76 protein-coding genes (1 of these 76 running past the window's edge) are annotated in these 115,343 nt (G+C 59.7%); 25 read left to right on the forward strand and 51 right to left on the reverse strand.

Annotation, left to right across the window (positions count from 1 at the left end; translation table 11 throughout):
- From IPH10_08930 to IPH10_09005, 16 genes are all read right to left on the reverse strand, one after another.
- On the reverse strand, positions 1–229 hold a 229-nt coding region (locus IPH10_08930; protein ID MBK6911032.1), incomplete at its 3' end, for a COX15/CtaA family protein.
- A gap of 97 nt (positions 230–326) precedes the next feature.
- A complete protein-coding gene (gene ctaD, locus IPH10_08935) occupies positions 327–1,901 on the reverse strand; it encodes a cytochrome c oxidase subunit I (protein ID MBK6911033.1) in 1,575 nt (524 codons plus the stop codon).
- Complete coding sequence (gene coxB / locus IPH10_08940; protein ID MBK6911034.1) at positions 1,894–2,661, reverse strand: cytochrome c oxidase subunit II; 768 nt, start codon at positions 2,659–2,661, stop codon at positions 1,894–1,896. The genes ctaD and coxB overlap by 8 nt, the downstream gene beginning before the upstream one ends.
- A gap of 37 nt (positions 2,662–2,698) precedes the next feature.
- A complete protein-coding gene (locus tag IPH10_08945; GenBank protein MBK6911035.1) occupies positions 2,699–3,625 on the reverse strand; it encodes a c-type cytochrome in 927 nt (308 codons plus the stop codon).
- Positions 3,626–4,825, reverse strand: coding sequence for a hypothetical protein (locus tag IPH10_08950; GenBank protein ID MBK6911036.1), 1,200 nt, complete (start codon positions 4,823–4,825; stop codon positions 3,626–3,628). It abuts the gene before it with no gap.
- Positions 4,826–5,387: 562 nt separating this feature from the next.
- Positions 5,388–6,017, reverse strand: a complete 630-nt coding sequence (locus tag IPH10_08955; protein MBK6911037.1) for a cytochrome c — start codon at positions 6,015–6,017, stop codon at positions 5,388–5,390.
- Positions 6,010–6,516 (reverse strand): DUF3341 domain-containing protein, encoded by a 507-nt coding sequence (locus IPH10_08960; GenBank protein MBK6911038.1) that lies wholly within the window; start codon positions 6,514–6,516, stop codon positions 6,010–6,012. The genes IPH10_08955 and IPH10_08960 overlap by 8 nt, the downstream gene beginning before the upstream one ends.
- Positions 6,509–7,789 (reverse strand): polysulfide reductase NrfD, encoded by a 1,281-nt coding sequence (gene nrfD, locus IPH10_08965; GenBank protein MBK6911039.1) that lies wholly within the window; start codon positions 7,787–7,789, stop codon positions 6,509–6,511. Before nrfD ends, IPH10_08960 begins: the two co-directional genes overlap by 8 nt.
- Positions 7,790–7,872: 83 nt before the next feature.
- Positions 7,873–11,031 carry a TAT-variant-translocated molybdopterin oxidoreductase gene (locus tag IPH10_08970; protein ID MBK6911040.1) on the reverse strand — a complete coding sequence of 1,053 codons (3,159 nt, stop codon included), beginning with the start codon at positions 11,029–11,031 and terminating at the stop codon, positions 7,873–7,875.
- 14 nt (positions 11,032–11,045) lie between these two features.
- Positions 11,046–11,552 carry a cytochrome c3 family protein gene (locus IPH10_08975; protein ID MBK6911041.1) on the reverse strand — a complete coding sequence of 169 codons (507 nt, stop codon included), beginning with the start codon at positions 11,550–11,552 and terminating at the stop codon, positions 11,046–11,048.
- Positions 11,553–11,979: 427 nt separating this feature from the next.
- A complete protein-coding gene (locus IPH10_08980; GenBank protein MBK6911042.1) occupies positions 11,980–15,495 on the reverse strand; it encodes a hypothetical protein in 3,516 nt (1,171 codons plus the stop codon).
- 5 nt (positions 15,496–15,500) lie between these two features.
- Positions 15,501–18,281, reverse strand: a complete 2,781-nt coding sequence (locus IPH10_08985; protein ID MBK6911043.1) for a DUF2961 domain-containing protein — start codon at positions 18,279–18,281, stop codon at positions 15,501–15,503.
- A gap of 334 nt (positions 18,282–18,615) precedes the next feature.
- On the reverse strand, positions 18,616–21,045 hold the full coding sequence (locus IPH10_08990) for a TonB-dependent receptor (protein ID MBK6911044.1): 2,430 nt from the start codon (positions 21,043–21,045) through the stop codon (positions 18,616–18,618).
- An 11-nt stretch (positions 21,046–21,056) separates the two neighbouring features.
- A complete protein-coding gene (locus IPH10_08995) occupies positions 21,057–21,719 on the reverse strand; it encodes a PadR family transcriptional regulator (protein MBK6911045.1) in 663 nt (220 codons plus the stop codon).
- A 295-nt stretch (positions 21,720–22,014) separates the two neighbouring features.
- Entirely contained in the window at positions 22,015–34,320 is a 12,306-nt protein-coding gene (locus tag IPH10_09000) for a T9SS type A sorting domain-containing protein (GenBank protein ID MBK6911046.1), read from the reverse strand.
- 406 nt (positions 34,321–34,726) lie between these two features.
- Positions 34,727–38,602 carry a fibronectin type III domain-containing protein gene (locus tag IPH10_09005; protein MBK6911047.1) on the reverse strand — a complete coding sequence of 1,292 codons (3,876 nt, stop codon included), beginning with the start codon at positions 38,600–38,602 and terminating at the stop codon, positions 34,727–34,729.
- Between the two features lie 212 nt (positions 38,603–38,814).
- On the opposite strand from IPH10_09005, the gene IPH10_09010 reads away from it, so the two are divergent.
- Complete coding sequence (locus IPH10_09010) at positions 38,815–40,878, forward strand: S9 family peptidase (protein ID MBK6911048.1); 2,064 nt, start codon at positions 38,815–38,817, stop codon at positions 40,876–40,878.
- Between the two features lie 131 nt (positions 40,879–41,009).
- On the opposite strand, the gene IPH10_09015 is transcribed toward IPH10_09010, so the two are convergent.
- The 8 genes from IPH10_09015 to IPH10_09050 all read right to left on the reverse strand — a co-directional run bounded on the left by IPH10_09015 (position 41,010) and on the right by IPH10_09050 (position 47,778).
- Positions 41,010–41,462: a hypothetical protein gene (locus IPH10_09015; protein MBK6911049.1), complete on the reverse strand. Its 453-nt coding sequence runs from the start codon at positions 41,460–41,462 to the stop codon at positions 41,010–41,012.
- 47 nt (positions 41,463–41,509) lie between these two features.
- A complete protein-coding gene (locus tag IPH10_09020; protein ID MBK6911050.1) occupies positions 41,510–42,154 on the reverse strand; it encodes a hypothetical protein in 645 nt (214 codons plus the stop codon).
- A 202-nt stretch (positions 42,155–42,356) separates the two neighbouring features.
- Positions 42,357–43,019 (reverse strand): ABC transporter ATP-binding protein, encoded by a 663-nt coding sequence (locus IPH10_09025; GenBank protein MBK6911051.1) that lies wholly within the window; start codon positions 43,017–43,019, stop codon positions 42,357–42,359.
- 3 nt (positions 43,020–43,022) lie between these two features.
- On the reverse strand, positions 43,023–43,640 hold the full coding sequence (locus IPH10_09030) for a class I SAM-dependent methyltransferase (GenBank protein MBK6911052.1): 618 nt from the start codon (positions 43,638–43,640) through the stop codon (positions 43,023–43,025).
- Between the two features lie 120 nt (positions 43,641–43,760).
- Entirely contained in the window at positions 43,761–44,177 is a 417-nt protein-coding gene (locus tag IPH10_09035) for a DUF2141 domain-containing protein (GenBank protein ID MBK6911053.1), read from the reverse strand.
- Positions 44,178–44,672, reverse strand: a complete 495-nt coding sequence (locus tag IPH10_09040; protein ID MBK6911054.1) for a DUF1499 domain-containing protein — start codon at positions 44,670–44,672, stop codon at positions 44,178–44,180.
- Between the two features lie 94 nt (positions 44,673–44,766).
- Positions 44,767–46,185: an MATE family efflux transporter gene (locus IPH10_09045; protein MBK6911055.1), complete on the reverse strand. Its 1,419-nt coding sequence runs from the start codon at positions 46,183–46,185 to the stop codon at positions 44,767–44,769.
- A 171-nt stretch (positions 46,186–46,356) separates the two neighbouring features.
- The gene (locus tag IPH10_09050; protein ID MBK6911056.1) at positions 46,357–47,778 is read right to left on the reverse strand and encodes an MATE family efflux transporter; all 1,422 of its coding nucleotides are present in this window, start codon (positions 47,776–47,778) and stop codon (positions 46,357–46,359) included.
- A 780-nt stretch (positions 47,779–48,558) separates the two neighbouring features.
- Here IPH10_09050 and sprA point away from each other — a divergent pair.
- From sprA to nadE, 10 genes are all read left to right on the forward strand, one after another.
- The gene (gene sprA, locus IPH10_09055; GenBank protein ID MBK6911057.1) at positions 48,559–54,600 is read left to right on the forward strand and encodes a cell surface protein SprA; all 6,042 of its coding nucleotides are present in this window, start codon (positions 48,559–48,561) and stop codon (positions 54,598–54,600) included.
- A gap of 45 nt (positions 54,601–54,645) precedes the next feature.
- Entirely contained in the window at positions 54,646–55,527 is an 882-nt protein-coding gene (locus IPH10_09060) for a M28 family peptidase (protein MBK6911058.1), read from the forward strand.
- Positions 55,527–56,459 carry a hypothetical protein gene (locus tag IPH10_09065; protein ID MBK6911059.1) on the forward strand — a complete coding sequence of 311 codons (933 nt, stop codon included), beginning with the start codon at positions 55,527–55,529 and terminating at the stop codon, positions 56,457–56,459. Before IPH10_09060 ends, IPH10_09065 begins: the two co-directional genes overlap by 1 nt.
- Before the next feature lie 2 nt (positions 56,460–56,461).
- On the forward strand, positions 56,462–57,679 hold the full coding sequence (locus tag IPH10_09070) for a hypothetical protein (protein MBK6911060.1): 1,218 nt from the start codon (positions 56,462–56,464) through the stop codon (positions 57,677–57,679).
- Between the two features lie 32 nt (positions 57,680–57,711).
- The gene (locus IPH10_09075) at positions 57,712–58,914 is read left to right on the forward strand and encodes a hypothetical protein (GenBank protein ID MBK6911061.1); all 1,203 of its coding nucleotides are present in this window, start codon (positions 57,712–57,714) and stop codon (positions 58,912–58,914) included.
- 16 nt (positions 58,915–58,930) lie between these two features.
- The gene (locus IPH10_09080; GenBank protein ID MBK6911062.1) at positions 58,931–60,484 is read left to right on the forward strand and encodes a T9SS type A sorting domain-containing protein; all 1,554 of its coding nucleotides are present in this window, start codon (positions 58,931–58,933) and stop codon (positions 60,482–60,484) included.
- A gap of 11 nt (positions 60,485–60,495) precedes the next feature.
- Complete coding sequence (locus IPH10_09085) at positions 60,496–61,449, forward strand: hypothetical protein (GenBank protein ID MBK6911063.1); 954 nt, start codon at positions 60,496–60,498, stop codon at positions 61,447–61,449.
- Positions 61,450–61,466: 17 nt separating this feature from the next.
- Entirely contained in the window at positions 61,467–62,366 is a 900-nt protein-coding gene (locus IPH10_09090) for a PorV/PorQ family protein (GenBank protein MBK6911064.1), read from the forward strand.
- A 240-nt stretch (positions 62,367–62,606) separates the two neighbouring features.
- Complete coding sequence (locus IPH10_09095) at positions 62,607–63,071, forward strand: hypothetical protein (GenBank protein MBK6911065.1); 465 nt, start codon at positions 62,607–62,609, stop codon at positions 63,069–63,071.
- A gap of 10 nt (positions 63,072–63,081) precedes the next feature.
- Positions 63,082–64,845: an NAD(+) synthase gene (gene nadE, locus IPH10_09100; protein MBK6911066.1), complete on the forward strand. Its 1,764-nt coding sequence runs from the start codon at positions 63,082–63,084 to the stop codon at positions 64,843–64,845.
- A gap of 42 nt (positions 64,846–64,887) precedes the next feature.
- Here the strand turns inward: nadE and IPH10_09105 are convergent, their stop codons facing one another.
- A complete protein-coding gene (locus IPH10_09105; protein ID MBK6911067.1) occupies positions 64,888–67,272 on the reverse strand; it encodes a patatin-like phospholipase family protein in 2,385 nt (794 codons plus the stop codon).
- Between IPH10_09105 and IPH10_09110 the strand changes: the two genes are divergently transcribed.
- Positions 67,271–68,746, forward strand: coding sequence for a glycosyltransferase family 2 protein (locus tag IPH10_09110; GenBank protein MBK6911068.1), 1,476 nt, complete (start codon positions 67,271–67,273; stop codon positions 68,744–68,746). The genes IPH10_09105 and IPH10_09110 overlap by 2 nt on opposite strands.
- A 5-nt stretch (positions 68,747–68,751) precedes the next feature.
- Here the strand turns inward: IPH10_09110 and IPH10_09115 are convergent, their stop codons facing one another.
- The 3 genes from IPH10_09115 to IPH10_09125 form a co-directional block, all read right to left on the reverse strand.
- Positions 68,752–68,994, reverse strand: coding sequence for a hypothetical protein (locus tag IPH10_09115; protein MBK6911069.1), 243 nt, complete (start codon positions 68,992–68,994; stop codon positions 68,752–68,754).
- 91 nt (positions 68,995–69,085) lie between these two features.
- Entirely contained in the window at positions 69,086–69,574 is a 489-nt protein-coding gene (locus tag IPH10_09120; GenBank protein ID MBK6911070.1) for a VOC family protein, read from the reverse strand.
- Positions 69,571–71,832 carry an aconitate hydratase gene (locus IPH10_09125; GenBank protein MBK6911071.1) on the reverse strand — a complete coding sequence of 754 codons (2,262 nt, stop codon included), beginning with the start codon at positions 71,830–71,832 and terminating at the stop codon, positions 69,571–69,573. The genes IPH10_09120 and IPH10_09125 overlap by 4 nt, the downstream gene beginning before the upstream one ends.
- Before the next feature lie 542 nt (positions 71,833–72,374).
- Between IPH10_09125 and IPH10_09130 the strand changes: the two genes are divergently transcribed.
- Positions 72,375–73,994, forward strand: a complete 1,620-nt coding sequence (locus IPH10_09130) for a hypothetical protein (GenBank protein ID MBK6911072.1) — start codon at positions 72,375–72,377, stop codon at positions 73,992–73,994.
- 12 nt (positions 73,995–74,006) lie between these two features.
- Positions 74,007–74,315 carry a cupin domain-containing protein gene (locus IPH10_09135; GenBank protein ID MBK6911073.1) on the forward strand — a complete coding sequence of 103 codons (309 nt, stop codon included), beginning with the start codon at positions 74,007–74,009 and terminating at the stop codon, positions 74,313–74,315.
- Positions 74,316–74,397: 82 nt separating this feature from the next.
- Here the strand turns inward: IPH10_09135 and IPH10_09140 are convergent, their stop codons facing one another.
- From IPH10_09140 to IPH10_09170, 7 genes are all read right to left on the reverse strand, one after another.
- A complete protein-coding gene (locus tag IPH10_09140) occupies positions 74,398–76,578 on the reverse strand; it encodes a T9SS type A sorting domain-containing protein (protein MBK6911074.1) in 2,181 nt (726 codons plus the stop codon).
- Positions 76,579–76,990: 412 nt separating this feature from the next.
- Entirely contained in the window at positions 76,991–78,334 is a 1,344-nt protein-coding gene (locus IPH10_09145) for a c-type cytochrome (protein MBK6911075.1), read from the reverse strand.
- Positions 78,335–78,558: 224 nt separating this feature from the next.
- Positions 78,559–79,896: a GTPase gene (locus IPH10_09150; protein ID MBK6911076.1), complete on the reverse strand. Its 1,338-nt coding sequence runs from the start codon at positions 79,894–79,896 to the stop codon at positions 78,559–78,561.
- Positions 79,897–80,093: 197 nt separating this feature from the next.
- Positions 80,094–81,326, reverse strand: a complete 1,233-nt coding sequence (locus tag IPH10_09155; protein ID MBK6911077.1) for a hypothetical protein — start codon at positions 81,324–81,326, stop codon at positions 80,094–80,096.
- Positions 81,327–81,517: 191 nt separating this feature from the next.
- Positions 81,518–82,570, reverse strand: a complete 1,053-nt coding sequence (locus IPH10_09160) for a hypothetical protein (GenBank protein ID MBK6911078.1) — start codon at positions 82,568–82,570, stop codon at positions 81,518–81,520.
- Positions 82,571–82,673: 103 nt separating this feature from the next.
- Positions 82,674–83,924 (reverse strand): hypothetical protein, encoded by a 1,251-nt coding sequence (locus IPH10_09165; protein ID MBK6911079.1) that lies wholly within the window; start codon positions 83,922–83,924, stop codon positions 82,674–82,676.
- Between the two features lie 59 nt (positions 83,925–83,983).
- Positions 83,984–85,426: a hypothetical protein gene (locus tag IPH10_09170; protein ID MBK6911080.1), complete on the reverse strand. Its 1,443-nt coding sequence runs from the start codon at positions 85,424–85,426 to the stop codon at positions 83,984–83,986.
- A gap of 417 nt (positions 85,427–85,843) precedes the next feature.
- Here IPH10_09170 and IPH10_09175 point away from each other — a divergent pair, with 417 nt between their 5' ends.
- The gene (locus tag IPH10_09175; protein ID MBK6911081.1) at positions 85,844–88,378 is read left to right on the forward strand and encodes a S8 family serine peptidase; all 2,535 of its coding nucleotides are present in this window, start codon (positions 85,844–85,846) and stop codon (positions 88,376–88,378) included.
- A gap of 102 nt (positions 88,379–88,480) precedes the next feature.
- Here IPH10_09175 and moeB read toward each other — a convergent pair whose 3' ends face one another.
- The 4 genes from moeB to IPH10_09195 are packed head-to-tail and all read right to left on the reverse strand — an operon-like array spanning position 88,481 to position 92,114.
- Positions 88,481–89,980 carry a molybdopterin-synthase adenylyltransferase MoeB gene (gene moeB / locus IPH10_09180; protein MBK6911082.1) on the reverse strand — a complete coding sequence of 500 codons (1,500 nt, stop codon included), beginning with the start codon at positions 89,978–89,980 and terminating at the stop codon, positions 88,481–88,483.
- Positions 89,980–90,426, reverse strand: coding sequence for a M67 family metallopeptidase (locus IPH10_09185; GenBank protein ID MBK6911083.1), 447 nt, complete (start codon positions 90,424–90,426; stop codon positions 89,980–89,982). Before IPH10_09185 ends, moeB begins: the two co-directional genes overlap by 1 nt.
- On the reverse strand, positions 90,426–91,391 hold the full coding sequence (locus IPH10_09190; GenBank protein ID MBK6911084.1) for a cysteine synthase family protein: 966 nt from the start codon (positions 91,389–91,391) through the stop codon (positions 90,426–90,428). Before IPH10_09190 ends, IPH10_09185 begins: the two co-directional genes overlap by 1 nt.
- Positions 91,392–91,448: 57 nt before the next feature.
- Positions 91,449–92,114, reverse strand: a complete 666-nt coding sequence (locus IPH10_09195; GenBank protein ID MBK6911085.1) for a peroxiredoxin — start codon at positions 92,112–92,114, stop codon at positions 91,449–91,451.
- A 608-nt stretch (positions 92,115–92,722) separates the two neighbouring features.
- Between IPH10_09195 and IPH10_09200 the strand changes: the two genes are divergently transcribed.
- The 6 genes from IPH10_09200 (at position 92,723) to phoU (ending at position 97,917) form a co-directional block, all read left to right on the forward strand.
- Positions 92,723–93,613 carry a putative porin gene (locus IPH10_09200; GenBank protein ID MBK6911086.1) on the forward strand — a complete coding sequence of 297 codons (891 nt, stop codon included), beginning with the start codon at positions 92,723–92,725 and terminating at the stop codon, positions 93,611–93,613.
- Between the two features lie 103 nt (positions 93,614–93,716).
- Positions 93,717–94,583 (forward strand): phosphate ABC transporter substrate-binding protein, encoded by an 867-nt coding sequence (locus tag IPH10_09205; protein ID MBK6911087.1) that lies wholly within the window; start codon positions 93,717–93,719, stop codon positions 94,581–94,583.
- A 54-nt stretch (positions 94,584–94,637) separates the two neighbouring features.
- On the forward strand, positions 94,638–95,468 hold the full coding sequence (gene pstC, locus IPH10_09210; protein ID MBK6911088.1) for a phosphate ABC transporter permease subunit PstC: 831 nt from the start codon (positions 94,638–94,640) through the stop codon (positions 95,466–95,468).
- Positions 95,469–95,550: 82 nt separating this feature from the next.
- Positions 95,551–96,405 (forward strand): phosphate ABC transporter permease PstA, encoded by an 855-nt coding sequence (pstA, locus tag IPH10_09215; GenBank protein MBK6911089.1) that lies wholly within the window; start codon positions 95,551–95,553, stop codon positions 96,403–96,405.
- The gene (locus tag IPH10_09220; protein ID MBK6911090.1) at positions 96,405–97,172 is read left to right on the forward strand and encodes a phosphate ABC transporter ATP-binding protein; all 768 of its coding nucleotides are present in this window, start codon (positions 96,405–96,407) and stop codon (positions 97,170–97,172) included. The genes pstA and IPH10_09220 overlap by 1 nt, the downstream gene beginning before the upstream one ends.
- A gap of 82 nt (positions 97,173–97,254) precedes the next feature.
- Positions 97,255–97,917, forward strand: a complete 663-nt coding sequence (gene phoU / locus IPH10_09225; protein ID MBK6911091.1) for a phosphate signaling complex protein PhoU — start codon at positions 97,255–97,257, stop codon at positions 97,915–97,917.
- A gap of 122 nt (positions 97,918–98,039) precedes the next feature.
- Here the strand turns inward: phoU and IPH10_09230 are convergent, their stop codons facing one another.
- The 11 genes from IPH10_09230 to IPH10_09280 all read right to left on the reverse strand — a co-directional run bounded on the left by IPH10_09230 (position 98,040) and on the right by IPH10_09280 (position 111,010).
- Positions 98,040–99,248 carry a proprotein convertase P-domain-containing protein gene (locus tag IPH10_09230; protein ID MBK6911092.1) on the reverse strand — a complete coding sequence of 403 codons (1,209 nt, stop codon included), beginning with the start codon at positions 99,246–99,248 and terminating at the stop codon, positions 98,040–98,042.
- Positions 99,172–102,060 (reverse strand): hypothetical protein, encoded by a 2,889-nt coding sequence (locus tag IPH10_09235; protein ID MBK6911093.1) that lies wholly within the window; start codon positions 102,058–102,060, stop codon positions 99,172–99,174. Before IPH10_09235 ends, IPH10_09230 begins: the two co-directional genes overlap by 77 nt.
- Before the next feature lie 268 nt (positions 102,061–102,328).
- Entirely contained in the window at positions 102,329–104,725 is a 2,397-nt protein-coding gene (locus IPH10_09240; protein ID MBK6911094.1) for a hypothetical protein, read from the reverse strand.
- On the reverse strand, positions 104,697–106,040 hold the full coding sequence (locus IPH10_09245) for a hypothetical protein (protein MBK6911095.1): 1,344 nt from the start codon (positions 106,038–106,040) through the stop codon (positions 104,697–104,699). Before IPH10_09245 ends, IPH10_09240 begins: the two co-directional genes overlap by 29 nt.
- A gap of 413 nt (positions 106,041–106,453) precedes the next feature.
- The gene (locus tag IPH10_09250; protein ID MBK6911096.1) at positions 106,454–106,876 is read right to left on the reverse strand and encodes a response regulator transcription factor; all 423 of its coding nucleotides are present in this window, start codon (positions 106,874–106,876) and stop codon (positions 106,454–106,456) included.
- Positions 106,877–106,880: 4 nt separating this feature from the next.
- Positions 106,881–107,828, reverse strand: a complete 948-nt coding sequence (locus tag IPH10_09255; protein ID MBK6911097.1) for an HDOD domain-containing protein — start codon at positions 107,826–107,828, stop codon at positions 106,881–106,883.
- The gene (locus IPH10_09260) at positions 107,828–108,295 is read right to left on the reverse strand and encodes a hypothetical protein (GenBank protein ID MBK6911098.1); all 468 of its coding nucleotides are present in this window, start codon (positions 108,293–108,295) and stop codon (positions 107,828–107,830) included. Before IPH10_09260 ends, IPH10_09255 begins: the two co-directional genes overlap by 1 nt.
- Positions 108,296–108,300: 5 nt before the next feature.
- A complete protein-coding gene (locus tag IPH10_09265; GenBank protein ID MBK6911099.1) occupies positions 108,301–108,480 on the reverse strand; it encodes a helix-turn-helix transcriptional regulator in 180 nt (59 codons plus the stop codon).
- A 305-nt stretch (positions 108,481–108,785) separates the two neighbouring features.
- A complete protein-coding gene (locus IPH10_09270) occupies positions 108,786–109,418 on the reverse strand; it encodes a hypothetical protein (GenBank protein ID MBK6911100.1) in 633 nt (210 codons plus the stop codon).
- An 83-nt stretch (positions 109,419–109,501) separates the two neighbouring features.
- Entirely contained in the window at positions 109,502–110,233 is a 732-nt protein-coding gene (gene tatC / locus IPH10_09275; protein ID MBK6911101.1) for a twin-arginine translocase subunit TatC, read from the reverse strand.
- A gap of 99 nt (positions 110,234–110,332) precedes the next feature.
- Complete coding sequence (locus IPH10_09280; GenBank protein MBK6911102.1) at positions 110,333–111,010, reverse strand: queuosine precursor transporter; 678 nt, start codon at positions 111,008–111,010, stop codon at positions 110,333–110,335.
- Between the two features lie 142 nt (positions 111,011–111,152).
- Here IPH10_09280 and queG point away from each other — a divergent pair, with 142 nt between their 5' ends.
- Together queG and IPH10_09290 are read left to right on the forward strand one after the other, a co-directional pair.
- Positions 111,153–111,920 carry a tRNA epoxyqueuosine(34) reductase QueG gene (gene queG / locus IPH10_09285; protein MBK6911103.1) on the forward strand — a complete coding sequence of 256 codons (768 nt, stop codon included), beginning with the start codon at positions 111,153–111,155 and terminating at the stop codon, positions 111,918–111,920.
- On the forward strand, positions 111,899–112,186 hold the full coding sequence (locus IPH10_09290) for a hypothetical protein (GenBank protein ID MBK6911104.1): 288 nt from the start codon (positions 111,899–111,901) through the stop codon (positions 112,184–112,186). The genes queG and IPH10_09290 overlap by 22 nt, the downstream gene beginning before the upstream one ends.
- A gap of 117 nt (positions 112,187–112,303) precedes the next feature.
- Here the strand turns inward: IPH10_09290 and IPH10_09295 are convergent, their stop codons facing one another.
- Entirely contained in the window at positions 112,304–113,794 is a 1,491-nt protein-coding gene (locus IPH10_09295) for a sigma-54-dependent Fis family transcriptional regulator (protein MBK6911105.1), read from the reverse strand.
- A gap of 372 nt (positions 113,795–114,166) precedes the next feature.
- On the opposite strand from IPH10_09295, the gene IPH10_09300 reads away from it, so the two are divergent.
- Positions 114,167–115,054 (forward strand): 4-hydroxy-tetrahydrodipicolinate synthase, encoded by an 888-nt coding sequence (locus IPH10_09300; protein ID MBK6911106.1) that lies wholly within the window; start codon positions 114,167–114,169, stop codon positions 115,052–115,054.
- Positions 115,044–115,343, forward strand: partial view of a 4-hydroxy-tetrahydrodipicolinate reductase gene (locus IPH10_09305; GenBank protein ID MBK6911107.1) — the start only. 417 nt of this gene lie beyond the right edge of the window; the window shows 300 of its 717 coding nt (coding positions 1–300); the start codon lies at positions 115,044–115,046; its stop codon lies off the right edge, out of view. Before IPH10_09300 ends, IPH10_09305 begins: the two co-directional genes overlap by 11 nt.

The raw sequence follows: 115,343 nt of genomic DNA on the forward strand, positions 1-115,343 counted from the left end.
TCCCGTCGGTCAGCGCGGGATAGGCCGTTTTGTAATCGTCAAAGACCGCCTGCCAGCCCGTTTCACTGAACGGCGGCAGCAGAGAACCGTTAATCAACGGCCAGTCGGGAATCGAAAGGCCCGACCCGGAGATGCGCACGAATCCTCCCCACAACATCAGCACTGTGATGAGCATGGAAAGGAACAGGAGCCACGAGGCTAACCTGCGTGCAGGGGAAATGTCAGTCATGGCGAATGCGCAATATGAAATATGAAAGATGAAGTCGGAAACGTGAACTCAAGCGCAAGCTGAATTCATATTTCAGATTTCAGATTTCATATATATATCAGGCGACGACCGGAATCGTCTTGAAGTTTTCCTTCGGCGGCGGCGAGCTGGTCATCCATTCCAGCGATCCCTGGATATCGTTGACCTCCCACGCGTCGTCTTTCGTGCCCGCGGCGAGCGGCTGGCGGATCGTCTGATAGACGTTCCACACAAACAGAATGCCGCCGATGAGCATGAACACATAGCCGAACGACATGAACTTATTGAGCGCTTCAAACTCCGGACGGTAGATGTACGTGCGGCGCGCCATGCCTTGCATGCCGGCCCAGTGCATCATGAAGAACGTCATGCTCATGCCGACAAACATGCACCAGAACACGATGTTGCCGATCTTCTCCGACAGGAACTTGCCGGTCATCTTGGGGAACCAGAAGTACGCGGCAGCCAACAGCGACATCACCGATCCGCCGAACAGCACGTAATGCAAGTGCCCGACGACGAAATACGAGTCGTGCAGCTGAATATCCACGGGCACGTTGCCCAGCCATACGCCGCCGATACCGCCGATCACGAAGAGCGAAATCATGCCCAGCGCGAACTTCATCGCGACGGTGAAGCGAATCGTGCCGCCCCAGATGGTGGCCAGCCACGAGAAGATCTTCACGCCTGTCGGCACGGCGATCAGCATGGTCATAAACGCGAAGAACGCGCGTACCCACGGCGACAGCCCGGTCGTGAACATGTGATGCGCCCAAACCATGAAGCCCAAGAAGCCGATGGCCGCGATGGCATAGACCATGCCGGTGTAGCCGAACACGCGCTTACGCGAAAACGCCGCGACGATGTGACTGATGGCACCGAAGCCCGGCACGATCATGATATACACCGCCGGATGCGAATAGAACCAGAATAGATGCTGATAGAGCACCGGGTCGCCGCCCTCGGAAGGCCTGAAGAAGCCCGTGCCGAAATGCCGGTCGAACAGGACCATGGTCACGGCGCCCGCCAGCACCGGTGTGCCGACCAGAATCATGAAAGCATTCGTCAGCCACGCCCACGCGTAGAGCGGCATCTTCATCAGATTCATGCCCGGCGCGCGCATGTTAAGAATCGTAACGATGAAATTTATCGCGCCTAAGATTGAAGAAGCGCCGGTGAGGTGCACCACGAAAATCCACATATCCACGCCCGGCGTGCCGCTATACTGCGCGCTGGTGAGCGGCTGATAGCTGGTCCAACCGCCGCCGGCCGCGCCGCCTTCAACGAAGAAGCTGGCGATACCGATCAACGCCGCCGGAATCAGCAGCCAGAACGAGAACGCATTCAACTTCGGGAACGCCATATCGCGCGCGCCGATCATGATTGGCACGAGGTAGTTGCCGAACCCGGCCATCGCCGGAATAATCACGAAGAAGATCATGATGGTGGCGTGCATCGTCACCACCTGGTTGTAGAGTTCCGGCGACACCACGCCGCCCGAACTTTCCCACAACTGCATGCGGAGGACTCCGGCGAGGAATCCGCCGACGATGCCCATGACCAACGCGAAGATCAGGTACATGATACCGATCTCTTTGTGGTCCGTGGAGGACAGGTAGCGCAGCAAGAGCGACTTAGGCTTAGCTTCAGCCATGCGCCGCCTCCATTTCCGCTTCAGGTTCGAGCATTTCGCTGTGCAGCGAGTCCGCCGGTGCAGCGGCAGCGTTCATCTTCTTCTCCAGCCATTGTCCAAACTCATCGTCGGATACCACTATTACGTCAATATACATTTCCCCGTGCAGCGGACCGCACAGTTCGGCGCACTGTCCCTTGTACTTCCCCGCGGGCGCTTTGAACCAGGCGTGTGTAATGCGGCCCGGGTTGGCGTCCTGCTTGACGCCGAAGCTCGGCACCCACCACGCGTGAATCACGTCCACGCTCGTCAGATTGAGCGTGACGATCTTATCGGCAGGCACGACCAGCGGTTCGTTGGCGAAGCCCACGTCGTAGCGTGGCAACCGGTATTCCCAGAAGAACTGATGGCCGATGACTTCGACGACGAGATCCGATTTCGGCGGCACCTCGATCTTCTTCAGCGTGCTGAACGCCGGAATCGAAATTGCCACAAGCACGAGTGCCGGAATCACGGTCCAGACGATTTCCAGTTTGACGTTGTCGTGGAAGGTCGCCGGTTTGTGGCCGCGCTTCGCGTTGAACTTCCAGATCGCATAGACCAGCAGCACCTGCGGCAGCAGCAGGAACGGCAGCGTCAGGCCAAGCATGATTTGGAAGGTGTCCCGCACTTCCTGCGCAACCGGTGTGACGGGATCGAACACCCACGACGTCACGGGATCGGCAAAGAGCGCGGCGGGCAACAGCAGCAGCGCGGACCAGGTGAGATGTTTCTTGAGCATCGGGGTAGTTTTGCCCTACTTAGCGAATTGCGAAATTCTAAAAGACCGCGAGTTGTTTGACGAACCCGTACAACGCGTCAAGCTGGGCGCGGGTTAGCGAGCCACAGCCCGGATGCACGCGGCCCGTCGAGCCCGTCAGAACGACATGGTCAAACGCGGCGCGATCGGCCAGCCACGGTGCGCCATAGGCGTTCAGGGGCGAGGTAACGATGTAACGGTAGGGATTCGCGCCGATCAACGTGCTCTCCATGCCTTCGCCAAACTTTCCGTGGCACGAAGCGCACTTCTGCAAATAGACCTGCGCACCGAGCGTCGTCTCGTCGTAAGCGCGCGTCGTTTTACCCAGCGGCAGGCCGGGATCAGTCACCTGCTGCATGGCCAGCCGAATGGGGATCCGGCCTTCCGTGCCCACCGCTTGCGCGACGCCGCCCGCAGCCGCGTCCGCGCCCGTCGGCGCTTCGGGCAGCTTGGCCACGATCGCATCGTCCGTCGGCGTGGGATTCGGAATGAGCGTGCGAATATAGTGTACCATTGCCCACACGTCCCGCGCGGGCAACAGCGAGAACGACGGCATGGACGTGCCCGGCGAACCCTTCATCAACGTATTGTGGAGCGCCGCGACGTCCGTTCCAAACTTGAATGTCTCGGTCTTGTAATTACGCGGCGGCGGATTCAATCCCGCGGAACGCGGGCCGTTGCCCTGTCCATCCGGGCCATGACACGACGAGCAATTGATTTCGTAAAGCATCTTACCGTCGGCTGCCAAACCGGTGTCTTTGGCCAGCGCGCGGTGGTTGACAACCTTTGCGGCGTCCAGCTCTTTGACGGGCGGCGGCAAGGAAGCCCCCACTCGCACGCCGCCGGCGAATTGCCAATTGAAGATCATCCCGATAAGTATGATCGCGAAAATGACCAGCGGGACGTAGAAGAAGACGCTGCTGTTCGTGGGGCTATACTTGCTCATTTATTCCCAGAACCTCCAATTAACGCTGGCCAACACACGCGGGTCACCGACCGGAATCAGCGAATGCTTACTCATCCAGCGCGACACCACGATCCCGAACAAACCGGCGAACATGGCCAAGATGCCAATTTCCATCCAGCCGATCATAACGAGTTCCGGATGATTGGACGGCATGGACAGCCAGAAGATGTCGAGGAACTGTCCGACCAGCACGCCCCAGCAGACCATCACGAGCCACTTTTCGTGTTTCTTCTGCCACTGGCTGATCAAACCGAAGAACGGCAGGATAAATTTGAAAAACCACGTCAGCACGGCGATAGCCAGCCAGCCGTGGTCGCTCCGCTTCAAATAGTAGTAGGTTTCTTCCGGCAGATTCGCGTACCAGATCAGCATGAACTGTGAGAAGCCGATATAGGTCATGAAGATCGTGAAGGCGAACAGCAGGCCGCTCAAGTCTTTGAGATGCGACGGTGTTGCGACATGCTTGAGCTGATCGCGTTTCAGGCTCACGAAGATAATCACCATCAGCGCCATCGTGCTCTGAATCACGCCGGCGAACGTATAGACCGTGAACATCGTCGAGAACCACTTCGGTTCGAGACTCATCAGCAGGTCGTACGAGAAGAATCCGAATGTCGGCGCGAACAGCAGCAGTCCGATGATCGAGAAGCGCGCGGCCTTCAGCGACAGGTCTTGATTTTGGCCGCCGTCCTGCGCCACCGAATAGGCAACGAGCTTGCGCGCCACGAAGAACCAGATGACGAAGAACAGCACATTGCGCGCCGCGAACAGATCAAAGCTCAGCCAACGCTGCTTGGTGGGGCTGGCGATTCCGTGCTCATGTCCCAGCCACGAATAGAGCTTCCCGCCCTCCATGCTGATCCCCACCAGCAGCACGATAAACAGCAGCGCTGCGACGGGTATGAAGCTCATGAACGCCTCAGCCAGCCGGCGCGGCACGACCGCCCAGTGTGACGTTACCGCGTGATTAATCGCGACGAAGACCATCCCGCCGAGGCTGAACCCCGTGAAGATGTACAGCGTCTGCATGTAATTTTGCCAGGCGCGCGTGGAGTCCACGGCCAGGCCGCCCAGGAAGGCCAGCGCACCGAGCACGGTCAATCCCATGAAGAGATTGGACAGCGACTTCGGCAGGGCCAGCGGCCCGGGATTCTCAATATGTGTTACTGTGGCGTGCATATTGTTGAAGAGATCCTTCTCTGAGGGATGCGATCGGCGACGGGAGTGAAACGGCCTGCGAACCGTTGAGATTGTTCACGACAGGTAACGCAGTGAACACCGAAGCTCGGAGGTGATCGCGGAAACTGTAGGACGCCTCGATAATTGCGGCGCCAAGGTCGCCTCCGGATTCTCGGTACTCTAACCCGTTGCTGGTATCACGCTCGGAGAATCTGGCGCGGCCACCGACATTGAACTCGTGCTGGGTAATCTGGACGTGAATGGCCGGGGGGATGAGCGTTTGCCTGGGTATGTTGCTTGTGGGCGACCGCCCGGCGTGGCAGTGGCGGCTGTCGTCTGGCCAGGGAAGGTCAGCGCCGCCCAGGAGCTCTGTCGCCCAGCCCTCTTTTCACGGTGCTCTGACCCCGGCCGTTCAAACGGGCAGTCGGCGGCTGATGGCGGGGAGTCCTTACTCCCGCTGGAGTTTGACATCTCGTCCGTCCGCCCCGACGGCGGCGGGGCTCGGCAAAGAGCGCGTTACTGCCCCAACACGACAACAAGGCGAGGAATTTCATTCAGACAGCTATCGCTTCGGCCAGAGCGCAGGCTTTGCCGTGTCCGGCGCGTCATCCACGAATTTGAATTTACCTGCAAGCATCGCCAGGCTGTCCTGCGGCTGCGGATGTGCGGCGCGCTGCAAGGCGCGCACATAGTGAATGATTGCCCAACGCTTCTCGGCCGGAACCTGCTGCTTATAGCTCGGCATCAAACCCTGTCCCATCATGATCGTATGGTAGATCCGGCCGTCCGACCAACCTAACAGCTTTTCCGACAACAACGATGGCGGCTGCGTGAATTTCGGGACGATATAACCCGCGCCGTCCCCATAAACGCCGTGACACACGACGCAATAGGTATTGTAGTACTTGCGGCCTGCGTCCAAAACTTCGGTCGTCGCGGTCACCGGATTGACCGTCGCGTTAGCGGCCAGCGTGTCGAGCAGAGCGATGGAGTATGGCTCAAAATTAACCGGTACCGTCCCCACCGGCGGCACCTTCATGCCCACGCCATTCGGCGAATTCGGATCGAACTCCTGCGCCTTTAGCGATGGCTGTCGGTACATATCCGGCATGTATTCCAACACCGGCATGCTCTTCTTGCCGCACGACATCATTAGAAATGCAGTCGTAATGAGCACCAAAATCTTATACATGCTTCACCTCTTCGGCGCCCGAGGCCTTCAAGTAGGCTTCGGCGTCGCCCGAGTTGACGCCGTCCAGGGGAATCACCAGACCGAACTTGTCGTCGGTGAAGCGCTCGTCGTGAATCTTCGGCGTCGTGGTCGGCAGTTTGCATGCCGCCCACATTGCGATAAACGTCGAGATACCGCCGATCAGCACGCCGCTTTCAAACATCACCGGGAAAAACGCCGGCCACGAGTTCTCGGGCTTGCCGCCGATATTCATCGGCCACTCGATCACATGTACCCAATACTCCAGCGTGAATCCGAGCGCGGCGCCGGTCAGTCCCATCGCCAGGGTCACCCACGGCACCCACGACGACTTTAGGCCCAGCGCCTTGTCCAGACCGTGAATCGGGTACGGCGTGTAGGCGTCGAGATGCTTCCACCCTTTTTTTCGCGCGCCGTCCGCCGCTTCCATCAGAATATCGGGATCGGAATAGACTCCGATCAGCACGGGATGCTTAGCCATGATAACCTACCTTCGACGTATCCGCCGGCTTGGGCAAGGTATGCTTGATTTCCGCGATGGAAATCGTCGGGAACAGCCGCACGAACAACAGGAACAGCGTCAGGAACAGTCCGAACGCGCCGATTGTCCAACCGAAGTCATAGATCGTCGGCGAGAAGTTGTCCCAGTTAGACGGGAGGAAATCGCGGTGCAGCGACGAAACGATGATGTTAAACCGTTCGAACCACATACCCACGTTCACCAACAGCGAGACGACGAACATGATAGGGATCGAGGTCCGCGCCTTCTTGAACCAGAAAATCTGCGGCACGACCACATTGCAGAAGAACATGATATAGAACGCCGTCGAGAACGGGCCGGTCAGGCGGTTCACAAACACGTAGCGCTCGAACGGATTCTCGCTGTACCACGCGATGAAGAACTCGGTCAGGTATGCGTAACCGACCAGCATGCCGGTGAGCAGGATGATTTTATTCATCAGCTCCATGTGCCGGATCGTAATGTACTGTTCCAGATTGAAGGCCGTGCGCATGAACACCAACAGGGTGACCACCATCGCAAAGCCCGAGAAGATCGCACCGGCGACGAAGTAGGGCGGGAAGATTGTCGTATGCCAGCCCGGAATCAGCGACGTCGCGAAGTCGTAGGACACTACGGTATGCACCGATAGCACCAGCGCCGTGCTCATACCCGCGAACAGCAGGTAGGCCTTCTCGTAATGATTCCAATCCCGCATCGAACCCGTCCAGCCCAGCGACAGCGCGCCGTAGAACTTCTTGCGCAGCAGGTTCTTGGCCTTGTCGCGCATCGTCGCGAAATCCGGCACCAGACCGGTGTACCAGAACAGCAATGAAATCGTGAAGTACGTCGAAACGGCGAACACGTCCCACAACAGCGGCGACCGGAAGTTTACCCAGAGTAGTCGGTCATTCGGATACGGGACAAGCCAATAGGCCAGCCATTGGCGACCGGTATGCAGCAGCGGGAAGATACCCGCCGTCATCACGGCGAAAATCGTCATGGCTTCCGCCGAACGATTGATGGCGGTTCTCCACTTTTGGCGGAGCAGGAACAGAATCGCCGAAATCAGCGTACCGGCATGGCCGATACCGATCCAGAACACGAAGTTGGTAATATCGAAGGCCCAGCCGTAGGGATGGCTGATACCGAAGATACCCTGACCGCGCGTCAACAGAATGTAAACGACGATGGCGCCGACGCCAAGCATCCCGGAGACCGTCAGAAAACCCAGCCACCACTTGATGTTGGGCATGCGTTCGGTCGGCGCGATGACGTCACGCGTTACGTCGCGCAGACGCAGATCGGTGGACAGAAATTGTTCAGAGGCGGGCGCACTCACGAGTGGTTTCCTCCATCATGGCTGGCCTCGCCGTGTCCGCCGGCGTGATCGCTGTCACGCAACGGACGATTCCGCAGCTTGGTGAAATAGGTCACCTGCGGCTTGGTATTCAGCTCGGCAATAACGTGATAGGCGCGCGGGTCCTGTTTCAGTTTGGACACAAGGCTATCCGGATTGTTGGTATTTCCAAAAGAAATCGCGTTGGTCGGGCACGTCTGCTGGCAAGCGGTCAGGAAGTCGCCGTCCTGCACCGGACGGTTGAACGTCTTGGCCTTCTCCTTGCCTTCGCGGATCCGCTGCTGGCAGAAGGTGCACTTCTCCATCACGCCCTTCTCGCGCACCGTCACTTCGGGATTAAGCGCCAGATTGAGCGGGTGCGGTTCGTAGGCCGCGAATGAGTATTCGTGCCAGTTGAAACGGCGCACCTTATAAGGACAGTTGTTTGAGCAATAGCGCGTGCCCACGCAGCGGTTGTAGACCTGCATATTGAGGCCCTCTTCGCTGTGCACCGTCGCCACGACCGGACACACCGTTTCGCACGACGCGTTGTCGCAGTGCTGGCACAGCATCGGCTGATAGGTGAACTCCGGCTCGTGCTCATCGCCGCTGTAGTAGCGGTCAATGCGAATCCAATGCATTTCGCGGCCCAGTCGAATCTGACCGGCACCGACGATCGGCAGATTGTTCTCGACCGAACACGCCGCGATACAGGCATTGCAGCCGATACACGCCGTCAGGTCAATCGCCATCCCCCACTTGTTGCCCTTGTATTCATGCTCGGGCCACATGGACATGGACGGATGCTCGTGCCACTGTCCGGCGTGCGGATCATGCAGAAAGGCTTCGAGCGCCGTTTCGGCCACGATCGGGCGACCTTCGGTGTAGTTATGTCCCTGCACGTCCGGCAGCTCTTCCCAGCGGCCCGTCGCTTCAATCGTCACCGCGTCACCCATGGTGCGCAGCATCGTCCCTTCGACCGCGCACAGCAGGAACGCGTTGCCGCCGACGTCATTGCCGACGCGACCGACGTTCTGGCGGCCCCAGCCGGTTTCAATCGTCAGCACGTCTTCGACGTCGCCCGGCTGCACGTGCACCGGGACTTCAATCGTCGCGCCGTTGGCCGTCACGCGCACATAGTCGCCATCGCGAAGCGCCAACCGACTGGCCGTCTTCGGCGCAAGGTTGGCAAAGTTCGTCCAGCACACGCGCGCCACCGGATGCGGCAATTCAAGAATCCAGGCGTTGTTACCGTTGCCGTCTTCGGTAAGGACGGGCGACGGCGCCACCACCAATTGCAGCTCACCACTCGCGCGCGTTGCGCTCAAACGGCTTAACCCGGCGCTGTTGAACGTGCGCGGCGTCGCAGGTTTGCGCAAATCCACGAAGCCGTCGCGCAGTGCGCCGTTCCAGAACGCGTGGAAGTCCGCGGCGAACACATCCGCCGAATAGACCGACGTCTGCCACACGCTCATAATGTAATCGTACCAACTGCCAACCACTTCGCCGAGACCTGGCACGGCGGCGGCCTGTGCGAATTTCAACAACGACTCTTCGGCGGCGCGGCAATCATGCAGCGGCATCACGGTCGGCTGAATAATCGAGTAGAGTCCAACCTGCGGTTCGGCATCACCCCAGCTTTCCAGCCAGTGCAATCCGGGCAGCAGGTACGTCGCCAGACGTCCGGTCTCATCGGCGCGGTCGCCCAGATGAATTATCGTCTTCGCCTTAGCCAACGCGGTCTTGACACCGCTCTTTTCGGGCAGGGAATAGACAGGATTGGTACCGAAGGTGATCAGCACGTCAATCTGCCCGCCGTCTAAGCGGCTCATCAGGTCTTGCAGACCGACCAGTGAACCGTCCGCCTGTTGCGACGGAGCGCCGTTGCCATCCACGGTAATCCCGTCGTTGCCGAGCATGGCGTTCAGCAGACATGCCACCAGCTGATGGTCCAGCGATTCGCCGCCCACCACGATGCTCTTGCCGCGCGCCGCCCATAGCTCCGCTGCGATGCGGTCAATCGTGCCGCTCTTCAATCCGTTTTCGCTTTCGCACTGCGCCGGCGACACCGTCCCGCTGAAGCTGACGCCGTTCGCGCCCATGCCCAAGAGCGCGGTCGCCACGGCCAAACCGAAGCGGACGCTTTGCCCGGGCTTCATGCGGAAGCGTTCATCGGCGTTCGAGGATGTAAGCGTCGTCGAGCAGTCCGCGCTCACCAGCTTGTTCAAGTGCTTCTCATGCAGCTTTCGCTTGCTGCCGAAGGCTACCGACCACTCGTGGCTGGCATAGCCGCTGCCGAGGAAATCGCCGTCCAGACTCAGAACGTAATCGGCCTTGTCGAAATGCAGCGCGGGCAGAACCGGCGCGCCGTAGCATTCCTGATTGGCAAGCCGCGTCGCTTCGCGCGTCCAACCATCGTAGCTGTAATGCGAAGCCCCCAGGCTCGCGCAGAAGTCCGCGATAATCTTCTTACGCGCCGGGCCGTGTACCGTCCCGGTCAGGACCGCGATCCGGCCGCGTGCCGCCTTGAGTAATTCGCCGATTTCACCGTCCGCGACGTTCCATGAAATCACTGACGGCGTGCCTTCGACCATCTTCACCGGGCCGTTCAGGCGGTCGGGGTCATAGAGATTAAAAATCTCATATTGCCCGCGCGCGTCCAGCGTGCCTTTCGACAGCGGATGCTGCGGATTACCTTCGAGCTTGATCGGCCGTCCTTCACGCGTCTTGATCAGCACGCCGTTGCCCTGCGGGCCGCCGGCTGCCGACGCGTAGAAATTCGGAACGCCGAGCACGATCTCTTCGGGCTGATTGATATACGGAATGATCTTCTGCGCCGGTCGCAGGCCGCAGCCTGCCGTCGCGAACACCATCGCCGCGCCGGACAGCTTCATGAAGTCGCGCCGCGACAGCCCGCTCTCTTCACCGCCGTTCTGCTTGACTTTCAGCTCCATGAATCCCGCGGCTTCCGAGATCAGCGTCGGCGCCCCGGTCAGCGAGAACTTCGTGCCCTGCTCTTCCTTCGTGAAGAACTCTTCGGGCTTGGAGTAAAACTCGGAATGTTTGACGGCCAGCGCCGCCTCATCGCCCCGCAATTCGCCCAGCGTCGTCCAGTGACGCGGCTTGGCTTCGGAAGCGGGAGTCGTCGGTTGGTGCATTGCGTTATCTCGGCTCATTGGTGGCACGCATTGCAGTCCTGGGGACCGCCGTTGTCTCGATGACACTGCAAGCAATCACCCATGTTCAGCTTGCGATATTGATAGACCTTATCCATCGTCTCGACCGGTCCGTGGCATTCCGCGCAGTCAAATCCCTTGCGGATGTGCCACTGGTGCGAAAAAATCGCATGATCCGGCACGGCGTGAACACGCTCCCACTGGATCGGCTTGCCCGTGTTATAGGCTTCGGTCAGCTTAATGATGTTGGGCTTGTTGACGGCAACCACACTATGGCAGTTCATGCACACGTTCATCGCTGGCACAGTCGCGTGCCGCGAATTCTCCGCCGATGAATGGCAGTACAGGCAGGGGATATGATTATCACCCGCATGAATCTTGTGGCTGAACGGGATCGGCTGTTCAGGCGCGTATCCCTGATTACTCCAGGCCCACATAAACATGTTGTAGCCAATCACCAGCGCGGCCACGGTGTAAAGCAGGCCGAGGACCTTACGGCTCACAGGACGTCCTCAGGGTTGGTGAAAAAAATCGCAAACTTTACCTGTCCCCATGCTGTAAGCGGTCGCATGCGGCAAAAGTATAGAGAATTCATGAAATTAGCGGCCCGAAATGGCGTGCAGGAAGGCCGATTTGATGAGGAGGGAACACCAAGGTGCTAAACCGTCGTGAATATAACACTTCTCGCTGTGCCACGCAACGTGAAGCCTATTGAATTTTGTGCAACTTAGCTCCCCGCAATCTGAAAGAGCCTCCTTACAAATCTTCACAATTTTGTCCAGTTTTATCGGTTCGAAGCCAAATGATCCTCCCGTATCTCTAACATTTTCACCTCGTCTCACAAATCAATTGCATAGACTCGCAAAAAACAATACCCGGCATGTCCTGCCGGGTATTCAACTTTGTCTGAATATGACAAACTAAGTCAATTTATCTATGCCTCTCTGACCCCCCAGCCGCACCGCCCGCCGAGTCCAGCGGCACGGTAACTCCCTCGTTGGGTGCCGCGGCCACCGCTGGCTCCAGCCGGGCTACAACGTAGAAGAACTTCTGCCCCTCGAGATCGTACGTGTCCCAACGCGACTCACTACCGTCCGTGGTCGCGATGACAGAGTATACCCCGTCAGGCGTGTCCGCCGCATAGACGTCAAAAAAATCCGGCACCGTGGCCACGCCGTTAATGTAAAAGGTCGGCTGCGTCCAGCGTAGAATCAACAGCCCATCCACGGCGAGCTGAATGGTCAGGTCGTTCACACGGCCGTTCGGTACGTTCTCCAAATTGCCGATCTCGATAAACGGGCCATTCTGGAAGTACGGCTCAGCCTGGCCGTTCAGCCACACGAAGGTCGTCGTCGGTGCGTAGAAGCGCGCCCAATCCCCGACCTGCCCGTCAATCCACAACGTGTCGGCGTTGACGGTCCATTCAACATCCATCGGCGTCGGGGACTCGTACAGCCGACGGGCCGGCGCACCCCAGTCCACAGTCTGGCCTTGCCGCACTGCGCCGTAGGTGAATTCACCTGTTGCCGGATTCCGCACGGTCACGGAAAGCTGCGCGTCCGTCCACAACGAGTCCACGTCAATCGCTCCGACGTAGCCGTGCCGGATCGCGGCCGTCACCTCAAAACCGGCGTGGTCATCCAATCGCAGCACACTCAGATTACGGTCGCCAAACAGCAGTTCCGCATCCGACGATCCCGGCTGCCGCGGGTAGAACACATTGACAAATCGCACCGACGTGTCCGGCGTCGCGTTCGAGACGCGCTGGCCCCAACCGCCCCAATCCGTCTTATAGTAGTAGTCGAACCCATTTGACAACGTCCGGCTGGCCGGCGCCAGCATGTGCATATCGCTGTCCGTCCACGTCCCGTTGATGAAGATCTTGTTGCCCTGCGTCGAGAAGATATTGCTCGGATTGCGCACAATGTACGTAAACGTCGCGGGACTGCTGGAACGCATGTCATCCAGCACCAGCAGCAGGTCGGGCCGCACATACAGCATATGCCGTTGGTAGCGCGTCAAGCCGAGCGTAGATGGATACGACGAGGTCGCGTCGCCGACGACGTAGTCAGTGTGCTTGAGAAAGAATGTGTCAATCAAGGACGGGTTCATCTGCAATTCGTTCGCGGGCAACGGCCACGTCCCTTTTGTGCTGTCACCGATCTGCCCCTGACCGTTCACGAGCATCGTCGTGCTGTTGAACGTGCGGTGCTGCGGTGATTGCAGGCCCGCCGACTGAACGATGTAATCCGGTCCGTAAGCCAGTGTAAACGAATTCTGCTCAGGCAGAAAGTGCGACGGTTCCCAGCCGCCCACCGCGCCGGCTCCCCAGTAAGTTTCATAGGCGTTGCGCCCGCCGACCAAACCGCATTTCAACGTGACATAGGTCGAGGTCGTGTCGTTCCACGCGCTGCGCCCGAAATAGGTATCCTGATCCGTCGCCACCCACGACAGGTCCGTCGGCACTGTCTGCGAAATTGTGGGATCATAGAAGAAGTAGCCGCACGGCCCGTCCCACGAGTAGCCCATGCGATTGGCGATGCGCTGGCGCATCCACTGCGCTTCGGTGTTGTTGTACTCCCGCGCAAACAGCGCCAATTGGTCATCCGGCCCGTACCACTCGTCGTTCTGCGCCTCATTGATCATGGGCATCTGCTGCGGCAGCGGCATCGAGCCGTAGATGCGGTACTGCGCCATGGACTGAATGAACGGCGTGTCAAAGTAGTCAATGTTCTGCTGTTCCCGCAACAGCCACAGGTGCGGCAGCATCGTCCATGTGATGAAGCCCCAGTAATTCATCGCCTCATACCACGATCCGTCGGCTACGGGGCCGTACAGCGCCAGAATATTATCGAGGTTATCAACCGCCATCTGCTCCCAGATTTGCGCTTCCGGCTCTTCTTCCATCAGGCCGTAGCTCGCCGATCCCAGATAGCTCATGCAATTGACGTTGTGGTTGTGGATATACGCGTCCGGCCACCACACCCAGCGCGGCTCGGCGGCGGCCAACCGCTGCATCTGCTCGCGCAGGCGCGTTTGAATCGTGTCGCGCTGCGCCTTGGTCCAATAGGGATAGAGCCAGTCGTACGCCAGCGCCAGCGAAAACGCGCAGCGGCCGGAATAGATATCCATATCCACGATGCCCGGCTCCCAGTGCGGATAGCGGCACAGCGCCAGCGCGTTGTTCTTCGCGTGATTGATGTACGTCGCCGTCGGCGTGATCACCGCTTTCAGCGATCCGATGGCGATAATGCTCGCGACCTGTGAGTAGTTCACATCTTCCCACAGCGACGGTGCCGGCGGCACATAGGCCAGGTCCTGCGCCACGCGCGTGTTGAGCTGCTGGTACATCGCCAAGTGCGTTGTCACCGCCTGCGTTTGCAGCGTCGGAATCTGCGCTGCCGTGAAGAACAGTTTCGGATGCACGGCATTGTCAAACGTCGTTACGAGCAGACCCGCGCTGTTGTTGTCGCTGTACGCGTCACCGCCCAGGGGCTGCAACACCATGCGCAAATAGTAGCGCGACTCCACCGGCGGCGTCCACGTGAAGAGCAGCGAATCGTCGTCGAATGCCGCCAACGTGTAGGCCGCCGTGTCAATATCGGTCCACGCACTCGAATCCGTCGAAGCCTGTAAGATTACGCTGCCGCTGTCGGCGCTGTTGGCAAAGTTGCGCACCTTCGCCCATACCGGGCAATTCTGATTGAGCGCCGTGCCCAGCCCGTAACCCATGTCAATGATGCCGGCGTCATCGGGATTCTGCAGGACCCAGTTGACGAGATTGGTGATCAACGTGGTGCGCACGCTGCTGGTGGTCTGGACGCGCTGTAAGGAACCGCACACGAACGCCTGGCGCGGCGCGGCGGCGATCGCCACGGTGCCCGGCTGATTCTGATATTGGATAACCAGCGTGCCGCCGTGGGCCAATCTGGCTTTGTCGGGCTGGCTACCGCCGGCAAAGCCCGTCGCGGTGAACGTCCCCGGCAAGCCTGCGGCAATCGGATGCCCCGGCACGACGACCTGATGCGTGTACACGGTCTGCTTGGCGCGCTGCCAATCCGCATGCATGACGTGCTGCTCGAATTCGGGATAGGCTCCGCCGTAGCTCGCGATATTGGAGCCTTCCGTCACCAGTCGCCCGCCCTGTTGCGCAAACAGTGTCAGGATCGAGTCAATCGTTCCCGTGGCGCGGCGCTCCGACCCGTGAAAGAACACGGCGTCGTAATCCCACAGCGTGTCAATCGGCGGCCAGCCCAGCGTGAGTTGATCCCACACGCGCACGGCATGACCTGCGCTCACCAACGGCGTCTGAATGGTGGATGTAAACGGCCCTGTCCCCTTGTGGAACGTGGAGGCGATCAACAGAATGTCCGCCGCCGCGGCCATGCGCGCTCCGGCGGAAAGTACAATCACAAGGCTTAACAGTCGCAAAATACGCATAGTCATCGAGTTTATTTCAGCAGCAGCATTTTCTGTGTCCACATCGCGTCGGGCAAACTTAACCGCGCCAGATACAAACCGCTGGCGCACTCCGGACAGGCAAACTCACGTTCATAACTTCCCGCCTCAAACCGCCCTTCGGCCAATACGGCCACGCGCTGTCCGAGCAGGTTGAAAATCTCAAGTTGAATCGGCGCACTTTGCAGCAGCGTGAAGCGCAGCCGCGCCGTCGCGTTAAACGGATTCGGATACGGCGGCAACAGCGCCGCCGACTGCGGCAGCGCCCGCGGCGCGCGCGCGTCCGACGGAATCTCAATGTGAAACTCGGATTCAAGAATGATTTGATCGAGAATCATGTCAACATTGCCCGCCGTATCGAACGGCACTGTGCCTGTAAATTTGACAACGTGATTCCCGGCTTCGAGATAGCGCCATGCGCCGCGCAGCGTATCGCTGCGGCTCCACACGTTATCGGCCAGCGTCGTATCCCACGCGACATGCCGGGCGATGTCCGGCAGGCTGTCCAGAAGCATCGCAAGCTCGCCGCCGCGAGTGGAATGACCCACGAAGTAGCTTAAGCGGTAGTTCCCCGCGCTGCGCACCGGCAAGACGAAACTGGCAAACTCGCCGGTGGTATCCACGGTCATGCGCCGCACCAGCATCCGTCCCCATGTCGTTTCGTCGAGTCCGTCGCTGTAGTCACAGGCGCACAATTCCGTCAATGAGCCGCCCTGCACCAGCGCCACGGGCATGCGTTCAATTTCAAAGCGTTCCAGCCGCACCGCCGTCAAGAATTCCTCCGATACGGCCACCGGATAGCCCTCAATGGAAATCGCGTGAGCCTCAATCTGCGCGCGCGTCTCAGGAACGAGCTCGGGCAACAGCGGCATCACCACCCGCCCGCGCACCACGCCGTCGGCATCCGCTTCCGGCGGTGTGCCGACCCACGGCAGCGTGACGCCGGCGAATTCAATCGAGATACTCTCGAGCTCGGGGTAGCCTCTTCCTTCAATTTCCAGCGTGTCCGCCGCGCACGCAAAGCCGTTGATCTCGTCTCGCTTCAGACGGAACGAGACTTCCGGCGCCGTGAGCTGCGCCCACGCCTCGACAATCGTCTCCTGGCCGTCGTTGAACTCGGCCACCAGCGGAGCCGAGCCGCCCGCGCTAAAGGGTGCGCGTACGCGAACGACCAGCACGGAATCAACCACGGTCGTATTCCCACCGACGATGTCAAGCGGATAGCCGTTCCAAATCACGCGCTCGAGGATCCGGCCGTTGCGTTGTCCGCGCCCGAAAATAGTCAGCACTTCACCCGCGTGCGCAGAGTAACTCGAATCCTGGTCGCGCACTCGCCAGCGTTGCGGCTCGACGTAGCCCCACGCAATACTGCGGAAGTTCCCCGTCAGATGTCCCCACGCGCCGACTTCAAAGTCCATCGTCAGCGATTCGTCGAACGGCATCGGGTCGGTTAAATGCCAGTGATACGCTGCAAAATCGTTATTGGTGACCGTCACCACACCATGGGCGTAATTGCGGGTCAACGCCGGTTGGTTGTTCGCGCCAATCCAGCGATTGCTGCCGTTAAAATACTCCGGAGTGCCCAAACCCGCGCGCACGATGTCACCGTCCACGCTGATCACTTCATCTCCTTCGAGCACGGCTCCCGACGTGTTGTCGGCCTCCCAGTACAGCCCCAGAAAATGCCCGCGCCCGGCCAACTCCGCCGCCCGGAACGGTAGGAACCGCGCCGTCGGAGTGCTTCCGTTCACCTGCCCCGCTAACCGATAGGCCGGCACATCCTGCGGCGCCAGGGTCACGACATCCAACCCGATGCGCACACGGTTGGTGTTCGGCGTCACGACATTGTTCTCGATCTCGACTCGCACGCCCGTTGAAAACGGCAGCGGTGCCTGAAAATAGAGCGTGTCTCCGATTCGGCCCGTCAGTGCCGAGGTGTAGCTTGTCACGCCCTCCGAACAGCCAAACAGCATACCGACCTTCGCCGAGATGCTCGGTTCGGGATTGTGATCTACATAGATCCGCGCTACCGTGCGGTCCAGATAGCTGCGGGTCGTATCCTGCGGCACCATCCACACCCGTCGGACCACACCCGCGCCCTCATGATCAACCAACTCCGCCGTAACAAACGATGGCAGCGTCGAATCCGCCAGCATCGTCTGGGCGGGTAGATTGGCAAAGAACGGTCGCGTCGGCTGGTTCCACATCGTCTCCAAAGTGTCGCGCTTCAGGAAGAACGGCAGCGGGACAGGGTAGCGGAACGACTCGAACGCCGTGCCTTCTGGATAAATTAGCGCCGTGCCATGATAGGCGATGCTATTGCCGATATAGGTGATGCGCAGGCGGTCCTGAAAGGGAATCGGCACGTAGTTCCACGACCACCCTGACAGTGAATCCGCTAAGGGCGGCAGGAACGGTGACGTGCGTCCGCACAAGGAGTCGGCCCGCACGTTAAGCTCGTCTTCAAGGAACGAGTCAATGTAGAACTTGAAGCGCAGGTCCGCGCCCGGATTACGCCGTGTCCAGCCGAACTCGGCCAGGCAACCCGGTCCGGAAATATCGCAGAGGATATTCCAGTTTTCGGAGTCGAGTCCGAGGTAGTTTCCGCCGTCCTCGTTGGTCAACCCTTCCCCACGGCTGGAAAAACACTCCACTCGTTCATGCGCGACAGGTCCGCACAGCAATTCGCGGCGCAACAGCGGCTCCCAGTAGACTTGGGCAGAGCCGACCTGTGCACCCGCCAAGACGGTCAGGAGCCAGATTTTTCTGAACATTTGGGGCATAATCATGGGCTGTCCCGGCGCAAGAACCAAACCAAACAGGGGCCTTCTCGCGGGCCGAATCCAGCTATACAATGTACGCTCCCTCGTGGGCATTCCGCAACCACCTCCGGTCAATTTCAAAGTCCGCTCGTTAATTGTAAGATTAATATTTTCAATGGTTATGTCCAGATCGCTCGCGCGAGCCACCCCGTTCCCTGGCCGCCAGAGGAACGACCGGGTTGCACCGCCGCCCAAGAGCAAGCGGGCGGACCACATTCATGGCCCGCCCGCCTCCGCTTTCCGCATCCCGCACCGCACCAGTCAAAACTCGCTCCCGGGGACCCAACTAAAGTTCGAGCTTAACCCCGCCGATAAAGAATGCCCGAAACTGATAGGCTTCAATCCGTTCCCCGCTGTCGTCGAAGATATATTCGGCGATATTGGCGCGGTTGAGCACATTCTGCAATTCGAGGAAGAACACCAGCGAGGTCGCGCCGATGTAGTGTTTGTTGTCGAGCCGCACGTCCCAACGCACGTAGTCCGGATAGCGGTCCGTATTATAGCCGTCTTTATACCAATGGGCCTCATACACCGGATCCGGCGCGCCGCCGCCTTCCGCATACCACACGTTGCGCGTGAACGGTCGCCCGCTCATGTACCGCAGCCGTGACGCAAACGTCAATTCATCGCCATTGATCGGCAGCGCGTGCGTCAGCCAACCGTACCACTGCTTCTGGAAGTTGCGATAGCCTTCGTTGCGGCTGAAGTTCGTCTTGTAGCCGCCGACCAATGTCACCACATGCCGGTAGTCGTGCTGGCCGGGCCGCACACCATAGGCCGGATCGTCGGTCTCGGTGCGCCCGTACGAGTAGCTCGCGGTGCCGTACCAGTGCTGCGCGAGCTTCTGCTGCAAGAACAGCTCGGCGCCAAACGCTGTTTTGGTCCGCTCAGGCAGCCGCCGCTGCGACCGATAACCGTAGTCCCCCGTCGTCTCGCGCACGATATCTTCTGCGCTCACCAACAGATCATCGTACTCCTTGTAGTAGCTCTCAATCGAGATCAAGCTGCTGGCGCGTGGAATCCAGCGCATCCCCAGAACATACTGAATTGCGCGATAGTGTTCGAGCTTCCGGTTCCCGCCATTCGGCTCTTCCGTGTACGTCGTGAACGGATGCGATTGATAGTACCAACCGTACGCGGCCGCAATCGTCACGTTGCGCCGCGCGTCATAGCTCGCCGCGAATCGCGGCCCCAGCTTGTGATCGCCTGAATACTCGAAGCCGTCATAGCGCAGGCCGGGCGTAAACGACCACGCCTTGGCCGGGCGCCACGCGTATTGCGCGTACGCACCGTACTTGGGCGATGTTGCGCGCTCCTGAATGCGATAGGCCGCTTGCACAAACGTATCCGGCAGGGCATTCTGACTGCCGAGATAGCCGTCTTCAAAAATGACGGTATCATTGGCGAAGTAGATGTCGTGCTCAAACGTCACCGGCTTGATGCTGCCGCCCAGCGACCACTCGTCGCGGTCCCGGGCGCCGCCGTTCCAGCTCAGGCTGGCCTGTTGCGTCATCTCGGCGCTGTTATTCGAGAACTCCTTGGTCAGGGCGCGCCGACCCTGCGCGTCGTATTCGGCGTTGGCGACTTCGGCATTGTAAGTCGCGCGCGTCGCGCCGACCACCAAATCCGTGAAGCTCCGACCCCATAGACTGCGCAGCCGCGCTCCCGCAATGAAACGGTCACCAAAATATTCCACGGACTCAGCGCCCCGCGAAAACGCCGACGGTTCGTCGTCGTTGAAGTAGATTTCATCCTTGCCCAACAGCCCGTTGACGGTCAACTTGTGATTCGCGCTAAGATCGTAAGTCAGCTTCCCCTGCACGTCCCAATAGTTCGGCACCGCGGTCAACCCGATCGCCCCTTGCGGAAACAGATCGAGATAGCTCTTGCGCGCCGATAGAATCACGGCGCCCTTCCCGCGTGCGATTGGACTTTCCACCAGCCCACCCGCCCCGGCCATGGACATCTCGAGCTCGGCCTCGCGCGTCTCGCGCGAGCCATCACGCAACTCCAGATTCAGCACGCTCGACGCGCGGTCGCCGTATTTCGCTGAGAAGCCGCCCGACGCAAAGGTCACGTCGCGCAGAAATTCCGGATTGAGCAAGCTAATCGGACCGCCGCCGCCCTCCTGATAGCCGTAGTGATTGATGTTGTCAATCTCCAGGCCGTCAATGATGGTCAGGTTCTCATTCGGACTGCCGCCGCGCACGACGATCTCGTTGTTCTGATCATTTTCGCTCAGCACGCCGGGGAGTGCTTGAATGATGCGTTGCACATCGGCCGCTCCGCCCGGTGCGCGCCGCACCTCTTCATAGGACAGCGAGCGCGCGGACGTCGGCATATCATGCTGCACTTCGGCGAAGAAGCCCGTGCTGATGGTCACCTCTTCGCCTTCATACACCTTCTCGCCAAACGCTAACTCCACTTCCGTCGTACGATGCGGCAAGATCTCCACTTCCGCTTTGACGACGACTTCGTAGCCGAATGCGTAGCCCTGCACGTGATACGTGCCCGGCTCGACATGGTCAATGGAGAATTGACCGTCGCCATCGGACAGCGCGCTGCCCGGATTGTTTACAAAGCTGATTTGCACCGCCGCCAGCGGTTCGCGCGTCGCCGCATCTAACGTCCGGCCGCGCAATGCGCCGGTCGCGGCATAGCCCACCTGCGTCGCCATGCACAGCATGACCACCAACAATTTCGCGGCCTTTAGCATAATATCCTCGGTTACTTATCGGGTTCCGTCCCCGGCTGAAAAGCCGCGGTCATGCGTTCCATCGTCTCGCGGTCGAGCGCCGGCCGCCCGGCCAGCCATGAGCGGTGCGATTCAAGCAGCGTGTCATTGGCAATGGCGGCGCGCAGGGCCTGTAACTCGGCCATGACGCCTTCCGTGTACGCCACTCCATAGCGAATCGCGAAGATGTAGAAGGGCGGATAGACCGTATCGTGCGGACAGGAATCCAGAATCCAACGTGCCTTCGCCGTCAACAACACAGAGTACATTTCGAGCTGCGCGATCTTGCGATCCACGTGCGCCAGCGCCGTCTCGCGATCGAGGTGTGCGCCGAAGAACATCTTCAGCAGAAACTCGTCCCGCAGCACGTCCTCGGTCGGCGGCTCGCACAGCCAGCGTTTCAGCTCGTCCATTCCCTGTTCGGTGATCGCATAGACTCGTCGTACGCCGGGCCCCTGCCCCTCGCCAACTTCTTCAGCCGAACTCAACAATCCCGCCTCTTCCATCCGCGCCAATTCCGGGTAAATCTGGCCATAGCTCTCCGACCAGAAGTGCGCAGTACTTTCTTCGATCTTCTTCTTGAGCTGGTAGCCGCTGGCCGGCTCAGCGCTAAGTTGTCCCAGTAGTGCCCACCGGGTTTTCGAGGTGCGTGTCATTTATATCTCCAAGCAATATTGCTACAAACAATATATCTAAAAAGAATATATCTGTCAACTCGATCACGAATTTATGAAAGCTATAATAAACAGTGACATGAATCTTGCTTGACCCTCTTGTAGAGGCGAGACTCCGGCGAATTCCAAAATGCTCGAAATGTCAGACTGCGGCCCAAAACGAAAAGAGCGGACCAAAGACTGGTCCGCTCTCCTCTATATGGGCGGTGCGCCGGGAGGGCTTCCGACGCACCTGGGCAAGTGGATCGCCCCTGGGCAAGGGACGATCCGGGCATGACTATTTGATCAGGTGCACGCGCTTGACGTCTGTGAAGTCCGCTGACTGCATGCGCACGAAATACAATCCGCTGGCATGAGCGTGGGCTTGCCACGTTGCCCGCAGGAATCCGGCTGGCTGTTTGCCATCGAAAAGTTCTTCGACCTCGCGGCCCAGCACGTCGAACACGACGATCCGCACATCGGCCGGCTGCGGCAATTCAAATGGCACCGTCAGCGTGGCGTTAAACGGATTCGGATACGGCGCGCCCAGCGCCACCACATTCGGCAGCAGTACGCCACTCGGGTCAATCGGAGTGCCGCCCTGAATCCGGAACGGCGCATCCGACAGATCGTGAATGCTCGTGTCACTTTCAGACGCGATAATCACAAAGCAACTGTCCGCGTTCGGCCCGGTGATGGTCCAGATCTCTTCACCGTCGTTTTCGGTGGACAAGAAGAGCGTGTCCAAATCATGGATCGGCGCGCCCCGCCACAGCGCGACGTGCACGTTGCCGCTGATGCCTTCGCTGTCCCAGCGGATGCGCAGTTGCTGCGTCACGTCGTAGCCGCCGCCGCTATTCGGTTCAATCACCGTGATACTCGGCATGCGAATACTAATCGGCAGATCGGTTGTGTCAAACACGGCCGACTCTCCCGCCAGACGAATGCGCAACGCGGCAAACTCGCTTTCTGGACCTTCCACCGTCCATAGGAACGAATCAAGCTCCGTCGTTGCCACGTTCTGCCAGTTGCCTTCCGCGCGGTCGCCGTAGTTAACAGCAAGCTCGACATCACCCGGCGCATGTGCGCGCGACCAGCGGATCCAGCGCTCTTCGCCGACATACCACACCGTCTCGTCACCCGCGTCAATCGTCAAAGCGCGTGCAACCAGCGTCCGCACGGGCGACAGCGCCGACAGTTGCGGATAGCTGACCGATGTCACCCGGAATTGCAGCGCCTCACTCTCGTGATACGGCAGGGCGTAGCTGTAGGTCGTGTCGGTCACGCCCGTCGCCGCGATCATCCAGTCCGCGCCGTTAAAAGTGACCTCCAGATTGACAGGCGCGGCGCCGTCCAACGCGCTCCACGCCAACTCAATAGTCTGTCCGGCCGTGTCACTACCGCTCGTATTCGGCGCGAGCCACTGAAGCTCGGGCACATGCACGCGGAACGTCTCCGTCGTATCGGCAATCGTGTGATCGTCCATCGTGCGCACGATTAAGCGCGCGTCGCCGCGTGGCGGTTCGACAATCCAATTCCAACTCACGTTGAGCAGGTTCTCAGCCAGCGTCGTTTCACCGCTTGCGTCCAGCCGCACGACTTCCATCGCGCTCTGCACACCCGCCGCGTTCCAACTCAGCGCCACCGTTTCATTCGCCAGCACATCCGCTGGAGGTTCGTTTGTCCACGCCAGCGCCGGTGCGCTAAGGACAAAGGCGGGCGTCGCCGCTTGCAGCTCCTGGTCACCCGCCACGAACGCGCGGAAGCGCGCCACGCTTGACAACGGCTCTTCAATCGTCACGATCAGCGTTCCTGGCACCGTTATGTCAGCCAGCGACTCCACCTGACCGTCACGATCCAGCGCGACGATCACGGTTTCACTCACATGCTCCGCAATATGATCACCGGTAATTTGCAACTCGACCTGCATGCCGACGTACAACGTTTCGGCGGGCGTCGTCATGGTAATCGCCAGCGTCGGCTGATAGACGCCGATCGCCTGATTCAGCACGTCGGAGAATTGTGCTTCAAGCTCACTGCGGACGCGCAAGCGGCCGTTCTCCGTCTCCGGCAGACTCGGCGACCACTCGTAGGCCTCCGCAGTACCGCGGTAGAGCTGTTCCCACGGGCCGTTCGCTCCGTCGCGCGAGAATTCGAGAATCGCGTCTCCGATGATTTCATGCGCGTCCCAAGTCACATCGCGCGGAATGCCCACACGGAAGTCCGGATCGCCGACACTGTTCATCGTCAAGCTCGGCGCGACGACACGGAAGCTCGCGCTCGTGTCGGTCAAGTCGCCCCGCATCACGGCTTGAATGGCAACCAGTGCATTGTTCGCGGCGCTCGTTGGCAGATAGACAAGACTATCGCCGGCGCTTTGGCCGATTTCCACAAAGCCCGCGCCGCTATTCAAGAGCACGCGTACATTCCCGCCCACATGCGACCGCGTCCAGCGCACCGTCTGCGGTGAATTGATCACCCAGCGCGAGTCACCCGACGGCGTCGTCAACGCCAACGACGGCTGGTAGGGGCCAAACACCGGAATACTGTCCGCGCAGAACGGCGCGGCCAGTGAATTAATGACGAGATAGGCCTGTGCCGCCGCGTCACCGCTCACGGTCCATGCGACGCTGTCCAGCAGCGTTGCAGCCGCGATCACGGTGGATGAACCGCCGACGCGATTGAGGCGCACCGACACCGCGCCGCTGAAGCCCACGCGCTCCCAGCGCGTCGTTAACACGTTGCCCAACACCAGCGGCGCATTGTCCACCGGCGCGATCAGCACGACCTGCGCCTGCAGCAGCGTGAAGTTGGCGTCGCCCAGGTCATTCCACGCGCTATTCACCGTGGACGCCACACGCAGCCGGGCTTGTGTGGTCGGCGCGCCGCTCACGGTCCACACCAGCGAGTCAGCGTTTACCGACGCGACCAGCGTCTCCCATGACGACGGATAGTTGCGGTCAATTTCCACGCGCACCGGCGCCGGATGATCCGCGCGCGTCCAACGCAGCGTTACCGGCTGCTCAATCGTCAGCATCTCGCCGTTTTGCGGAGAGCTGACGGTCAGCGTCGGTGTGGCCAGCACAAACGCATTGGACAGCGCATACACTTGCGGTTGCGCGTCGCTTTGTATCTTCAGCATCGCCTGCGGCGCCGCGCTTCCGGCGGGCGTCCAGGAATAGGATGTCGTTGCCAAATTCGCGGCCAGCAGTTCATTGAACGTCGCCCCGTTGTCCCGGGACAGATACAGCGATACCGTGCCGCTCAAATTGCTCACCTGCCAATTCACCGACTGCGCGAAGCCCAACGGAACGCGTGCCGGCAGCGCTCCCGCGAAGCCCAGCGTTGGCAGAATAATCGCGTGCGTGCCGTCAGAAACGTCAAACAGCTCCGCATGTTCGTCCGAGATCACCCGCACCCGTGCGTTCGTCGTTGCCGCGCCGTTGACCGTCCACACATAGGAACTGCCGCTGACGTTTTGCGCCAGCGTCTCCCATGCGCCGTTCGGATAGTTGCGGTTCAGTTGCACACTCACGGGATCACTGGCCGCAGCGCGCGACCACGTCACCGTAATTGGCTGACCGACGACCCACGACTCGCCGCCGTTCGGCTGCGTGACCGTCACCAGCGGCTGGGCCACGACGAAACAAGTGTCGCCGTCCGTCTCGACGAAGACGCCGGAAGCCGTGCGCAAGATGAACCGCGAGTTCGGCGTCAACGGCGGAGTGACCGTCCAGTGAATCGAGTCACCCGTCACGTCTTCGCGCAGGATCTCGATATCGCTCACCGGATTACCGCGATTGAGCAAGACGTCAATCGGATCCTCGGTGTTCTCGCGTGACCACGCCACGGTAATCTCCCGTCCCACGGCCAACGTGTCACCAGCCTGCGGCTCGACAAGATCCAGTCGCGCCAGCACGATTGAACTGTTAAAGGTCACCGCGCCTTGCACCCACGGCTTGTTGACCAGGGACACACGGAAGCGCGCGGAAGCCGTCAGCGGTTCAGTCACGACCCAATTGAAGCTGGATCCATTTGTTTGACCGACGGCGGTCCACGGACCCAGCACACCGTTGCGCGACACTTCCACGTTTGCCGCACCCGCGGCAAAACTGCGCGACCACGTAATAGTCTGCGTGTCGCCGACGATCATCATCTCCGGAACCGCCGGGTCGGTGATCGTCAACACCGGCGTACCGAGCGGACATGCTCCCACCGTGTCGCCGAGCGAACTGTTCCACGAAGACAAAATTCGGAAGTGCGCGTTCGGCGCCGGATCGCCGGTCGCGACCCACAGGAACGAGTCCGCTTGCACCGCGTTCGCCAGGATTGTCCACTGTCCCGACGGATAGTTGCGCTTCAGATAGACCGTTACGCCCGGATTCAAGCCGATGCGTCGCCACGAGAACCGCACGGTGTCGCCGATAGCGATAGAGTCTCCGCTGCTCGGTGTGAGCAGCACGACCGACTCGGGCAGGATCGCGAAGTTCTCGTCGCTCAGGTCGTAGACATTGTTGTCAAACACCATCTGCACCCGCACTCGCGCCTGCAAGCTGCTCGCGCCCACCGCCGTCCACACGAAGCTGTCCGCCGACGTTTGCGTCAACAGAGTTTCCCACGTACCGTCCGGCCAAGTGCGATTGAGTTGGACGCGCACCGATCCGGACGCGCCATTACGCGCCCACCGCATCGTGTAGCTGCGGCCGATAATCAGAGTATCGCCGCCGTTTGGCGCCGTCAATTGCAGCGCGGGCAAAAACGTCCCGAAGTCCGCGTCGTTCACATCGTTCACATCCGCGCGGCCATACATTGAGACGCGCACACGGCCATGCGCAAAGCCGGGGTTGTTCACCGTCCACGTGTGCATGTTCTGCGTCACGTTCGTGGCTAACGACTCCCACACTCCGCCCGGATAGTCGCGGTTGAATTCAACGTTCACGCCGCCCGGCACACCATTCTTCGTCCATGTGATTTGCACCGGATCGCCGACTTCAAACAGCTCCGCCGTATTTAACGTTGAAACGTAGATGCTCGGCGTCACCAGCGTCAGGTTGTTATCCGACAGATCGAGCACGCCGAACTCCTCGGACCGTACGCGCAGCCGCGCCATGCCCGTTTCGTTCCCGCTCACGATCCAATTGTAGCTCGCGCCCGTGACGCCCGTGGCGATCGTCTGCCACGCGCCGTTCGGGTAGCTGTAGTTGATATCAATCGCCACGCTCGACGTGAAATCCGTCTTGCTGAAGCTGATCGTTTCCGTGTTACCGATGCCCAGCACGCCGCTATTCGGCGCCGTGAGCGTAATGCTCGGCACCAGAATCGTCTGAACCAGCGTCGAGTCGCCCAGCGCCGCATTGCGCGTCGAGAGCACGCGCAGTACCGCCGACGTGGAGCGCGGTCCGCTCACGGTCCAATTGTAACTGTCCGTTTGCACGCCGCCGGCGACCAATTCCCAGATGCCGCCGGGATAGGTGCGATTGAGATAGACATTCGCTCCCGTACCGACGCGCGACCGCGTCCAAGTGATCGGCATCGTATCGCCGACCTCATAGCTTCCTGACGCCGCCGGTGACGTCACCGTTAAGGATGCAAAGTCAATCGGCACGTTGAAGTCAAGCGTATCGCCGAGGTTGGCGATTTCCGTATGCACCAGACGCAACCGCGTGTTCAGCGTGGGCGGACCCGCCGGAGTCCAATACAGATCGTTCGCCACCGTGAGGCCGATCTGCTGCCACGCGCCGCCCGGATAGTTGGTATTCACATCCACGCGCACGTTGCCGCTGGCTGCGGCGTTGCGCGTAAAGGCAATCAGGTTTGGCAGGCCAATCGCCAGCGTGTCACCCGGCACCGGCGCGCTGAAGGCCAGCGCCGGCTGTTGAATGGCAAAATTGCTCGAGGAAACATCGTTCTGCGCCGTGTTGCTCGTATTCTGAACGCGCACGCGGCAGGCCGTCGAGGTCGCGCCACTCACGGTCCACACCAGCGAATCGGCTTGCACGTTGCTCGCCAGTAACTCCCATGCGCCCGCCGGATAGGAACGGTTGAGATGCACGTCCACGCCACTGACCTGCACACGCTGGAAACGCATCGTCACGCTGCGTCCAATGCCCCACGTCTCGCCGCCGTCCGGATACAACAAGGTAACACCCGGCGTCAGAATCGAGAAGTTCGCGGCCATCGTATCGCCGACGTTGGCATATACGCTGCTCTCAAGTTTCAGGCGCGCCGTTGTCGTGACCGCACCCGCTGCAATCCAGTTCACCGAATTGCCCGTCACATTGGTCGCAATCGTCTCCCACGCGCCGCTCGGGTACGTGCGGTTCAGTTTGACCGTCACGGCCTGCGCATGATCCGTGCGCGTGAATGTAATCGGATAGGTCGTTCCCGTCACCCACGTCTCGCCGCCGCTCGGCGCGGTCAACGACAGGTCGGGCCGGAAGATCGTGAAGTTGGCGTTCGACGTGTCACCAAACGTCGGAATCTGCTCAAAGATCACGCGCACCCGTGCCACGGTTGTCGGCTCTTGGGTCACGTTCCATGTATAGCTGTTGCCAGTCAGGCCGCTCGCCAACGTCGTCCACGCGCCGCCCGGATAGTTCGTATTCAAATCCACGCGCACGGCACCCGACAGATTACTGCGCGTCCACGTCACCGTCGTGCTCGTCGTCGTGCGAATCTGCTCGCCGCCGTTCGGCGCGGTTACCGCCAGCGACGGCTGTACGATGTTCATGTTCCCGGTCGTGTCGGCAATCAGCGCATTGCTGTTCAGGTAAATGCGGAAGCGCGCGTTGCTGCTTACCGGACCGCTGATCGTCCACGCCAGCGTGTCGCCTGCGGTACTGCCGATGGTTTCCCACGCTCCGTTCGGGTAGTTCCGATTGAGCGTAACCGTGGCCGCGCCGCTCGCCAGATAACGTGCCCAGCGCAAGGTCAGCGGGAAGCCGATCTGCAACGTGCTGTTGTCGGCGGGTGCAGTCCATGTCAATGTCGGCTGCGCAATCGTCACGGCGTCGGATGTGTCCGCCAGGGACTCGTTAGCGGTCGCAACGACACGCACTCGCGCCGTCGTGCTGGCCGGCCCCGTCACGGTCCAGGTATAAAGCGTGTCCGTCTCCGCGGCGGACAGCGTCTCCCATGCGCCGCCGGGGTACGTGCGGTTGAAATCTACACGCACCGACGACGTCGTCCCTGATTTCGTCCAGGCAATATTCTGCTGCGAACCGACGGCCCATATCGGCGATCCGCTCGGCGCCAGCAGCGCCAGCGTCGCGTTTTCAATCGCGATATTCGCGTCGGAACTGTCGCCGACCCATCCGTAGGTCTGATGCACGACGCGCACACGCGCCGCGCTCGATACCGGCGTATTCACCGTCCAATTGTAACTGTTCGTCGTCACGCCCGTCGCCAGCGTTTCCCAGTTCGCGCCGGGATAGCTGCGATTAAGCTGCACATTTACCGCGCCGTCCGCGTTGCTGCGCGTCCACGTAAGCGGACTCGTCGTGCCTACGTAGTATGTGCCGCTGTTGTGTGACGTCAAGGCCAGAGTGCGCTGCACCAGCGAGAAATTCGCGTTCGATTCGTCCGCAGTCGCGCCGCCCGTGGTCAGCTCCACTTTGACGCGCGCCGTTGTCGAAGCCGCACCGCTCGCCAGCCATACAAACGTGTCCGCTGCGCACGAGTTGGTGAGCACCTCCCACGATCCGCCCGGATAGCTGCGGTTCAAGGAAATCGTCGCCGCGCCGCTCGCAAAGAACCGCGCGAAACGAATCGTTGTGTTGCCGCCCACTGTAATCTGCTCGCCGCCGTTCGGTGCGGTCACGGTTAGATACGGCTGGACAATCGAGAACACCGCGTTGGAATTATCCGTAATCGTCGAGTCGGCGGTCAATCTCACGCGCACGAGCGCCGTCGTTGAAGCGCTACCGCTGACCGTCCACGCGAACGTATCCACCGCGCATAGCGTCGTCAATGTCTCCCACGCGCCGCTGCCGTTGCTTCGATTCACCTGAATCGTAGCGTTGCCGCTCGCGTTGCTGCGCGTGAAGCGCACGATCTGTTGTGAACCCAGTACCCACTGCTCGCCGCCGTTCGGCGATGTCACCGCAAGGGTCGGCGCGGTCAACGCGAAGTTCGCGTTGGACGTATCGCCAACCGCAGATTGCGTCGTCAGGAATATCCGTGTGCGCACAGAGCTGCTCGCCGCGCCCGTCGGCGTCCAATTGAACGTGTCCACCGCCACGTTATTGGCGAGCTGTTCCCATGCCCCGCCCGGATAGCTGCGGTTAAACTGCACGGTCACGTTGCCCGGCGCATTGTTGCGCGTCCAGCGAATCGTGTGCGGAGTGTTCAACAGCCAACTTTCGCCTCCGTTCGGCGCGGTCAGCACCAGACCCGGATTCAGAATCGCGAAATCCGCGGCGCTCGTGTCGGCCAACGAAGAGTTGCTCACCAGATAGATTCGCACACGCGCCGCGTTCGTCACCGGCGAGTTCACGACCCAGCTCAGCGTATCAACCGTCACGGAGCTCGCCAGCTGTTCCCACGCTCCGGTTGGATAACCGCGGTTCAGCATCACGCGCACACCGCCGCTCGCGCTCATCCGCGACCAGCGAATCGTCTGTGTCGTGCCGACATTCCACGCTTCGCCGCCATTCGGCGACGCCAGCGTCAACCCCGGCTGGTTGATCGTGAAGTTCGCGTTCGACGTGTCACCCAAGGCAGGATCGCTGTTCAAGTACACGCGCACACGCGCATTGGTCGTGCCCGGACCGGTGGCCGTCCAATTGTAACTCGAACTGATGATCGTAGTGGAAAGCGTTTCCCATGTTCCGTTCGGATAGTCACGCATCAGTTGGGCCGTCACGTTGCCTGCGACATAAACGCGCGTGAACGAAATCGGCACCGTCGCGCCGACGTTATACGCTTCGCCGCCGTTCGGCACGCCCAGCGTCAAGGTCGGCTGCACGATATTGAACGGCGAGTTCGACACGTCCGTAATATTTCCGTCCGAGTTCAGCGTCACGCGGATACGCGCGTTCGTCGAGGCCGGACCGGTCACGGTCCAACCCTGACTGGTGCCCGTGTTGCTCGCTGAGAGCGTCTCCCATGTCCCGCCCGGGTAGTTGCGATTGAGTGCCACCGTTACCGCGCCGTCCGCCAGATTGCGTGACCACGTAATCGTCTGCGACGTTCCAATCGCCCAATTTTCCGCACCATTCGGCGCCACGACGGTAATGCCCGGCGACCCGTTGGCAATCGTGAAGTTGACGTTGGAGTCGTCCTGATATCCCGGAATATTCACCGGCGCCACGCGCACGCGCGCCGTCGTCGAAGTCGGGCCGTTCACGACCCATGACCACGATGTTCCCGTGACATTCACCGCCAGCAATTCCCATTCGCCGGTCGGGTAGGCTCGATTCACATAGATATTGAACGGCCCGACAATACTGCTGTGCGACCAGGTGATGCTCTGCGTGGAGCCGGTCAGCCAGCTCACCGCCGTATTCGGCGCGGTGACCTGCAAGAACGGCGGGTTGATGCCGAAATTCGAATCGGATGTATCAGAAGCCGTCGCGTAGTCGAGCGATGTCACGCGCATGCGCGCTGTGGCACTGCCGTTCTGGTCAACGTTCCACACCAGCGAATCGGCCGCCACCGACGAAGATAGCGTAATCCACGTCGCGCTCGGGTAGGTGCGATTAAGCTCGACCCGGCACGGGCCGTTGAAGTTGTGTTTCGACCAGCGTACGGTGTACGCCTGTCCCGGCGTCAAAATCTCGTTGCCGTTCGGCAGATCCACTTCGAGCCACGGCCCGCTGATCGCGAAGTTTGCGTTGCTCGTGTCGCCCAGCGACTGATTGCCATTCTGCACAATGACGATTCTGCACGAGGGGTCCGTCGGCGCGGCGACGGTCCAATTGTAGAACGTATCGGAAGTCAGCGTGATAAAATTGTACACGCCGTTCGGCCAGTCGCGCTTGACGTACACTTCCACGTTGCTGATATTCCCGGTCTTCGTCCAGCGAATCGTATGCTGCGTCCCTACCGTCCAATCCTCGCCGCCATTAGGCGACAGCACGGTAATGGATGGAGCCACGATCGAGAAATTCGCATTGCTTGTGTCAGCGGCCTCCGGCACCGTCAGATGCCGCACGCGAATACGGGCCGTCGTCGTCGCCGGTCCGATAGCCAGCCACGAATGCGAACCGTCATTCGCCGTGGACGACTGAATCGTGTCCCACGTGCCGCTCGGATACGTCCGGTTGATTTCAATCGCGACGTTTCCGCCCACGCTGCCGGTGCCCCACGTAATCGTGTTGCTCACGCCCATGGACCACGACTCGCCGCCGTTAGGCGTTTGCACGACCAGTTCCGGCGCGCTGGTTTCCGTCTGCCACAGGCCGCGGCCATGCGTTCCGGCGCGCAGCACACCCGTGGACGGATGCAGCGCCAGGAAGTCCACCACTACATTGGGCAAGCCAACTGAGAAATCCGACCAGCTCGCTCCCGCGTCGTCCGAGTAGTAGACCCCAAGGTCCGTGCCGACGTACATCTTGTTACCGTTGGACTGGTCAATGACCATGCAGTTCACCGGGATATCCGGCAAACCGGTCGAACTGTTACTCCAGCTCGTGCCGCCGTTCGTGGACTTGTAAACGTGTCCCGAACCATATCCCGAGACCGTCACATAAACAACATTGTGATTCGCCGGGTCCACCACCACGTGAGTCGGGTAGCGTTCGGGAACGCCGGTCTCGATATTGACCCAATTCGTACCGCCGTCGTTCGTCTTGAAGATCTTGCCGTCGTAGCCCTCATAGGCGACGTAGATCGTCTGCGGATTGGACGGGGCCACCGCCAGGTGACTGATCGTCGAAGCATCGAGCGCGGTCGAAATGGCCGTCCACGACGCGCCGCCGTTCGTCGTCTTGTAAACGAGATTCGTGCCGGTATAGAGAATATTGGCGTTGGTCGGATCCATCACGCGCGGCGTAACCCACGCGCCCTGACCGCTGATACCATTTTGAATGGACGTAAACGATGAGCCGCCGTTCGTGGACTTGTAGTGATTGCCCCGCTGCGTCGTTCCGTAAACGTTGCTCGAATTGGTAAAATCTACATTGCAGTAGCCGCCGTCGCCGCCGAGCGGACGGGTATGCGTGTTGGAGTTGTTATACTTGTTCGTGCCATTGTCCTGCGTGCCGCCATAGGCCACGTCGGCCTGCAAGTTGTCATTGCAGATGGCATAGTACTGATACGTGACCAGCCCGTTGTTCAAACCCACCCACGACGTGCCGCCGTTCGTGGACTTGAACAGACCGCCGTCCGTACCGACAATCAGCGTATTCGGATTCCCCGGCATGTACGCCAGCGCATGGTGATCCGCGTGCGCATACTGCGCGTTCCCCTCCGAATAACTCCAAAACGTCATGCGCGTCCAAGCCACGCCGCCGTTGGTGGACTTGTACGCGTCCAAACCGCTTGACCACACCTGGTTCGGATCGGTCGGATGCACGGCGATGACCAGGTTGTACCAACCCTGTCCCGAATACATGTTCGGTGTCGTCGCTTGCACCGTCCACGTGCCGCCGCTATTCGTCGTCTTGTAAATACCGTAGAGGCCCGCACCGTTGCTGATCGTCTGCGAAATACCCGCATAAACCGTACTCGGGCTGCTCGGGCTGATAGCCAGGTCCACACGTCCGTGGTTCGACCCTGAAGGCAGTCCGCTCGTGAGCTGTGTCCACGTCACGCCGCCGTTCGTGGATTTGTAAATACCGTTATTCGTCGTGCCCCACGGATAGCCGTTCGCGCAATACAGCACGCTGGCCGAATCCGGGTGCATTTCGAGGTCCTTGACGTCGCCCGTGTGATAAAGAGTCCACGTCGAACCGCCGTTGGTAGACTTGTAGATACCGCCTACCGAGCTGTTACACGCCGCGTAAACGATCTGCGAGTTCGTCGGATCGACGATGATCTTGTTGACCGCGCGGTTCTGTGATTGCGTCCAGGACAAACCGGTCGTGCTCCACGTCGCACCGCCGTCGGTGGACTTGAGCACGCCAGCGCCGAACACCGCGTCCACGTTGAACGAACCTTCACCCGTGCCGATGTAGATGATATTGGGATTCGCAGGGTCAAGCTCAACTGAGCCGATGGCGAGGCTGGGCAAATCGTCCGTCAGCGGCGTCCAGGTCGCTCCGCCGTCCGTGGTCTTCCACAGGCCGCCCGATGCCGAACCGACGTAGATGATATTGGTATTGGTTGGATGCCAGGCGATGTCCAGAATTCGGCCCGCGAAGTTACTCGGCCCGATGGAGGTCCAGTTCTCATCAAGGGCACCAACGCGCTCGCGGTTCGCCTGCTTTTCCTGCCACGCCTGCATGCGCAGCGCGACGGGATCGCTGGTTTGATCCGGCGTAAGTCGTTGACCGTAGAACCACGCCCAGCGGTTGTACGGCTTCCAGCCCTTGCCCTTGCCCGGACTCTCGAACGGGTCAAATACCGTTCGGAACGCCGAGTCCTGTTGTTGGAACTGCGTGAACACGTCAACCTGCCGGTCGGCAGCTTGCAACGCGCTGTTGCAAACCAACAGGCCTGCCATGAGCAGCAATGCGCCGAGCCCGCCCAAGGCCGTACGCCTAACCTGTTGATTTTTAGTGTGATTGTGACCCGTTGTCATGCTTTGCCCTAAGTCTGTTCATGAGACCTCGTACCGCTACTAAGTCAAAGACCGGACCAATTGAATATTGGGTCACGATAATACTTGAATTGAACAGCCCCGGCAGGCCGGGTCCCCGGGATTCGCGACCCGAGAAAATCGAAAAAGGGGAGCTAACCCCTTTACTTAAGGACTTTGTTGTCTTATCTTGCACTCATCGGCGATCATGGGTCCCGCCGCAAATGTAAGCGGCCGCTCTTCACAGAAGAGCGGCCGCTTCGTCGTTTCAGGGGCAGGCTTTGCCTGCTATAGCATCCGATAGGGCAACTTCAAGCCATTCGGCCCGCCCCTACCAGACCGGATAGATCGTGTACGTTACCAGCGTCGTCGCGGGCAGAACCGTCGTGTCCGTGTAGGTCGTGGCGCTGGTTGTCGTCAACACGGTTCCAGCATGGGCGGGCAATCCCGGCCCGATGCGCCGCACAACCCGGTAGCCCGCCACGCCCGGCAGGGCCTGCCACCGCAGCACGGCGTTGTTCGTCCCCGTCGGACAGTGCAGGGTGACGTCATACACCGGTTCACGCAGCGTCTGCCCGAGGAAATCGGTTAACAGCGTGTCCATCGCAGCCGCGAGCGTCGTGAAGTTCGCGCGATAGGGCCGCAATGATAGGTAGATTGCATCCCAGTCCGTCCCCGCCGTCTCCGTGCTCATGACCCCGTAATACGAATCTGGCGAACCGGCCAAGCGATACAGCGGATAGACATCCGCACCGGCGCGCGGCGTAAATTGCGGCACAAGCGACATCGCCACGGCAGGCTGCTTGGCAATTGTCGCCAAACTTGGATGCTCGCCCCACAGCGAATCCGTCTCGGCCCAATCCGCCGACGACCCGAAACTCTCAACGCCTAACCGCGACCGCAACTCCGGCGACAGATAGAGATTGAGTTCCTTTCCAATCAGCACGAGCTTGCCGCCTAAATCGAGATACGTCACGAGCGACGGCTGCACCGTCTGGAAGATCGTTTCGTCACCGTTGAAGCCGTTGAACACCCACATCACCGTCCCCGCCTGCCAGATGTTGTCCACCAGACCGTTCAGCCCGGTGCCCACCGGCGCATAGCCCGGCGGCCGCGTGCCCGTCGTAAACAAATCCCAGAAGCGGAACGAGCGATTGCCTTGCAGGACGTGCTGGTTGTAGAGATCATACACCGACTGCCCATACGTATTCCAATCGCAGCCGTTCACAATCAGCATCGTGCCTGGGTCCACCGTCGGTGGTGAAAATCCAATCGCCGAATCGGACGGCAGCGACTCGCGCCCGTCCGCATGTTGACTCACGATCCAGTAGTGGTAGCTTGTCAACGGTGACGCGACCACATCTTCATAGACGGTCGTCGGTGCGGCGACAACGGCCACAGTATCCACCGCTCCGCCGCCCACCGGCCGCCGCAGAAGCGTGTAGCTGGTTTCGTTCTCGGCGATGGATGGCGTCCACGTAATCCCGATCGTTCCCGGCACAAGCGCGGTCGTCGTAATGCTCTCCACCGGCGGATAGTGGTCCAACAGCTTCGTGGTCAGAAACTCCATGAAGTTGCGCAATTCAGTCGGGTCGGCGCGATACGGCCGCGTGCTCACATAACACACATTGTACCAATCCGGCAGCGCCGCTCGTGAAGCCGCTCCCATCCACTGATAGTCCGAATTGTTGTACGTGTACAGCAGCAGCGGACAGCCTGAGTCGTCAATCGAAAACGGTTCGAGATTACCGATGTTTGCGGCACTCGCGCGCTTGCCGATATTGCCCAATCCGGGATAGAGCGGCGTGAGCTCCGCCGTGTTGGTCACTTGCACCTGAAATCCCCAATGCACGGCGTGAAAATATCCGGCTTCGAGCTGATCGTCCACCCAGTCACCCAGCTCTTTTCCAACCACCACCAACTGCCCGCCGCTTTGCAGATACTGCGACAACGCCGGACCCATCGCGCGGAACTTGTGTCCGTCATGATTCGCCGGATTGTCAGGATCAAAGGCGTTCATCATCCACAGCACAATCGGATGATCAAACAGCTCTTCGTCCAAGCTGTCAATTCCGAAACCGATCGGCGTCGCGTTGTTCGGATAATTGGCCGTCGAGAGCAAATCCCAAAACTCGAATGGTGCTCCCGGCCCTAACAGCACTTCGTCTTCGTACAAATCAATCAACTCCTGCCCGTACGTGGCCCAGTGACAGCCGTTGACAATCAGCGGCAAACCGTCCCCATTGACCGTCGCGCCCACCAAGGCAATCGCCGGGTATGATGGGTTCGAGCGGAAGCCCTGCGCACTGATCGCCACGAGGCGGTACTCATACGTCTCCAGCGACGTCACATTTGAATCAACGAACGACAGGTTCGGATAGGGCGCGAACCCGACCGAATCGAATGTGCCCGCCGGATAATCGCGCCGGTAGATGATATGCGCGTCCGTCCCGCGTTCCTCGTTGTCATGCCAGCGCAGGGTCACGCGGTCTGTATCGGGATCGGTCGTCAAGAACCGCGGCTGCCCCGGATGATTGGTCAGCCACTCACCGCTGATGATATAGAAATCCCCGGCGTTGTTGCGTTCATTATTCGGACCGTCGCCATGCATCACGTTGGGAATCACGTCCCAATAGCCGTCGTTGTTGAAGTCGCCCGTCGTCGCCCAGTACGCCAGCAGATCGGACACCTCGGCTCCCTGAATCACCTGCACGTACATTGTGTCGGAGGGATCAGCGAAGTCAATCACCGGCGGCAGCAGTTCCGCCTTGCCCCACACGATGCGCACCGTCCCCGCCTTGAAAATACCATACGGCCCCGCGTCATGCACGCAGCCGAACATGATGTCGAAGAACCCGTCGCCGTTGACGTCACCCAGCGGCGTCGAATCACCCAGCAGCCAGTCAATTCCGCCGCCATAGATCGCTGTCACCGAATCCGGCAGGCCGTCGCGAATATCCACCTCCGCCGGCCAATCGTATTGCCCATAGAACAGAAAATTCCCACCGGCCCAGAAGATATCGTTGAAACGTCCGTCCGTGCGAAACGCACCGATCATCACGTCCTGCAATCCGTCGTTGTTGATATCGGCGATGGTAATCTCCTCGCCCAGGCAATCGCCGCCGACTTCACCCGTGTTCTCGATCCCGTGCGCGCCCCAGACGATAACGGAATTCGCGGGCATTCCCGCCGCCAGATTGATCGTGTCGGGCAGAGTGGCCGATCCGAAGAGAATATAGGCTTCACCCGCCGCCGGGCGGTCGTTGTTTGGTCCGTCACCGGCGCCGCCGGTTTCAAATGGATAGTCCACGTCGGTATCGCCTAACCGCGCAACGACCTGCGCGCCCGCGCCAAGCACGAGATCGCAATACGCATCGCCGTTGAGATACCCCATCTCGCACGTGTTGCCCAACTGATCGCCCGGATCTATTCCAAAGATCACCGTCATGCGTTGATCGCCCGGATTAGCCAGGTCAATCGTATCGTTGCGCGCGAAGGGTCCATACACCAGATAGCACTCGCCCGTCTGGTCCGCACCCGCGTTGTTTGCGAATCCGTTTGCGCGCGGCGCTCCGATCAGAATGTCTTCGTGTCCGTCGCCGTCCGCGTCACCGCTGGTCACCCAGATCCCGAGCTTGTCATCCGCTTCCGCGCCCTTAATGAAAGTGGTTTGCAGCGCCGCCATATCCGGAGCCGAGGCGACATCGCGAAACGTACCGCGCAGATGCGGGCCGCCCCAGACGATATAGACTTCTCCGCCGTTCAAACGCCCCGGTGTATCACTCCACGCCGCGCCGACAATCAGATCTTTAATGCCGTCGCCGTCGAGGTCGGCCGCATTATGCTTCGTTCCCAGATAGTCCTTCGCCGCGCGGCCCCACAGTGTGAACAGATTCGGATAGACGCCGTCGTAGAACTGAAAATCCACCTGACCGCGAATCGTGTCCACGCCAAACAGCACATGCAATTCGCCGCACGAGCTGCGATCGCCGTTGCGTCCGTCACCCGTAATCGCCGAGAGAATCGCATCCATCCGACCGTCGCCGTCAACATCGGCGGCGTATACCGGAATACCCGTGTCGCCGTCTTCCGCGCTCGGATTGAACATGGTCATCTGACCCTCTTGCGAGCGGTCGCCCGTCCACCAGAATTTAATCGGCGTCGCCAAGGCCGCCGTGGCCGTCAACAAGAGTAATAGTGTGCGCATCATAGTAGGCATGTGTCTCACCGTGTTCATTGGTATTGAACATGGAATATAAGCATTTTCCCTGGCGCATGGAAAGCTCTGGCGCTCGCTTTTTCAAATTCACCGCGCTTCCGCACGCCCCCGCTGGTCTGGTGCCGCGTTGCAACTCCGCCCGCAAATCCCTAAATTGTGGACGTTTTCATACAATTCAACCCCAAAATAACAGGTCTACCATGAAGCGCTTCGTTTGCGCCCTGTGTCTGGTTTCTTTGGCTTTCTGCACGATCGCACTTTGCGGCCCGACACACGACATCACGACTGACGACTATTTCACACAGGCCTTCATCGCCTCGTCCGCCATCTCCCCCGATGGCCGCTGGGTGGCCTATACCGACATGCGCTGGGAATCGCCGCGGGAAGAGCGCAACCACGACCTGTGGCTGGTCGAAGTGGCCACCAAACACGCCGAACGGCTGACCTTTGATGAAGCCACCGAAGGCTCGCCGCAATGGAGTGCCGATGCGCAGTGGATCTATTTCACCGCGAACTACTCGCGCGGCAAAGACGCGCCGCCTCCCTACAGCGGCAAGATGCAAGTCTGGCGTATGCCACGCACAGGCGGAGCACCCACACCGGTCACGCAGCTCAAGAATGGTGTGACCTCGTATAAGCTCAATTCGGCCGCCAACGCGCTCTACTATACCGTCACGTCGGACGAGTACGAAGCCGACGAGTGGAAGGACATGCGCAAGGAACACGATGGCGTGGAGTACGGTCATGGCAAGTTCAAGAAGACCGAACTCTATCGCCTCGATCTCACCAGTTGGCGCAGCACCAAAGTCTACAGCGAGCCGCGCCACATCGAGGCCTATTCCATCTCACCTGACGAGCGTTCGCTGGCCTTGATCACGGCCAAGACTGATCTGCTGATTCACAACGAAGGCTTCACGGACGTTCAGCTGTTGAATCGCGCTTCAGGCGAAATCGTGACACTGAACGACGACCTGTGGCGCGCGCAAGCGGCTTCACCGTACGGCTGGCTCGACGGCGTGTGCTGGTCGGCCAACTCTTCGCAATTGGCTTTCCGCTGTACGTGGGACGGCTATCCCGAGGAAATCTACATCGCCCATCTGGGCCGCGACACGATGATCACCAAGCTCAAGCGCCCCGATGAGATTTGCGTGACCGGCGCGGCGCCGAGCTGGCAGGGCAGTGCGCTGATTGTGCCCTACGAGGACCATGCGCGCGCGCGGCTAATGCGTTTTGAATATGTCACACGCATCGGGCAAGGTCCACACAAGGTGCTTACGCCCGGCGACGTCGTAACAGACAGCTACAGCTTTTCGCGAGACGGCAAAGTGCTCGCAGTCGAGTGGGACACGCCGCAATCGCCCGGTGACATTTACGTCGGTACCGGTCTTGGGACAAACTTCACCAAAGTGACGGACATCAATCCGCAGATCGCCGATTGGAAGCTCCCGCAAACGGAGATTTTCACGTGGATCGCACCGGACGGCACACCGGTCGAAGGTATTCTGGAACTGCCGGCCGACTACGTGAAGGGCTCGGGCCCGTTGCCCACGTTCGTCAGTCTGCACGGCGGCCCCTCGGCGGCCGATCTCTATCGCTTCGAGTTCTGGATCTACGGCCGCATCCTTTGGCCGTCGCTCGGCTGGGCCTGCTTCTGTCCCAACTATCGCGGCTCGACCGGCTTCGGCGACAAATTTTTGACCGACCTCATCGGCAACGAGAACGACATCGAAGTGCAGGACATTCTCTCCGGAGTGGATGCGCTCGTCGCCGCAGGAATCGCCGATTCCGGCAAATTAGCGGTCGGCGGCTGGAGCAACGGCGGTTTCCTGACCAATGCGGTTATCACGCACACGACGCGCTTCAAGGCCGCCTCGACCGGCGCGGGAGTCATGGACATGCTTACGCAATGGGGTGTTGAAGACACGCCGGGCCACGTCATCAACTACATGCGCGGCAAACCGTGGGAAGCACAGGCCGAGTATCTTGAAGCCTCGCCTGCCTGGAACATGGACAAGATCACGACGCCCACGCTGATTCACGTCGGCGAAAATGACGAGCGAGTCCCCGCCGCGCACGCTCGCATGCTGCACCGCGCACTCAAGGAATACCTGCATATTCCGACCGAACTGGTTGTCTACCCCGATCAGGGCCACGGCCTGTCCAAGTACACCTTCCGTCAGGCCAAAATGGCCTGGGATGTCGCCTGGATCAAGAAATACGTCTTGGGTGATGCCGGCCCCCTCCCGGCTCAACCGGCGCAGTAACCAGACGACAATGACGTAATAATAAAAAAGGCGACTCGCATGGAGTCGCCTTTTTCGTATCTTGTCTGATTCGCGGCAGGCATATCCTTGTAAGGATTTCTGCACCTGCCCCGTTTCGTGACTACAAAACCTTAGTTCGCCGGCGGTGTCACATTGACATACGTCACTTCCACGTCGCCGTCGCCGTAGTTGTGATCAATATGCAGCGTGTCGTCGCTCGCGCCGTGGAATTCAGAACTCCACGTGAACGCCGTATCCGCCGCCGCGCTATCAATTTCCGTCACGTCAAACGTAATCGCGCCGCCCTCGGTCGCGCTGTAATCGCCTTCCCACGTGGTGTAGGCATCGAGCAGCGTGAAATATTCGGCATAGTGGAACGAACCGTCGGAATAGAACGTCACCTTAACGCTGTCCGAACCCAACTGCGTACCGGCATTGATCGCCCACCACTGACCGACCATGCGTTCGGAGTACGTCGGGCCCTGCGGTTCTTCTTCATCATCATCACTCGAGCAACCGACGGAAAACGCCACCACGACCGACAGGCCGAGGGCCAGCAGAATGTGCTGCAGCTTCTTGTTCATAGTCATTATCTCCAGGTATTGATTGTGTGTTTGCGTCCGACCGTGGATTACATCTTCGCCAGTTCGGCGGCGGCATCCTTGGCGGCGGCGGTGTTCTTATACTCCGCCTTGTTGACGAACTCCTGCAGCGCCTTCTTCTTCAAGGCCGGATTCTTCAGGTTCATGATCCGCTTGAATTCGCTCGTCGCGGCCGTTTCCGCCATCTCCGCGGTCTTGTCCTTGGCCTTCTCAACCTGCTTCTGGGTGTCCTTGACCTTCTTCTCAGTCTCGGTCAACTTGCCCTGGGCCGAATCCGCTACGGCGGCCAGCGAATCGTTCGCCATCTGCTGCAGCTTGAGCTTCGCCTGCAGCGCGGCCGGCGATTCCGGATACTTCGCAATCACTTCATCCAGCTTGCCTTCCGCGAGCAGCGCTTCCGCCAACTTGTTCTTGGCATCCTTCGCCATCCGATGGTCGCCATACATTTCGAGGATTGCGTTGTACTTACCGTCGGCAAACAGCTTCTCGACAATCTTGTCCTTCGCCTGCTGCACCATCGAGGCCAGTTCCGGGTTGCTGCCGAACTTGGCAATCAACTGCTCGTACTGACCGGATTCCATCATCTTTTGAGCTTCCTTCATGGGCGACGAGCAGCCGAGCATCAGCACGGTCGCGATCGTGACCAGAAGAATCATCATCCATCCACGCTTCATGTTCACCTCCGTTAGGGGACTTTAGTTTATAAAAATTAAAACGTTAAGAGTCAATCAACACAAAACAAGGTCATTCCTGACCTTGCAGAATCTATAACTTTTATTGCTGAAAGTCAAGCCGAATCAACGGCTTGAGGATCCCCATCTCGCGGCGGCCTCTACCCCCACCGGCCCTGTGTCATGATCTCATAACCGACTAAACCTACACAACGGTCCCATCATGCACCCGCAGCGTACGCTGCATCGCCCGCGCCAACTCGAGATTATGGGTCGCAATGATCAGCGTTGAATTCTGCTCGCGCGCCAGCGACAACAGCAGCTCCTGCACCGCCCGGGCAGCTTCTCCGTCAAGATTCCCCGTCGGCTCATCGGCAATCACCAGCGCCGGTGCATTCACCAAAGCTCGCGCCACGGCCACTCGTTGGCACTCGCCGCCCGACAATTCACCGGGCCGATGATGCAGGCGGTGCGCCAGACCCACCCGCTCCAACAGCGCCTGCGCGCGCGTCTCGGCCATCCCGCTCGCATTGCCCGCCAATTGCGCCGGCATCAACACATTTTCCAGCGCGGTAAATTCCGGCAGCAGATGATGCGATTGAAACACAAATCCGACTTTGCGGCTGCGCAGGCGCGCCAGCTCATCACTCGAGAGCTTCGAGTACTCCGCGCCGTCCAGCACCACCTCACCCGCCGTCGCCCGATCGAGCGCGCCCAGCAGATGCAGCAGCGTGCTCTTCCCCACTCCGCTCGGCCCCACCACGGCCAATTGTTCACCCTGCTCAATCGCAAGATTCACATGGTGCAGCACCGGCACCGCCGCCGCGCCCAGTACATAGGATTTGGCCAGTTCAACAGTCTTTAACATAGGTTAGCTCTTGCGCGCCCGTCCCATATACATGTACCCGCCGCTTTTCGGCATGCCCACGGCGTAGAAATTTTCCAATTGCACCAGCTCAAACCCCGCATCCCGCACGAAGTCGCTGATCATCCGGTCCGTATGACAGCCGTCGAACAGCATTTTCGAAACGGGCGTCAGGCGCCGTTGCCACTTCTGCACGCCGCGATCCGAGGCCAGTCCATGCTCGATAAACAGCAAATCTCCGTCGCGTCTCAGCACCCGCTTGGCTTCGGCCAGTGCGCGCGGCAGATCGGGAATACTGCACATCGTCCATGTCGAGAGCACCGTGTCAAACTCCCCGTCGTCAAAGCCTAACTGCTGCGCATCCATGTCAAGCAGCGTCACCGGGAAGGCGTACTCATGCGCTAACTTCACGGCGATCTTGCGCATCCCCGGATTCGGCTCAATGCCCGTGACGTGCGTCACGTCCGCAGGCAGATGCTTCAAATTCAATCCCGACCCAAACCCAAGTTCCAGCACCCGGCCGCGCGCCGCCGCCACGGCCTGCGCTCGATAGCGCTCGTGCCGTTCTGCGGCGAGCCCCCGATGCAGGAATCGCGGCAGGATCTTCTCGCGATAAAATCCCATTCGCTCTTTCTGATTTCGCCCCGTCCTCCGGGGGAAACCAAGGGGGGTAAACTTCTAAACGAGATCAGCCGCCACCAAACCCCTGCGTCAGCGCATCGGTTTAGCGGCTGCGCTCGTTAATTACTCAAACTTAACCTCAACGACCTGCTCCGCCCCCGACAATTCAAACTTCATGTCATCCCATTTCGGCGGACCAAACGTCTGCGCCTTCGCGCCATTCGATGCCGCGCCCTTTTCCTTGGGCGGGCCGTACCAATGACGATCCATCTTCTTGTTGGAATTCTTGTCGTGGTAGACCGTCACGGCATACGTTCCCGCCGCGAGATTCTCGCCGCGCCATTCGCCGCCGCCATTGACGAGCGGAACCGCGTCACGGTTGAGCGGCTTCTTATCGTTCCACGCCTGTTCGTTCGGCCAGATCGAAACGATCAATTGTCCTTGATCGGCGGCCACACCGCTGATCTTCACGACCATCGTCGTGCCCGTCTGGGCCATTGCCCACGACGCCAGCACCAGCGTCAACAGAATTACCTTCATCTAAGATCCTTTTTGCCCTTGTAGCAATGCGGTAAGTTTCGTATCAAATCGTTTGCGAATGTCTTCGACGCGTTGCCGGTTCACCCCGAGGTCCCCCTTGCCCAACCGCGACGCCGAGCGCACCTCCATCTGGCCGCGCGATTCATCCAGCGCGAATTCCACGTCGTCGCGAAATCCCCACAGCTTCGAATGAAACTCGACGTGCATGTAATCCACGCGGCTCACCAGCACGATCGCCCGCGGCATTTCCGAGATCGCCTCTTTCAGCAGCCCGTAGGCTACCTGCCGGTCCACGCCGGTGAACAGAATCGGATCTATCTTGTTTTCGGGCCGTGTCGCTTGCGACGAAACGCAATTGGGAAACTCTGGACACGGTTTGAGCTGCCCATAGAACACCCCGAGCTTCTCCGGTATGGGGCTCAGGGCCTTGATGGACTGGCGGATGCCAAACGCCAACACCAGCAGCAATACCGCCAGCAACGCCAGCACGGTCATGAATCTGTTTCCATGAGACATAGTTTTACAGGATACAAAGGTGCACGCTAACATGCAAGCGGCGGCCCCCGCCGGCCGCCGCTCACCCCAACACTTACACCACTTTGCGCAGCCACGACCCCTTGTAGAACAGCCAGACTGCAATCAGGCCGCCCAGCGAATGCGCAATCGTCGCCCCCCAGATCATGCCCACCGGACCCCAATCGAGCAGAATTCCAAACGTGTACATGAACGGCACCATTAACAGCCAGGCATGGGCGATACTGAGCAGCATCATCGGACGGTTGTGGCCCGCGCCCTCAAAGACCGTCTCTGCACCAATGTGAATTCCAACGAACGGAATGGATATGGCCATGATCCGCAACAGCGAAGCGCCCAATTCGCCGCCGCTTTCGATGCCGAAGAAGGCTGCCACAATCGGCTCCGCGAAGATGAACACCAGCGCTCCGTACCCGAGCATCACGTAGCCCGCCACGCGAATCGAATGCACGCCGGCAATCCACGACTTCACCAGGTCCTTCGCACCAAGAAACTGCGCCACCAGCGCTGATGTTCCCAGCGTGAACCCGACCATCGTCATCACACCGAAATGCAGAACCTTCTGCGCCGCGCCAAAGATCGCCACCACGTCCGTGCCGTAGCTTGTCACCAATCGCACGCCGAATGTCATCGCCAGCGAAAAGCTCAAGATGTTGATGCCCACCGGCCATCCGATGTTCCAGATCATCATGAACTCGTCGCGGCTCGGCCACGGACGCGCAAACCAATGGACACGAATCGGGGATTTGTCCGTGGCCAGCACATACATGCCGATCATGGTCACCAGCAGGTACGAAGTGCACGCGCCGATGGCCGCGCCGACGATCCCCAGTTCCGGGAACGGGCCGATACCGAAGATCAGCAGCGGGTCGAGGATCATGTTCGTTCCCGCGCCCAGCAATTGCATCCACCACGCCATGCGCGGCATGCCGATGCAGCGGAACGCCGAGTAGACCGAATACGAGCTGCCCACGATGCCCGCGAACGGGAACATCCAGTGTCCGTAGTCATACGCCAACTGTTCCACAGCCGGTTCCACGGCCATGAGCGGCAGAATCACCGGCATCAACAGCCACGTCGCGAAGCCGATCAGCGTGCCCATAATGATCTTCATCATGAACGCCGAACGGATGGCGATCCCCGACTGTTCCATCGCGCCTTCGCCAAATCGCCGGGCGATCACGGCGTTCGATCCAACGCCAGTAATGATGTTGAAGGTCATCATCGTCCAGTAGATAGTCATCAGCACGGTCACGGCGGCGACGGGCTCCGTGCCCACTTTCGCCAGCCAGAACAGGCTGACCATCTCATTGAACGACGCGACCATGAATCCGCCCATCGAAGGAATGCCGTAGGCGACGACCTCCCTGTTGATAGCGCGGCTTTGTTCGCGCGAAACATCTCTGACGCCCGCCACCTCAGGCGGCAGCGTCAGCACGCTCGCGACTTTATCAGACGGAATAATGGGCAACATAATCTATGATCCGCGAAGCACGACCCCACGCCGCCTTCGCCCGCTAAATGAAAAAACATGCCTTCTGACGTCAGACTTCATACTTCATACTTTCCCCAACTCACCACCCCCGGCCTCCTGAACTGACCAATCACCACTATCTCGATCCCTTCAATCAACCGGACTAACAGATCAGAGCTGTTCGTCCACCAGCCAATGCCCGCGTCGGTAAATAAGGAAGAACAGCCCGCTCCCCGCGACATGCCCCAGCGCATAGCCCACCAGCATACCATACGGCCCGAAGTGGAGCCACCGACCCAACAGCAGCATGAACAGCACGATCAGCAGCCAGTCCATTACAATGCCGAACATCATCGGGGTAAGATTCTTGCCCGCGCCATTGTAGGAGTTACTCATCATCTCCAGGCCGGCCCGGAACGGCAGCGACAGCACGAGCAGGCGCAAGTACCACACGCCCTGCTCCACGGCCGCAGGCTCCTGGAAGAACCACGTGACCAGCGGTTTGCTGAACAGCCAGATCAGGATGACAAACGTGGCGCCCCAGATCGCCGAAAGTCTGATGGCAATTCGTGACGTATGCCACGCATTTTCTTTCTCCCGGGCGCCCAGATATTGTCCCACCAGTGCACCGGTCCCCAGCCCTAGTCCGACATTGACCATGTGCCCGAAGCGTAAGACGCGCTGCGCCATGCCGAACAGCGCCACGACCAGCGTTCCGAAATGCGCGAACAGCCCGACCACCGCCGAGTTCATGAGCGCGAAACTCAGCGCGCTGAATCCGCTCGGGAATCCGATCTTCAATACCTGTTTCATCTCGTTGCGCGGCAGTTTCTTGAGGCTCCACGAAACCACCACCGGCGATTCCTTGCGCGAAAGCAGCCACGCACCGACCACCGACACCGTGATGAAACCGACCGAGTTGGCAATCGAGGCTCCGACAATCCCCAGCCGCGGGAACGGACCGATACCAAATATGAGTAGCGGATCGAGAATCAGGTTCAGCGCCACGCCGATGACCGACACCCACATCCCGGCCTGCGGTCGCCCGATGCCTCTAAACGCCGTGTAGACCGAAAAGCTGACCATGGTGAAACCGAAACAGAGGCTGTTCAGAATCCCGTAATGATAGGCCAGTTTCGCCACGTCAGGTTCGGTCCCATATAGCGTTAGAGCCCACGGCAGGATCGCCACCCCGATAAGCCCTAAACCCGTCCCGAAAAAGAACTTCAGGAAAAACGTTGCGCGGATGGCCTCGGCCGTCGGGCTGCCTCCCCCTTGTCCGAACCGCCGACTGATCAGGGCCACACTGCCTGACCCGACGATATTGTTGGGAAACGTCAGGACCCACGAGAACGCTCCGAACACGGTCACCGCGGCCACCGGAGCGGCTCCGATCTTCGCCAGCCAGAAAATGTTCACCGCATCATACAAGCTGAGGAGGAGGAAGCTCGCCATCGAGGGCAGCCCCATGTCCAAGACGCGCCGCAACAACACCTTCTCCAGCCCTAAGGGAGGCGTGGAGTAGGCCTTCGATGGGCCGTCACTCAACTGTTTAAGCGGTTTCTTGAATGTGGATTCTATGACGGAGAACATGATTGGAACAGAAAAAAGCCCATCGAATGTCTTCGATGGGCTTAATTATTCAAGACTTAAATCGGGTTCAAGTCGAGCGCAATGGCCCATCGCGCAACACAACCGGCAGGTCCGTGACGTTCTTAGCGAACACACGTACTGACGCACGGGCGGTTTGGTTGGTGACGGGAGTCTGGAACATTGGACCTTGATTTCGTGTTTGCAGGATTGTACTGCACTTATGATACTAAACGCCGTTTAGTTTGTCAAGCGTTTCCGGCTTCAGAATCGGGTCACTAAAGCCGATATTGAGATACGGCCTCTCACGTGATGCTCGCGCCAGCGGCGATCGTTCTCTTTCCGCGCGGGTTAATTGGCGTGCCACTCTGCACGGCACCCCCTCAGCCGGGGGCCTCCGGCCCCGGTTCTGCGTTGGCCCAGCCGCACGGGCTTGCAACTCTGAGGGGTTTTTGATAAGTTGGATAATCTTTGGGTCTTCAATTAGTTATGGAGGTGTCCGAGCGACACTTGTTCGGAACGGTTTGGTCGCCAATATGGCACCCCCCGGTGTGGGACACCGCAATACAGAACGGTTGAAAATCCCACAATATCACCGGATCTCCATTTGATTCAGCTATTGGACGGAACTTGTTGAAGCCTCCGAAGGGAGTTTTGTTGCTCTTTCTGGCCTGCCTCTGCGCATGCGGTATTTCCGCACGCGCCGAGGTGGGCTTTTCGTTCTTGTTACCCACGGATCGCGACGCTCAGCCCTTTTTGCGGCCGCGGCACCAGGGTCTAAGCATGGACACGACCCGGGGTATCCTGATCGAATCCGATCAGTTCCGCAAGATTGAACCGGCCTATGATTCCCTCTACACGCGGGTTGAAATTTCGATTCGCGGCAGCAAGCAGAATCTCTACCAGCCGCTCGTTCTCGACTACGCGCAGTACCGCGATTTGCGCTTTGCCTACGACCTGCGCAAGGTCTTCCGCGAGATTACGATCAAGGATTTCAAGGCCGCCGCCGCCGCCCGGGCCGGGGAAGGCATCGCGATTGACGTGCCCTTCCGCATCAAGTCCAAGACCTTCCGGCGTATCTTCGGCGGTGACAACATCGGCTTGCGCGTGCAGGGTACGATTACCATTGACGGCAAGCTGCGCCAGCAGAAATTCGACGAATTGCAGGCCGCCAACCAGCGCAACAGCAACACGAATTTCAATATTGATATGACGCAGCGCTTCACCATCGCCGGCAAGATCGGTGAAAAGGTGCAAGTTGACGTTAATCAGGACTCCGAACGGCTCTTCGACTTCGAGAACTCGCTCAAGCTCACCTACACGGGTGACAAAGACGAGATCATTCAAAAGGTCGAAGCTGGAAACGTCTCGCTCAATCTCGGCACGCGGCTGGCGACGTTCTCCGGACAGAATAAAGGTCTGTTCGGCTTGAAGACCGAGGCGAAGATCGGCGCGCTGTCGCTGACCGGTATCGCCTCGCTCGAGCGCGGCCAGAAGAACAAACAGCGCCCCAACGACGACGCGCGCCGCGCGCAGTGGTCCGAAAACGACTTCCTGCAGAACGTCTACTTCTGGATCACCGATCAAGCATTCTCGTCGAGCAACGGATCCCGGTACGTGGACGGCTACCGCGAAAACTACCGCCGTCTCAGTAACCGTCAACACGTCGTTGCGGATGTGCCACTCTCCGAAATCGAAGTCTGGGTCTCCTCCGACGTGCCGACGGGCGGGTTGCAAGGCGTACAGACCAGTGACGGCTTTGCCGTGGCCATTCAGAATTTCGACCGCCTGGAATTGCCCGAAGACTCTATTCGCTCGGGACAGAACGAATACAACGGCACCTTCCGCCGCCTGACGCCTGAAACGGATTATCTGTTCGACCGGCAGTTGGGCTATATTCGTTTGCGCACGCCGCTGCAGAACAACACGGCCTTGGCCTGCGCCTTCGTAACGGTGGACGGCGACACGTTCGGCACGATCAGCGCGGACACCTCCGGTGTGCGCCTGATTCTGCTGCGGCCGCAAGTCCCGGCGCCCTCGGATTTGAGCTGGAACCTGATGTTCCGCCATGTCTACTCGGTGCAAACAGCCAATATTGATGCAGCCAACTTCCAGATGCGCATTGTGCGCGGTGAAGCCAACGCCGGCGGTGAAGAAGAAGGCCTGAGTACGGGCGAAACCTATCTTTCGTTCTTCCAATTTGACCGCGAAGGCAACACCGGCGGCACAACGCCCGATGGACTAGTGGACAACTACTCGGCGATTCTCGATCCCGAGCACGGCGAGATTCACTTTCTTGATTTGACTCCGTTCAGCCCTTCCGGCGTCTACGATCTTGCCGGCCCGAACCCGACCGAACTCTCGTTGCTGTGGGATCTCGCGTCGCTTGAAGCCACTGATTCGGCGGGCTACGTGGATTCCACGATGTACACGCAGGTCGCCTCGCAGGTTGCCCAGGGCGGCCGCAAGTGGATATTCCGCACCGAGTACAAAGGCGCCACCTCGCAATACAATCTCGGGCCGCTCGTTCTGGAAGGCTCCGAAGAGGTCACGCTTAACGGCGTGCCGCTCGTGCGCGGCAGCGACTATACGATTGACTATCTGTCGGGCGAACTCAAGATTCTCAACGAAGCCGCCAAGGCCGCCAACGCCAATCTCGAGATCACCTACGAGTCCGGACAGGTGTTCCAGCTTGATCGCAAGACGCTGCTCGGCGCGCGCGCCGAATACGAACTCTGGCAGGATTCGTACGTTGGCGGCATGATGCTCTACCTGAACGAAAAGTCCCTCGACAAGCGCGTGCGCATCGGCAATGAACCGATTCGCAACACGCTCTACGACTTGAACACCCAGCTCAAGTTCAAGCCGACTTTTCTCACGGCCCTCGCCGATCGGTTGCCGCTCGTGCGCACGAATGCGCCGTCTGAATTCGTGATTGACGGTGAGGTCGCGCAGGTCTTCCCGAATCCGAACTCGCTGTCGAACTCCGCGACCGGCGACCTCAATGGCGTGGCCTTCCTCGATGACTACGAGTCGTCGCGCCGTTCGGCGCCGCTCGGACTCTTGCGCAAGAATTGGCAAATCTCTTCGATCCCCGAAAATCCCGCAATTGACTCGCTGCGCGGCCGCTTCCGCTGGTGGAATCCGCGCCCCGAAGAACAGGTTCGCGTGCAGGACGTCTATCCCGAACGCGAAGTCAATTCGCAGGTGGCCGACCGCCTGCAGTCCATGATTCTCGAATTTGTGCCCGACCAATCCACCGGTCGACCCGAAGAGAGCTGGGGCGGCGTGATGCGCTATCTTGGTGCGGGTTACGAAGACCAGTCGCGCGCGCAGTTCCTGGAGTTCTGGATTCAGTTGCCCGCGCGGGAGGGCGGTGAATTGGTCGTAGACCTCGGTGCGCTCTCCGAAGACGCGCTGCCCAACGACTCCATGGACACTGAGGATCGCCCTGAGCCCGGCGAAATCGTCTCCTCTCCGCGCCGCGAATATGGCAACGGCGTGCTGAGCCCCGATGAAGACACCGGTATTGACAGCGTGGATGCACCCGATCCCGAGGACATGGCGTATTGGAACGGCCCGACCCGGCCGCCTGTGCCGTCGTGGGACGATTGGCAGTATACGATCGGGTCGAGCGATTACAAGTTCATCAACGGCACCGAAAACAGTCTCAACGACGAGTCCGGCAATATTCCCGACAGCGAAGACCTAAATGGCAACGGCACGCTCGATCAGGCCAACGACTACTTCAGCTACACGATTGAGCTGAACGACAACAATCCTTATATCGTCGGCGGTCAGACCAATGAACGCCGCTGGCGTCTGTTCCGTATTCCGCTCGACAGCGACGATCCCGCCGTCTTGCGCACGGTCGGCAATCCCAGTCTGACCAACATCCGCTTCGCGCGTATGTACATGACGGGCCGCACCGACTCTTCGCGCATCCAGATCGTGCAGAACGACATCGTCTCCAACGAGTGGCTGCCGCAGTACGTGAACGCTGACTCCACCGAGTTTGTGTCCGTCGCCGTCATCAACAACCACGAAAATCCCGGTTACGAGAGCCCGCCCGGCGTGCAAGGTGAGATTGATCCGATCACCAATCTGCGCCAGCGCGAGCAGAGTCTAGTGCTCAAGATCAATGAACTGGGCGGCGCCGGTGCACCCACGGAATTCTTTGTGGCCAAGAACCTGTTCCAGCAGCTCAATATGATCGAGTACAAGCGGCTGAAGATGTTCATCCACGGCGGCGGCATAGACGAAGCGCTCTTCGAAGACGAGCAGTATCAGCTTGTCCTCCGTCTCGGTTCGTCCTATTCGAACACGAGCGACAACTATTACGACATCGTCAAGACGATCTACAAGGGTTGGGACGCGCGCAACGCGATAGACGTGGCCATGAATGACCTGTCGATCCTCAATGCCTGGCGCGCCGATTCGACCCGCGCCGGCTGGGACCGCCGTATCGCCACGACGAACGGCCGCTTCGGCGTTGCGCTTGATACCCTCAACTTCCCGCAAGACAGCCTGATCATTGACGGCCGCCCGTCGCTGCAAAACGTTGGTTTCATCGCCCTCGGCATTCGCGCCAAGAAGCACTACAACAATATTGGCGATGAAATCTGGGTGGACGAACTGCGTGTCTCCGACATCTACAAAGATCCTGGTACCGCCGGCGAATTTGCCACGACCCTCAAAATCGCCGACTTGCTGACGGCGAACGGTTCTTACACCGAGCGCGACGCCGACTTCCACAATGTCAACACCCGTACAGGCGATCAGCGCTCGACCACGCAATTGCGCGGTTCGCTGAATCTGTCGCTGCACAAGTTCGGCCTCGAAAATTACGGCTTTCAACTTCCCGTCAGCGTCAACCGCACAGAGACAGACGAAGTACCGAAGTACGTGCCGAATACCGACGCTCGCGTGGATCAGGATCACCCCGATTCGACGGTTGTCTCGCGCGCCGTGACGACCACCTTCAACGCCAGCTACTCCAAGTCGGGCAACTCGAAGAACCCGCTGGTGCGTTGGACGATGGAGAAGCTGCGGCTCGGTTGGGATCACTCCGTTTCCTCGCGCAAGGACTACCTGACCTTGCGTCAGGATCAGACGACGACCAACGCCCGTGCCGAATATGCCTTCCCCACGGCCAGCGGTCGCGGCATCGCGCCGCTCTGGTTTTTGCAATCCACGCCATTGCTCTCCGAGTTGGGCAATCCACATATCTTCATCAAGCCTAAGCAGCTTTCCGGCAACATCAACGCCCGGCGCTCAAACTCCGTGCGCCAGACGCGTGCCGGCGTAAGCACGGCATCGCCCGATTTCGGGGCACAGGCCTCGGGCAGCATCGGCTGGGATATCACGCAGACGTTGGGCACCGGCTTTGCTTCGAGCTACGGTTGGACGATGCTGGACATTGACTCGCTCGATACGAACAACGACGGGCGCATTGACTCGATCACGGCCTCCGCCAAGACCTGGAAAGATCTCACCAATCTGAATCGCCGCGAGCTCAATGCCGAAGGCTGGAACTGGATCAATACCTATTCGCCGCAGTTCGGTCGCTGGCTTCAGCCGTCCTTTAATTACAACGCGACCTACAACTTTGGCAACCCCAACCGCTCTAACTCTGCCAATCAGTCCGTTGCCAACAACGCCACGCTCGGCGGCGATCTGTCGCTCGATATGAAGCAGATTTTCGGCGGCGGCGGCGGACTGCGCCGCGGTGACGCGCGTGACCGCGCGCGCAGTCTCTCGCAAAAGACCGATTCTACACAACACGACTCGACCTCGGCTCCCGCTGAACGCGGACCCGGCTTCTCACCGTTGAAGTTTGCGGGCAAGGCCCTCTGGCCGGTGAAGACCGCCCTGCTATTGCTCGACCCGATCCAGTTGAGCATGGACAAAGCCAAGCGTCATTCACAAAACGCCGTCAAAGGCCAGGCCGATCTCAACTATCGCCTGGGCTTCACAACCGATCCCGGGATTGCAACCGACACCGCGCTCGTCAGCAATCCGCAATCGAATGAGACGTTTGACTACACCGCGCGCTCGGGCATTCGCCTGTCCCGCGACATCCGCACTTCGTTCTCATGGAGCCTGCGCACCGCCGAGAATACCGCGCAGACGGTTACGGGTTCGAACGAACAGACCTATTTCTGGATCGCCGACGACAACGGCATCGTCACCGAACTGCCCTTCGCGGATGTGACGATGGATTGGACCGGACTGGAACGTCTGCCCTTCGTGTCCAAGGCGGCCCGCACGATCTCGCTCAACAGCGGACTTTCGACGCGCTTCAAAGAAGATTGGAAAAACGACGCGAACAACATTGACGCGCGCAACTACTCGCGCCAGTGGAATCCGCTGATCGGCGTCAACGTCAGTTGGTTGAACGGTCTTGAATCGCAGTTGCGCATCAATGCCGCCAGTACCTTGACCGATGCCGTCGTGCAGCGCAGCAAAGCCCGCACATCGTCGCGCGGCGCCACGGGCTCGGTCAGCTACACTCTGCGCTCGGGCTTCCGTCTGCCGGTGCTCTGGTTCGGTTCGATGCGCCTCGAAAACTCCACGACCTTCTCGCTCAACCTCGACTATCAGACCTCGATCAACGAGAACACGCAGACGCCCGGCCAGAACAACTGGTCCACGCGCCGCGACGAGGTGCAGTGGTCCATTCAGCCGCGCATGACCTACAGCTTCTCGAACACGGTGCAAGGCGGCGCCCAGATTCAATATCAGCAAACTAAAGACAAGATCACCGACAAAGGCTCGCGCCTTTTCGAGTTCGGCATCAACGTCAATATCGCCATCCGCGGCTGATCTTTCGCCGCACCGCTGCGCGTGCAGTGACTTCCGCAACAACAAATGCTCTCACGAATTCTTATCACCATGCTGCTGACCGTCGCCTCGGCGCACGCGTTTGATCAAGATCGCGCCTACACGCTGTTGCAGGCGCAGGTCGCGTTTGGACCTCGTGTCCCGAACAGCGTGGCCGCCGATTCGTGCCGCGAGTTCTTGCGCCGCGAGCTCAGCTACTGGTGTGATACCGCGTGGGTACAGCCGTTTCAATACTCGAGCGCCGATCGCGGCACTTCGCTCAACCTCTTTAACATCGTCGGCCAGATCAACCCCAAAGCCGCCGACCGCGTGATGCTCTGCGGACACTGGGATGCGCGCCCGATGGCTGACCGCGACCCCGATTCCACCAAGCGCCATCTGCCGATTGACGCCGCCAACGACGGCGCGGGCCAGATCGCCATACTGCTCGAAATCGCGCGCCAACTCTCACTCAAGCCCGTCCCCTTCGGTGTGGACATCGTGTTCTTTGACGGGGAGGACTACGGTCGCGAGGGCGTCACCGAGGATTACCTGATCGGCTCGCGGCACTTCGCGCGCACGCAGCCGATTCCCGCGCCGCGCTACGGCATTCTGCTCGATTTGATCTCCGAGAAGGACCTGCGCATTCAATATGAAATGCACTCCTTCATGTACGCGCGCTCCATTGTTGACAAAGTATTCGCCGCCGCCGAACGCACCAAAGCCATGTCCTTCGTCCGCGAACCCGGTCAAGCCGTCATTGACGACCACGTTCCATTTTTGGAAAAGGGCATCCCCGTCATTGACTTGATAGACATGGAATACAAATACTGGCATACGCTCGGCGATACGCCGGACAAGTGCTCGCCTTACAGCATGGGCGAGGTCGGCCGCGTCGTGCTGGACGTACTATACCACGAGAAATTCTGATGATTCGCGCAGGCTCCATAGATATCGGCACCAACACGACGCTTGCGCTGCTCGCCGAAGGATCGGGCGACACGCTGCGTACCATCAAGGACTCGCTCACTCCGAACCACCTCGGCGAATCGTTGCGCGAAGACGGCACGCTGCCGACCGACGTCATCGCCGTCAACGTGGATCTCTTGCACGAACTGCTCCGCGATTTTCGCGCGCAGGGCGCCGTGGACGTGGTGGCCGGTGCGACGGCGGTCATGCGCACCGCCAAGAATCGTGAAGAATTTCAGCGCGCCGTCAAGGAGATTACCGGCCTCGATCTGCTCGTGCTCTCCGGCACGCAGGAAGCCGCGCTAACATACGCCGGCGCAGTTTCAGCTTTGGAATTGCTCCCGCACGAGCGGGTGAATGTCATTGACGTCGGCGGCGGTTCCACCGAAGTGATCAGCGGCCAGGGCAATGTGCCCGGTCAAAGCGTCAGTCTCGAAGCCGGCGCGGTCACGCTCACGCGCCGCAACTTCACGCCCGACGAAGCGCCCGCGCCTGAAGAAATCACGCGCTTGCGTCACGAAGTGCGCCGCTTGCAAGGCAATCTCTTCTCACCGGAGTCGTTGACCGGTATTCCGTGGATTATTGTCGGCGGCACGCCCGTCACCTTGGCCATGCTCAAGCTCGGCATCACGCGCTACCAGCCCGACAAGGTCAGCGGTGCCGAACTCACCGCTGAAGATCTCGACATGCTCATCAGCCGTTTCGCCGGACGTCATCCTGACGAATTGCAAGCGCTGCCGGCCATGCCGCCGGGACGCGGCAAGTATATTCTCGCGGGCACGTTGCTCTTGCGCGAACTCTATGACGTGCTCCACATTCACACCGCGAACGTCTCCGAGCGCGGCCTGCGCCACGGACTGTGGCTCGCTCACTTCGGACGACAGGAGGTCTGAACATGATTACCCGCGCCCTGCTGCTTTTGCTCTTCCTGCTTTGCTTTGCTGCCTGCGACGGTGACGATCCGCAGATCGTCGAGCCTGTCCCCACGATCCAAGCGGTCAGCATGCCCACCGACCTGCTCTGTAATGACGACTCCGTATATGTCTTCAGCATGCGCGTCGCCAACATTCCCGGCGTGACGCACGTCGAGTGCACAATTACCGGCCCGTCCGGCGGCAATAGTTACACCATGCTGCTCATGGACGATGGCGGCAGCGCCGCGCTCGCTGGCCCGGATTTCGCCTCCACTACTTCTCTCGACATCGTGCCTAACAACGGCACGTTCACGCGCGGTCTGCGCGCCGATCTGCTCTGTCTGCACGATCAAGGCGTCTATCGTTTCGACTTCTTCACCCGCGGCGGCGACCGCACGGTCAGCATTGAAAACGTGGATATCGAGCTGCGCCAACTTAGCGTATGCCTGATGAGCGGCATTGACACCGCAGCCGCGTCATCCTTCCCGGCCTGCTTCGAACCGCGCGACTTATCCGTGACCATCACGCAGCCACAGGGCATCGCGATAGACTCCGTGCGCGCTGCAATCCTCGATGGCGACACGCTCTATGTCGGCGTGGATATGCAGCCCGGCTCCGGCGACAACTGGTCAGTTGACCTTGCACCCCGCCTCTTCGGCGTGACTCCGGCCGGCAGCGATTACACGCTGCGCATGAGCGCTTTCACGCGCTTCGGTCTCACCTGCGTCGCCGAAATTCCCGACGTCTATATTGACAACGCGCTGCCCGTGGTTTCAAATCTCCAGCTCCCTGACACGCTTTATCGGCCTGTCTCCACCGGCGATATTGACACGATTGAATTCTATATTTCCTACGAGGATTGCGAACTCGCCACGTGGAGCCAGACGAACGCCGTTTGGTTTGACGTACGCCGGGAAGACCTCGAGTGGCCGCCGCAGACCTTCGCGGATTTCTTTCTGCGCAATGACGGCGTCGCCCCCGATCTCGCGGTCGGTGACAACATCGCCTCAGCCTTTCTCCAAGTGCCGAATCGTCCCGACCTGCCCAACTATCTCTATTATTTCCGCTTCTATTCGATTGACCCCGCGTCCGGCGACTCGACGGACTATCTGCTCGATAGCACGCGCATTATTCAACCGGGCGCGTTGAACGACGGCGGAACGCCGACGGATGGTCTCGGCTTATCGACTTATAAATAGACTCGTATCACCTTCCACCACGGAGGCTAACCGTGCGCTGGATACTCGCTCTTTTATTGGTTTCGTTGGCTATCTGGAGCTGTGACGAGGTGGAATCTCCGCAATCGCGCATCGTCCTGCTCGAAGCCCCTGATCGCCTCTCATTCTTGTACTATTACTGGGAACCGCAGCCCTACGAGACGACCTCCGTGCGCTTCGTGGTGTCGCTCGATCCGCCGGTCGCCGACGTGGAATCTGTACAGTGCCGCGTCTTGGTCGGCGACCACAACGGCACGCTCGTGGACAGCTTCACGCTTTATGACGACGGTGGCACGATCCAACGCATCGGCTCCGAGTGCGAAGCGCCCTACAGCGGCGACCACGAAGCCAACAACGGTAATTTTACTCGCGTAGTCCGTCCGTGGGTGTTCGCGCCAAACTATCCCGGCGTTCCCGTATGGTTCCGATTTTATGTCGCGCATCGCGAGAGCGATTTTCAGTTAGTCGAGCACGCCGCCGCGACGTGGCGACCCTACTTCACGCTCGACTACACGGCCACACCGCCCGACTTTTTCACGTATTGCGACGACTCGGCCGTCTTTGAATTGCATCTGACGCGTGACCCGACCGACGAAATTGAGCGCGTGAGAATCGGCTACTCAAATTATAGCTGGTTCGAATCTGAGTACCCCTGTGTGCCGACTTCCGGCGACTCGATTTGGCGCGGCGCAGTGCCGTCGTCGGATGACGGTTGGTACAACTCCTCAGGGAACCGGATCGCAGTCTGGGCGCAAACACGTCTCGGCTACAGCGAAATGGTATGGTTGGAGTACAGCTTTCAGCCCGACCCGCCGTCCGTTGACCTGAGCCATACGGTGGATACGCTGCGCATCCAGAACTCCGCCGCCGCCGAAACGCTCTATGTGGTTTCGCAAGCGCTGGCCTGTCCCACGCGCGGCATCGTCGGCAATGCCGCGACCTTTCCGTGGACCACGATGCCCACGTTCCCCTTCTGGACCTCGCGTCTGGACTACGAGTTTCTCGACTGCGGCACCGACGGCGACGCCGTCGAAGGCGACGGTCTGGCCACGGCGCGCTATCTGGTTTTTGCCTCGAACACGGCCACACCGCAAGACCTGACCATCGTGACGATGTCTGGCATTTCGCACTACGTGAGCTGTTCCTTCATAGACGATGATGGTCTCATGCACGCGCGTTTCGACACGGTTCGCGTGTTCGTGATTCCCCCTCAGTGATTTTCTTGGAGACGATATGCCTCTGCTGATCATACTCCTGCTGACCACCGCCGCCTTTGCGCAATTCGCGCCGTACTCCCTCACTGTGAGTTCGGATGCCCGCGCGCGCGCGCTGGACGCCGACCCCGAACCGCGCCTGGGTTCCAATGTCATCATAGACATTCTCGGTACGAGCGACTCCGCTCGCCTCTGGCTTGGCACGGGGAATGGCGTCACGCGCCTCACGCTCGATTTGAATAGCGGCGTCGAAGACCAGCGCTATCAATTCGCAAATTTCGGTGAAGCGCAGGGCTTGGGCAAGGGTGGCATCTCAGGTCTCTATGTCACAGATTCCATCATCTGGGCCGCGTTTGCCTTCGACACCACGGTCGGCATCAGCGGCGCAGGCGGCGGCCTGGCCTATTCGCGCAACGACGGCGACACATGGACGTGGCTGCCCCAACCGCGCGACGGCATTTACGGCTTGAACCGTCAAACCGGTCTTGATACCGTGCTCGGCTACTGGCCCACCGCGACCAACGTGGACAACATCACCTACGCCTTCGCGATGACGCCAAACTACGTCTGGATCGTCTCCAAGGGCGGCGGCCTGCGCAAACACGTCTACGCGGCGGACTACACCGACTATCAGGACACTACCGGCTGGCGCGTCGTCTCACCGGACGGCACGCCGTTCAACACCGGCGCGGAACTTGCTGACCGCTCTTTTAGCATCACCTACGACGGCACGAACCTCTGGGTGGGCACCGCCGCCGGTATCTTCCGCTCGAGCGATGAAGGCGAATCATGGGAAGTCTATAACGCCAACAACTCCGACATCAGCGGCAATTTCGTGACCGCGCTCGACTATTCACCCGCGACCAACACCGTGTGGGCCGCGTCGTGGCGCGCGCAAGGTGGCGACGAATTTTACGCCGTCTCGACCACCTCAAACGGCGGCGCGACATGGGAAGTCACCCTCACCGAAGCGCAGATCGAGCAAACGATTGGTCGCCGCGAAACGCCGCGCATTCACGGCTTCGCCTTCGACGGTGCGGCCACCTACGCCTGCGATGACATCGGTTTGTGGAAGACCACCAACGGCGGCGCGTCATGGGAACTCTTTCCGCAAATTGCCGACTCCGCGCGCGCCGGACATCGCTTCGAAGAAGACGACATCTACGCCGCGCTGAAAAGCACGACGCCCAATCTGTTATGGACCGGCGGACTCGACGGCTTGGCCGCCAGCGCCTCGAGCGGCGCGCGTTGGCACATTCTGCAAACTGCCGAACCACTGACTTCTTCGGCGCGCGATGCCGACACCTACGCCTATCCCAATCCCTATTCGCCCTCGCGCTACAATGCTGTGCGCATCCGTGTGAGTTCATCCGGCGGCGCGGCCACGCTAACCGTTTACGATTTCGCCATGAGTGAGGTCGTCGCGCTGCCTGCGCAAACGCTCAACCCCGGCGAAGACTATCTGACCTGGGACGGCCGCAAGGACGGCGTGGAAATCGCCAACGGCACCTACTTCTACAAAGTCGAAAAACCCGGCGGCGAAGTCTGGGGCAAACTGATCATTCTGGATTAGGAAATCACCGTATGAAGACTTTCATCCTTGCTCTCCTGATCTCATCCACGGCCTTTGCCGCCACCAACGGCGGACTCGGCGGCGCGTTCACTCGCGTCGGCGCGGGCGTGCGTGCGCAGGCGATGGGCAATGCCTTCACCGCCGTGGCCGAAGGGCCGTCCGCACTCTACTTCAATCCCGGCGCCCTCTCATTTCAGGAGAATTCCGAGTTCAATGCATCGAGCCGCAGCATGGCGCTCGACCGGCGCGTGGACTACGTCGGCTTCTCCACGCCCCTCAAGCCTAAAACCGAAGGCAAAGTCGTCAATGCGGGCGTTGCGGTGGGTTGGCTGCATGCCGCTGTCAATGACATTGACTCGCGCGACTTCGACGGTCGGCCGCTGGAGATGATTGACATGTCGTCAAACGTCTTTCAATTCGGTTTCGGCATACAGTTCTCGCCGAAGATCGGCGCGGGAGTCGCGGCCAAAGTCGTCTATGAGACTTTTGGCAAGATCGCCGATGACAACTCCTCCGTCAATGGCAACGGTTTCGGCGTGGATGCCGGGCTCTTTGCCAAACCAATCGAGCATCTGACGCTCGGCGCCCAGCTTAAAGACCTTAACTCCAAGACAACGTGGAACACCTCGAACTACTGGAGTCAGGGCACAAGCAAGATTGACGAGTGGCCTTTGCAGTATCGCATCGGCGGCGCCTACCAATACGAATGGCTGCTCGGCGCGCTCGATATTGAAGGCAGCGAAGAGGGTGAAACCAAATTGCACGCCGGCGCCGAAGCCAAGACCGCCATCACCGACCGCCAGTGGGTCGCGGGACGGCTCGGACTCGACCACGAGAATTTCAATATCGGCGTCGGTCTCGGGTTCGAGTTCTGGAAAGTTCTGTCTAAGGTTGATTTCACCTACACGCTTGAGACGGTCGCACCCGATGACGCTGTCGCCGTCAGTTGGGGCGTTGAGTTCTAAAGGATAAAGGACAAGGGATGAAGATAGACCGCCGTTTGGCTCTCGTTGCGCTGCTTTGCGCTCTCGCCGTTTCGAGTGCCGTCGCGCAAACGGGCTTCACGTTCCTCGAGATACCGGTCGGCGCGCGCGAAAGTGCGCTGGGCGGCTCGGGCGTTGCGCTCGTGACCGGTCCCACTTCCGCCGCCCACAATCCCGCTGCCTTAGCGCTCTTGCGCCGCACAAGTTTTGTGGCCAACAGCACACGGCACTTCGGCGACACCCGCGCACAGTATTTTGCGCTCGGGATCAGAACCAAGCGCCTCTACATTGCACCGCACTTCTGGGGCACCCGTGTTCCCGACATCGAGTACCGCACACAGCCCACGCAAGAACCGATCAGCGAGTTCGATGCCACGTACGCGGCATCGGGCGTCTCGGTCGGCTGTCAGCCGCTGCCCAAACTCTCCGCCGGGCTTACGCTTCGCTACCTCTATTCGGACATTCAGTTTGAGACCTCGGAAGGCTGGTCATCGGATGCTGGCCTGTTGTGGAGCACCCCCGTGGAGCAGTTGCGCGTCGGTGCCGCGGTCAACCACCTCGGCAACGTCAACGCCTATGCCTCCGAAGACGTCACCCTCCCCACAACCCTCCGCATCGGCGGCGCGTGGCAGCAGCCGCTCGGTCAGGCTGGCGCGCTACTCGTGACCGCCGAAGGGGCCGCCGTGCAGGACCAGACGCCGCACTTCTCCGGCGGCTTCGAGTTCCAAGCACCTGAATATCTTGCACTGCGGGTGGGCTACGTCGCCGGACTGGATACCCAAGGCGTCGCCTTCGGCGCTGGATTGCACTTCAAACGCTTCCGCGTAGACTACGCCTTCCTCCCCTACAAAGAGGAGTTGGGTGAGGGCCATCGCGTAGGTCTGGGCATAGACTTTTAGCATTACTCAAAGTTTCGACTCGATTTTCTTCAAAATCTGCAATCGAAGACTTGCATTTCGGGCCGACCGTTATTATCTTGGCACCAGCCGTTCGGCGTCGGGACGGCCAGTCGGTTTAACGAACCGAGAGGAGGTGGTCCAGTGATATCTAGGCCTATGGGGTGCGCTTCTTAGCGCACCGCGGTCTGCGCAAGGCTCGGCGATTGTCGAGCCTTGCCTTTTTTTTGGGAGTATCTCTCGATGATCCGCGAAGAATACATCACCGCCGCTGGCGTGAGCCTCGAACGCTTGGTCCTCTGCGTCCGTGACTTGCCCGACGATCGCTTCGCGCTGCCCCTCGGCAGCGGCGCCGAGTCCGTGCATGCCCTCTTCGCCGACCTCTCCGCCCGCGCCGAACGCACCGTCCGCGCGCTCGAACTGCTCTATCAGGGTGTCGATTTCAATGTCGAGACCATGCCCTCGTCTGCGCAGGCCCCCGCCTTCAAGCAGACGTTTGCCAATTTTCGCATCGGCCACACGACCCTGCTCGCGGCTCTCGAACGTATTCCACTCGCGCGCTTCTCGGCCGACGGTGAACTCCCGCAATGGCTGCTCTCGCACTACCTCGAACCCCTTCAAGACTCCGTCCCCCGCGTTGAAAGCTGGGCGGGCACTCTCCGCTCAACCGGTCACGCTGGCCCGACCGGCCTCCCCGTGATTCAGTAGCCCATTCATTATCCAACATTTCCGCTTGCGTCTCGCTCTCTGCAATCTCAACCCTACCGTCGGCGCACTGCGTTCCAATGCGGACCGCGTGATTGCCGCCGCGCGCGCAGCCGTCGCCCGGGATTGTGAACTCGCGGTCGCAAGCGAACTTGTGCTCGCGGGCTACCCCAGCGAAGACCTCGTCCTCTGGCCCGATTATGTTGAGCAGCAGTGGCAGGAGTTGCAGCGCATCGCCCGCGATACGGCGGAGCTAAACCTCTATCTCGCGGTCGGTCTCGCTGTCACCCACGCCGAGAAGATCTACAACTGCGCCGCGCTCGTGCATCACGGCCATATTCTCGGCGTCGTGCCCAAGCAGCATCTCGCCAGCTACAATGTCTTCTACGAAGGCCGCACCTTCTCGGCGGGCACTCCGGGCGATCTCACTGATCATCGCGGCGTTCCCTTTGGCGATCTGGTCTTCGACACTCCCTTCGGCAAACTCGCACTCGAGATTTGTGAAGACCTATGGGTCGAGTGCGGCCCGCTGCTCTCGCGTGTCGAGCGCGGCGCGCAGCTCTCCGTCAATCTCTCCGCGTCGCCGTGGCGCATCGGCGTCGCCGAAGCCCGCCGTGATCTCCTCCGCGCGCGATCCCGTGCCGCGGGCATTCCCCTGATCTACGTCAATCAGGTCGGCGCCAACGACAGCTTGATCTTCGACGGGACGTCGCTCGCCGCGCGCAACGGCGAGCTGATCTTCGAAAGCCCGCGCTGGGTTGAGCAGATTTCGGTGCTCGATCTGCATGCACCCGTTCCGGTCGCGATTCACCCCGACACGCATAGCGCATTTTTTGACGACCTTAGCGCCGCGCTCGCGCTGGGCATCGCCGACTATTTCGCGAAGACTCGCGCCTTCGACCGCCTCGGGGTGTCGCTCTCCGGCGGCAAAGACTCCGCACTCGTGCTCTTGTTAGCCTGCGATGCCGCGCGTCGTCTGAATCGCGACCCCCGCGATTTCGTCCACGCCTTCTCGCTGCCCACGCATTTCAACAGCGACGCCACCCGCAACGTCGCCCGCGATCTCGCCCGCGACCTCGGCGTAACGTTCATGGAAGATTCCATCGAAGATGCCGTCGCCGTCGAACGCGCCGCCGCACTGCGCTTGAGTGGCGTGGCCCGACTTGCGCCGCTGACCGAACAGAATATTCAAGCCCGCATCCGTGCGCTGCGCATGTGGAACTGGTCGAATCAATCACGCGGACTCTGGCTGCAAACGGGCAACATGTCCGAGAAAGCTGTCGGCTACACGACCATCGGCGGCGATCTCTCCGGCGGCTATGCGCCCATCGCCAACGTCCCCAAAACGCTCGTTACGGCCCTGCTCACCCACTATCAATCGCGCCTGAATTTCGCAAGTCTCGCGACCCTGCTCACGCTCCGGCCGTCCGCTGAATTGGCCGAGAATCAGGAAGACGAGCGCGATCTGATGCCTTATCCCGTGCTCGACGCCTGCTTCGAGCTTTTCGCCGGACGCAAACTCCCGCTCCCGGAAGTCCTGCGCGAACTCGAACTGCGTTTCAGCGACGAAGCCCTAAAACAACTCGACCCGGCCTATGGACCGGGTCAACTCAAGGAATGGCTGCGCAAATTCGCGCGCCTGTTTATCTACTCAATCTACAAGTGGGTTCAATCGCCGCAAGGCATTCACGTCAGCGACTTGGATTTGGATCGCGAACGCGCCCTCCAGCTCCCGGTTGTCCAAAGCACCGAATGGCTGAACCTGACCAATCTGTAGCCGTCCTGCCTCATACCGCTTACCCCGATCCTCCGGCCCTAACTAAAACTCGTGGCCAAGATTGAGGTAAACATGGAAACTCCCCGTCTCATTTTGGCTCTTGATCATCTCCCCCGCCGTTAGCGACATCGGACCGAACAGCGTCGCCAGCGCGAACCGCGCACCGAAGCTGTGCCGATAATCTTCCACCGCCGGGAATGGATCCGAGAGCGGCGACACACCGCCCAGCGAATACAGCGCCGAAACGTAGGCATCCGCGAGCAATCGCGACAGCAAGTCATAGCGCGCTTCAAATTGCAGCGCGAACATGGAATTACCGAAGCGCTCGCCTTCGTGCAATCCCGGCATTTGATGTTCACCGCCGAAGCAGTATTGCCCCCACAGCGGTAGCTGCGTGTCATTCCAGCCGTAATCACCATGCAAGGCCGCCGTCCAGCGCGGTCGCACTGGAACATACGCCGCCGCGGTCGTCGTCAATCTATTCGCTTTCAAATCACCCGTGGACTGCACGACCAGTTGATACTGACTCCGCAAAAGAATTCCGCGCGAGGGAAACGGATAGCTGTCCTGCGTGTCCACATGCGTGCGCAAGCCCACCCATGCATGACTCGCTCGTGTGTCGCTGCTGACGCCGCCCGTGCGATAGTCGCGATAGCCTAAGCCTGCGCCAATTTCTCCCCAGCGCCGCAGCGCGCGCCCGGCCCATGCATCCGTCCCCGTGCGTTCAAAAAAGAACGATCCGCTGCTTTCATGGCGGTCGTCAAAGAAGCGGTGCTCTTCGCGCTCCCAAAACGCGTTATACTCCGCGGTGAAGTTTGAATTGAGAATGCGGTCTATCCGCCGCGTGCCGCGCAATTCCTCGTCCATCTCGCCGTATTTTCCAAAAAGCGTCACGCGCCCGCCGATGGGCTCCAGTCGGTCGTGCGTGAACTCGATGAAGCCGCGCCCCTTGCGCTCACTCGAATACCCGGCACCGATGCGCAATTGCGGCGTGGCCCGTTCAATCGCCCGCAGCGTCAGATAGGTCCCCTTGTCTGTCGCCGCATGCGCCAGCGCCACCAGATCGAATCGCTCGTTGCCCTGAATCTGCGCCAACCCCCGTTTTGCCCGGCGCACATCAAAGCGGTCGCCTTCGCGCAGCGGAAAGTCGCGCAGGAGCACGCTTGGCTTCACATGCTCCACGCCGTCCACGCTGATCTTGCGAATGATCCCTTCGTCCCATTCGCAAAACAGTCCGCCGTCCGTGCTCTGCTCCAAACGAATGGGCCGCGCCAGCGTCAGTCCGCGCTCCTGATAGCGACGCGCCACTTCCGCCGGCGGCACGTTGTTGACGAGCGAGTCCGCGAAGACCGTTATCCCGGCATGTATGATCCGCGTAGCGGCTTCGCCGTGATTCGGAAAGCTGGCTTCAAATTCGTCGCGCGTGCGTTCACTTACCGATAATCCTGCCCGCGATGCCGCGAACAGCGGCCGCGCCGCCAGACCGCGCCCGTGCAGCTTGGCCCGCAACTCACTCGCGATTGCCTTACCCGCCGCGTAACCCGCTTCGATCAGACTGTCAATCTTGCTGAAGTCCGTAGAAGTGTGTTCTCCCACTTGCGGTTCGATCACGACATCCGCCGTTCGCCGCGACTGCTCATTCTGCTCAAGCTGCAAGATTGTCGTCACGCGGTCGGACAATTCCCACGGCAAGTCGATCGCTTCACCGGGGATTACAGGCGTCGTCACGTCAACGGCCAGCACAAAGTCGGCCCCCTCTTCACGCGCCTGCTCGACCGGAATATTCTCCGTGACGCCGCCATCTATTAGGCGCATGTCACCTAACGGATAAGGAATATACACCAGCGGCAGCGACGACGATGCGCGCATCGCCTCGGCGATGCTCCCGTGACGGAACACCACCGGCGTTCCATGCACGATGTCCGACGCCAGAAGGCGCAGCCGTACCGGAAAATCGTCGAAGCTGTTCCACGCGTGAAAACGCGCGTTCTGCTCAAGATCGAATAACAGATCGTAGAGCTTCTGCCCACCGGATACTGCCACCGGCACCTCCGGCGTCCAGCCGCGAAAGCGCAGCGTCAGAAGCCCCTTGCCGGAGTTCTCCTTCTGCGCAAGCACCAGATTGCGCCGCGCCGGACGATCGAGAAACAGCCTGCTCCACTCCGTGGATACCGAAAGATCGCGCAGCTCCTCCGGCGTATAGCCTGCACAATACAGTCCGCCGATTATTCCGCCGACGGACGACCCGACGATCATGTCGGGGATCAGTTCTTCTTCTTCCAATGCCTTCAACACGCCGATGTGCGCGAAGCCGCGCGCTCCGCCGCCCGACAACACGAGCGCGTAGCCGCCGGTCTCCGCTTGCGCAGCAGACCAGCCAATCACGACGAACAATAAACTCGCCCAGAGCGAGCGCACAACACGCATGAAACTTTCCGGATGGACTCAAACGGGCGCAAGCGGACTGCTTGCTGAATTTCCCGTCGCACAACTGACGGATGTCGAACTCTTCTCGGCCGGCGCCGCCGCGCCGGAATTTGCTCCGCTCGCCGCCTGTGCGGACAACTTCGCGGCCTGTCTAAATGAAGCCGCGCGCCGCGCCACACGCGGTCTGCTGCTCTTTCTGCCGGCCGACCTGCTCACGCTGCCGGACGGCTGGCGTGAACGCCTGCTCGCCGCAGCAGCCGCGCATCCTGCCGCGCGGTTCTTCTTCGGCGACTACGCGTGGCGCTCGGCTGACGGTGATCAACCTTTCACCGTGCGTCACGATCTCGGCGACATCACCGAACGCGAAGACTGGGGCCCGGTCTGGGCCGTGCGCGTCGAGTGGTTGAACTCACTCGGCGGACTCGACACCGAGCACCATAAAGCCGCCTTCTACGATCTGCTCCTGAAAAGCTGGGGCAGCACGACCCGCGTGCACATCGGCGGCCCGTTGGCTGTCGTCCCCGCGCCGCAAACCGACGCCGCTGAACAGGCAATAAAATCCAAACTCTTCTATCCCGGCCGCGGCGCCCTCGGCGGATTCTCGTATCTCTTCATGGACAAAGAAACCGAGCACCACACCGAGCAGGTCTTCTATAATTTCCTGAAGCGCGAACACGCCTGGCTCGCTGGCGACCGCTCCGCATCTCCCCGCACTTCAGCGGGCGGGCAAGGAGGGGTAAACTCGACAAGCACTCCCCGCATCTCCGTCGTCACACCCGTCTACAATCGCGCCAAGTTCATCGGCAAAGCCATTGAGTCCGTGCAAGCCGCCGACATCTCCGATTGGGAGTACGTCATCGTAGACAACGGCTCGACCGATAATACCCGCGACGTCGTGCGCAGCTACATGGCCCGCGACCCGCGCATTAAGTTAATCGAAAACGACCGCAACGTCATCGCGGTGTCGCTCAATCTCGGCGTCCGTGCCGCGCAAGGTCAATACATCGCGCAGCTCGACAGCGACGACGAGCACCTGCCGCACACGCTGCGCACCATGGCCGATCATCTCGACAGCAACCCCACGTGGGGTTTGGCCATCAGCTACTACGAGCTGATGGACGTCGACGGCAACGTCCTGCCCGATTTCGGAGTGATCAAGCACGAGCAGTACAACCGCAACAACATTCTGCGCCGCGACGGCGCCGGCGCGTTACGCTGCTGGCATCGCAGTGTGATTCTGGAATTCGGCGGCTTCGATGAAGGCGAACTCGGGCACTACGGCGAAGATTACGATCTCGTGCTGAAGTGCGGCGAGAAATATGAAGTGGGCCGCGTCCATCTGGTCTGCTATCGCTATCGCCGTCACGACGACAATACCGATGTGTTGCGTTCCAGTGAAATGAAGATCCGTAACAAGACCTTAGCGCGCCTGCGGGCTCTCGACCGCCGACGCGCGCTCAACGCCGCCGGCTAAGGCACTCAGTCTCCTCCGTCACCGCCTCCTCCGTCGCCATCTCCGCCGTCACCGTCTCCTCCGTCGCCGTCATCGTTGGCCGGGTCGGACGAGTCGGAATCGTGAGAGTCAGGGAAATACGGCGTGCCATCGGGATCTGTCCCTCTTTCGCGCCGCCGCGGCTCTGGTCCCTCGCGGCGCAGCGCGAGTCTGATTATGGCAATCAAGACGGCAACAGCGCCCAAACTCACCCACGCGCTTGTTGACATGATTCGCCTCCCATTGCACGGTTGTCCGCTCGAATTCTAACGCTTCGTCTCTGAGCGCCACGCCCTGTCTCGTTAGACAGGGCGTTCGCGTTTATTTCAATTCTGCTAACAAGTCCTCAAGGTCAAGCGGCTCGGTGACCATTCTCAAGTTACCGTCAGGGTCCCGCGGCCACTGCCGTTCGGGTCGGTCCCAATAGAGTTCAAGTCCGTTGAAATCTGGATCATGCAAGTAGAGCGCTTCACTCACGCCGTGATCCGCCGCGCCTTCCAGAGCAATCTCCGCATGCATCAAGCGCCTCAGCGCATCGGCCAGCGCAGCGCGCGTCGGATAGAGAATCGCCACATGATAAAGCCCCGTCGAACGTTCCGGCGGCGGAGGTGCGCCGCGGCTGTGCCACGTGTTCAGTCCAAGATGATGATGATATCCGCCCGCGCTGATGAATGCCGCTCCGTTGCCCATCCGCTGCACAAGATCGAACCCCAGCACACCGCAATAAAATTGCAGCGCCCGATCCAGATCAGACACTTTCAGATGAACGTGCCCGATCCGTACTCCGGAGTCAATCGGTCGGTCGCCTATTTGGATTTCTCCCGCAGAAGATTGAGCGCGCTGCCCGCGCGGAACCACGCGATCTGCTCGGCATTCAACGTCTGATCCAGAAGCATCGTGTCGCTCGTTCCGTCGGCATGCTTGGCAATCATCTTCACCGGTTTCCCCGGCGTCAATCCGGCCAGATCCACCAGCGATATCCTGTCGCCCTCCTGGACCTTCTCATAGTCGCCGGGATTCTGGAACGTCAGCGGCAGAATCCCCTGCTTCTTCAGGTTCGATTGGTGAATGCGCGCGAAGCTGCGCGTGATCACCGCGCCGCAGCCCAGCAAGCGCGGCGACATCGCGGCGTGTTCACGCGACGAGCCTTCACCGTAATTCTCGTCGCCGACAACCACCCACATCTTCCCGGCGGCCTTGATATCACGCGCCGCCTTCGATGTCTCAACATTCTTCTCGCCTGTCAGCGGATGCGTGATCGTGCCGCGTCCGCCGTCAAACGCGTTTATCGCGCCGCTGAACATATTGTTCGAGATGTTGTCGAGATGCCCGCGGAACTTCAGCCACTTACCCGCCGGCGATATATGATCCGTCGTGCACTTGCCTTTCGCCTTCAGCAACAGCGGCAGATCAACATAGTCCTGGCCATGCCACGGCTTAAACGGATCGAGCACCTGCAAACGCTCGGACTTTGGATCAACGATCACCTCGACGTCGCCGCTCGCCGGAGCCAGATAACCTTCCGTATCGCGAATGTAACCCTGCGCCGGGAGATCAGGCTGCGGCGCGGGCACGTCAAGTTTCACACCCAATCCCGGCACGGGGTCGTTCAGCGGATCAAAGTCCAGCGTTCCCGCCAGCGCAAACGCGACGGTAATTTCCGGACTCGTCAAGAACGACAGCGTGTGCGGCGAACCGTCGTTGCGGCCCGGGAAGTTGCGATTGTAACTCGACATGATCGAGTTGACTTCATCACCCTTTACGTCGTCGCGCTTCCACTGTCCGATGCACGGACCGCACGCGTTGGCCAGCACGACCGCGCCGATCTTTTCGAGGCGCTGCATCTGACCGTCGCGCTGAATCGTGCGGAACACCTGCTCGCTGCCCGGCGTCACATACAGCGGCACCGGCGATTTCAACCCTTTGGCCGCCGCCTGATCGGCGATCACCGCCGCGCGTGAAATATCTTCATACGACGAATTCGTGCACGACCCGATCAACGCGTTGGTTAAGTCGAGCGGCCACCCGTTCTCTTTGGCGGCCTTCTTCAATTCTGAAATCGGCCGCGCCGCATCGGGCGAATGTGGACCGACAACGTAAGGTTCGAGCGTGTTCAAATCTATCTCAATCACGCGGTCATAATACTTCTCCGGCGACTGATAGACTTCGCTATCAAGCGTGACCAAATGACGATGCTTGTTCGCCAGATCAGCCAGATCGCCGCGTTCCGTCGCCCGCAGATAGCGCTCCATCGGCGCGTCGTACGGGAACACCGATGTCGTGGCGCCCAGCTCCGCTCCCATGTTGCAGATTGTGCCTTTGCCGGTCGCCGAAATCGTCGCGGCGCCTTCGCCGAAGTATTCGATCACGGCGTTGGTGCCGCCTTTGACGGTGAGAATACCGAGCACGACGAGAATGATATCCTTGGCTGAGGCCCAGCCGTTCATTTTCCCTTTTAGATGCACACCGATGCGCTGCGGATAGAGGACCTCCCAAGGCAGTCCGGCCATCACGTCAACGGCATCCGCGCCGCCGACGCCCGACGCGAACATCGCCAGTCCGCCGGCATTCGGTGTATGCGAATCCGTGCCGATCATCATCCCGCCCGGAAACGCGTATTGCTCGAGCACCACTTGATGAATGATACCGGCGCCCGGCTGCCAAAAACCGATATTGTATTTCTGCGATACCGTGCGCAGGAAGTCGTACACTTCCTTATTGGTCACGACCGCATTTTTCAAATCTTCGCTCGCACCGACGCGCGCTTGAATCAGGTGATCGCAATGCACGGTGGACGGCACCGCCACGCTCTTCAGACCTGCTGACATGAATTGCAAGAGGGCCATCTGCGCGGTCGCATCCTGCATCGCCACTCGATCCGGGCGCAGTTGCAAATAAGACTTGCCGGGATGCAAGTCTTCTGTATGCGGATCGTCGAGATGCCCGAACAGGTGTTTCTCGGCCAATGTCAGTGGACGGCCCAAGCGCTTACGCACCACGGCGATCCGTTCTTCCATCTTACGATATGCTTCTGCGACGAATGCTGGCGTTGACTCCACGCGAACCATAAACTTATGTTCCTCTTACGTTTAAATTGCACACACCGATAAGCAGGAATATACGGATTCCTCCGCAAGGGCGCAAGCATGCCCACAAAGCGCCTTTCCCCCCACCATAAGCCGAGAGACATCCAGCCGCACCACCTTCGCCAAACATCATGTCATCCTGAAGGCCGCCCCGGCCTGAAGGATCCCTCTGCTCCGCTCCTCCTTCCTCCGTTCACGGGGGAAGGGGCCAGGGGATAGGCGTCCGCCTCCGCATTTTCACAACTTAAATCCCGACAATCGCTTTATAAGTTCAATAAACTGTAATTTTTCTCTTGACGTTGTCTTTTTTCTGTATTATATTATACACCATCTATAAACTTAACCTCCGGCACGAGAAACCCGGCAGGCTGGCCACCGGAGTCCGGCCCGTGCGGCACACCCTTCGCGTTCGATTGAATCCCTCCGACCCGACGAACTTGTTGGACGGTTCGCCATTTTTCACTACATTCCCCCAAGCCATGTAATCAACCCCGATCTCCGACCGCATCGCGACCCGCGCCACCATGACCTCCTCCCCCACTTCGCTCACCCAGCACGACCGGCGATTGTCGCTCGTGTTCGCCGTGACCCTGCTGGCCTATGCGGCGGTGGCCATCGGTTTCTATCTATTCTCCGATTTCCGGCAGGTGCTCGAATCGGTTCCGGATGATGTGTTCTATTTTCTTAAGACGGCGCAGAGCATGGCTCAAGGTCGCGGCATGACCTTCGATGGCATTGACCCGACGAACGGCTTCCAGCCGCTCTGGCTGTTCGCGCTCGTGCCGATCTACTGGATCCACGCCGGGGAACCGGAAGCCATGACCCGCGCGATGCTGATTCTGCAAGTGCTGACCTTGACCGGCATCGGTTGGTTGTTGCATGTCACGCTGCGGCGCGTGCTCTCGGCAGCCGCGGCCACGATCTTTGGCTTGGCTTACGTTTTTGCGATTGTCGCGCCGGGCGCCAACGGCATGGAATCCACCATGCTCATCGGCGCGCTGGCCTTGCTGTTTGTCTTTGTGCTCAACGCTCAGCCGTTTACTCGCTACTCGGCCCTGCCGTCGCTCGTCACAGGCGTGCTGCTCGGCTTGGTGTTCTTGGCCAGGCTCGACCACGTTTTTCTGCCGCTCCTGATCTTCATGGTCGGCGGCGTGCTCTTTTTGTTTCACGGCGAGCGGCGCCGCGAGCATTTCTGGCGCTATCTGCTGATGGGCGTCGGCTTCGCCGCGGTGATTCTGCCGTATCTGATTCACAATGCGCTCTACTTCGACGGCATTATGCCGATGAGCGGCAAGTTGAAGTCCACCTTCCCCCACATCGCGCTGGCTCCCAAGACTTTGAAGAAGCTCGGCGTAGCGCAAACCAGCATCGCCGTCGCCGCGCTGCTGTACATCGTGAACTACTTTCGCACTCGCCGCGCCGCGATCACGCCGCCGGAACATACGCTGCGGGCGGGCATGGCATTCCTGGGCGCGGCGATCATCGTTCACTATTTGCACACGGCCCTGTTCATGCAGTGGGGCGTGTTCGGGTGGCACTTCATCGCCTACAACCTGTTTCTCTGCGTGCTGCTTGGTGATCTGGCCTGGCGCTACCGCGCGCTGCTCGCTCCGAAACTGCTCTGGGCGGCGCTGTTCGTGATGATTTCAGCCGGTGCCGCGTGGACCGCTTCGACCGGGCTCGAGCACGAATACAACGCGGCTTCCTACGACGCCGCGCAGTGGGCCAAGCAGAATACTCCGGCGGACGCGATCTTCGCGCAGAAAGACACGGGCACGTTCGGCTATTTCAGCGAACGCCGCACGATCAATCTGGACGGTCTGGTCAACAACGTGAACTATCAGGACACACTGCGATCTGGCATGCTGCACGAGTACTTTGCCAACCGCGGCGTGGACTACCTGATCTTTCATGCTTTCAGCGCCTATCCCAAAGTCGCGGGCGATTACAGCGCGTTTCCCTTGGCCTATTGGAGCTATATGTACAAAGTCAATAGTGACACGCTCTATTTCGCCCGCCGCCACGAGGTCTTTCGCACACGCGAATATCTCGACGGCGCGACGACGCGGCCCTACATGCTGTGCGTCTGGGATTTACCGCGCGTGTTGAGCGAACAGGACAGTTTGCGCGCGCCGACTCATTAACCGAATTCTATCATGACAACAACGACTCATTTGGTCAACGACATCGCTTACGCGCCGGGCGCGGTGGTCAGCAAGACGCTTGTGAAACAGCCGCACGGGACGATCACGCTGTTCGCCTTCGCGCGCGGCCAAGAGCTGTCCGAGCATTCGGCGCCGTTTGATGCAATGGTCCACGTGCTTGACGGCGAAGTGGAATTGATCATTGGCGGGGCACCGACGGCGGCGCGAGCGGGCGAGTTCGTGATTATGCCCGCGAATATTCCGCACGCGGTCAAGGCCACGACAGATTTCAAGATGCTTCTGACCATGATCAAGGGTTAAAGTAGGATTTGCGAAATTCAAGCGGGCCGGTCTCACTGAGACCGGCCCGCTTCCTTTTTCCATCATGGATTATGGCAAGTGATCATCGGATAAGCACCATTTTGCGCGTCTGCGAGAAGTGATCGGTCTTGAGCAGATAGAGATACACTCCGCTGGCCAAATCGGACGAACCGAAGTTGACGCGATAGTAGCCGGCTTCCTGCCGCGCGGAGACGAGCGTGCGGACGAGCTGACCGGTGGCATTGTAAACCGTCAGCGTGACGTCGGACGCGGCGGGCAGCGCATAGCTGATCTGCGTGCTCGCATTAAACGGATTCGGATGGTTCTGCGCGAGCGCGAAGCTCGTCGGCAGGATTTCCGCGGACGGCATGACGGTGCGGTCGGCAAGGATGTCAATCGTGCCGTCCACCGCGACGGAAACCAGCGTGTAGCGATAGGCGATGCCATTGGCGAGCGGCGCATCGTGGAAGGAGTAGCGCGCGCCGGACGTTACGCTGCCGCGGCCTGCGATGCGCGCGATCTGTTCGCACGGATGACCGACCGTGCAGCGGTTGATCGCGAAGTAGTCGAGCTCCGTTTCCGAAGCGGTTGTCCAGGTGAGATCGGCGCAATGGTATCCGGGCCGGGCTTCGAAGTCCAACAGCGCGACTGGCAATTGCATGTCGGTTAACAGGTAGTCTTCGACTTCCCCGAGCACCCAGTCAATGTCATACGTACCGAGGCCATTTGACACGCCGCCGCCCCAATAGCCGCCGTAACCGAATCGGCCCACAGGTTGACTGGTGAGACGGAAGCGCATGCGCAGATCATACGGACCGAAATCGAGCACGCCCGGATCACAGAAGCCATGCGTCGCGATGCCCGCTGCCACCGGCACGTCCTGAATCACCCACTCGTCGCACGCCAGGAAATCATCTTCGGGCGATCCGAGCGGACCGTCATCAAAGTCGCCGTCAATATTGCCGTCTTTCCATGCGTTAAGATAGAGCGGTTCACCGGCGTAGAAGGGTCCGGTGGAAACTTGCACGGTCACTTGCACCCACGCACCGGGCCACCACGGCAGATTGACAAATTGCACGCCGTCATCGAACGTGTTATCCATGTCGAGAATGCGCGGGGTCAATTCGTCGTCAATGTTCGGGCCGAGCCAAGCCTTTTCGGACAGCGGATGCGCCGGACCGCAGGACGTGAGGTCCATGGTCGGGTAGTCCGGCTGCAAGTCACCGAAGTCGAAGTTAGGACAGATGTAGAGAATCGCTTCGAGTTCAGTGTGGACGCCGAGATTCGGATTGTAGGCGGTTTGAAATGGTGCAAGATGATCGGGCACATTCAGGTTCTGAAAGTTCTCCCAGAATTCGGGCGTGTTCGAGATTCCGTATTCATCGGCCGCGATGATGCCGCCGGGAGATGCGGAAGCCGAGATGTTGAAATAGTCGTGCGAAACGTTGCCCGCGTCGTTGTGTTCGGCGGCGGGATGCCCGGGGAGTCCGTGCGGCGTCAGGAAACCGTTCCACACGATACCGGGCGCGCCGGCTTCAGCAGCATTGGAGATCGGATCGCTGAACGAAATAGCCTTGACGTTATTCTGACTATCCACTCCCGCGACGGTAACATAGTGTCCGCCGAGACGGCCCCACTGACCGCTCTGATCAAGCTGCCAAAAGCCCAGCAGGACGATAACATCCTGGCTCTGCTCAACCTGCCGATAGATTTCATCAAAGGTCGGCGATTGCACGATGGTGATTTTGTAGTGGCCATGCAGATTGACGGCCGGGCTTGAGAGGTAGTTCTCGATCATCAGGCGCATCTGACCGAGGGTGATACCCGCGAAGCCGATACCTCCCGGCAGTGAATTTCCGAGCGTGGTGATGAAGGGAATGACATTCTGCGGCAGGTGGTCATCCATGGTCGGCACGGGTGACGACACGAGTGAGTAGTGATCGCTCGCCGTCGGCGGCATGACCTGCGAGCCCGGCGGCAGCGAGATGCATTTGATCATCTCAAATTTGGAATCGAACCACCACAGGCAGTTGGCCACGGCGACCGGTCCACACCAATTCCATTGACCGAGCGCGTTGTGCCAGCCATCCTGTTTCTGATCGAAATCTGGCATTCCGTCGGCACGCACAGGCTGCGGCGGAATACCGACCTGATGCTGGGCATAGTCTATGAAGCCGTCCTTGTTGACCCAGTGACCGTTTGCGGCAAGCGCTAGCGATAGCAGTGCCGCCGCGAAGCAACCCAGACGAATCAGCTTTTTCATGTGACCTCCTTTATGCAGGTCATGTGCCATCCGTCGAAAGAGGAAGCGCAATTGCGCAGGCTCCCAAAAAGAGACCACCTGTCCCATGGAGGCGGGACAGGTGGCAAGTTGCGTCATTCAACTCGGTGTTCGGCAAAATAAGCAGGCACAACTCGAAAGGGACATCGAGTCAGCCCGCAGCCGCCACGGGAATGGAGGATGAGGTAGGTGCAATCAAGTTACGGTCTGCGCCGACGAAATGCAAGACCGGATTGTCAACCATCGCACGGGATTGCACGCTCTATTTGCGTGATGAGTTTAACGGAGATGGGATAGTAATAGATGAACGATGATTGATGGGGATTGCATGGAGGACGTCGTGCTTAACATCAAGAACGGCAGCCTTGCGACTGCCGTTCCTTGTGATTAGTGATTAGCCGGGGAAACCGGGTGCGGGCGGCGGCGGCGGACCTGCGCTCAAGCCTAAGACGGGCACAAGCCCTGAGGGCACGCGGTCGGGTACCGTCGTAAGGAACGGGGAAAGCTGCGTGCCGGGATCGGTCAACGATTTCATAAACGCAATGATGTCCTGCATCTCTTGCGTGCTCAAGTTGAGCGGCGCGCGCAAGTCTTCATTGAGTTCTTCATCGGAGATATCGGGATGCCGCGGGAACGCTGCCTGATTGTAGAAGTCCATGACCTGTTCGAGCGTTTCGAACACACCGTCGTGCATGTACGGCGCGGTGAGTTCCACGTTGCGCAAGGTCGGAGTGCGGAAGGCGTAGCGGTCGGCGGGATTAAGCGTGAATTCTTCACGGCCACAATCGTCACCGGGAATCACAGCCTTGCCGGGGCCTTCCTGCGGCACGCCGTTGACGACGAATTTATAGTCGCTCAACATTGGGCCGCTATGACATTCGGCGCACTTGGCTTTGGTGTGGAAGAGTTCGAGGCCACGCAACTGGGCCGCGGTGAGGGCATCGTCATCACCGTCAACGTAGCGATCATAAGCGGAATTGCGCGTGACGAGTTCGCGCTCATAGGAAGCCATTGCGCGGCCATAGGTGGACGAATCAATGACATGTTCGCGCTGGCCGCCGAGCCACTCGGCGTTTTCTTCGGGGAAGGCGACGGCAAATCGTTCGATATACTCAGGCACGCCGCGCAGCCGGGCAAGCACGCTGTCGAGCGCATCGGCGGCGGCGACATCATCGCTGCCGGGATAGGCATCGCCGCGCATTTCAACACGCGAGGTGATGGGTTTGGTGGCCTGCACTTCGAGACTCTTGACACGACCATCCCAGAAAAAGAAGCCGTTATGCGTCGCTTCGCCGGATTCATCGGCATTGAAGGCCGTGTTAAAGATCGTCGGCGAGTTGCGGGGCGTGAAACCAACGGGCGCGCCGGTCTCGTGGGAGTTCCCGCGAATCCGGTCGGGTCCGAGGCCACCTGTTCCGGCAACGCCGACAGGGAGCTGGCGCATGTCACCGAAGGCAAAGGCCGGATGATGGCAAGTTGCGCAGGACGCATCCAACTCACCACCGAGCAGCGGGTCATAGAAAAGAAAACGGCCCAACGAAATGCGCTCTTGCAGCGGCGGGTTGTTGGGTGGATAGGGAATGGGGCCGAGCGGCTGCAAGTCAAAGCGATCGCGCAGCGATTCGGGCTCGGCAATCACGTTGTTGTCGTCGTCATCGTCGCTGCAGCCGATCATGAAGAGCATCGGCACAACGAACAACCACGGCAACCAGCGATGTTGGCGGAGGGTGCGGAACATGGATTCCCCAGGCGGTTGATGAAAGATATTCACTTGGTTCAAGCGGAGGCGCGACTTGAACGGGGAAAATATACGACAACTTACCCGAGCGTCGCAAGGAATGTGATGAAGATTCTCCAATTTTGTGAAGTTGACGGTTTATATCTTATTCTAAGATGTTGTGAAAAAGAAGCGCGCCTGATTCGTGAAGAACCAGGCGCGTGAGAATGTCACAAATCGAGTGACTATTTCTTGCGTTTTTTCGGAGCCTCAAGCAACGGCGCGAGTGCATCTTCGAGCGTCGGTGTGCCGATCTCCTGTAGTTCGTAGCCGACGCGGACGTTTGGCTTGGAGATCTTGATGACGCGCGCGAGGTCAATCGGCGTGGCAATGATGACGGCATCCACCTTGGCTTTGTCAATGGTGGCGGCGAGGTCTTTCATCTGCTTGTCACCATACCCCATGGCTGGAAGCAAGGCGCCAATGCCGGGATAAATCTTGAAGGTTTCGGCAATGGAACCGACAGCGAACGGACGCGGGTCCACCAGCTCGGCGGCCCCGTACTTCTTGGCGGCGACGACGCCCGCGCCGTATTTCATTTCACCGTGCGTGCAGGTGGGGCCATCCTCGATGACCAGTACGCGCTTCCCGCGGATAAGTTCGGGCTTGTCCACCATGATCGGCGAAGCGGCGTCAATGACCATCGCGGCGGGATTGATCGTTTCGATAGACGTGCGGAGCTGCTGCATCTGGTCGGGCGACGCGCTGTCCACTTTGTTGATGACGAGCACGCTGGCCATGCGGAAATTTGCTTCGCCGGGATGATAGCTCATTTCGTTGCCTGCGCGCAGTGGGTCGCAGACGGTGATGTAGATATCGGGTTTAAAGAACGGCAAGTCGTTATTGCCGCCATCCCACAGCACGACGTCGGCTTCCTGCTCGGCCTGCCGAAGGATTTTCTCGTAATCCACTCCTGCATAGATGACCTGACCGCGCGCGATGTGCGGTTCGTACTCTTCCATCTCTTCGATGGTGCAGTTGTGTTTCTTGAGGTCGGCGATCGAAGCGAAGCGCTGGACGATTTGCTTGGACAGATCACCGTAGGGCATCGGATGCCGCACGGCGACGACTTTCTTGCCCGCGGCCTTGAGAATTTCGGCGACGCGGCGCGTGGTTTGGGACTTACCGGCTCCGGTACGCACGGCGCAGACGGCGACGACGGGTTTGGTGGACTTAATCATCGTTTCGCGACCGCCGACGAGTTTGAAGTTGGCGCCGGCAGCGAGGATCCGCGATGCCCAGTGCATGACATACTCATGCTTAACGTCGCTATAGGAGTACACGACCTCATTGATCTCGTGCTTTTGAATCAGCTTTTCGAGATCTTTTTCGGCGTGAATGGGAATACCTTTGGGATAGAGCTTTCCAGCGAGGACGGCGGGGTAGGTGCGGTCGTCAATGCCGGGGATTTGCGCGGCGGTGAAGGCCACGACGTCATAAGTGGAGTTGTCGCGATAGACGGTATTGAAGTTGTGGAAATCGCGACCGGCGGCGCCTTGGATGATGGTTTTGATGCGGGGCATGATGCAGCGGGATAAATGGGAATGGGAAATTAGAAACTTGAAATGAAACTTAGGTCCGGTCTCTGGCCGGACCTTATTGTGCAAGCGGTTGTTTCGGAGGTAGCGCGGCGGCAAGCGCTGCGGATTCGCCGGGCGATCAACATCTCGATTCTCCCCGAGATATTTTGCCCAGCAAGCTGGGCGCTACGGCGGAGGCGCTATCCGTGCTGCCTTAGCAGCGGCATGCTCATGCACCTTGGGCCGCCTAACCCTCGCACGAGTTCGCTGCCGGGGATTTCGATGACATCTACTCCGGCATCGCGGAGTGCGCGAATGGTGTGCACATTGCGTTCGTAGGAGATGACGCAGTCGGGCGCGAGGGCCAGCATATTGGAACCGGCGCTGCGCTGTTCGCGCGCGGCATAGCGGCCGTCGCCGTTGGCCGTGCGGATGATGTTGAGCGGGCTGCCGAGTTCGTCTTTGAGAATGTCCACGAGCGTGCGCTTTTCGCGCTTGACCACCGACTTGCCCTCGGCGTCGGACTCGTAACAGCGTACGGAGGGACTGTGCTCGATGACGGGCGGAAAGAAAACGACGCTGTGCGGCCCGACGATTGTGAACACCGTATCCAAATGCATGTACACGCGTTCGGGCGGAATCTCCACTTCATAGACGCGCTTGGCGCGGCCCGTGCGAAAGAGATTGCCGGCGACGAGCGCGATGGTCTCCGAGCGGGTGCGCTCACTGCGGCCAATGGCGATGGCATCTTCATTGATGACGATGATGTCACCGCCTTCAATGGTGTAGGGCCGCGATTCGAGTTCGCTGACTCCGAAAATAAACTGCGCCCCCGCGAACGCCGGATGCAGTTCGAGTACGGCGTGCGTCACCCACGTCTCGCGGATGCGCGCCGGATAGTGCGCGTTGCAGGAGATGACTTCATCGCGAAAGATCATCGCCGGATCGCGCGTGAAATACGAGTTCGGACTGGGGTCTATCAGGAAGCCGTCGTGATGGGCGAGGCCCTCATGGGCGGTCGTGGCGCGCGTTGTGGCCGAAAATTCTTTGTCCGTCAACCCCTCGAAGACGACGCGGGTGATCTGGTCATCCGAGAAGTGATCGAGGAGCGGCCGCACCAGCGCTGGGTTGTGACTCAGTTCGCAGGCTTCCCGCACCAAGCGCTCGCGTCCGGTGGGAGTGGCTACGACGTCTTTCACGAGATCGGCCAGCAGCAGGACATGCACGCCGTGTTCGCGCATGGCAATCTGGAAGACGGCATGCTCGTTCTGCATTTGCTGCAAGAACGGAATGTCCTCCATCAGGAAGCCCTGCACATTGCCGGGGGTGAGCCGGTCCAGTTCGGCACCGGGCTGGTGCACGACCACAACTTTTAGCGGGTCGTACTCATTGCGGATATCGAGCGGGATACGGTTCAGAAATTCCTCGGGCAAATGCGCGAATCGTGCTTATTAATGCTCAATTTAGCGAGTTTTCCCCGCAAACACAACCACCAACGCCAGCGCGGGCGCTGGACCCGGTGCCGCTATCGCGAGGCGCTTGGCCGTGGGGGTATTGACTTTGGGGGAAGGCAGGTGGGTAGTCGTATGGCGGGATTGGCGGCAACAGGGTGCCGGGTTTGGGGCTACGTACCCAAGAGTTTGGCCAATTCTGTGATGGCGCGGGCCTCCCAGAGCGCGGCCTGGTCTATCTGCTGGGCAGCAGCGTTGCGGCGCTGGGGGTCGCGCCAATGGAGCACATGCGTATCGGGGCCGCGCAGGGCTTTGCCGTGTTCGCGTTTTTCGTAAACCCGGCCCAGATGTTGAGCGAAGGCACGCCACGAGACTGCGCACTGACCGTAGTTCGTGCTGGCCTTGGCCAGTACCTGCCTGGGCTTGCCACCGAAGCGCGGTGCCATCCTGTCCAGGAACTGGTGGATGTGGGTGCGGGCCTGAATCTGACGGTATAGCAGCGGACCCATCCAGCTTGGCGGCTCGGAATTGGTGAAGTCGTGATCGGGATTACGCAAGTCGGCCGCGAACGCGCGATAGGCCGCGAGGCCGAATTCGACGGTACCATGGGGCTCATGCCGCCAATTGGCAATGGCCCGGCGCACGACGATGGGTAACAGGCCCATCCAATCCGGCTCGGGATGCTCGATGAAATTCACCCGCAAGAGCGAATTTCCCTCGTCAATCTGGAGCCGCCATTCCCAGCGGTCACATTCGGAGGGATTCAGATCGAGCACGGGCAAGCGGTGCTCGATGCGCAGCGTGTGAAGAACGGATTCAAGTTTGGCCGGGGAGTATCCGAAGACGAGCATCGGCTGGCGGAAGCGGGCAATGGCGAGCGCACCTTCGTCCACCCACTCGCGGGCAATGTCAAAGGCTTTGAGGGCCGACGAGGGGGTGAATTCAGTCCACGTCACGCCCAAGGCTCGAGAGAGAGCGTCGAGCGGGGACAAGACGGCCCGGTCGGAGGCCTCGTACGGCTGGCGGGAATAGGCGAACTGAAGCGCTTGGCCGCTCAGCACTTCGGCATCGCCCCACGTGAGGCGGACCCCGGCGCGCGCGAGGAGAACCCAGAGTCCAAAGACCAGCCCCGGCTCAGTTTCGTCCACCTGTTGCCGCAGGAAGTTCAGTTGATTCGGGTAGTCCCGAACGTAAACATCGGTTTTTGCATGGCTTGCCATGATCATAGGATACGAAAGTTCCGACGGATACTCAAGCGGTCTTTGTTTGGACGGGAGAGAAAAGGGGACGGTGCAGCCGTCCCCTCGAAGTTAGGTGGAATAGGCAAGTTTAGAATGTGGCCACGACTTGCAGGAGGAGCTCGCCCGACGGCAACTCGTTGGTGACGCGGTATTCACTGCGCAGTTCGATCCCCTCGACGGCGCGCAGACCGAGCCCGGCAGATAGGCCGCGCAGCGGATCCTCGGACCCGTACTGGACGTAATCGGCGCGGGCAAGACCGAAGGCCGCGCCAAAGGTCTGAACCAATTGAGCGTAACCACCGCGCACATCGAGATGGATGCCATGAACGTCTTCATGCAGAACCAGAGCTTCAGACAGTAATGTCCACGACCCGGCGGTCAGGACGGCATGCGCACCGGCGATTTGCATGGCGGGAGATTCGTCGGACAGCCAACCCGCAGCACCCGAGACGCCTATGCGGATAGGCTGGGCAAGTTGGTAGTTCAGCCGGGTTCCGGCCGAGACGTGCAGATCGTCAGTGGGTTCATCAATGGCGCTATGGGATTGTAGGGCAAAACCGCGCACGAGCCACAGGTCGGCGCCGAGAGCGGCGGTCTGCCACTGGGATGCGATCCCGAGATCGTTCCACTGGTTGTGCGTGTAAGCGACTACCACGGGAATCGAAACGGATTGGCGCACGTTGGACGGATAGTAGGCGACGTCTTCACCAAACGGCGCATCAAACTGCCCGGCGGAGAGCGTCCACGTTTTCAGGAGTTCGGGATTGGCGGGATCATCGGTTTTGGCCGCATAGTTGATCTGCGCGACGCCAACTTGAAAACCCTCGTCGTAGATGACGCCCAGTGTGGCATCGGCGCGGTTGTTCAGCTGTTTGGCGAAATCCACTTCGACCTGATTGAGATACGTGTTGGAGCCATTATCCGCCGGTGCACTACTTTGGTAGACGGCGTCCATGAAGCCTGAGATTTTCACGTCGCCCGGGTTGTCGAGCATGCCGGCCGCGATCGGCTCGGGTGATTCGCGGTGTGTGGCAAAGATGGCGCCATTGCGGTCGGCAAGTGCGTCGTCTGGTGGCTGCTGCGCCGCGAGCTCGCTTTGTAACTGTGCGAGCTTGTGTTCCAAGGCCGCGAGATAGGTCTGCAGCTCCGCCCGTTTATAGAGGGCTTCAGCCGATCCGTCGCCTCGCCAGTCGGCAACTTGCTGTTCGAGAAGCTGCGTTTCCGTAGTCAGTGCAAAGATGCGCGAGCGGAGCTCGCTAAAGGAGACCGAAGTATCGGCGGCATAGGCCGCGACGGCGCACAGGACACAGGCCCACGCGAATGGTCGAACGGTAATCATGGTGTCAAATCCCCAAACTCATACGGCGTATCTTGTATTGATAGAAGAATATATGCGCGCTAAGTGCGATCGGTTCCGCCAACGAATTGATTAAGTTGCGCCGTCGTATCGAGCAGGCATTGCGCTTGCGCGTTCATCTCTTCAGCGGATGCCGCGCCTTCTTCGGAATTGGCGGCATTCTGCTGGCCAAGCAGGTCAATGCTGGTGATGGAATCGGTGACCTGATCGAGGCCGCGTGATTGGTCATCGGCTTTGCCAGCGATGTCGGCGACAAGTTCGGCCGCGGAGCTGGCGGCAGTCTTGACTTGTGTCAAGACACTGGTGAGTTGTGTTGTTGACTTGACGCCGCTGTCCACGCGCGTGAGCGTCTGTTCGATCAGGCTGCTCGTTGACTTGGCGGCTTCGGCACTGCGGAGCGCGAGGCTGCGCACCTCTTCGGCGACGACGGCAAAGCCCTTACCGGATTCTCCGGCGCGTGCAGCTTCAACGGCTGCGTTCAGCGCGAGCAGATTAGTTTGGAAGGCGATTTCGTCAATGGTGCGAATGATTCTGGACGTCTGGTCGGCGGCCTGCTTTAGTTCATCCATGGCCTTGCTCATGGACTCGGCGGTGTTGGCACTTTGGGCGACAAAGGTCTGGGTCTCGTCCATGCGCTGGGCGGCCTCCGCAGAGCTTTTGGCGTTGGCGCGCGTCATACCGGCAAGTTCGGACAGAACGGAGCGAATCTCTTCAACGGACGCTGCCTGCCGACTGGCGCCCTCGGCCAACGACTGGCTGGCGGCGGACACTTGGGATGACGCGGCGAAGACCTGCTCACCGGACGAATCGAGCACTTGCACGATTTCGCGCAGTGAGCGGACGCTGGCGCGAATGGTCCATATGCAGAAGGCGAAAGCGGCGGCCAGCGCCACCATAGACACCACGATAATCGTCAGCATCATGGAATTGACGCGACTGTAGATAGCCTTGAGATTGGTCTCAACCTTAGCAGCATACTTCTGGTTGACCTGATCAATGAGTGCGGAGATTGCCACGGATTGGTCGTCGAAGTTGCCCATGAAGGCGTTGCCGGCGGTAGTCCCTTGGTCTGCATAGAGGCGGGCCATTTGGTTCCCGACGTCGAAGAATTTTTCGAACTGTGCGCGGGTCTTCTCGCACAGAGCGACTCCGTCACGGTCGCCCTGCGCCACGAGGATTTCGCTAAGTTTGCGGACATCCTGGCGGAAGTTGTCGGCGTTTTCGGCGGCGAGTTGAATACCGTCATTGAGTCCGTCTTGGCCGCGCGTCGCGCCGTAGTCACTAAGGAATTGCTGCACTTCGGTCTTGCGGAGCTGCATGTCTTTTGCCAGGCGACCTGATTCGAGGAACTGTCCAGTGACCTGCGGGTCTGCAACTTCGCGCACGCCTTCGCCGAGTGTAAAGACCGTAGTTGCGATGATGGCGAGCCCAAGCATGGGGACACCACCGATTAGGAGCATTCGCTTAACGAGTGTGAGCTGCATGGGTCAGTTACAGTTTCATTGCTTGTTTGCGGTTGGTTGATCAAATCGCTAGCAAAAACACTACCATCGCATATTTGTGAACAATTTCACACACGGCCGAGGAGAGTCCCGCAAAAAGAGGCGGGCGAACTTGCAATATGCTCGCTACACGCGTCGGAAGATGTCTACAATGGATCGAAGCCAAGCCAGGGTTGCCGGCGATGTCGCCCAGATGAGGTAATACAATCCTGTTGTTCACTGGCTCAAACGAACCGGAGGTCAAAAGTCTCTGATAATTATCAACTTTCGATGGGGCCTACGTAGAGCTTTCAGCCGATTCGTTTGGTGAACTAACCGGTACAGGGTTGCCCACAGGAGATTTCGTTCGTACATTATGAATTGCATCTAATTGAATGACCGACAGGATAGGAGCAATACATGCGACGCATTGGGATCATGGGTCTGGTTGGTTTAGTGATGAGCTTACTAGTGCAGGCGGCACCCACGGTGACGCCGGGACAGGCATTGGTGCGTTTTGCGGAGCCCGTCTCGGTGGAGCAGGCGCAGCGCGAGTGGAACAGTAACGACTTTCGCGTGGCCCGTGTGCTCGTGAAGAAGTTGAATATTTTTCTGGTAACGTTTGACGCCAAGCGCGATGTTGAGCAGGCGGTCCAGCAGCTTTCCGGTCATCCGAAGCTGTTGTGGGCGCAGGCGGATCATATTGCATCGCCGCGGTTGGTGCCGAATGATCCGTCATACAGCAGCCAGTGGGAGTGGAATCAGGCAACCGACCGTGATATTGACGCGCCGGAAGCGTGGGATATCGCAACGGGCGGACAGGATCGCGGCGGCGCTGATCTGGTGGTCGCGATTGTAGACGGCGGCTGCAACCTCGCGCACCCCGATTTGGTGGCGAATCTGTGGCAGAACTTGGCCGAGGTGAACGGCACAACGGGTGCTGATGACGATGGCAACGGCTATGTGGATGATAAGAACGGCTGGGACGCATATGAGAACAACGGTTCAATCCCGGTAGATGATCACGGCACGCACGTGTCGGGCACCGTCGGGGCGCGTACGAATAACAGCACGCAGGTGGCCGGAGTGAATTGGAGCGTAAAGCTGATGGAAGTCGCGGCGTCGAGCAGTCAGACGTCCGTCATTTCGATCGGCTATGGCTACGTACTCGATCAGAAGACCTTGTGGCTGTCGAGCGGCGGGACGCAGGGCGCGAATGTGGTTTCGACGAACTCGAGCTTTGGAGTGGACTTGGCGAATTGCGCATCGGGCACATATCCTGTTTGGAATGATCTTTACAACGCGATGGGCGAAGTGGGAATTCTGTCGGCGTGCGCAACGGCCAACGCGAACTACAATGTGGACACACAAGGCGACGTGCCGACGAGCTGCTCGAGCCCGTACATGATTTCGGTGACGAATACGACGAGTTCGGATTTGAAGAACGCGGGCGCGGCTTACGGCGCGACGACGATTGATTTAGGTTCGCCGGGCACAAGCATATTGAGCACGGTGTCAAGTGGCGGCACCGGGACAATGACGGGTACATCCATGGCGACGCCGCACGTGGCGGGCGCGGTGGCGCTGATGCACGCTGCGGCGAGCATCGGGTTTTACAATTACTACACACTTTATCCGGACTCCGGCGCGCTGGCGCTGAAGCAGCTGCTGCTTGACGGCACCGATCCAATCGCAGCGCTGCAGGGGATAACCGTGTCGGGCGGACGCCTGAATCTGCATAACGCGTGCTTGGCGATCAGCGAGTTCGTGGGACCGAATCCGGATGAACCGTTTTTGCTGGTGGACGGTGCAGCCATGAGTGACGCGGTGACCGGCAATAACAACGGCACGTGGGAGCGCGGCGAGACGGTCACGGTCGTTGTGTCGCTTGAGAATTTGGGCGAAGCGGCGCTGAACGTGAATGGTGTGCTCAGTTCGGCGGATGGATTCGCGACGGTCGGCGATGCGGCGGGCGGTTTCGGCGACATCGCCAACGGGGCGATCGGCAGCAACGCCGGTGATGTGTTTCTGGTGACGCTTGCGCCGAACGCGCCGTTGGAAGACGCGATTTTGTTCGACCTCGACGTGACGGCCGACAGCGGCTATGCGCGGACGCTGGGCATCGTGTTGGCGAGTGCGCCGAAGGAACTCTATTACACGAACGACGTCGAAGGCGGCGCGGCGGATTGGACCCACGCGCTGGTCGGCGGCGCGGTGGATCAGTGGCATGTGTCTGTGGAGCAGGCGCATTCACCGGCCTCGGCTTGGAAATGCGGCAGCACGACGACGGGGAACTACGCGAATGCGCAGGACGCCGCATTGATTTCGCCGAGTGTGGTACTGCGGCCTGAGACCGAGATGCGCGTCTGGCACAGCCTCACGTCGGAGCAATCGGGGACGTATGCCGATTCGTGTTATGACGGCGGCAACGTGTGGATCTCGGTGAACGGCGGTGCGTGGGCGATCCTTACGCCGGTGAGCGGCTATCCGAAGCACTTCCGGTATCTGTCGGGCGGCGGCAATCCGTCGAGTGGTCCGCAGCCGGGCAACGCGTGTTTCGGCGGAACGATACCGTGGACGGAAGTGGTGTTTGATCTGAGCGCATACGCCGATTCATCGGTGCAGGTTCGCTTCCGCTTCTCGAGCGACGCCTCGGTGAATCAAGAGGGCTGGTATGTTGACGACATTCGTTTTTATGGTGCGCCGGCCGTCGCGGTGACGCCTGATCCGATTGACGGGCTGGTGATTCAATCGGAAGGCTTCGATGCTCTGTTGGCTTGGCCGCCGTCGGCGGCTGAGGGCGTGGAGTATCACGTTTACATGAGTCTGGACGCGGAGATTGAGCCGGTGGATGCCTTCCTTGTCGCGCAGACGACAGACACGTTTTTCGTGCATTCCGGAGTGTTGGACACAACAACGTTTGTGACGTATCAGGTCGTCGTGACGATACCATAAACCGGCAACCACTCGAATGGCGGCGCAACGCCATGAATAGCAAGCGCCCCGATGTGACCAAACATCGGGGCGCTTTTTTTCGCAGAGGGAGTGATAAGAAGCTTAATATTTCGGGAGCGAGTTGTCTATGTGATCGGCCCAGGCGAGGATGCCGCCTTCGAGGTTGTAGATTTTTTCGAAGCCTGCGGCGCGGAGCTGGTGCCACGCGCGGGCGCTGCGCACACCGCTGCGGCAGGAGATCACGAGGTCACGCTCTTTGTAAGGCGCGAGCTCGTCAAGGCGGAAGTCGAGTTCCGCGAGCGGAATGTGCAGGTCTTCATTCAAGCGGGCGATGGCAAGCTCTTCGGCATTGCGCACGTCGAGGACGATGGGCCGCGAGCCGTTGCCGTTCTGACGGCGCGCGAAGAGTTCGTGGACGGTCATCTCGCGGACTTGCGTGAGCGCTTGTTCTTCGGTGCCGAGGCCACAGAATTGCACGTAGTCCACGGGTTCGGTGATCGTGGGATGCGCACCGCACAAGGGGCAGTCGGGGTCTTTGTGCAGATCGAATCGCTTAAAGGACAAATCGAGCGCGTCGAAGCGTAAGAGCGTGCCGACCAACGGCGTGCCGATACCGAGCAAGATCTTCAGAGCTTCGTTGGCTTGAATCGAGCCGACAATTCCGGGCAGGACGCCGAGCACGCCGCCTTCGGCGCAGGAGGGTACCAGACCGGGCGGCGGGGGTTCGGGATAGAGGCAGCGATAGCACGGGCCGCCGGGATCGCAGAAGACGGAGATTTGTCCCTCAAAGCGATAGATGCTCCCGTAAACATTGCGCTTTTTGAGCAAGAAGCTGACATCGTTGACGAGATAGCGTGTGGGAAAGTTGTCAGTGCCGTCTATTAAGAGGTCGTAGCCTGCCGCGATGCCCAGGGCGTTTTCGGCGGTGAAGAATGTTTCATACGTTTCGACGTGCACGTGCGGGTTGAGGTTTTTGATGAACTCGCGCGCGCTGCTGAGTTTGGACAGACCGACGGAGCGTCGGCCGTGGATGATCTGACGCTGGAGGTTGGTTTCATCCACAACATCGGCATCCACGATTCCCATGCGGCCGACTCCCGCCGCGGCGAGATAGGCCAGCAGTGGTGAACCTAAGCCACCCGCACCGACAACGAGCACGGACGCTTGTTTGAGTTTGAGTTGACCGGCGACGCCGACTTCGGGGAGCAAGAGGTGACGCGAGTATTGGCGGTACTCCTGCGTGGTGAGCGTGGCGCGACTGATGCCGTTGCCGGTTTCCGTTTTCCCGCCCTTTGTCCCCCCGGAGGATTGTGGTGGAAGATCGGAACCGCCGGCGATGGAGGGCACGATGGTGAGTTGCGCTCCGTCGTGCAGGGCCGTGTGATATTTGTCAGGGAGGTGACGCACATCTTGCTGACCAACATAGACGTTGACAAAGCTGCGCAGCTTGCCGTCGCCGTCGTAGAGGTGTTTTTGCAGCGCGGGATGGGCGGCAGTGAGGTTATGCAATGCTTCGGCGACCGTAGCGGCCTCGAGCGTGACGGTGGCCTGATCGCCGGTGAAGCGGCGCAAGACAGTGGGGACGGAAATGGAAACGCTCATCAGACGGCAACCCGGTTATGGATGATGACTTTTTCTTCGTGATAGCCCGTGCGGTCGTCGTTCAGTTGATAGCTGCGCACTTCGGCGGGCTCAGAGCGGCGGACAGATTGGATGATGTAGGAGTAATACGGCAGCGCGTGCTCGCGATCGAAGTCGGACGGGATCGCGGGATGATCAGGATGCGTGTGATAGAATCCGATCAGATTGAGGTCGAGACTCCGGGCGCGCGCTTCGGCGGCGATGAAATCATCGGGCGTGATCAGGAAGCGGCGCTCCTTGTTGTCTTCACGGCTGTTGACGATGGGATGCACTTCGTGGATCGTGCGTTCGCTGCCAACTTCGAGCCCGAACAGAAAGCCGCAGCACTCTTCGGGGTAGCTGGAACGGGCGTGCGCGGCGATAGCGTCGTATTGCCGTTGATGCAGATGAAGAATCGGACGGGACATCAGGCGTGGCCCTCCCACAGCGGCGTGGACAGATATTTCTCGGCGCCATCGGGGAAGATCGTCACGACGAGGCCCTGCTCGAGTGTGCGCGCGAGTTTCAACGCGGCAGCGCAGGACGCGCCGGCGGAGGTGCCGACGAGCAAGCCTTCTTCCGAGGCGAGGCGACGGCAATAGGTGTAGGCGTCTTCGGTCGCGATTTCAAGTTCGAGATCGGCAATGTTGCCGTCGTAGATTTCAGGCACGTGCACCGACGGCAGATGTTTCAAACCCTCGAGCCCGTGAAAGGGTGAATCCGGTTGGAAGCTGGCGATGTTGATGCGCGGATCGCGAGCCTTGAGGTAGCGGCTGACACCCGTGAATGTACCGGTGGTGCCGAGACCTGAGACAAAGTGTGTAATCGCGCCGTCCGTTTGCCGCCAGATTTCCGGACCGGTGCCGGTCAGGTGCGCATGCACGTTGGCGGGGTTGGCGTATTGATTCAGGTAGCAGTATTGCTCGGGGTATTTTGCGGCGAGTTCGCGGGCCACTACTTGCGCTCCATCGGTGGAGAGCAACGGGTCGGTGTAGATCAGTTCAGCGCCGTAGGCGTGGAGAATCTGCTTGCGTTCGCGGCTGGCATTTTCGGGCAGACAGAGCGTGACGCCAATGCCCAAGGCCGCGCCGAGCATGGCGAGCGCAATGCCGGTGTTGCCGCTGGTGGCTTCCAGGATGCGGGTGTGCTCGTGAATGCGCTGGTCCCGCAGTGCTGCGGACAGCATGGCCCAGGCCGCGCGATCCTTGATGGAACCGCCGGGATTTTTCCATTCAGCCTTGGCAAATACGCGCACGCCGGGAGCGAGATCGTCAGCAACGGCTGTGAGTTCAATTAAGGGCGTGTTGCCGATCATATGCACGAGCGGCGGTACGGACTGGCGGCGCGGTGCGCGCTGCGTATCGAGATAGAGGCGTTGGGCGGGCAGAGACATGGAGACGGTAACTTGTAGTTAGAATTTGTAGATTAGGGTTGAGCGAGCTACCGTACTCTATTGCGGCGTGCGCTTGCTGAAATACCAGTCGGTGTAGTGCTCGGCTTCGGTTTTGCGATGATCGGCGGCCTGCTGCGTTTGCGGCGCCGGAATAATGCAAGCCTCGCCGGGCTGCCAATTTTCGGGCGTGGCCAGCCCGTGTTTGTCAGTGGTTTGCAGCGCTTCGAGGATGCGCAGCACTTCGTCAATCGAACGGCCATTGGAGAGCGGGTAGTAGATCATGGTGCGGACGATGCCTTTGTCATCAATGATGAACACGGCCCGCACTGCGGAGGTGTCGGATGCTTCGGGATGGAGCATGCCGTAGGCGCGGGCCACGTCGCCCTTGAGATCGGCGATCAGCGGGAACGGCACCTTGACATCGAAGTTGTGCTCGATGCTGCGCACCCAGGCGATGTGCGAATAAATGGAGTCAATCGAGAGGCCGATGATCTGCGTGTTGCGCTGCACGAACTCGTCGTGTTTGCGCGCAAAGGCCAGAAACTCGGTGGTGCAGACGGGCGTGAAATCGGCCGGATGGCTGAACAGGACGACCCACTTGCCTTTGTAGTCGGCGAGTTTGATTTCACCGTGGGTGGACTTCGCGGTGAATTCGGGCGCGGGTGTGTTAATGCGGGGCAGCGCCACAGGCGCGATGCCGTTGGGGGTTCCGTTGGTGTTCATTTTGTCTGGGGCTATTCATGTGAAGGAAGTTGACGGCCACAAAAAAACCCCCTCGCCAGCGGCAAGGGGGTTTTGATCAGTCGTGTAGAGATTCCGCTATTTAGTCGCGGACGCGCACACCTGAACCACCCTCGCCATGGGAGCGGGTCTGACAACAACACAGACAGGTGGTCATTTTTTGGGTACGCATACTTACAAGATACGCTCGTTGAGGGGGGCAAGTCAAGGGTTGGGGTGAATATTTTTTATGAGAGGGTCTGCACTTCTCACACATTTCTAACAGAAACTTAACTAATTATATGAGTGAGGATTGTGTGTGAATTTGGTTAGCTCACACGCATGTAACAATAAAATAAGAAATTACGACCACCAAGAAGGTGAGGTCTTCGATGCGACAGTGTTTTAGGAATTGGTTTTCGGCATGGCCGGCGGGTCCGGTCCGCTTTTTCGTCCATGTGCTCCTCGGATTGACTTTGTTCGCACCGCTTGTAGCGCGGAGTGAGTCAGAATTGCCGATTTGGATTGTTAATACTAAACTTAGTGGCGATTTTCGGTATCGGCACGAAGGAATTGACCGGGAGTTGACGGACGCTCTTTACAGAAATCGGGTGCGCTATCGTATTGGGATCCAAAATCAGGTCAATGAACACGTCTTGGTTGGGATGAGGCTGGCGACAGGTCGGATGGACCCGCGCTCGACGAATCAGGACCTCGAGGACGGTCTGACTCCGAAGTTCATCTACCTGGATCGGGCTTATGGCGAGTTGACGGACGGCGGACATTGGTGGACGACCATGGGGCGGTTCGCCAATCCGATGACGGCAACGGACCTGCAGTGGGATGCAGATGTGGCGTTTGAGGGTGGTGTCGTACGATATAGTCGCGGCGAGGCGATCAAGACTACGGTGACGGCCGGCGGGATTTGGCTGGAGCCCTATCGCAATCAGCACGGCGCCGGCATCTGGGTTGGCCAGGCCACCTTGGCCGGGCAAGCGGGCGATGCCAAATGGACGGCCTCGGCGGGCGTCTACAGCTATGTGCTGGGGGCCATGGTTGACCCGGTGGCCAACGGCAACACGCTCTTAAACAATCGCTACCTGCGTGATTACGAAGTGTTCGATGTTGTGTTTTCGGCGACGCTGCCGGGGATGATGAAGTCGAAATGGACGGTGACTCTCAATCCGCTTTTGAATACGGCGACATCGGAGAAGAACACCGGCTGGTTGGCGTCGGTGAATTGGAAGGGCAAGGTCCTGGAACGGTCGGCCTCGTGGAGCTATGACTATCGTACTTTGGAGGCCGACGCGGTCATCGGTTCGTTTGTGGATAGTGATGTAGCGGGCGGGCGGACGGATCAGCGCAGTCATCGTCTTTCAGCAGAGATGGGTGTGATCGAAGGTTTTTCGTTGGGCGGCGCGGCGATTTTCAGCACGCTGAGTTCGCAGGGCGACGGGGATTGGTACCAGCGGTGGATGCTTGACGGACAGATCAAGTTCTAATTAATTCAAAGAACGAGGTGAGATTGGCTCTTGATGAGGATTTCCTCACGGAAACCTAACAAACAATCGCTACTCTCACATTCCACGTATCATAGGAGAATCCATGCGTTTCGCAATTCGTTACGGCCTGTTGTTGGCCGGACTCAGTTTGATGTTGGTGGCGGTAGGCTGCGGGAAGAAGACCGACGTGCCCGCTGAGAAGACCTCGATTGATATCAAGGGCTCGGACACGATGGTGAACCTGATGTCGGCCTTGGCTGAAGAATTCATGAAGGCGAATCCCGGCAAGCAGGTGGCCGTCACGGGCGGCGGCAGCGGCACGGGGATCGCCGCGATGCTGAACGGAACAACGGACATTTGCGCGTCGTCGCGCGCGTTGACCGACAAAGAGCGTGATCTGGCGAAGCAGAAGCAAATGGCGCCGGTTGAGGTGGTCATCGGCATGGACGGTTTGGCGGTGTTCGTGAATCCGGCCAACAAGGTGGACACGCTTTCGCTCGAACAGGTTAAGAACATTTTCCAAGGCCAGGTGAAGGACTGGAAAGACGTGGGCGGCGCGCCGGGACCGATCGTGGCGCACTCGCGTGAGAGCAATTCGGGGACGTATGTCTATTTCAAGGAGCATGTGCTGAACAAAGGCGACTTTGCGACGGACGTGCGCCTGATGACTTCGACGGCGGCGCTGGTGCAGGAACTCTCCACGAACTTGGGCGGCATCGGCTACGGCGGCGAAGCGTATGGCAAAGACGGCAAGGTGAAATCGCTGTACATTCGCAAGGATGCGGCGTCGCCGGCCTACCCGCCGCAGGAAGACCTCGTGCGCGGCGGCCAGTATCCGATTTCGCGTCCGCTGTTTCTGTACACCACGGGCTCGACGGCCGGTTTGACACAGCAGTTCATTGACTTCTGCAATTCGCCGAAGGGTCAGACGATCGTGCGCGAAGTCGGTTATGTTCCGCTGAAGGGCTAATTGGTGAAATTGCCCCGGCAATACTGGAAGGCGCGGATCATCCGCTACGTCTTTATGACCAGCGCGGCGATGAGTATTGTCATCGTCGCGCTGGTGTTCCTATTTCTGGGGCGAGAGAGTTGGCCGTTCATCCAGACGCACGGGATCGGGCAGATATTCAACGAGATCTGGCGGCCCGTGTCGTTTGAAGATGAGCAGTTCGGGATGTTGTCGCTGATCACGGGTTCGCTGCTGGTGACGCTGTTGGCTACAGTGATTGCGGTGCCGTTTGGGGTGATCAGCGCGATCTACATTGCGGAAATGGCATCACCGGTTGAGCGTGAGATCTGGAAACCGGTGATCGAGATGCTGGCGGGCATTCCCTCGGTGGTGTTGGGGTTCTTCGGGTTAGTGGTCGTCGCGCCCATGGTCAAACAGGTGTTTCATCTCTCGTCGGGTTTGAACGCGTTGACGGGCGCGCTGTTGTTGGCGCTCATGGCGATTCCGACGATCATCACGATTTCGGAAGACGCGATTCGGAATGTGCCGCGTTCATACAAAGAAGCGTCGTTTTCCCTCGGCGCGTCGAAGTTGCAGACGATTTGGAAGGTGACCGTTCCGGCGGCGCTGTCGGGAATTGTCGCGGCGGTTATGCTGGGGCTGGGTCGCGTGGTGGGAGAGACGATGGCGGTGATGATGGTGACGGGCAATGCCGCGATCGTCACGTTTGATCCCACGGAATCGGTGCGCACGATGACGGCGACGGTGGCGGCGGAGATGGGTGAAGTGCCGTTTGGCAGCGATCATTATCACGCGCTGTTTGTCATTGGTGTTGTGCTGCTGATTATGACCTTCTCCCTGAATATGGTGGCGCAGCGGGTGCTAAAAAAGTATCGGATCGGCTGATGTCCAAGCATTTGTTCAGAGATGAGGCGCGGGTGATTGACTCCCGTTTATGCTCCCGGAAGACCGCGAGTTTGCGATGAGTATGAAGCCGCGCAATATGTCGGAACGAATCGTATACTACTCCATGTTTGGAGTGACGTATGCAATACTTCTGGTGGTTGTGTATATCATTGCGGATGTGGTGGTGGGCGGCTGGCCGGTGCTGTCATGGGAATTTCTGACGGACACGCCGCGCAAGAGCGGCGCGGAGGGCGGCATCTGGCCGGTGATCGTGGGGACGCTTTATCTTGTGTTGGGTACGGTGGCGCTGGCGATGCCGTTGGGGATGGCGGGCGCGATATATTTAAGTGAGTATGCGACTCAGGGGCGGCTTACGCGCATGATCCGAGTTGCGATTGTGACACTGGCGGGCATCCCGTCGGTCGTTCTGGGGTTGTTTGGCTTAGGATTGTTTGTAATATTCTTGGGCTTTGGCGCTTCAATTCTGGCGGGCAGCATGACGTTAGCGTGCATGATTCTGCCGACGATTATTGTGGCCAGTGAAGAAGCTCTGCGGGCGGTGCCGCAGTCGTTTCGCGAAGGCAGTCTGGCGCTGGGGGCCACGAAGTGGGAGACGATCCGGCGCAACGTGCTGCCGTATGCGGTGCCGGGGATGATGACGGGTTCGATCTTAGGCGTGGGCCGCGCGGCGGGCGAGACGGCGCCGATTCTGTTGACGGCGGCGGCGTTCTTCCTTCCCTCGCTGCCGCAGTCGGTGTTTGATCAGTGCATGGCGTTGCCCTATCACCTGTATATTCTGGCGACGCAGTTGCCGGACGTAGAGAAGGCTCGGCCGATGCAGTACGGAACGGCGCTGGTGTTGATTGCAGTGGTTTTGAGTTTCAACTTGACGGCCATTATCATTCGTTCGTATTTTCGCCGGAAGTATCGCTGGTAATGACGCACAACAATCCATTTCATATCGAAGCGCGCAAGCTCGATTTTTATTACGGCGCCACGCAGGCGCTCTTCGACGTTACGATTCAGTTGAAGCGCAGCAAGGTGACGGCGTTCATCGGGCCGTCGGGCTGCGGGAAGTCCACGTTTTTGCGCACGCTCAACCGGATGAACGACATCATAGACGGGACGCGGTTGACGGGGCAGGTTCTGGTGGACGGCGTGGACATCTACACGGGCACGTCGAACGTGATGGATTTGCGGCGCAAGGTGGGGATGGTGTTCCAGAAGTCGAACCCGTTTCCGAAGGCGATCTTTGAGAACGTCGCGTACGGACCGCGGATCCACGGAGAGACCAACAAGCGCAAGCTCGAGGAGATCGTGGAACAGAGTTTGCGGCGTTCGGGCTTATGGGAAGAGGTTAAGGATCGTCTGCAACAGAGCGCAATGGGGTTGTCGGGCGGCCAGCAGCAGCGGTTATGTATCGCGCGGGCGTTGGCGGTGGATCCGGACGTGCTGCTGATGGACGAACCGGCCTCGGCGCTGGATCCGCGCTCGACCGCGCGCATTGAAGACTTGATCGGCGAGCTGCGCGGGGAGTATACGATTGTGATTGTGACTCACAACATGCAGCAGGCGGCGCGCGTTTCGGACGATACAGCGTTCTTTTATGAAGGGCAATTGATTGAAGTGGGCCCGACGAAACAGATTTTTACGAATCCGACTGAAAAGCAGACGGAAGACTATATTACGGGGCGGTTCGGTTAGCGTCGGCGGGCGGCGTCGGAAGAATTCGGAATCGGATGCGCCGGCTCGAAGCGACGCGGGAACATGAAAACGAGGATCTACTATGCCGGCACATTTGCGGCGCGACTTGGATCGGTTGAAGCGCAAGATACTGTCATTTGGGGCGGCGGTCGAGGAGAACGCGCAGTTGGCGATGGCGTCGCTGCGGAATATTGACTCGACTCTGGCGCAGCGGGTGATAGACCGCGACGAGGACATCAACCGCGAAGAGGTTGAGATTGAGGACGAGTGTCTGAAGATCCTTGCGCTGCATCAGCCGGTGGCGGTGGACCTGCGCTACGTGATCACTGTCTTGAAGATCAACAGCGATTTGGAGCGCATTGCAGATTTTTCGGTGAACGTGGCCAAGCGCGCGCGGACGCTGGCGCAGCAGCCGCCGGTGCCGCTGCCCAAGGAGTTGAACAGCATCGCCGAGAAGTCCATTTCGATGGTGAAGGCGGCGTTGGACAGTTTGGTGGAGCAGGATGTTTCGCGGGCGCGCGCGGTGTGTATCGCCGACGATTCGGTGGATGAGCTGCAGCGGTTGTTGTATGACGTAATCCTCGCGGAGATCAAGAAGTCACCGGAGTTCGCGGCGCAATGGCTGCAGCTATTCTCGACCGTGCGCTACTTTGAGCGGATCGGCGATTTGGCGACGAACATCGCCGAAGACGTGATCTATCTTGTTGAGGGCGAAGTGGTGCGGCACAAGGACCTGGGGACCTGAGCCAAAGTCATGAAACGAAAAGCCGAGGCGCTGGCCTCGGCTTTTTTTGTGAGTCGCGGAAAAGCCAGCGGCGGCCCCTGATGGGGGCCGCCGCTGCTTGTTTCAACGACTACGGAATCGTGTTACGGCTGCGCGGGGCAGTCGGCCACGACGACGTAGAATTTCGGCGCACCAACCGGCGGCAGACCCACGAAGCCGGCCGGGGCATTCCAGATGTTCGGACCAGCGAGGAGGCCCGGCAGGGTCGCTTCGATGGTGAAGTCGGCATCAGCGCCGCTGTCGGGGTTGCCGTCATTGCCCGGATTGGTCGTCGAGTACACGATGTAATCTTCGTCCTGCGGGGCGGTGAAGTGCAACTGGACATGGTCAGGCTGGCTGCCCACGGTCGTGATGTAGACGCGGAGGTCCACGATCGGGTCACACGGGGCGGGCGGTGCTTCAAGTTCGAGGCAGACGCCGACGATGTAACCCTGGTCGAGGCTAGCGTTGTCGCTGACGGTCAGGATCCAGTTGCCCACCGGGTTTTCGCCGTCGAACGCCGACAGCAGCTGCTCGGGAATGTAGGAACCGGTGAACGGAGCGGTACCGGCGCCAATGGCCGTGGCAGCTTCGTCATCAAAGACCGTACAGAGGTAGTTTTCGAGGCTCGAACCGCGACGATTCGAGAGGGTGTCAATGGTACCCAAGGGCGACGTCAACGTGATGATGAGGTCACCGTCAAAGGTATGCAGCAGGTCGAGGCGGACGTTCAGATCGGTGACCGGGTTGGTCGCCGTCACATTGATGGTCACGGAGACGCTGGCGTTATCCACGATCGGATAGGTCGTCGCATCCGCTGCGATGGTCGAGTAGACGTTTTCCTGACCGACGCAATTGCAGGTGCAATAGGTGCTCGGGCAAGCCTCGGCGCAAGTGCCGCCGTCCGTCCATGTACCACCGAGAGTCGTGCACTCGGTCTGGAAGACCTGGTCCACGCACTGAACGTCACAGAAGCTGCCGCCGGTGTAGCAGCAACGGCCGAGCGTCGGGCACGGGGTGGTGCAATCGAGGGCGTCATTCCACGAGCCGCCGAGGAGCGTGCATTCGGCCTGGAGGTTTTCGACACAGGCCACCACACCGCCATCCAAGTAGCAGCAACGGCCCAGCGGCGTGCATTCGATCGCGCCAGTGCAGGGGATGCCGTCATCCGAGATGGTCAACGCGTAGTTACCGGAGTTCCCCGTGGTACCGAACGAAGTCACAAGAACAAGGTAGCTATTGCCAGCGGCGGAGCACCACGTGACCGTGGAGGCGGTGCCGCAGAATACAACCGTCGTCGTCGCCGCCAACACAAACTAAGCCGTCGCAGCTGCCGCAGAAGACGAACAACTCCGAGTCGTAGTTTGTAATGGGATCACACATCGAGGCGGTCATGGTGTTGCCGGTTCCGACCACGGTGTACCAGACACCATTCGACGTCGTTGAGTATCCCGAGCCACAAGTGGGAATACCGGTTTCAGGCGTGCTGCCCGCGAGCGTACCGGCCACGGACTGGCCAACTGTCACGAGCACGGCATTGGCGCAGAGGTCGGCGCCTTGCAGAATCACCGGGCAGGCGCTCGTGGCACAATCCAGAGCGTCATTCCACGAACCGGCGAGGGCATTACACTCGAGCACGGTGTTGTCCGTACAGAGGGTCGTGCCGTTGTCGTCGTAGCAGCAGCGGCCGATTTCGCACGGGGTGGTGGCGCAATCAAGTGCGTCAACCCACGTACCGCCGAGGAAGGTACATTCGAGCTGAATGACATCGGCACAGGCGGCGACGCCATTGTCAAGGTAGCAGCAGCGGCCCACGGCGCACGGGGTCGTGGCGCAATCCGCGGCGTCCGTCCACGTACCGGCAAGGGCGTTGCACTCCAAGAGGGTGTTATCTTCGCACGCGCCAGCGCCACCGAGGAGGTAGCAGCAGCGGCCGATTTCGCACGGGGTCGTGGCGCAGGAGAGCGCGTCATTCCACGTGCCGCCCAAAGCCGCACATTCAGCCGAGAGGTTGTCCACGCACTGCGGATCGCCATTGACATCGAGGTAGCAGCAGCGACCCGTCGGATTGCAGTCAATCGGGTTCGCGCACGTCGTACCGTTGTCGGAGATGAACAGGCTGTAGCTGCCCGCGTTACCAGTCGTGCTGAACGAGGTGGCTAGGACATAGTAGGTCGTACCGGAGACCGAGCACCACGAGAAGATCGAGGCGGCTTCGGGAGCCGGGGAAGTGCAGCCGTCGTCATCGCCGCCGATGCAGGTCAGACCGGCGCAGCTGCCGCAGAAGACAAAGACTTCAGAGTCGTAGTTGGTACCCGCATCACACATATTGGCCGTCATCGTGTTGCCCGTACCAACGACCGTATACCAGCGGCCGTTCGAGGTCGAGTTGTAGCCCGAGCCGCAAGCCGGGAGGCCGGTTTCCGGCGTGGAGCCCACGAGGCTGCCATTGACCTGCTGACCGACGTTCAGCGCAACGGCGTCAGCGCAGAGGTCGCCGCCGTTGAGGATAATCGGGCACGGATTCGCGGCACAGGTCTTGGTGGTGTCAAACAGACCGGCGACGGTCGTACAGTAGGCCGCCGTCGTGTCCAAACAGCTATTGCCGTTATTGTAACAGCAACGGCCCTCATAGACGATGACGTTGACGCGGAGCGTGTCGTTGCTCCGATCGGTGTCAGTCAGGAGGTCGGAATAGAAGGTCAGGCTGTAGGAACCGGGGACGGACGGGGCCGTTTCGGTACCGGTGAAGTCATGATCTTCGGTAGCGAACTGAGCAAGCGACGCGGTGTTTTCGGACACCACAGGGCCGCCGTTGAAGGTGTACTTGACCGGCGAGGACTGCGTGGCCGTACCGGCGTTGCGGAAGCGGGCGACAACGTTAAATGCAGCGCCTGCTTCAACACGGTAGGGGCTGACCGGAGCAACCACTGCCGACGTCGAGAAGTCGTTGACCGCAAACGGTGACGTGTAGAACCACACGGCGCGGTTCTGAATCGTGTCCTGCGCGGCGTTGCCGAGGGTGTTACAGCTATAGATCAGGAAGTTGTTGTTGGGAGCGGTGCTGCCCTGCTGAATAGCGATCGTAGCGGACGGCAGGTTGGCGGCGGTACGGGCGAGATCCAGGTACTGGAACTTGATCTTGCCATCGGAGTACAGAATCGCCTGATAGGAGTAGGCATAGCCGGCGGCGCCGCTAAAGCGGCCAACGGAGTCCCACTGAATGATGACGCGGTCGCCTTCGTCCTTGTACCACACTGAGCCGGAGTCGGAGGCATACACGCCGCCAAGTCCACCGGTCTGCGTGTGCTGATCATCCCAGAACGGGAAGATTGCGCCGGTGCTGAACGCCACGTCGGTATTGGGCAGCGTGCAGGAATTGGAGAAGTTCAAACTCGCCGTCGGAGCCATACCAATGGCACCGTTGGCGGACGGATAGACGGTCGTGCGGTTGACGCCATAGAAGGGGAAGTTGAAGGACAGCGTCAGGGTGTCGTCGGTGTCGTCAGCGTTACGGATGTCCACCAGTTCGACCGCGCCGGGCGCGCCGACGATGTCAATCCAGGCGAAGGTAGCGGTATCGCCGCCGGTGTTGTCAACGTAGCGGTAGCCAAAACCGTCGGGGCCGCCAGCGGCGTCAATGGCGCCACCTTCTTCGTAGCGGCCTTCGTCAAGCATGCCGCTGTCGTAGAGGTCTTGCTTCTCGGCGGGGGTCAGGTCAGCGCCACTTTCGTAGCGATCCCAGAGCATGCGATAGTAGTTGACCATCGCGTCGTTTTCGTTGCCGGTGCGCTGGGCCGCGTAGTAGGCGTTGTCCTTGACCGGGTCAGGAATGACGACGGCTTCGGCAGCGGCCACGGGGGCGGCAGGCGCCACGGTTTCGACGGGAGCCGAGACTCCGGCCTGCTCATTCAGCTGCGCCAGAGCCTCAACATAGGCGGCGCGCTTTTGGAGCAGTTCGTCGGTTGCTCCGTACTTCGCGATGCGCTGTTCGACATCCTGGAGGGCGAGCTGGACGTTCTCCAGGCTTTGCACAGATTTACGTCCTTGCTCGGTCGCGATCGCCAGGTAGGCGGCGCCGAGCAGGATACATGTCATCACAGTCAGCGATAACCACTTCTTCATGCGTTTTACCTCAGATTTTGGGGTGGATTCCCCGGGAGTATTCGCTCCGCAGTGTTAGCCGCGGAGGTATTGTGAAAGAAAAAGACCGATGGATTAGACCGTTCAAGAATATACAGCATCAATGGAACGGAGTAAAGTCAGAAAATGGGGCAGGAAAATTTTCGTTTCCGTCAAAATACGTCAAAATACGCGGCGGCCCGTGCATAACTGCACGGGCCGCCGAGATTTAGGTCATAGTGACTGGTTTAGGGTCACCGTGTCGAAGAGGTTACTCGGTAATGTCGAGCGTGTAGTTACCGCACGCGCTGCCGTAGCCGTCCACGATGATATAGTACGTGTTACCACCAGTGACCGCGACTCCTGTCAATTCGGAGACGAAGCCCGGGCAGAAGTCATCGTTGCAAGCGTACGGCAAGCCCGGGGTCACGGCGTTCTCGTAGATGTAGAGCTTGGTATCGTAGTCGCTACCCGCGCACATCGACAAGTTGATCACCGAGTTGGCACCAGGGGTGTAGGCAAAGACGACGTCCGGCGACAACGAGCCGCTGTAGGGGCAGGTTTCGTCATAGTCGTTCACATTCGAACAGGTGTTGCCAGTGGCCGAGTAAGGCAGGGCGCCAATGACGAACGGATCGTTAACAGTCTCACCACCGGTGAGCGGGCACGGGTCAGCGCAGGTCAGGAATTGATCCCACGTACCGGCGAGGTTAGCACACTCGGCAGCCGTAACGTCGGCGCAGAGGTCTTCGTAGCAGCAACGACCGGTCGGCTCCACAAACGGCTCACAGACGGCCGTCACGACGTAGAAGGTCGGGCCGCCAACCGGGGGCAGACCAGCGAAGCCAGCGGGAGCCTGCCACGAGGTCGGGCCAGCCGGGACGCCAAGGATGGTGGCAACGAGGGTGAAGTCGGCGTCGGCGCCGTCATCGGGGTTACCGTCGTTCATCGGGTTCGTCGTCGCCCAGACCTTGTAGTCGTCGGTCTGCGGGGCAGTCCAGAACAGCTGAACGTTCGTGGGCTGCGACGCGGCGGTTTCAATGAAGATCGTGAGGTCCACGACCGGATCACACGGGGCAATCACGCACGGGCCGAAGTCGTAGATGGTCAGGTCGTAGATACCGTTCCAGCTCGCGCCGAAGTGACCGGCACGGATGTAGTAGGTGCCCGGGCCAAACGAGTCGGCGATCATCGAACCATAGTTCGCGACCGGACGCAGGACCGGCGGCAGCCACGGCAGGAGGTCGAGGTCGCCGTTGCAGCCCCAGTCGTCGTTACACGCATCCGCAACACCACAGCATTCGCCATCCGGGTAGACCGCAAGAGCCGGGTCGCAGGCAAACGCGCTCGGGCCGTCACCGACGATTGCCAACAGGCGGCACTCGGTCAGGGTGAAGGTGTAGAACTGGTCAATGCTGGTCGAACCGCTAAACGTGCAGAGGTCGCCACAGACCGGTCCAGCACAGGTGAAGGTCGCACCTTCAGCGCCGGACGCTGTCGTCACGCTGCCGTTGTTCACGGTGACGATGACTTCGGCGTTTTCGCAATCGTCATTGTCCACGGGGACCGGGCAAGGACCGGCGGCACAGTTGGTCGAGCCGTCCCAATCGCCACCGAGGGCCAAGCACTCGTCGGAGGTGTTGTCCGCGCAGGACAGACCGCCGTCATAGCAGCAACGACCGATCGGGCAGCTGGTCGCCGGGGCACAATCGACCCACAGGCGGTAGTTGGACGGGGAGTCGAACGTCGTGCAGAGGTTACCCACCAGGCCGAACCAGGCGAAGTAGGTACCGGCAGGCAGACAGAAGGCCGTCGCCGTGGCAACGGTTCCGCAACCCGCGTCAAAGGCGAGGGCCGTGAAGCTACCGTTCGGGCACGGCGCGGCAATGATACCAACGAGGTAACCGGAGACATCAGCGATCGCGCTCACGCTCACATCTTGAGCCTGCGTGATCGTGAATTCGTACCAGTCGGTGTCGCGGTACTGCGGTCCGCCGCCGTTGTCGCAGTAGTAGTAGGAGATACCGGCAACAGTGTCGCCGCAAGCCATCTGCGTGAAGGACGGGACAGTGTTGTTACAACCACCGTTCGGGTCAACGAACGTGAAACCGCACGAGTCGGCTTCGAGGGGTTCGATGATGTCCGTGACGCCCGGGGTGACCGAGCAGGTGCGGGTGCACTCGACGGTCTGGCAGAGGGTACCAACGCCATTGAACACACCGCCGAGGGCGGCACAGTCAAAGTCAAACAGTTCGTCGCAGCAGAGGCCGTCGTTGTAGCAGCAGGCACCGAAGGCGCACGGCTGATCCACGCAGTTTTCACCTTCGGTCCAGAGACCGCCGAGGTTGCCGCATTCGATTTCGAAGTTGGTGGCGCAAGCCGGGGTGCCGAGGTCATAGTAGCAGCAACGGCCCGTCGGAACTTCGCAGGGGGTGCAATCCACCCACGCGCGGTAGCCGTTGTTGAGACCACCATAAGGCAGGCCGGTGAAGGCGTTCAGACCGACGACGAAGAAATAGTCACCGGCGGGCAAGCAAGCCGAGGTGAACGTGAAGACTTCGCCGCAACCGGCAGCGGAAGCGCTGCCGTAGAACGGCTGGGTCACACAGTCACCACCGATGAAGTAAACGACGGCATTGTCAAACGCCGCACGGACGCTGACCGACATGATGCTCGGGACGGTCGTGGTAAAGCGATACCAATCGAGGTCGCGATACTGGAAGACCTTGCGTGCACTTGATGTAGGTGAAGGCTTCGGCGCACGCGGTGTCGCCGCAGGCGAGGTCGGTGAACGTGAAGACTCCGCTCTCATTGTTGCAACCACCGTTGGGGTCACTGGCGGGCAGTATACACGTATCCGCTTCGAAGATTTCCAGGATATCGTTCGGGCCGCAAGTCACGTTGCAGTTCGGGCACGGGTTATCGATGCAGTTGGCAAAGGCATTCCAGATACCGCCGAGGGTGACGCAGTCGGTTTCGGTCACGTCGTCGCACGTGAGGAACTCGCTGCCATAGCAGCAGCGGCCGATGGCACCGGCGCAGACGGGGGTCGTCGAACAGCCCTGCGCCGCATCAACTTCAACCTTGAGGGTGTAGGGGCCCGTGCCACTGCTAAAAGCGTCCACCAGAATGTAGTAGATAACTCCGGCGGAAACGGTCAATGTTCCGAAGGACTCGGAGCATGACTGCAGGCCGCACCAGTCATCATTGTTGAAAATTAACGAGCCGCCGGCATCCGGGCAACCACCGGAATAGACAAGCAACCGGGTGTCATATCCGGAGTTACCGCAGAGCGAGATAATGATGTTCTCCGTAACGGCAGGCGTGTAGGAATACACGACTTCCGGGCCAGGACCATCCGGGTAATCGTTGAGCGCACCAACGGTCGTGCCCTGATCGCAATAGGGAAGCGAGGCAATCGCCGGGGCGTCCACGCAGGTTTCGCCACCCTGGTCGAGCGAACGACGCGGGGCGCTGGGAGCCATTTGCGCAGTGATTTCGTTGAAACGAGTCTTTTCCGCGGTATAGTCGCGGCCATTCGCCTGAAGGTCGGCGATTTCGGCCAGCAACGCATCGCGTTCTTGGGTCAAAGACGGGTTCAACACGGCACCTTCGGCCTTGTTGCTAAGCATGGCGCGGACTTCGTCGCGGCTCAACTGGGCCGTTTGGTTGTCGCGCGACGCGACCGTCGCTTTTTCGGAGGCAACGACCTCGCTACCCGCGGACGGGGCGTTCTCGATCACCTTGACGGCACCGGGCTGTCCGGCCATGGCCTTCAAGTTGGATTGGATCGCCTCTTTCTGCTTCAGCAGGTTCGAGTCCGATCCGTTCATCTGCAACGCCTTGTCCAGGTTATGCAGTGTGGCGTTTGCCGACGCGGCCTTGGACGGCATCGTGCGGCTGGTCTTTGTGGCGGCCGCGAACGCGATCACGCTACAACAGATTAGGCCAGTAACGACATACATCAGCCATTTCTTGGTCATGTTTTCTCCTCTGCGCTTGGTTTGGGTCTGGGTGGGGGACCCGTTAGTCAGACATCTGCACGTAAACTCACATTTATGTCGGTGTATTCCACCGAACTCGTAGCAAGTGGAATATATTGTCGGTGCATCAAGGAGTCAATGAGTTTTGGTTGAAATCCACACAAGTTGATTTTCCGTGATTCATCCAACTAACTCATAGTAAACAAATTCTTAGTGGGTCTGACCCTGCACGACCTGCGCAGCGTGCAGACTCAAATTAAGTAAAAACAACAAAAGCCCATCCGTGCGCACGCTAGTATACAGGAGACCCCCGTCCAGAATGCCTCTCGCGGTGTGCAACCCGGGCGGTTGTGGGTCGGCAACAGAACGGCCCGGAAAACCGGGCCGTACGCGCGATAATGTCACACCGAATGTTAGTGCGCCGGGCAAGCCGACCTGAGGGCCCGGAAGTACTCTTTGCTGAAAATGCCGAAGTCGTTTCCGCTGGGCGAGAAGTCCTTATAGAGAATTTCACTCGCTCCCAGGGAGCGGAGTTCGTCCCGCAATGAAGGCTGGTCCCAGATCGGCAATCCGGTGACGACGACGACTCCGGGATGGCTGTTGCGTTCGACGAGCTTCATCAGAACGGAGCGGCCGCTCATGCGCGGCATTTCGAGATCCAATGAGATGACATCGGTTTCCACGGACTCGAGCGCGTCCAGACACTCGTCGCCATCTCCGACGGCGGCGGCGACTTCAAAGCCGGCTTCCCGCTCGACGAGTTTTTGCAGGATACGCCGGACGACCGGATTGTCGTCGGCGATCAGCACACGGACCGGATTCCCCCGTAGACTCATACGATTATTCGGTTGTGGCCAAGCGAATGAACTCGCGGGCGCGGTCGATGTTTTCTTCGATTTCGGCGACAAAGGACGGAATATCGAGGGTCAGGATATTCGGATTGTCTTTGGCAAGCACTTCCCACGCGGGGTCTTGTGCAAGGTGCGCATTGACCATGTCACGAATATCGCGATCCAGAATCCCACGCGCGAGACTGGAAGCCAGATGCACAATGGCGGTCAGGGTGCTGTGCTCAGGCGCGAGATGCGGCTGGTGGTGATAACGGATGCTCTCGACGATTGAGGAGGGCAGCGACCATTTTTCACAGAGCCAGGCCCCGACTTCGGCATGATCGGTACCGAGGATTCTCTGTTCGGCAACGATGGACGGGATTTTTTCCTGGACGGACATGTTAAAGGCATTGGCCAGTTCCGTGCTGTAGTATTGGTGCAGCACGATCTTGCCGATGTTGTGCAGGAGTCCGGCTGTAAATTCGATGCCGTGCAGCCGCAGTTGCAGGCGACTGGCAAGGACGCGGGCAATTTCACCGGTTCCGGCGCTGTGCTCCCAGAAGATTTCGCGCTGGAATCCCCCAGCGGACACCTGTTTCGGGAAGGCGCCAAGCACGGAGATGGACGTTACGAGGCTCGATACTTCGCGCATGCCAAGCACGACAAGCGCCATATTGAGCGACTCGACGCGGCGAGGCATGCCATAGAAAGCGCTGTTGGCGACGCGCAGGATTTTACCGGTCATCGAGGGATCGTTGCGGATTATGCGCACGATTTCGGACATTCCGGCGAGCGGGTCATTGGCTAGACGCGAGACTTCGAGTGCGATGGTCGGCAAGGTAGGCAGGTCATGGGCATCGCGGAGCCGCGCGAAGACGGCCTTGCTGCGCGTGCTGTCGCCGATGATCAGGGTGTCATCGGTGGGCACGGAAACAAAGCTATGGGACGAGTGCTGCATTAGTTCTCCATTGAGCGGGCGGACATACGGGACATCAGGTCATGGACATTCAACCAGAAGACGTCGCCATGCCGGGTAATGGTGCGACCGCGGGCCGGCAGCGGGCAGGCCTCGAGGTTATGTGCGATCCATCCGCGCGCTTGCACGGGCAGGACTTCGTCAGCGAAATCAAAAGCGAGAGCGACCGACTGGCCGTGGTTTTCAACGAGCGCCAGTGCGGGCAGAATAGGCGACTGGTGTGCTGGCGCGCGTAAGTCAATGACCGGTACGCGGCCCTGCGGCAGTTGCACAAGTCCGCTGCACCGTAAGTCGGTAGACGGAATAAGGGGCAGCCCGGTGTAGAGTCCGAGGATTTCGTCTACGGCCAAAGCGAAGCGCCAGCTTCCGACGCGGAAACAGACGTGTTTGGACGGGGGCGACGCCGCAGCGGCGGCTCGGCGGATTTGCCGGGGAGGTGCGCTAAGCATAATGCCTACTGTTGTTTGAGTTTCTTCTCAAGACCGAGAAGTAGACGAGCGGCAATCCTGTTGGGTGTGGATTTGCCGTTTTCCCACCGGTTGACGGTGGAGAAGGTGACACCGATGAGGTGCGCGAAGTCTTCCTGCGTGAGCTGCATCCGTTGCCGGATTTGGCGGATGCGTTCAGCTTCCATGCGATTCTGATCCAAGGGAGGCTCCGGATAGGTTGGGTACGATACTGTGCTTATCCGGGGACTGAAGTGCAAGAGCTGGGCCATTGCGAAGCCTATAGCATGCTGGCACCGGCGCGCGAGCGTAAAAATAGTTAAAATAATAAATTAGAGAAGAGCAATGCGACAGCGATGTAGAAAGCGGATAGGCAGGATTGGGTAGGTCTGGGGGTCAGCGAGGTGTGTCGAGGGGGGAGCACAGGCGGAGCGGGCGGCGGCCCGCCGCAGGCCGGAGCCTGATGACGGGCGGGGCGAAATGAGGGAAGTGTCTAATATTCGGCGTAGAGTCCCCCGGTTTGTTCGTACCAGTTGTAGATTTTGTCGGCGAGGGCGGGCAGGTCACCGCCCGAGACATCGAGCTTGAGGACGCGCATGGCGGAGCGGTCGGCCAAGGCTTCGAGGTATTCCTGTTCGCGGATGAAGCGGGTGAGATCATCGTATTGCGACGGATTGCCGGAAACCTCCAGACGCTCGGCGCGGGCGGCGACAAAAGTCGCTGGTTGGCGCATGCAGAGCACGATGCGAAAGCCGACGGCCGCCAGCCGCTCTTCGAGCCAGCGGAAGTCGTAGTCACGGCCGCAATAGAGATGCTGATGCATCTGCGTCGAAAGATGAAAGCGGTCCACAATCCACGAATAGTAACGCAACAGCTCGAAGAGCTTAATCCACGTGTGATAGGTCTCGAAGGCGCGTTGCTCTTCTTCGAGTTCGAAGTTAATCAGGCCGCGTCCCCAAGGGAAATTGGAGAAGGCGCACCATTCGCCCGAGACGTAGGGCGAGTGATAGCGATACTTGCGCGGGCCGATAAGCTTAGGGTGCTCGTTGAGCAGGAAGCCCAGCTCGGTTTTCGAGGTCAGGCGGGTGCCTTCGAGGATAATCTTAGGACAGAGTTTGGCGGACACGGTGGTCTATGGGATGAGTGATAGTAAAAACGTCGCAGATCTGTAGACCTGCGACGGGGAAATGGCTGTTCAGGTCGGCGAGACTACGACTCGGTGCGTTTGGCGCGACGGGCCTCCAACAAAATACCCACCAAGATGGCCAATTCATAGAGTACGATCATGGGCGCCACCATCAGCATCATCGTCAGGGCGTCGGTAGTGGGCGTGGCCAGCGCGGCGATGATGAAAATCAGGACGATGGCGATGCGGCGATGCTTGCGAAAGAAGCTTGACGGTACCAGTCCGGTGGCAATCAACACGCCCATGAGCAACGGCAGTTGGAAGATCACGCCGAATGCCAGCAGCAGAAACAGCACGAGGCTGATGTAGCTGTTGAGTGACCAGAAATTTTGCAGCCCGACTTCGGCGAACGAACCCAGGAACTCAAGCGCGGCGGGTAGGATGATCCATGCGAAGATGACACCGCCCCAGAACAGGGTGGTCGAGATGATCATGATGGGCCAGAGCCAGAGCTTTTCTTTTTTGCGCAGCCCCGGGCCGATGAATCCGTAGAGCTGCCAGGCCACGAAAGGTGACGCGAGCAGAATGCCGACCAAGAGCGCGATTTTGACTTCAATAATGAAACCTTCGGACGGGCCGAGCAGCGACAACGTGCCGGGAACGGACTGTTTGAATGGTTCAATCAGGAAATCGCGCGCGCGATCGGCGGACAGGAATCCCGCGATGGCGCCGAGAGCAATGAACAGAAAGCTGCGCAACAGGCGTTTGCGCAGTTCGTCAATGTGGTCCCAGAAAGTGAGTGCGGGTGCGGACAAAAGGCGAAATTGGAATCTTGAAATTGAAAATGAAACGGTGCGGACGCCTGCGTCCGCGAGGGGCGCTCGCGCGTGGGTTGACTTACTCGTTCGGGACTGTTACTTTGCGGGGGCGGCTTCGGTGAGCTTGAAGGGATTGAAGCGCGTGTTGGTGTCGTAGATGTCCACGTGTTCGTGGCGCTTCAGGTAGCCGACCGCGGCATAAGTGACCGGGGTCAAGCAGATCTCGATGCCGCATTTGTAGACGTAGTTGAAAGCCAGCATGAGCCACAGTTCCTGTGAGGGTACGATACCGACAAAGGCGATGACGACAAACAGCGCGGTGTCCACCGCTTGACCGACCAATGTGGAGCTGATGGTCCTCGCCCACAGTTTGCGGCCGTTGGTTTTGACCTTGAGTTTGGCCAGAATCACCGAGTTGGTGAACTCACCGAAGAGATAGGCGATCATGGAGGCCAGCACGATGCGCGGGACGAAGCCTAAGATGGCGTCAAACGCTTCTTGATTGGGCCAGATACTGGCGGGCGGCATAACACTGACGAGCCAGAAGGTCAATGCGGCCAGGAGATTTGCCGCGAAGCCCAGCCAGATAACTCGTCGCGCACGCGCAAAGCCGTAGACTTCGGTGAGGATATCGCCGAAGATATAGCTTAGGGGAAAGAGAAATGTCCCGCCGTCAAACGGGAAGGGCCCGAAGCCGACGAGCTTGGTCGCGGCGATATTCGAGATCAGCAGGACCGCGACAAAGAGTCCGGCGATGAGGTCGAAGTAGCGCAGGCCGCGCGGGAGTTCGGACGGGCGAATAATCCAGATGGACACGGTGAGGATGCCGGGTGAATAATGAAAGATGGAGGCCGCGGGTAGGCTTGCGGCTTTCCCTCTGGAAAATAGTGAGACTGGGGCGGAATTGCAAACGGAGATGGAATTGACCCTTGAAGGACGGATTGTAGCGCGCGCCCGGGAATTGGGCTTTGATCTGTGCGGGATCGCTCCGGCCGCGCCGCGCCGTGGGGCGGAGTTTCGTGCGTGGCTCAAGGAGGGCTATGGGGGGCGAATGACGTACCTCAATCGCTCGGTGATGCGGCGCACCGAGCCGGAACGCATCCTGAAAGGGGTACGGACCGTTATTTCCGTCGGGCAGTCCTACTTCACGGGGTACCTGCCGGAGGAGATACGGCGCGATCCATCCCGCGGGATTATTGCGAGCTACGCCTGGGGCGATGACTATCACGTCTTAATGGCGCAGGCGCTGCAGGAACTGGGAGACTTCGTCCGGGAGCACGTGCCGGGCGCGGCGACGCATTGGTGTGTGGATGCGCAACCGGTGCTGGAACGCGACGCGGCGGAGCGCGCGGGGTTGGGTTTCATCGGCAAAAATACGATGCTGATCCATCCGAAGCTCGGTTCGCAGTTCTTTTTGGGTGAGATTCTGACGACGGCAGATCTAACGCCCTCTCCCCCGCCCCGCTTGCCGTCGTGCGGGAGCTGCACGAAGTGTCTGGATGTGTGTCCAACGCACGCATTTCCGGTGCCGTATGTGCTGGATGCGCGGTTGTGTGTTTCGTATCTGACGATTGAGCTGTCGGTTCGATTCCAATTGAACTCAGAAGCAAGTTGGGCAACTACATTTTCGGGTGCGATGATTGTCAGACATGCTGTCCGTGGGTGCAGCGCTTTTCGACGTTGACGCGGCAACGGGCCTACGAGAATGTGCTGGAGCGTAAGGCGCCGAAGCTGGTCGTGCTGGCGCGCTTGACGGAAGCGGAGTTTGACGAGCTGTTTCGCGGAAGCGCAGTGGTCCGGCCCATGTATGAGGGGTTCATGCGAAATGTGGCGGTGGCGCTGGGGAATTGGGGGACTGACGAAGCGCGCGCAGCGCTGGCTGCGCTGTTGGTGCATGAAAGTGAGTTGGTGCGCGAGCATGCGGAGTGGGCCTGGGAGCAATGCCGGTAACCGCGACCGAGATGGGTGACGGCCCGGCTATTCACCCCATCATGCCCTGGGCGGACAGGTGGAGATCAGAATGCAAAAAGGCAGCCTTGCGGCTGCCTTTTTGATTGCTACGAACTGCTACTCAATAGCGAAGTCTTCTTCGTCTTCGCCGGGGTGCAGGTTGATACCGAGGTCTTTTGCCTTTTTCCACAGCGTCGTGCGGTCAATCTGGAGCATGCGCGAGGCCTTGATGACATGGCCGTTGGCGGCCAGCATCGCGTTTTCGATGAACTGCTTCTCGAAAGCGCGGACGGCATTCTTGAGGGGTCCAAGCGTGAACAGGTTGTCGCTGGCCGTGGAGACGGGAGCGGCACTGGTGTTCGCGTGCGAGTGAGCCGTGTTGACCGGATAGTTGACCGGGGGGTTGAAGCTGATGTTCTCCGTCGAGGGATTGGTATGCTTCAAGAATTGCAGCGTGGCCGCGGTGATGGTCGTGCCGGTCGACGCGAGCAGCGCTCGTTCGATGACATTTTCCAATTCGCGGACGTTGCCCGGCCACGGATGCGACAGCAGGAGGGCCATGCCTTCATCGGAGAAGGTGAAGTTGCCCTTGTTCAGGCGGCTGCCGATTTTGTCCAGGAAGTGGGCGCACAGCAGTGGGATGTCTTCGCGGCGTTCGCGGAGCGGCGGAATGGTGATGGGGACCACATTCAGCCGATAGTAGAGATCCATACGGAAGCGGCCTTCCTGGATCATCCGTTCGAGGTCGCGGTTGGTGGCCGTGACGACGCGGATATTGACGGGGATCTTGCGATTCCCGCCCAGGCGCTCGATTTCGCGATCCTGCAGGACGTTGAGCAATTTGACCTGCGTGGAGAGCGATAGTTCACCGATTTCATCGAGGAAGATCGTCCCGCCGTTAGCGGCTTCGAACTTCCCGATGCGGGTCTGCTTGGCATCGGTGAAGGCCCCCTTTTCGTGTCCGAAGAGTTCGGACTCGAGCAGGGTTTCGGGCAGTGCGGCGCAGTTGACCTTGATGAAGGCCTTTTCCGCGCGCGGCCCTTCGAAGTGCAGGGCACGCGCGACGAGTTCTTTACCCGCTCCGGTTTCGGCGCGGATCAGAACGGTCGTGTCCACGGCCGCGACCTCGCGGATGGCATCGAATACTTTGTGCATGGCAGCCGAGCGTCCCACTAGGCCACCGAGCTTGTGATCCCCGCCGAGCCGGCGCTTCAATTTTTCGACTTCGCCCGCCAGACGAAGGTTTGAGAGCGCCGCATCTACGGTCCGCGCGAGCAGTCGCGGTTCGAGGGGCTGGGTCACGAAATTAGTGGCACCATTTTCCATAGCCTCGACGATCCGTTCGGAGTTGTCATTGTCCGAATAGATGACGACGGGCAGCCGCAGGTGCCGCGAGCGAATATCGCTGATGAGCGAGATGCCCGAGGTGTTTTTGAAATCCACGTCGCACAGGACGACGTCCACATTATCCATTTCCAACCGGTTCAGCACGTTGTGTGGATTCGACTCGTGCAGAACTCGGTATCCGCCTTCTGAGCGCAGCGTCCGCGTAACGCGCTCGAGGACGGCGGCCTCCTCATCAACAATCAGCAGTGTAGGTTCCGGCATCTTCCGGGTCTCCCGTTTTCCATATCCATTCGTTAGCACCCTTAGAACATCCATTCCCTCGGCAAAAGCTGGGCCGAGCTGATACATCGCAACCTCCTTGTTCATCCGTTACAACATCGGGGAAAGCCCGCACTAATTAATAACCAACCTCCAAGAAATACTGAGATAGGCTTACTTTATCAACATATCATTTTGCAGAGCATCTGGCAGAAATGCAAGGGTTCTGACCCGGATTTGTAGAATTCTCAAAACGGGTTGTGGGTGCAGTTGAATTTGACAATCCAGCGGCGCTCTGGTATATTCTAATTCGGGTATTTTGGGCATGTTGCGCGAATGCGACAGGCCGGGAAGTGAACCAAACTCCATAACAACATGAACTTCTATACGGGATTGTGGGTCGCGGTGGTCACGCCGTTCCAAAACGGGCAGATTGACGAGGCGGCCCTGCAAAATTTGGTCGGTGACCTTGCGAATCGCGGCGTGGATGGATTTGTGCCCTTGGGCACGACGGGTGAAGCCTCATGCCTCTCTTTGGACGAGCGGCGGCGGGTCATTCAGCTTGTTTTAGAGGCGGCGGACGGACGCTTTGTGGCCCCGGGTTGCGGCACAAATGTGACGTCGCAGTCCATAGAATTGGTCAAAGAGGCCAAAATACTGGGTGCTCACGGGGCGATGGTGATCACGCCCTACTATAATAAGCCGACGCAGGAGGGGCTTTACCAGCACTTCCGGGCGATCCATGAGGCGACAGACCTGCCGCTGATGCTGTATAATGTGCCGGGCCGGACGAGCGTGAACATGCTGCCGGAGACGGTGGAACGGCTGGCGGACCTGAAGCGGGTGGCCGCGGTGAAGGAAGCCTCGGGAAATCTGGAGCAGATTGCTGAGGTGGCGGCCCGGGTGGATGGGCGCATGACCGTGCTGTCAGGTGATGACGGGCTGACGCTGCCGATTCTGGCGGTGGGCGGGGTGGGCGTGGTGTCCGTGGCCGGGCATGTCTGTCCGGACTTGCTCAAGGGAATCATCAGCTCATTTGACCGGCGGGACACGCACTCGGCGCTGCTGCTGCATCAGACTTTGGCTCCGATTGCCAAGGCGATGTTCCTCGAAACAAGTCCGGCTCCGGTGAAATATGCGCTGTCGGTGATGGGCAAGATGCAGAATGAACTGCGACTGCCGCTGGTGCCGGTGAAGAAAGACACGGAAGGCAAGATTCGCGCGGCAATTGCGCCGTATCTGGAGAATCTCCATGTCGCATGAGCGGATCAACGCTGTTTTGTTCGGTGCGGCGGGCCGCATGGGCAAGGTGATCTTGCATGAATCGCGGCAGGATCACCGGGTGTATATCACGCACGCCTACGATCCGTCCGGTGCGGGGCAGTGGTTCGACGACCTGCAGATTGAACCGGCTTGTCACGGCGTGCACGACCATGTTAAGGTGGCGATTGACTTCTCGACTGCGGCGACGGTGGCCGAACATGCGCGCTGTTGCCGGAAGGTGAAGATCAACTACGTGTGCGGCGTGACGGGGTTGCATGAATCCACTCAA

The organism is bacterium, assembly GCA_016702305.1.
Taxonomy (GTDB): Bacteria; Electryoneota; RPQS01; order RPQS01; family RPQS01; genus JABWCQ01.

Excerpts from the sequence above, each read along its gene's own strand:
- ctaD (MBK6911033.1), bottom strand. The coding sequence starts at position 1,901 with ATGGCTGAAGCTAAGCCTAAGTCGCTCTTGCTGCGCTACCTGTCCTCC.
- coxB (MBK6911034.1), bottom strand. The coding sequence starts at position 2,661 with ATGCTCAAGAAACATCTCACCTGGTCCGCGCTGCTGCTGTTGCCCGCC.
- IPH10_08945 (MBK6911035.1), bottom strand. The coding sequence starts at position 3,625 with ATGAGCAAGTATAGCCCCACGAACAGCAGCGTCTTCTTCTACGTCCCG.
- IPH10_08950 (MBK6911036.1), bottom strand. The coding sequence starts at position 4,825 with ATGCACGCCACAGTAACACATATTGAGAATCCCGGGCCGCTGGCCCTG.
- IPH10_08955 (MBK6911037.1), bottom strand. The coding sequence starts at position 6,017 with ATGTATAAGATTTTGGTGCTCATTACGACTGCATTTCTAATGATGTCG.
- IPH10_08960 (MBK6911038.1), bottom strand. The coding sequence starts at position 6,516 with ATGGCTAAGCATCCCGTGCTGATCGGAGTCTATTCCGATCCCGATATT.
- nrfD (MBK6911039.1), bottom strand. The coding sequence starts at position 7,789 with ATGCCCAACATCAAGTGGTGGCTGGGTTTTCTGACGGTCTCCGGGATG.
- IPH10_08970 (MBK6911040.1), bottom strand. The coding sequence starts at position 11,031 with ATGCACCAACCGACGACTCCCGCTTCCGAAGCCAAGCCGCGTCACTGG.
- IPH10_08980 (MBK6911042.1), bottom strand. The coding sequence starts at position 15,495 with ATGACTATGCGTATTTTGCGACTGTTAAGCCTTGTGATTGTACTTTCC.
- IPH10_08985 (MBK6911043.1), bottom strand. The coding sequence starts at position 18,281 with ATGTTCAGAAAAATCTGGCTCCTGACCGTCTTGGCGGGTGCACAGGTC.
- IPH10_08990 (MBK6911044.1), bottom strand. The coding sequence starts at position 21,045 with ATGCTAAAGGCCGCGAAATTGTTGGTGGTCATGCTGTGCATGGCGACG.
- IPH10_08995 (MBK6911045.1), bottom strand. The coding sequence starts at position 21,719 with ATGACACGCACCTCGAAAACCCGGTGGGCACTACTGGGACAACTTAGC.
- IPH10_09000 (MBK6911046.1), bottom strand. The coding sequence starts at position 34,320 with ATGGCAGGCCTGTTGGTTTGCAACAGCGCGTTGCAAGCTGCCGACCGG.
- IPH10_09005 (MBK6911047.1), bottom strand. The coding sequence starts at position 38,602 with ATGCGCACACTATTACTCTTGTTGACGGCCACGGCGGCCTTGGCGACG.
- IPH10_09010 (MBK6911048.1), top strand. The coding sequence starts at position 38,815 with ATGAAGCGCTTCGTTTGCGCCCTGTGTCTGGTTTCTTTGGCTTTCTGC.
- IPH10_09015 (MBK6911049.1), bottom strand. The coding sequence starts at position 41,462 with ATGAACAAGAAGCTGCAGCACATTCTGCTGGCCCTCGGCCTGTCGGTC.
- IPH10_09020 (MBK6911050.1), bottom strand. The coding sequence starts at position 42,154 with ATGAAGCGTGGATGGATGATGATTCTTCTGGTCACGATCGCGACCGTG.
- IPH10_09025 (MBK6911051.1), bottom strand. The coding sequence starts at position 43,019 with ATGTTAAAGACTGTTGAACTGGCCAAATCCTATGTACTGGGCGCGGCG.
- IPH10_09030 (MBK6911052.1), bottom strand. The coding sequence starts at position 43,640 with ATGGGATTTTATCGCGAGAAGATCCTGCCGCGATTCCTGCATCGGGGG.
- IPH10_09035 (MBK6911053.1), bottom strand. The coding sequence starts at position 44,177 with ATGAAGGTAATTCTGTTGACGCTGGTGCTGGCGTCGTGGGCAATGGCC.
- IPH10_09040 (MBK6911054.1), bottom strand. The coding sequence starts at position 44,672 with ATGACCGTGCTGGCGTTGCTGGCGGTATTGCTGCTGGTGTTGGCGTTT.
- IPH10_09045 (MBK6911055.1), bottom strand. The coding sequence starts at position 46,185 with ATGTTGCCCATTATTCCGTCTGATAAAGTCGCGAGCGTGCTGACGCTG.
- IPH10_09050 (MBK6911056.1), bottom strand. The coding sequence starts at position 47,778 with ATGTTCTCCGTCATAGAATCCACATTCAAGAAACCGCTTAAACAGTTG.
- sprA (MBK6911057.1), top strand. The coding sequence starts at position 48,559 with ATGGACACGACCCGGGGTATCCTGATCGAATCCGATCAGTTCCGCAAG.
- IPH10_09060 (MBK6911058.1), top strand. The coding sequence starts at position 54,646 with ATGCTCTCACGAATTCTTATCACCATGCTGCTGACCGTCGCCTCGGCG.
- IPH10_09065 (MBK6911059.1), top strand. The coding sequence starts at position 55,527 with ATGATTCGCGCAGGCTCCATAGATATCGGCACCAACACGACGCTTGCG.
- IPH10_09070 (MBK6911060.1), top strand. The coding sequence starts at position 56,462 with ATGATTACCCGCGCCCTGCTGCTTTTGCTCTTCCTGCTTTGCTTTGCT.
- IPH10_09080 (MBK6911062.1), top strand. The coding sequence starts at position 58,931 with ATGCCTCTGCTGATCATACTCCTGCTGACCACCGCCGCCTTTGCGCAA.
- IPH10_09085 (MBK6911063.1), top strand. The coding sequence starts at position 60,496 with ATGAAGACTTTCATCCTTGCTCTCCTGATCTCATCCACGGCCTTTGCC.
- IPH10_09090 (MBK6911064.1), top strand. The coding sequence starts at position 61,467 with ATGAAGATAGACCGCCGTTTGGCTCTCGTTGCGCTGCTTTGCGCTCTC.
- IPH10_09095 (MBK6911065.1), top strand. The coding sequence starts at position 62,607 with ATGATCCGCGAAGAATACATCACCGCCGCTGGCGTGAGCCTCGAACGC.
- IPH10_09110 (MBK6911068.1), top strand. The coding sequence starts at position 67,271 with ATGAAACTTTCCGGATGGACTCAAACGGGCGCAAGCGGACTGCTTGCT.
- IPH10_09105 (MBK6911067.1), bottom strand. The coding sequence starts at position 67,272 with ATGCGTGTTGTGCGCTCGCTCTGGGCGAGTTTATTGTTCGTCGTGATT.
- IPH10_09115 (MBK6911069.1), bottom strand. The coding sequence starts at position 68,994 with ATGTCAACAAGCGCGTGGGTGAGTTTGGGCGCTGTTGCCGTCTTGATT.
- IPH10_09125 (MBK6911071.1), bottom strand. The coding sequence starts at position 71,832 with ATGGTTCGCGTGGAGTCAACGCCAGCATTCGTCGCAGAAGCATATCGT.
- IPH10_09130 (MBK6911072.1), top strand. The coding sequence starts at position 72,375 with ATGACCTCCTCCCCCACTTCGCTCACCCAGCACGACCGGCGATTGTCG.
- IPH10_09135 (MBK6911073.1), top strand. The coding sequence starts at position 74,007 with ATGACAACAACGACTCATTTGGTCAACGACATCGCTTACGCGCCGGGC.
- IPH10_09140 (MBK6911074.1), bottom strand. The coding sequence starts at position 76,578 with ATGAAAAAGCTGATTCGTCTGGGTTGCTTCGCGGCGGCACTGCTATCG.
- IPH10_09145 (MBK6911075.1), bottom strand. The coding sequence starts at position 78,334 with ATGTTCCGCACCCTCCGCCAACATCGCTGGTTGCCGTGGTTGTTCGTT.
- IPH10_09150 (MBK6911076.1), bottom strand. The coding sequence starts at position 79,896 with ATGCCCCGCATCAAAACCATCATCCAAGGCGCCGCCGGTCGCGATTTC.
- IPH10_09160 (MBK6911078.1), bottom strand. The coding sequence starts at position 82,570 with ATGATCATGGCAAGCCATGCAAAAACCGATGTTTACGTTCGGGACTAC.
- IPH10_09165 (MBK6911079.1), bottom strand. The coding sequence starts at position 83,924 with ATGATTACCGTTCGACCATTCGCGTGGGCCTGTGTCCTGTGCGCCGTC.
- IPH10_09170 (MBK6911080.1), bottom strand. The coding sequence starts at position 85,426 with ATGCAGCTCACACTCGTTAAGCGAATGCTCCTAATCGGTGGTGTCCCC.
- IPH10_09175 (MBK6911081.1), top strand. The coding sequence starts at position 85,844 with ATGCGACGCATTGGGATCATGGGTCTGGTTGGTTTAGTGATGAGCTTA.
- moeB (MBK6911082.1), bottom strand. The coding sequence starts at position 89,980 with ATGAGCGTTTCCATTTCCGTCCCCACTGTCTTGCGCCGCTTCACCGGC.
- IPH10_09185 (MBK6911083.1), bottom strand. The coding sequence starts at position 90,426 with ATGTCCCGTCCGATTCTTCATCTGCATCAACGGCAATACGACGCTATC.
- IPH10_09190 (MBK6911084.1), bottom strand. The coding sequence starts at position 91,391 with ATGTCTCTGCCCGCCCAACGCCTCTATCTCGATACGCAGCGCGCACCG.
- IPH10_09195 (MBK6911085.1), bottom strand. The coding sequence starts at position 92,114 with ATGAACACCAACGGAACCCCCAACGGCATCGCGCCTGTGGCGCTGCCC.
- IPH10_09205 (MBK6911087.1), top strand. The coding sequence starts at position 93,717 with ATGCGTTTCGCAATTCGTTACGGCCTGTTGTTGGCCGGACTCAGTTTG.
- pstC (MBK6911088.1), top strand. The coding sequence starts at position 94,638 with ATGACCAGCGCGGCGATGAGTATTGTCATCGTCGCGCTGGTGTTCCTA.
- pstA (MBK6911089.1), top strand. The coding sequence starts at position 95,551 with ATGAAGCCGCGCAATATGTCGGAACGAATCGTATACTACTCCATGTTT.
- IPH10_09220 (MBK6911090.1), top strand. The coding sequence starts at position 96,405 with ATGACGCACAACAATCCATTTCATATCGAAGCGCGCAAGCTCGATTTT.
- phoU (MBK6911091.1), top strand. The coding sequence starts at position 97,255 with ATGCCGGCACATTTGCGGCGCGACTTGGATCGGTTGAAGCGCAAGATA.
- IPH10_09235 (MBK6911093.1), bottom strand. The coding sequence starts at position 102,060 with ATGAAGAAGTGGTTATCGCTGACTGTGATGACATGTATCCTGCTCGGC.
- IPH10_09240 (MBK6911094.1), bottom strand. The coding sequence starts at position 104,725 with ATGTCGGTCAGCGTCCGTGCGGCGTTTGACAATGCCGTCGTTTACTTC.
- IPH10_09245 (MBK6911095.1), bottom strand. The coding sequence starts at position 106,040 with ATGACCAAGAAATGGCTGATGTATGTCGTTACTGGCCTAATCTGTTGT.
- IPH10_09250 (MBK6911096.1), bottom strand. The coding sequence starts at position 106,876 with ATGAGTCTACGGGGGAATCCGGTCCGTGTGCTGATCGCCGACGACAAT.
- IPH10_09255 (MBK6911097.1), bottom strand. The coding sequence starts at position 107,828 with ATGCAGCACTCGTCCCATAGCTTTGTTTCCGTGCCCACCGATGACACC.
- IPH10_09260 (MBK6911098.1), bottom strand. The coding sequence starts at position 108,295 with ATGCTTAGCGCACCTCCCCGGCAAATCCGCCGAGCCGCCGCTGCGGCG.
- IPH10_09265 (MBK6911099.1), bottom strand. The coding sequence starts at position 108,480 with ATGGAAGCTGAACGCATCCGCCAAATCCGGCAACGGATGCAGCTCACG.
- queG (MBK6911103.1), top strand. The coding sequence starts at position 111,153 with ATGGAATTGACCCTTGAAGGACGGATTGTAGCGCGCGCCCGGGAATTG.
- IPH10_09295 (MBK6911105.1), bottom strand. The coding sequence starts at position 113,794 with ATGCCGGAACCTACACTGCTGATTGTTGATGAGGAGGCCGCCGTCCTC.
- IPH10_09300 (MBK6911106.1), top strand. The coding sequence starts at position 114,167 with ATGAACTTCTATACGGGATTGTGGGTCGCGGTGGTCACGCCGTTCCAA.